The organism is Streptomyces sp. NPDC001732, from assembly GCF_053596315.1.
Genome location: NZ_JBSFFY010000007.1, coordinates 1 through 114417, shown reverse-complemented (window position 1 = coordinate 114417; position 114417 = coordinate 1). Strand labels below are relative to the sequence as shown.

Genomic DNA, 114417 nt, shown 5'->3' with positions numbered 1-114417 from the left:
CCGGCCTCTCGCTCCCCTCCCGGTCATCACGCACCTCCGCGTTCCCGTCATCGCCGTGCCGATCACCGCGCCGCCTTTCACTCGCTCCCGTTCCCGTACATCGGTCACCGCTCCGTCCCCACCGTGTCCTCGGCCAGTGCCGCCGCCTCCGCGTGGAGCGTCAGGGCCAGCGGACCGGGGCCCGGCGCCGAGGCCGCGACCCGTACCCGCCACAGCTCTCCGGCCCGCTCCATCTCGACCTCGGCCCCTTCGGGGGCCGCCGACCGGGCAACGTCCAGTGCCTGTGCCTCCGGTTCGGAACGGGCCGCCGCCCTGGCCCCGGCTCGTGCCGCATCCACGCACCGGATCTGGGCGGAGGCGGCCATCAGCGCCCAGACCAGCGTCAGGGCGAACACCACCAGTACCGGAATCGCCATGGCCGCTTCGGCTGTCACCGCGCCCCGGTCCCGCCCCTCCCCGGCTCTTCCGGCCGCGCCTCGGGAACGGCACCCGGCAGGTCGTCCCCCACGGCCGCTCTCAGAACTTCGCATCGAGCGCTTCCTTCAGCAGCGACTGCAGTGCGGACATGACCGGCTGGCTGGTGACCACCTTGTAGAGCACCGCCGCGAACGCGCAGGCCGCGATCGTTCCCACCGCGTATTCGGATGTCGTCATGCCCTTGTCCGACCGGACCCGGCGTGCCACGCCACGTACCCAGCCCCTGATTCGCCGTGCCATTTCAACCCCCGCTGATTGCTTGTTCTCGTAGGAAAAATTCAGATACTCGATCTTTTGGGTCATCCGGTGTGAAGCAGTCCGGTCGCCAGGCCCATCACCACCGGGGCCACTCCCACCGCCAGGAAGGCGGGCAGGAAGCAGAAGCCCACCGGGCCGGTGATCAGCACTCCCGCGCGCTGGGCGCGCGCCACGGCGGCGCTCGCCCGCTCCGCCCGCATCGCCTCGGCCAGCCTCGCCACCGGTTCGGCCGCCGGAGCCCCGGTCGAGCCCGCCCGGTCCAGACAGCGGGCCAGCGCGCCCGCACCCGGTATCTCGCCGAACCTCCCCCAGGCCGCCGTGGGTTCGCCGCCGAGCCGGATCTCCGCAGCCGCCCGCGCCAGGCTCGTACCGACCGGTCCGCCGAGCGATTCCCCCACCGCTTCGGCCGCCTCTCTCGGGCCGGCCCCGGCAGAGATGCAGGCCGCCAGCAGATCGGCCGCCAGAGGGAGCTGGCGTGCGGCTCGCGCCTGCTCCTCCCGCTCTTCCTCCCGCTCACGTCCCTTACGGGCCCGCTGCAGGCGCCATGCGCCGTACCCTCCGGCCAGCCCTGCCGCACACCCCAGCGGGCCCCCGAGCAGGACCCAGCCCGTCGCCACGGCCGCCAACGGCGCGATCCACTCCTTCGCCCGTCCGCCGGACACCTTGTACCCGCGCCGGCACCTCTCCGGGGAAACCGCCAACAGCACCGCGCCCCGGCGGCGCCCCGCCCGCCTCCGCCGCAGTCCGGCCAGGGCCGACCAGAGGGCCGTGCCGAGAACCGCGCACACCGCCGCCGCCCCGGGCCCCGTCCCGACGGTGATCCCGCTCATGCCGCCTCCCCCGCCCGTACGATCCGGCCGGCCCACCAGAGCCCCGCCGCCTCCAGCAGGCCACCCGTCACCATGCAGGCCAGCCCGACCGGGGTGTGGAGCAGCACCCTCAGCGGGTCGGCCCCGAGTGCCGCTCCCAGGCCCAGCCCCAGCACCGGCAGCAGAGCCAGTACGGCAACCGTCGACCAGGCGCCCGCCAGCTGGGCCCGCAGCTCCTCCCGTCTGCGCCGCTCGGCCCGCAACGCGCCCTCCAGCCGGTCCAGGCCGGTCGCGAGCCCGGCCCCGCCGTCCACCGCCACCCGCCAGCAGGCCGCCACCCCGGCGAGCCCGTCCAGGCCGGGTTCCCGCGCCGCCTGCCCGAGTGCCGCCGGCACATCGCCACCGAACCGGGCCGCAGCCGACACACCGGCCTCCGACGCCCCCAGCGCCCCCGTGTCCCGGACAGCGGCAATCAGCGCCTGCCCCGGCTCGCGCCCGGCCCGTAACTCGCCCACGACCGCGCCGCACAGCGCCACCACCCCCGCCTCGCGGCGTTCCCGCTCCTGTCTCCGGGCCCGCCCGTGCAGCCACCGCCGCACCAGCGGTACCGCCGCCGCCCCGGCACACAGCGGCAGCACGGACTCCCCCAGCACGGCGACGACCAGCGCCGCCGGGAGACAGAGCCACTCCCTCCGCTCCCGCGCGTGCCCCAGCAACCGCGCTCCGGCCCGTTCCCACCACACGCGCAGCGGCGAGCGAACCGGTCCGTCGACGAACAGCACCCGTGCCCTTCGTCGCCCGTGGTCCTGCGCCGCCACCAGCCAGGCCGCCGCCCCGGCGCACAGGGCGGCCGTGCAGGCCACGCCCGTCGTCGACCCCATCGGCGCGCCACCGCTCACGGCGCACCTCCGATCAGCGAGCGCAGCCGTTCCCAGCCCCGTTCCCGCACGAAACCGTCGGCGCCCCAGCGCAGGGCGGGCACGGTCACCACCAGTCCCGCAGCGTCCCGCTCCAGGACATGCACCTCGGAGATCCGTCGCTGCCCGGCCCGGTCGCGCACGAGATGGACCACCACCGACAGGGCGGCCGCCAACTGGCTGTGAAGGGCCGTCCGCTCCAGCCCCGCCGCCGTCCCCAGCGCTTCGAGGCGGGCCGGTACGTGCTCGGCCGCATTGGCGTGGACCGTTCCACAGCCGCCCTCATGACCCGTGTTGAGAGCGGCCAGGAGTTCAGTGACCTCGGCGCCGCGGACCTCCCCGACCACCAAGCGGTCGGGCCGCATACGCAGCGCCTGCCGCACCAGGTCCCGGAGCGTCACCCGCCCCGCCCCTTCCTGGTTGGCGGGGCGCGACTCCAGACGCACCACATGCGGATGGTCCGGTCGCAGCTCCGCCGAGTCCTCGGCGAGCACGATGCGCTCGCGCTCCCCGACCGCGCCCAGCAGACTCGACAGAAGAGTCGTCTTCCCCGCCCCCGTGCCTCCACTGATCAGGTACGAGACCCGGGCCTCCACCAGGGCCCGCAGCACCCGGTCACCGCCCGGCGGCACGGTCCCCGCCGAGACCAGCTCCGCCAGCGAGAAGGCCCTGGGGCGCACCACCCGCAGTGACAGGCACGTCGAGCCGACCGACACCGGTGGCAGCACGGCATGCATACGGGTGCCGTCCGGCAGCCGTGCGTCCACCCAGGGGCGGGCGTCGTCCAGCCGCCGCCCCGCCACGGCGGCCAGCCGCTGCGCCAGCCTGCGCACCGCGGCGGCGTCCGTGAAGGTCACTGCGGTGAGTTCGAGCCCTCCGCCCCGGTCCACCCACACCCGGTCCGGTGCGGAGACCAGCACGTCCGTCACTATCGGGTCGGCGAGCAGCGACTCCAGCACCCCGGTCCCGACCAGCTCGCCGCGCAACTCCTCGGCCGCACCGAGCACTTCGGCATCTCCGAGCAGCCGCCCCTGGGCCCGTAACGCGGCCGCCACCCCGGCCGGGGTCGGTGCCGCACCGCTCTGCGCCAGCCGTTGCCGTACGGCGTCGAGCAGCGTCTCCGTCATGACGCGCCTCCGCCGGCTCGTCCCTCCGCGCTCTGCGCGGCGAGCGCCCGTTCCCAGAACGCCGCGCAGAACCTGGCCAGTGGTCCGCGAGCGCTTCCGCCCGGTGGGGAGCCGCTGTCCTGATCGGTCAGCAGACCGATGTCGAGCGGCAGTTCACCGACGAGCGGCAGCCCCAGCACCTGCGCCACCCACCGCTCGTCCAGGCCCGCCGCGTACGGGCCCCGGGCCACGACCCGCAGGTCGTCCAGGACCATCCCGGCCGTCGACGCCACCCGCTTCGCCGCCGCGACCGCACGAAGCTCCCCCGGGACCACCAGCAGCCCCAGGTCCAGCTGAGCAAGGGCCTCGGCCACCGACTCGTCGACCCGGCGGGGCAGATCGACGACGACCACCCCGCCGAGCCTGCGGGCGGCGGCCAGCACGGCCCGCATGGCCTGGGGCGGGATGACCACCCAGTCGTCACGGCCCCAGCTGAGCACCCGCAGCCCGTGCAGTGCGGGCAGCGACTCCTCCAGCGCGCCTCCGCCGACCCGCCCCTTGGAATGGACGAAATCCGGCCACCTCATCCCTTCGGCCCGTTCGCCGCCGAGCAGCACGTCGATGCCCCCACCGAGCGGGTCGCCGTCGATCAGCATCGTCCGCCGGCCCACCCTGGCCGCGGTCACCGCGAGAGCGCAGGCCAGTGTGGACGCACCGGAGCCGCCTCGCCCGCCGATCACCCCCACGGTGAGCGCCGACCGGCCCACGCCCTCCGCCGCATTGGCGATCTGGTCGACCAGCCACCCCTCCGAATCGGGCAGCCTCAGCACGTATTCGGCCCCGATCTCCACCGCACGGCGCCAGACGTCCGGGGCGTCCTGGTCCCGGCCGACGAGCAGCACACCCTGTCTGCGCGCCGCCCCACGGCACCGCTGGGCGGCGTCATCACCCACGAGAACCATCGGGGACTGTTCCCAACTGCCCCTGTTTTCGGGCAGCGAGTGATGAACTTCCGGTTCCGCCCCGGCTGCCGCGCACAGCCGCAGCAGATCATCGAGCAGTTCCACGTCCTCGGTCACGATCAACGGTCCGCCCCGCCGTGCTCCGGCGGCCGGCAGACGATCCCGAGCGATGGACCCGGCCAAGATCTCCACCCCCTTCTCACTGCACCCTCATCGCGGTTCGCAGTGATCTCGGATCGTTCCGAGACCGGCGATTCCACAATCCGCGGACTTCGCGGCAGGAATCACCGTGCAGGGCTTCGGAAAATAATGTGGATCTTGCTCGAAAGCTGTGGACAACTCAGCCGTTGTGAATAACTCCGTCGCTCATACCGGCGACTTTCGGAGCGCACCCCTTCCGCTACGCACCGTGATGGTTCAGGGTGGCGGAGGACGGCGCGAGAGATGCGCCGTCACGGCCGAAATGGAGGCGGAATGCTTGAATCCAAGCGGAAGAAACGCGCCCGGACATGCGACGACCCCCGCCGGGGGGGAGAGCGGGGGTCGTCCCCACGGCCGACTCGGGGGGGGAGGAGCCGGACCGGGTTAGCACGGTCGCGAACGATCCGTGACTTCCATGGTGTACCCGAGAGCCCTCTCAGGCAAACCCACGCGCCGGAGTTTACGCCGAATGGTTGGCCCCTATGCTCTGCCTTGTGGAAAACCGCTTCTTGCCGCGCACAGCAGCCTTCTTTGACCTGGACAAGACGGTCATTGCGAAGTCTTCGACACTGGCCTTCAGCAAGTCCTTCTACCAAGGCGGACTGATCAACCGCCGTGCCGTACTGCGCACTGCGTACGCACAGTTCGTGTTCCTTGCCGGGGGCGCAGATCACGACCAGATGGAGCGGATGCGGGAATATCTCTCCGCGCTCTGCAAGGGCTGGAACGTCCAGCAGGTGAAGGAAATCGTCGCCGAGACCCTGCACGATCTGATCGACCCCATCATCTACGACGAAGCAGCGACGCTCATCGAGGAACACCACACCGCCGGACGCGACGTGGTGATCGTCTCGACCTCGGGCGCCGAGGTCGTCGAACCCATCGGCGAGATGCTCGGTGCCGACCGGGTCGTCGCCACCCGAATGGTGGTCGGCGACGACGGCCGCTTCACCGGGGAGGTGGAGTACTACGCGTACGGCCCGACCAAGGCCGAGGCGATCAGGAGCCTCGCGGTGTCGGAGGGGTACGACCTCTCGCGCTGCTACGCCTACAGCGACTCCGCCACCGATGTACCGATGCTGGAGTCGGTCGGCCATCCGCATGCGGTCAATCCGGACCGTGCGTTGCGGCGCGAAGCGACCCTTCGCGAGTGGCCGATTCTCGTCTTCAACCGGCCGGTCCGGCTCAAGCAACGGCTGCCCGCCTTCTCGATGCCGCCGCGCCCGGCTCTGGTCGCGGCGGCAGTGGGCGCGGCCGCCGTCACAGCGGGACTGGTCTGGTACACCTCCCGCCGCCGGGGCGCCCCGGCCTCGGCCTGACGGCCCGGCACGACAGGTCCGGCACGCGCCGTCGCCCCCCCGCCGCCGAACCCGGCGGGCGAGTGCCCGGCGGGATCGATCGTGGGCGTCGGCACACCGGCCGCACGTGCCGGGTGATCCACTTTCCGGCCCACCCGGCACGAATTATCCGACTCGCCCGTAATTGAACCTAAAAGTAAAGAAGTGCGGCCAGCACTACCGTTCGCACCCCCTCTGGAGTACAAAGGACTCAACGGCCCGCGAGACCAAGGACATCCGAGAGGATTACCCGTAACGCAGAAAAGGCCCCACGGACCGAAGCATGAAAACCGAGCACCCACGCGACGTCGACCCGTCGAATACGGGCCAGCCGCACCAGGGAACGGGCAAAGAACCCGCCCTGATGGGCACATATCGAGGACGCATGGTAACTGGGTAGACATGCCAGCGGCGGTACCGAGGACGGTACCGCCGCAACCCTTTTCCGGGGCAGTGAAGTCGACGCGACGAAGTTACTCCCGTGAAGTCACTTCGGTGCTTTACCCCGGCGGAGTCACGGCCTCGGGCTTCACACAGCGGATTCACCACACCGGCCCCGCACTGTCGGGGTCACCCGCTCCGCGGCACTCCGCCCTCGAACTCCTCGCGAGCCCACAGGCCCGAGGCTCACGGAGCCATAGCCCCGGACTCGCGCATCACACCGGGGTGTCCCGCTACGCCGCGCCTCGCTGCAGCGCCTCGCACACCGCCGTCGACTCCCGGACACCCAGTTCCACGGAGCGCCCGCAGTGGGTGATCCAGGCCGCCATCCCCTCCGGGGTGCCCGACAGATAGCCCTCGAACGCCGCAACATACGCCGCCCGCCCCTGTTCGGCGTGGCCCACCTCGGCCGGACAGATCGACTTGGGGTCGAGTCCGCTCCCGATCAGCACGATCCGTTCAGCGGTCCGGGCGACGAGGCCGTTGCAGGAGCCGAAGGGGCGCAGGGCCAGCAGTTCACCGTGCACGACCGCCGCCGTCACCAACGCGGGCGCCGAAGTACCGGAAAGGATCAGGCCGGAGAGCCCCTCCAGCCTCCCGGCCACCTCGTCGGCGTCCGGCAGCGGCGCTTCGACCAACGGTTCGTCCACGGGCTCGCCCGCCAGCCTCGGCCGGCCGATGGAGTCCTCGGGCTCCGCCCCCCCGGCGGCGACCAGGTGCAGCCGGGCCAGCACCCGAAGCGGCGACTGCCGCCAGATGGAAAGGAGTTGGCCCGCTTCGGCGGTCAGCCTCAGGGCCGCGCCGATCACCTGGGCCTCCTCGTCGCCACTGAAGTCGGTGCGTCGGCGCACCTCTTCCAGGTTCCAGTCGGCACCCGAAAGCGCCGCCGAACCGCGAGCGCCGCGCAGGGCCGCTTCGGCGGTGACCTCGTTGCTGCGGCGCCGCATGATGCGGTGACCGTAGACCCGGTCGACGGCCTTGCGTACGGAGTCCACCGCGTCGGCGACCCCCGGCAGGGAGCCCAGGGCGGCGAGCGGATCAAAGGCAGTCGTACTCATAGGTAGCGAGGCTACGCGCCCCCTGCGCCGATACCGCCCGGGAGTGGCCTTCTTCACGAAGTGCGACAGCGGAACGCGATTGCCCCGCTACCCTAGGTGAACATGAAGATCGCTTTCGTAGGGAAGGGCGGCAGCGGCAAGACCACGCTGTCCTCGCTCTTCATCCGCCACCTCGCCGCCAATGAAGCCCACGTCGTCGCGGTGGACGCCGACATCAACCAGCATCTCGGGGCCGCGCTCGGCCTGGACGACCAGGAGGCCGCGGCGCTTCCCGCCATGGGCGCCCACCTGCCTCTGATCAAGGAATACCTGCGCGGCAGCAATCCCCGTATCGCCTCCGCCGAAACGATGATCAAGACGACTCCGCCCGGCGAGGGGTCGCGGCTGCTGCGGGTCCGCGAGGACAACCCGATCTACGAGGCGTGCGCCCGTACGGTGCGACTCGACGACGGGGAGATCCGGCTGATGGCCACCGGGCCGTTCACCGAGTCGGACCTGGGTGTGGCCTGCTACCACTCCAAGGTCGGCGCGGTCGAGCTCTGCCTCAACCATCTCGTCGACGGCCCCGAGGAGTACGTCGTGGTCGACATGACGGCGGGTTCGGACTCCTTCGCCTCGGGGATGTTCACCCGCTTCGACATGACGTTCCTGGTCGCCGAACCGACCCGCAAGGGTGTCTCCGTCTACCGCCAGTACAAGGAGTACGCACGGGACTTCGGGGTCACGCTGAGGGTGATCGGCAACAAGGTGCAGGGCGAGGACGACCTGGCCTTCCTGCGCGCCGAGGTGGGCGAGGACCTGCTGGTCACCGTCGGGCATTCCGACTGGGTACGGGCGATGGAGAAGGGACGCCCCTCTCGCTTCGAGCTGCTGGAGGCGGACAACCGGATGGCGCTGCAGGCCCTGCAGAACGCGGCGGAGGACTCGTACGGGCAGCGGGACTGGAAGCGTTACACGCGGCAGATGGTGCACTTCCACCTGAAGAACGCGGAGAGCTGGGGCAACGAGAAGACGGGAGCCGATCTGGCCGCCCAGGTCGACCCCGCCTTCGTCCTCGACGAGCGGTACGCGCAGGACAGCGCCGCCCAGCCCGCCTGAGCCGTTCGCTCCCGGGCCGAACCTCGACCGGCTCCGGGCCGAACCCGTCGGCTCCTCTGCCGAGGTCCCGTCACGAGCAGTGCCGCTCCGGGGCCACTCGGGCGCCGGCCGGGATCGGCGTTCCGCCCCGCCCGGCGCCCGATGCGCGGCTCCGTCACTCGGACGTGTCCGCTGCACGGGGCGCCGGGCACGGTCGAGGTCCGCGTGGTTCGGCCGCCCCGTCGGCCCGTTCGCTCAGTCCTTGTCCGGGCGGACTCCCGTACAAGCCTCAGTCCTTTTCCGGGCGGATCCTCGTACGGGCCGCCCCGGCCGCGCTGTCGGTCCTGGAGGCTGCCGTTCCGCCGAAGAAAGCGGTCCAGCCCCGCTCGGGCGCCTGGCCGACGTCGAGCGTGCCGAGCTTCCTCGGCGTCGCCGGGTCCTGTGCGTCCAGCCAGTCGGCCAGCTGCCGGAAGGGCACGCAGCGCACCTCTTTCTTGGTGCAGACGGTCGCGATGGTCTCCTCGACGGCGCGCATGTAGGTGCCGCCGTTCCACGACTCGAAGTGGTTGCCGACGATCAGCGGGGCGCGGTTGCCGTCGTAGGAGCGGTCGAAGGCCCGGAGCAGGCCGTCGCGCATCTGGTTGCCCCAGTACTCGTGCCGGGCCGGGTCGCCCAGCGTCGTACCGGACTGGTTGAACATGAAGTTGTAGTCCATCGAAAGGGTCTCGAACTCGCGGCCCGGCACGGGGACGAGCTGCATCGAGAGGTCCCAGACACCGTCCTTCTTCTTCGGCCAGACCTGGTTGTTGACTCCGCTGGAGTCGTAGCGGAAGCTCATCGTCCGCGCCGCGGCCATCATGTTCTTCCGCCCCTCCAGGCAGGGGTGCGGCCGCCGACGAGTTCCTTGTCGTAGTCGAAGGGGAGCGGCTTCTCCTTCTTCAGGCCGGGGGTGTTGGTCTTCCAGCCCTTCACGAAGGACTTGGCCTGGCCGATCTCGCTCCTCCACTGCTCGACGGACCAGGTGCCGACGCCCCCTTCCGGGCCGCAGAAGTGGCCGTTGAAGTGGGTGCCGATCTCGTCGCCGTCCTCCCAGGCGCCACGCACCCGAGTGAGGGTGTTCCGGATTCCCTCGACGTCGTTGAAGCCGATGTCGGAGCTGCCGGTGTTGCGCTTCGGCGGGTCGTAGAGCCCTCGCTTGTTCTCCGGCAGCAGGTACACGCCGCTGAGGAAGTACGTCATGTTCGCGTGGTACTTCTTGCCCACCTCACGGAAGTGCGAGAACAGCTTCTGACTGTCCTCGCCCGCACCGTCCCAGGAGAACACCACGAACTGCGGGGGCTTCTGACCGGGCGCCAGGCGCTCGGGCACGGGCTGCTTCGGCTGGCCGCCGGTGAAAGCGGTGGAGCCGTCGCCGATGAGCCGGAACACACTCTTGGGCGGAGCCTCGGGAGCCGCTTTCTTCGCCCCGGCGGCCTTCCCCTCCCCGAGGCATGCTTCGCGACATCCGGCCCGGAGGCTCCGGTGCCGGCCTCCGGGCCGGAGGAACAACCCGCCACTCCCGCGGTCAACGCAACAGCCGTGACCCCCAGGGCAACCCGCCGGACGGCGGTCCTCGCCGTGGTGGCCCTTCTCGTGACGACTCTCTTCGCGGCGACCTTCTTCGTGGCGGCCATCATCCGCCCACCCTCTTCCTTGCAGGTAATTTCCGCTGAAAGTGCCGACACGGTGCGGTCAAGGTCGCATGCAGCCCCACCAAAATCAGCACGCTAAGCCATATGAAAAGCTACTTATTCACTTGAATGGGTGATCAAATCGGCCATTTGATCCCAACCATGGACATGGATCTTTACTCTCCATTACGATCCGTTTACCGAGAGTTGAGAAATCCTGCCGCTGCACGCCGTAACCCATGGCCGCGTCCCACATTCCGCGACCGCGCTGCCCCGGAGGAGACGGGAACATGTCTGCTTGCGTCCCCACTCGCCACAACCGCACATCCCGCAGCTCGCGCCCCTCGCGCGCATCGGGAATCAAACGACCACACAGCCCGCCGCAACCGCCTCCCACAAGGCGTTTTCATATCGCGGGCGCCGATCTGTCCGCCTCGATCACTGTCTTCCTGCTAGCCGTCCCCATGTCGCTCGGCCTCGCCGTCGCCATGGACGCCCCGCTTCAGGCCGGGCTCATCTCCGCCGCCATCGGCGGCATCGTCGCCGGACTGCTCGGCGGCACCCCCCTCCAGGTCAGCGGCCCGTCCGCCGGACTGACCGTGGTGACAGCCGAGTTGATCCACCTCTACGGCTGGCGCACCACCTGCGCGATCACCATCGGCGCCGGACTGCTGCAGATCCTGCTGGGTTCGATCCGGGCAGCACGCAGCGCTCTCGCCGTCAGCCCCGCCATCGTGCACGGCACCCTCGCCGGAATCGGCGTGGCCATCGCACTCGCCCAATTGCACATCGTGCTCGGGGGCTCGCCACAGAGTTCGGCAGTGGCCAACGTGCTTTCCCTGCCGGACCAGTTGAGCCGCGTCGACCCCGCCGCTCCGTCGATCGGCGCGCTGACCATCGCCGTCCTGGTCCTGTGGCCGCGGCTTCCGGGACGGGGCGGCCGAGCGGTACGGAGAATCCCCGCCGCCCTTGCCGCAGTGGTGACCGCCACGACAGTGGCCGCAGTTGCCGCGCCCGGGATCGCCCGCGTCGACCTTCCCTCCTGGCAGTCGCACGCCTTTCCGGAGATGCCGCACGGCCCCGTACTGGCCCTGGCCACCGCGGTGTTCACGGTGATGCTGGTGGCCAGCCTGGAGTCGTTGCTCGCCGCGGTCGCCGTGGACAAGCTGTCGGCCGGCCGCGCCGTCGAGCAAGCGGCCGCCCGGCCCGGCACCGACTCACCGCCGGCACCCTCACCGCCGGCACCCGCATCGACGGAACCCACGGCTCCGGCATCGGACCGGGTCGCATCGCCCGCCTCGGCCGGTCTTCCCGCTCTGCCCCTCAAGCGCTCCGACCTCGACCGCGAACTACGCGCCCAGGGCATCGCCAATGCGCTGTCCGGGCTGGTGGGCGGACTGGCGGTGTCCGGCGGCGCGGTGCGCAGCTCGGCCAATGTGCGGGCCGGGGCCACGGGACGTGCCTCCACCGTGCTGCACGGCGTCTGGATGCTGCTCGCCACCGTGCTGCTCGTCACCGTGCTGGAGCGGATCCCGCTGGCCGCGCTCGCCGCGCTGGTGATGATGGTCGGCATCCAGATGGTGAGTTTCGCGCACATCCGCAATGTCCATAAACACCGCGAGTTCCTGGTGTACGGGGCGACGATCACCGGTGTCCTTCTCTTCGGAGTGCTCAAGGGGGTGGCGATCGGCATCGCCGTGGCCGTGGCCGTGGCGCTGCACCGGCTGGGCCGGACCCGGATCACGGTGACCGACCAGGGCAGGCGGCATCTGGTCGTCGTACAGGGGCAGTTGACGTTCCTCGCGGTGCCCCGGCTCAGCCGGGCGCTCGGCCAGCTGCCCCAGGGCGGTGACGCCGTCGTCGAGCTGGACGGCTTCTTCATGGACCATGCCGCGTACGAGACGATCCAGGACTGGAGCAATGCCCAGACCGCCCACGGCGGCAGGGTCGTGTTCACCGGAAGGTCCGGAGGCCGGATCGCCGAGCCCGCCTCGGCGGCGCATTCCTGTTGCCGCCCGTGGACACCGTGGCGCAACCATCACTGCCACGACGAGCCCGACCGGGTGCCCACGCTCCGCCATGACCCCGGCGCCCCCTTCGTCGAGGTCCCTTTCGCCAAGCCCCTCCCCGGCTCGGGCCCCGCCCCCGTCCCCGGCATCGGCACGAACCCCGCGCACGACGCCGGTACGGGCTGGAGCACCGCCCCCAGCACTGCGCTCGACAGCACCGCAAGCCCCTCAGGCCCATCAGACCTCACTGCCTCCGTGGGCCCCGGCGCAGTCGATGTCCCGGCCCGGACGGGACCCGACCCCAGCCCCGACGCCGCACCGCCCCCGGCGGACCCCGGCACCCGCAGCCGAGCGACCGGCTCACCCACCGGCTCGTCCGCCGCTCCGCCCGTCGCCCTGGTGACTGCCTCAAATGCCCCGACCGGCGACACCCCAGCCGGCGACGCCCCGCCCGGCGGAACCTCGCGCAGGACGGGTGGCGACCGGTTGGTGAGCGGTCTGAGTTCGTTCCAGCGCAACACCGCTCCGCTGGTACGCGACGAGCTGGCCCGCCTGGCGCTCGAGGGCCAGCGCCCGTCCCAGCTGTTCATCACCTGCGCCGATTCCCGGCTGGTCACCAGCATGATCACGGCGAGCGGGCCGGGGGATCTGTTCACCGTGCGGAACATCGGCAACCTGGTGCCCCTGCCGGACACCGAGTCGGGGGACGATTCGGTGGGCGCCGCGATCGAGTACGCGGTGGACGTGCTGAGGGTCGAGTCCATCACCGTCTGCGGGCACTCCGGCTGCGGCGCGATGCAGGCCCTGCTCGGCGGCGAACCGGACCCGGACGCTCCCCCCACAGCACTGTGGCGGTGGCTGAGACACGGGCTGCCGAGCCTCAGCAGGATGGCGTCCCGGAATCACGCCTGGGCCCGGATCTCCGGGCGTCTTCCGACCGATGCACTCGAACAGTTGTGCCTCACCAATGTGGTCCAGCAGCTGGACCATTTGCGGTCCCACGAAGCGGTGGCGCGGCGGCTCGCCGAGGGGACGCTCCAGTTGCACGGGATGTACTTCCACGTGGGCGAGGCACAGGCGTATCTGCTGGCCGAGGAGGCGAGCAGCGGACTGGCCCTGGACGAGGTCTTCAACCTTGTGGGCCCCGAGGCCGCCGACTCCCGCAGACCCGGGTGCTCCGCCGCACCCGCCGCCATCTCGTCGGTCGCCGCGTCGCCCGCCATTCCGGGCGGCCCTTCCGGCGCCGGTTCGGGCACACTGGAACATACCGGCGCCTGAACCGGATTCGTCCCCGGTCCGTGAGACCTTGTGGTCCCGCCTCCGCGCAGCTCCGCGTCGTTCTGCACCGCATGACAGCGCAATGCCCGACTCCGCTCCGCATTGCGCTGCCCTGCGCGGCACTGCTCGCACCGCACGCGGATGCGGGACGGTCTCCGCGCACGAGACACAGGTCTAAACCAATTCCCGGCAGACACTTGTCACCCGGCCCCCGGCCTGATGAGCTATGCCCGGGACACAACGGACACCCTGGGAATGGGAGATGTCGTGAGCAATGAAAGCCTGGCCAATCTGCTTCGTGAGGAGCGGCGGTTCGCACCGCCTGCCGATCTGGCCGCGAACGCCAACGTCAAGGCGGAGGCGTACGAGCAGGCCGAGGCGGACCGGCTAGGCTTCTGGGCCGAGCAGGCCCGGCGCCTGACCTGGGCCACGGAGCCGACCGAGACGCTCGACTGGAGCAACCCGCCCTTCGCCAAGTGGTTCGCGGACGGCAAGCTCAACGTCGCGTACAACTGCGTGGACCGCCACGTCGAGGCCGGCAACGGCGACCGGGTCGCCATCCACTTCGAGGGCGAACCCGGTGACGGCCGCACCATCACCTACGCCCAGCTCAAGGACGAGGTCTCCCGCGCCGCCAACGCGCTCGTCGAGCTCGGTGTCGGCAAGGGCGACCGGGTCGCGGTCTACCTGCCGATGATCCCCGAGGCCGCCATCGCGATGCTGGCCTGTGCCCGTATCGGTGCCGCCCACTCCGTGGTCTTCGGCGGCTTCTCGGCCGACGCCATCGCCGCCCGTATCCAGGACGCGGACGCCAAGGTCGTCATCACCGCCGACGGCGGCTACCGCCGCGGCAAGCCGTCCGCGCTCAAGCCCGCCGTGGACGACGCGGTCTCCCGTATCGACGGGGTCGAGCACGTCCTCGTGGTGCGGCGCACCGGCCAGGACACCGCGTGGACCGAGGGCCGCGACGTCTGGTGGCACGAGATCACCGGCCGGCAGTCCGCCGAGCACACCCCCGAGGCCTTCGAGGCGGAGCAGCCGCTCTTCATCCTCTACACCTCCGGCACCACGGGTAAGCCGAAGGGCATCCTGCACACCTCCGGCGGCTACCTCACGCAGGCCGCCTACACCCACAGCGCGGTCTTCGACCTCAAGCCGGAGACCGATGTCTTCTGGTGCACCGCCGACATCGGCTGGGTGACCGGCCACTCGTACATCGTCTACGGCCCGCTGGCCAACGGCGCGACCCAGGTCATGTACGAGGGCACGCCCGACACCCCGCACCAGGGGCGGTTCTGGGAGATCGTGCAGAAGTACGGCGTCACGATCCTCTACACCGCGCCGACCGCGATCCGTACGTTCATGAAGTGGGGTGACGACATCCCCGCCAAGTTCGACCTGAGCAGCCTCCGGGTCCTCGGTTCGGTCGGTGAGCCGATCAACCCCGAGGCGTGGATGTGGTACCGCAAGCACATCGGCGCCGACAGGTGCCCGATCGTGGACACCTGGTGGCAGACCGAGACCGGCGCCATGATGATCGCCCCGCTGCCGGGCGTGACGGCCACCAAGCCGGGCAGCGCTCAGCGCGCCCTGCCCGGGATCTCGGCCACCGTCGTCGACGACGAGGCCAACGAGGTTCCGAACGGCGGGGGCGGCTACCTCGTCCTCACCGAGCCGTGGCCGTCGATGCTCCGCACCATCTGGGGCGACGACCAGCGCTTCATCGACACCTACTGGTCGCGCTTCGAGGGCAAGTACTTCGCGGGCGACGGCGCCAAGAAGGACGAGGACGGCGACATCTGGCTGCTCGGCCGGGTCGACGACGTGATGCTCGTGTCCGGGCACAACATCTCGACCACCGAGGTCGAGTCGGCGCTCGTGTCGCACCCGTCGGTCGCCGAGGCCGCCGTGGTCGGTGCCGCCGACGAGACGACCGGCCAGGCCATCGTCGCCTTCGTGATATTGCGCGGTACGGCCGAGGCCTCCGACGAGCTCGTCGCCGAGCTGCGCAACCACGTCGGGGCGACGCTCGGTCCGATCGCCAAGCCGAAGCGGATCCTGCCCGTCGCCGAGCTGCCGAAGACCCGCTCCGGCAAGATCATGCGGCGTCTGCTGCGCGACGTCGCCGAGAACCGCGAGCTGGGTGACGTCACGACGCTCACCGACTCCTCGGTGATGGACCTCATCCAGAACCAGCTGCCGACCACCTCCTCCGAGGACTGACAGCGGGCTGGGCAAAAGCACCGAGCAGAGGATCGGCAGGGGCCTGCAGAGGACCGACAATGGCCCCGGCCGCGACACCGGTCGCGGCGGGCACCTGCCCTCACCTGCGGTTCTGTACGTCTCCGAGGGGCATTCGGCAACGTGCCGGATGCCCCTTCGGGCGTCCGGGGTGAAGATCGACTCATGGAGTCCCCCGCGCACCCCGGGTAAGGTGGTTGTTGCGTAAACAGAGCAGAACAAGCAGAACAAAGTGATAGAGAAGTCCCAGGGTGTGCCGGGAAGTCTGGTCGGCAAGTGCATCAGTCATGCCATCACTGCCGTACCCACCCGGAGGTCCTCGCTCGTGGCCGCGCCCGCCCCCGCACCCCCGTCGCCCCGCCGCACCCTGCTCGGCCGCCTGTCCCTGCCCGAGCGGAACTACCTCACGGACGCCCTGCGCACCGAGACCGTCGGCGGAATCATCTTGCTCCTCGCCGCGATAGCCGCCCTGCTGTGGGCAAACCTCTTCGGCTCCGGTTACGCGGCCGTCAGCGACTTCCACTTCGGGCCCGCGTCGCTGGGACTCAACCTCTCCGTGGAGCACTGGGCGGCGGACGGGCTGCTCGCGATCTTCTTCTTCGTCGCGGGTGTCGAGCTCAAGCGGGAACTGGTCGCGGGCGAGCTCCGCGACCCCAAGGCGGCCGCCCTCCCCGTCGTCGCCGCGCTGTGCGGAATGGCGGTTCCGGCCCTCGTCTACACGCTGGTGAACGTGATCGGCGGGGGTTCGACGGACGGCTGGGCCGTCCCCACCGCCACCGACATCGCCTTCGCGCTCGCCGTGCTCGCGGTCATCGGCACCTCGCTGCCGAACGCCCTGCGCGCCTTCCTGCTGACCCTCGCAGTCGTCGACGACCTCTTCGCGATCCTGATCATCGCGGTCTTCTTCACCGAGCAGATCAACTTCCTGGCTCTCGGCGGTGCCTTCGTCGGCCTCGTCGTCTTCTACCTGCTGCTGCGCTGGAACGTGCGCGGCTGGTACATCTACGTACCGCTCGCCCTGGTCGTCTGGGGCCTGATGTACAACAGCGGCATTCACGCCACGATCGCCGGTGTCGCCATGGGCCTGATGCTCCGCTGCAGCCGACGGGACGGCGAGAGCCGGTCCCCCGGCGAGCACATCGAGCACCTCGTCCGTCCGCTGTCGGCCGGTTTCGCCGTTCCGATGTTCGCGCTCTTCTCGGCCGGGGTCGCCCTCTCCGGCAGCGCGCTGGCGAACGTGTTCGGCCGGCCCGAGACGCTCGGCGTCGTCCTGGGGCTCGTCGTCGGCAAGACCCTGGGCATCTTCGGCGGTACGTGGCTGGCCGCCCGTTTCACCAAGGCGGAGCTGAACAAGGAACTGGCCTGGGCGGACGTCTTCGCGCTCGCCTCGCTCGCCGGAATCGGCTTCACCGTCTCGCTGCTCATCGACGAGCTGGCCTTCGCCGGCGACAAGGGCACGATCGACGAGGTCAAGGCCGCGGTGCTGATCGGTTCGCTGACGGCCGCGGTGTTCTCCGGCGTACTGCTCAAGCTCCGGGTCCGCAAGTACCAGGCGCTGCACGAGGCCGAGGAGCGCGACGAGGACGAGGACGGGGTCCCCGACATCTACGAACAGGGCGACCCCGAGTACCACTTGCGGATGGCCGCGATCCACGAGAAGAAGGCGGCCGAGCACCGCCGCCTTGCCCAACTGGCGGGGGCAGCGAGCAACGAGCCTGACAGTCCGGCATGATCTGACACCAGATGTGTTGAGCAGCAGGACTGGAGAGTGAGTCAGGGATGAGCGACCCCGGCAACAACGCGGGCGGTACCGACCGCAGTCTCGGACAACTGGTCGCCGCGGCGACGGCCGAGATGTCCGCACTGGTGCACGACGAGATCGCCCTGGCCAAGGCGGAGGTACGGCAGGACGTCAAGCGCGGCGTCACCGGCAGCATGGCGATCATCATCGCGGGCGTGCTGTTCCTGTTCGCGATCCCGGTGCTGAGTTTCGCGGCGGCGTACGGCATTCACAACCTGGGACTCGGGCTGGCCTGGTCGTTCCTGATTGTGGGGGCCGCCTTCATCCTCCTGGGCGGGCTGCTCGCGCTGTTCGCCGTCGCCAAGTTCAAGAAGGTGAAGCCGCCGCAGAAGTCCATCGCCTCGGCGAAGCAGACGGCGGCCGTGCTGCAGGGTGTCAAGCCGCATCCGCGTCCGGAGGCCACGGCGGGGACGGGCCGCCCGGCCGCCGTCGGCAGTACGCTGGCGAGCCGGGCCGTGGAGAAGGCACCGGTCCAGGACAAGACGTCCGCTGTGGCACGCTCGTCCACATGACGGTCTCCGATTCCAGCGCATTCGACCCACTGAGCCCCGTGGGTCCAGTAGGTCCGGAAGGTCCGGTCGACCCGGCGGCTCCGGCCGGCCGTCCCGGCCTGCACGGCTCTTCCGGTCCGGGCGGTTCCTCGGACCGGGACTCGGACGGTTCCCCGGACCCGGACGACGTCCCGGTCCCGGAGAGCACCTCGACCCCCACGGACAGTGGTTCGACCCTCGCAGGTGGTGGTTCAACCCTCGCGGGCAGTGGTTCGACTCTCGCGGGCGGACCGGGCTCGTCAGGATCGGGTCGGCCTCTCTTCCTCTCCTCGCCCGCCGCTCCCGGCCCGCTCGGTCCCGTCCGGCCCGGTGGCCCCGTGCGGATCGACGGGCCGTGGACCCACCGGGACGTGGCGGCCAACGGCGCCCGCTTCCACATCGCCGAGCTCGGCGAGGGACCGCTGGTGCTGCTGCTGCACGGCTTCCCACAGTTCTGGTGGACCTGGCGCCACCAGCTCACCGCCCTCGCCGACGCCGGTTTCCGGGCCGTCGCGATGGACCTGCGCGGGGTCGGCGGCAGCGACCGTACGCCGCGGGGTTACGACCCCGCCAACCTGGCACTCGACGTCACCGGCGTGATCCGCTCACTCGGCGAACCGGACGCGGCGCTGGTCGGCCACGACATGGGCGGCTATCTCGCCTGGACGGCCGCGGTGATGCGGCCGAAGCTGGTGCGCCGCCTCGTGGTCTCCTCGATGCCGCATCCACGCCGCTGGCGCTCCTCGATGCTCTCCGACTTCGCCCAGACCCGGGCGGGCTCGCACGTCTGGGGCTTCCAGCGCCCCTGGGTGCCGGAGCGTCAGCTCGTCGCGGACGACGCGGCGTTGGTCGGCCGGCTGATCCACGACTGGGCGGGCCCCCGCACGCCGGAGTTCCCCGACGACGCGACGGTGGACGTCTACCGGCACGCGATGTGCATCCCGTCGACGGCGCACTGCTCGATCGAGCCCTACCGCTGGATGGTGCGCTCCCTGGCCCGTCCGGACGGAATCCAGTTCAACCGCCGGATGAAACGGCCGGTGCGGGTGCCCACGCTGCACCTGCACGGTTCACTCGATCCGGCGATCCGGACGCGCAGTGCGGCGGGGTCCGGCGAGTACGTCGAAGCGCCGTACCGTTGGCGACTTTTCGACGGTCTGGGTCACTTCCCCCACGAGGAGGACCCGATCGGCTTCTCGGCCGAACTCATCAGCTGGCTCAAGGATTCCGAGCCCGATCGGTAACCTTGTGCGCACAGTTGTCCGACGAACAGCCAATTGCCTGGCGCATAGGCCAATTGGCTGACGGATGGGCGATTACCGACCATGAGGCACGGGCAGACGTCCGGGTATGGGCTGGACGCACGACTTCGGTGACGCAGCACGCAACCGCCGCTCGACCGCCACGGCGGGTCTGAGCACTCATGAGGGGGACGGCCCCCGGGGCCGGGTGCACGATATGCATGTTCTGCATGATCCCCGGCTCGGGATCCCGCGCATTCTGCGCCGCAGGGCCCGTTGGGTCTCGGCGCGATTGCGCCATCCACGCGGATGATCTTTGCCCCGTCCGGCCGGTGAGCATTCACCGGCCGGACGGGACTTCACCGCGAAACTTCGCCACTTCGCCGCTTTACCGCGACTCTTCCCCGAAGGGCCTCACCACGGCTCCTGGTCGCAGGACTCCGCCACGGCTCTCCGCCGCGGTTCGCCTACAGGGCGCATCCCTGGCTGTCAACCTGCTGGTTGGCGGAACGGCCGCGCTCGATGTCCTGACGGATCTCGTCGGCCGTCAGCGCGTAACCGGTGTCGGGGTCGTCGAGCGACTTCGCGAAGACGACTCCGTACACCTTGCCGTCGGGCGTCAGCAGCGGTCCGCCGGAGTTGCCCTGGCGGACGGTCGCGTAGAGCGAGTACACATCGCGGCGGACGGTGCCCCGGTGGTAGATGTCCGGTCCGTCGGCGTCGATGCGGCCCCGGACGCGCGCGGCCCGGACGTCGTACGAGCCGTTCTCCGGGAAGCCCGCGACGATGGCGCTGTTCCCCGTGCGGGCGTCACTGTCGGCGCCGGTGAACTTCAGCGGCTTCGCGTCGAGGTCCGGTACGTCGAGCACGGCGATGTCCCGCCGCCAGTCGTACAGGACGACCTTCGCGTCGTACAGCCGGCCCTGGCCGCCGATCTGGACGGTCGGCTCGTCGACCCCGCCGACGACATGGGCGTTGGTCATCACCCGGCGGTCGGAGAAGACGAAGCCGGTGCCTTCGAGGACCTTGCCGCAGCTCGGGGCCGTGCCGACGACCTTGACGATGGACTTCTTGGCGCGGGCCGCGACGGGGCTGCCCACCAGTGCCGGGTCCGGGGGCCGGACCTCGGTGATCGGCTCGTTGGCGAACGGGCTGAAGACCTGCGGGAAGCCGTTCTGCGCGAGGACGGAGGAGAAGTCCGTGAACCAGGTGGACGCCTGCGCGGGCATCACCCGGGAGACCCCGAGCAGGACCGAGGAGCTGCGGACCTCCTTGCCCAGCGTCGGCAGCGAGGTGCCGGCCAGCGCGGAGCCGATCAGCCAGGCGACCAGCAGCATCGCGACGACGTTGACCAGGGCGCCGCCGGTCGCGTCGAGGGCGCGCGCGGGCGACCATGTGATGTACCGGCGGAGCTTGTTGCCGAGGTGGGTGGTGAACGCCTGGCCCACCGAGGCACAGACGATCACGATGATCACGGCCACGACGGCCGCCGTGGACGAGACCTCGGAGCCGTCCGTCAGCCGGTCCCACAGGACCGGGAGCAGGTAGACGGCGACGAGACCGCCGCCCAGGAACCCGATCACCGACAGGATGCCGACGACGAACCCCTGTCTGTAGCCGATGACCGCGAACCACACGGCGGCGGCCAGCAGCAGGATGTCCAGCACGTTCACCGTCTATAGCCTCGCAGATTCGTCACCGGGCCCGTTCCTTCGGCTGGGTCCGGGCGGGGCCGGACGGGTCAGCACGGGAGCCAGCCTGTCATGCGCGCCAGTCGAGCGGCACCTGTCTGGCGGTGTCCCAGGGGCGCTCCCAGCCCGCGAAGTGCAGAATCCGGTCGATCACTCCGGCGGTGAAACCCCAGACCAAGGCGGATTCGACCAGAAATGCCGGGCCCTGGTGGCCGCTCGGATGGACCGCGGTGGCGCGATTGGCCGGATCCGTGAGATCCGCCACGGGAACGGTGAAGACGCGGGCCGTCTCACCCGGATCGACGACACCGACCGGGCTGGGCGAGTGCCACCAGCCGAGAACCGGCGTCACGACGAAGCCGCTCACCGGGATGTAGAGCCGGGGCAGCACGCCGAAGAGCTGGACACCGCGCGGGTCGAGGCCGGTCTCCTCCTGGGCCTCCCGCAGCGCGGCCCTGAGCGGCCCCGTCGTCGCCGGGTCGCCGTCCTCCGGGTCCAGGGAGCCGCCGGGGAAGGACGGCTGCCCGGGGTGGGAGCGCAGGCTTCCGGACCGCTCCATGAGGAGCAGCTCGGGGCCGTGCTCGCCCTCGCCGAAGAGTACGAGCACGGCGGACTGCCGGCCGGCCCCGCTCTCGGGCGGCAGGAAGCGGCTGAGCTGGTCGGGTTCGACGGTCCGCGCGGTGTCGGCCACGGGATCGAGCCAGGCGGGCAGGCCGTCGACCGTGACGGCGACCCCGGCGTCGTGACCGGAATCGGGACCGGCACCGGCACCTGACGTGGCGGCGGCGACCGCCGCCGGGCCGACTGCCGCGGAACCGTCAAGGGACCGGTTTCCCGCGGCGGGCACGGCGGGTTCGGCCGCCGCTTCCTTCGTCTCTTCCTTCGCCGCTTCCTTGCTCTGTTCGTGCGTCTTCATAGGCACCCCTCGTCTCACAACGCCTGTCGTCACGCGTTTCGTTCCGCAGCGGCGCCGTGACGGACGCCGCGCGTCAGTCGGCCCCCGGAGCCGGTGCGGGTCTGCCCGGGTAGTCCGCCGGTGGACTCAGCCGCTGGCCCGGCCGGCCGCCCATCTCGTACTTCAGCAGCTTTCGGGCCTTCTCCGGATCGGTCTCGCCCTCGCCGTACGCGGGGCAGAGCGGGGCGATCGGACAGGCGCCGCAGGCGGGCTTGCGGGCGTGGCAGATGCGGCGGCCGTGGAAGATGACGCGGTGCGAGAGCATCGTCCACTCGCTCTTGGGGAAGATCGCGCCGATCTCCGCCTCGACCTTCTCCGGGTCTTCCTGTTCCGTCCATTTCCAACGGCGTACGAGACGTCCGAAATGGGTGTCCACAGTGATTCCCGGAACACCGAAAGCATTACCCAGAACGACATTGGCGGTCTTGCGGCCGACGCCCGGAAGCGTGACGAGATCGGCGAGCCTGCCCGGCACCTCGCCGCCGAAATTGTCCCGGAGCGCCACGGAGAGACCTATCAGCGACTTGGCCTTCGCCCGGAAGAAACCGGTCGGCCGGATGATCTCCTCCAGCTCCTCCGGAACGGCCGCGGCCATGTCCTCGGGAGTGGGGTAGGCGGCGAAGAGCGCGGGAGTGGTCTGGTTGACCCTCAGATCGGTGGTCTGGGCGGACAGCACCGTGGCGACGAGGAGTTCGAAGGGGTTCTTGAAGTCCAGCTCGGGATGGGCGTACGGGTAGAGCTCGGCGAGCTCGCGGTTGATCCTGCGGGCGCGACGGACCATCGCCAGCCGCGATTCCGGCTTCCGGCCGGCACGCTTCGCGGCGGGCTTCGGCGCCGACTCCCCCGTGGGACTTTTTGTCGCTCTTACCGGGCGAATCGCACCCTGTTCCGGGCGATTCACACCCTGTTCGCCCACAGCGGAATCATGGCCTTCCGACACCCCATCAGCCCCCTTGGCCTGCGCTCTCACCGGCGATTTGGACACTCGACCAGCCTAGAGCCACGCACCGACATCCGCCCCGGTCACCGCGTATCCGCCCCCGATCGGCCCCCTGCCGCACGATTCGGCACGTCCGTGCGTCAAACTGGTTTGTGATTGATCGCACTGTTTTACCGTCCGGCATGATGGGGACCACGGTTCCCGGAACAGGCCGACAAGGAGAGAACTCGTGGACGACGTTCTGCGGCGCGCCCCGCTTTTCGCGGCGCTCGATGACGAGCAGGCCGCGGAGCTCCGCGCCTCGATGAGTGAGGTGACCCTCGCGCGCGGCGACGCGCTCTTCCACGAGGGCGACCCGGGCGACCGCCTCTACGTGGTCACCGAGGGCAAGGTGAAGCTCCACCGCACCTCCCCCGACGGGCGCGAGAACATGCTGGCGGTCCTCGGCCCCGGCGAGCTGATCGGTGAGCTGTCCCTCTTCGACCCGGGCCCCCGCACCGCCACCGCGACCGCGCTGACCGAGGTCAAGCTCCTCGGCCTCGGGCACGGCGACCTCCAGCCCTGGCTGAACGCCCGCCCCGAGGTGGCCGCGGCTCTGCTGCGCGCCATCGCCCGCCGCCTGCGCAAGACCAACGACCAGATGTCCGACCTGGTCTTCTCGGACGTTCCGGGCCGTGTCGCCCGCGCCCTCCTCGACCTGTCGCGCCGCTTCGGCGTCCAGTCGGAGGAAGGCATCCACGTCGTCCACGACCTGACCCAGGAAGAGCTGGCCCAGCTGGTCGGCGCTTCCCGCGAAACGGTCAACAAGGCCCTCGCCGACTTCGCCGGACGCGGCTGGCTGCGCCTGGAGGCGCGCGCCGTGATCCTGCTGGACGTGGAGCGGCTGGCGAAGCGGTCCCGCTGAGCGGTCACCGCCGGACATGAACCGGGCCGGACGGGCCGCGGGAGCGGCCCGAGCCGCCCCGCGCACACCGGTCGCGTCGGCTCCGTACGTGAGGCCCCGCCGCCCGGCGGGGCCTCACGCCGTCCCGCACCCCGCGCAGGCCCGGGGCCGGGGCAGTGGCGGAACCGGTCAGGCCGGGTCCCGCTCCCCGTCTATCAGGCCGTGCTCGCCCAGATACTCCAGCTGGGCCAGCACCGAGAGCTCCGCGGCGGGCCACAGCGACCGGTCCACGTCCGCGTACACATGCGCCACCACCTCCGACGAGGTACGGTGTCCGGCCTCGACCGCCGTCTCCACCTGGGCCAGCCGGTGCGCCCGGTGCGCGAGGTAGAACTCGACCGCGCCCTGCGCGTCGTCCAGCACCGGTCCGTGCCCCGGCAGCACCGTCTGCACGCCGTCGTCGACAGTCAGCGAGCGCAGCCGCCGCAGCGAGTCGAGGTAGTCGCCGAGCCGCCCGTCCGGGTGCGCGACGACCGTGGTGCCCCGGCCGAGGATCGTGTCGCCCGTCAGCACGGCCCGGTCGGCCGGCAGGTGGAAGGAGAGCGAGTCCGCGGTGTGCCCCGGGGTCGGCACGACCCGCAGCTCCAGCCCTCCGGTGGTGATCACGTCGCCCGCGGTCAGCCCCTCGTCGCCGAGCCGCAGCGCCGGGTCCAGGGCCCGCACCTTCGTCCGGGTCAGCTCGGCGAAGCGTGCCGCGCCCTCCGCGTGGTCGGGGTGCCCGTGGGTGAGGAGGGTGAGCGCGATCCGGCGGCCCGCCCGTTCGGCGGTCTCCATGACGGCCCGCAGGTGCGCGTCGTCCAGCGGGCCCGGATCGATGACGACCGCGAGACCGGAGTCGGGCTCGGCGACGATCCAGGTGTTGGTGCCGTCCAGCGTCATCGGCGAGGCGTTGGGGGCGAGGACGTTGACGGTACGGGTGGTGGCGGGGCCGGACAGGACCGTGCCGCGTGGCTGTCCGGGCAGCGCTGCCGCATCGCTCATATGGACTCACCGCCCGCACCGGCGTCGGTACCCGTACCCGAACCGGAACCGGCCCCCGTACCAACCTCTGTACCGGCCGCCGTACCTGTACCGGAATCCTTACCGGAACCGGAATCCGTACCGCCGTCGGCCGGCCTGTCCGGGATGTGCTTGGTGAACTCGTCGTGCCCCGGCCAGCTCAGCACCAACTCGTCACCCTCCAGTCTCGCCCGTGCCAGTACGGGGGTGAGGTCCTGGGAATCCGCCGCCTTCAGGACCTCCGCGACCGTCCCGTACGGCCTCAGCGCCCGCAGCGTCGACACGGTCGGCGGCATCATCAGCAGCTCGCCCCTGTCGTATCCGTCGGCCGCCTCGCCGGGAGCGATCCACACCGTGCGGTCGGCCTCCGTGGAGGCGTTGCGGGTGCGCTGGCCCTCGGGGAGCGCGGCGACGAAGAACCAGGTGTCGTAGCGGCGGGGCTCGAACTCGGGGGTGATCCAGCGCGCCCAGGCGCCCAGCAGGTCGGAGCGCAGCACCAGGCCGCGCCGGTCCAGGAACTCGGCGAAGGACAGCTCCCGGGCGACCAGCGCCTGCCGGTCGGCCTCCCAGTCCGCGCCGGTGATGTCGCCGACCACCGTACCGGCGCTCGGCCCCGCGAGCAGGACGCCCGCCTCCTCGTACGTCTCGCGCACCGCCGCGCAGACGACGGCCTGGGCCTCGGCCGGGGTACCGACGCCGAGCCGGTCGGCCCAGGTCTCCAGCGCGGGTCCGGCCCAGGCGACGAGCCGGTCGTCGTCGCGCGGGTCCACCCCGCCACCCGGATAGGCGTACGCCCCGCCGGCAAAAGCCATGGAGGCGCGACGGCGCAGCATGTGGACGGCGGGGCCGCCCTCGGTGTCAGCGGCGGGGTCCCGGAGCAGCATCACGGTGGCGGCCCGCTTCGGGGTCGCGGCGCTCAGCTCACCTGCGGCGAGTGCCCGGATCCGGTCGGGCCATTCCGGTGGGTACCACTGACCATTGGACATGGCCGGAGGCTATCCGGAACCGCGCCGATGTTCGAGAGGTGCACTGATCCACCCCCGGAAAGACGCCCTGGCCCACCCCCGGAGAGGTGCACTGATCCACCCCCGGAGAGGTGCCCCGAGTCACCCCCGGAGAGGCGCCCCGATCCGCTCCCGGCAGGCCGTCCCGGTCCGTCCGCCCCCGTACACGGCTGATCCCGCCCGGTCGTGACGACCGGACGGGATCAGCGGGTTCCGAGAGCGGGCGAGGCTCGGCGTACGGCTCAGGCCCCGACCAGCTCGACCTGGACCTCGACCTCCACCGGCGCGTCCAGCGGCAGCACCGCGACGCCCACCGCGCTGCGCGCGTGCACGCCCTTGTCGCCCAGCACCTCGCCCAGCAGCTCGCTGGCGCCGTTGATCACGGCGGGCTGGCCGGTGAAGTCGGGCGCCGAGGCCACGAAGCCCACGACCTTCACGACCCGGGCGATCCGGTCCAGGTCGCCCGCGACGGACTTCACCGCGGCCAGGGCGTTGAGGGCACAGGTCCGCGCCAGCTCCTTGGCCTCGTCGGGCGTGACCTCCGCCCCGACCTTGCCGGTGACCGGAAGCTTGCCGTCCACCATCGGCAGCTGGCCGGAGGTGTACACGTACACCCCCGACTGCACAGCCGGCTGGTACGAGGCCAGCGGCGGAACGACGGCCGGCAGCGTCAGCCCGAGCTCGGCGAGCTTCGCCTCGACTGCGCCCGCCATTACGCCTTCTCCCGCTTCAGGTAGGCCACGAGCTGCTCGGGGTTGTTCGGGCCGGGAACGACCTGGACCAGCTCCCAGCCGTCCTCGCCCCAGGTGTCCAGAATCTGCTTGGTCGCGTGCACGAGAAGGGGCACGGTCGCGTATTCCCACTTGGTCATGGCCCGACTGTAATGCCTGCGCAATCCCTGGCACGCGCAGCCTCGTGCGTAGCCCGCGGTGCGACTGGTTAGGCTCGAATACGTGAGCAGGTTCCAGGTCGTCAGCGGCAAGGGCGGTACCGGTAAGACCACGGTCGCCGCCGCCCTCGCGCTCGCCCTCGCGGCCGAGGGCAGGCGCACCCTCCTCGTGGAGGTCGAGGGCAGGCAGGGCATCGCCCAACTCTTCGAGACGGATTCCCTCCCGTACGAGGAGCGCAAGATCGCCGTCGCACCGGGCGGCGGCGAGGTGTACGCCCTCGCGATCGACGCCGAGCGCGCCCTTCTCGACTACCTCCAGATGTTCTACAAGCTCGGCAGCGCGGGCCGGGCGCTCAAGAAGCTCGGCGCCATCGACTTCGCCACCACGATCGCGCCCGGGGTGCGGGACGTGCTGCTGACCGGCAAGGCCTGCGAGGCCGTCCGCCGCAAGGACAAGCAGAACCGGTACGTCTACGACCACGTGGTCATGGACGCCCCGCCCACCGGACGCATCACCCGCTTCCTCAATGTGAACGACGAGGTGGCCGGGCTGGCCCGGATCGGCCCGATACACAATCAGGCCCAGGCCGTGATGCGGGTGCTGAAGTCGCCCGAGACAGCGGTCCATCTGGTGACGCTCCTGGAGGAGATGCCGGTCCAGGAGACCGCGGACGGCATCGCGGAGTTGCGGGCCGCCGGGCTCGGGACGGGCCGGGTCATCGTGAACATGGTGCGACCGCACCTGCTGGACGAGGACACCCTGCGCACCGCCTCGGGCGGCCGACGCAAGGAGATCGCCAAGGCGCTGACCCGGGCCGGGGTGACGGGCTCCGCGGGACTGGTGCGCCCCCTGGTCGAGCAGGCCGCCGAGCACGCCCAGCGGGTCGGGCTGGAGCGTGAGCAGCGGGCGGTGCTCGCGGGCCTGGGGCTGCCGGGGTACGAACTCCCGTTGATCGGCGAGGGCATCGACCCGGCCGGTCTCTACGACCTGGCGACCGAGCTCCGCAAGCAGGGCGTGGGCGAAGGGGCGGTACAAGGGGCGGAACAAGGGGCGGGTTCATGACACAGCGCACGGGATCGGACGCGGCCACGTCCGCGGTCCGGAAGTCGACCACGTCCACGGCCCGGAACGCCTCCGCCTCCACGACCGCCCGGAAACCGGCCACGGACCGCGGCTCCTCCACCCCGTCCCCGGACGCCTCCGCGGGCTCGTCCCCGGCCCCGCTGTCCGCGCCCGCGCTGGACGCCGACGCGCTGCTCGACGACCCGGCCATCCGGATCGTCGTGTGCTGCGGCTCGGGCGGCGTCGGCAAGACCACGACCGCCGCGGCACTGGGCGTACGGGCGGCCGAGCGCGGCCGCAAGGTCGTCGTCCTCACCATCGATCCGGCCCGCAGGCTCGCCCAGTCCATGGGCATCGACTCGTTGGACAACATCCCGCGCCGGGTCCCGGGCATCGAGAGCGGGAACGGCGGGGAACTGCACGCCATGATGCTCGACATGAAGCGGACCTTCGACGAGGTCGTCGAGGCGCACACGGACGCCGAGCGGGCCCGCGCGATCCTGGAGAACCCCTTCTACCAGTCCCTGTCGGCCGGTTTCGCGGGCACGCAGGAGTACATGGCGATGGAGAAGCTCGGGCAGTTGCGCGCACGCGACGAGTGGGACCTGATCATCGTCGACACTCCTCCGTCGCGCTCCGCGCTGGACTTCCTGGACGCGCCGAAGCGGCTCGGTTCCTTCCTGGACGGAAAGTTCATCAAGGTGCTGATGGCCCCGGCGAAGATGGGCGGTCGGGCCGGGATGAAGTTCCTGAACGTGGGCATGTCGATGATGACCGGCACCCTCGGCAAGCTGCTCGGCGGTCAACTCCTGCGCGACGTACAGACCTTCGTCGCAGCGATGGACACCATGTTCGGCGGCTTCCGCACCCGGGCCGACGCCACGTACACCCTGCTCCAGGCGCCCGGCACGGCGTTCCTCGTGGTCGCGACCCCCGAGCGGGACGCGTTGCGCGAGGCCGCCTACTTCGTGGAACGGCTCGCCGCGGAGAAGATGCCGCTGGCCGGCCTGGTGCTCAACCGCGTCCACGGCAGCGAAGCCGCCCGGCTCTCGGCCGAGCACGCCCTGGCCGCCGCAGAAAATCTTGACGGGGTCGGCATTGTGGATCAGACGACCGGGAAGGCTGGACTTCGTGACCCGGCCGACTGGTCGATCGCCCCGCCCGAAGGCGTCGTCACCCCCGACACCACTCCCGATCCTCCCGAACACGCAGACCACGAGAGCCACACGGGCCACGCGGACGCCGAAAACCCCGAATCGGCCCCAGGACCGAAGCCCGCGTCGGACCCCGTGTCAGGAACCGAAGCGATTCCCGCTCCCGCGTCGGTCGATCAGCTGACCGCAGGTCTGCTGCGCCTGCACGCCGAACGGATGCAGGTGGTCGCGCGCGAACAGCGCACACGCGACCGCTTCACCGCGCTGCACCCCGAGGTCGCCGTGACCGAAGTGGCCGCACTGCCCGGTGATGTACATGATCTCGAAGGCCTTCGGGCCATCGGGGACCGGCTCGCGACCGGTTCCACCCCAGCCTGAGCTGCGTAGCCCCGTTCTTGCTCATCCCACCGCGGCGTACCTCTCGTGCAGTTCGTCGTCGTCCAGTCCGATCGCCACGGGCAGGATGCCCGCGGACTGCTCGTACTCGCTGCGCGCGGTCTCCAGCAGCCGGCGCCAGGACGTGACGGTGGGCCGCCTGCGCAACAGCGCGCGACGCTCCCGCTCGGTCATTCCGCCCCACACGCCGAACTCGACGCGATTGTCCAGCGCATCGGCCAGGCACTCGGTCCGCACCGGACATCCGGTGCACACCGCCTTGGCTCTGTTCTGCGCTGCTCCTTGTACGAACAGTTCATCCGGATCGGTAGTGCGGCAGGCTGCCTGCGCACTCCAGTCGGTTACCCAGCCCATCACGGCGCCGTCCTCTCCCGAATCGAGGCTCCCCCACGGCGACAGCGGCATATTCACCGCTGCCAGTTGAGGACGTTACGGAAGGTGGCGACAGCACAACACCCCCTTCGGGCCCAATCTTGGATGGCCCGAACGGACTATGTGTATGCGGCAGATCACCCAGGGGAGTGAGGTGGGGACATGCGCGACTATCCAGGTGAAATAAGGACAGTTCACCTGGATCACAACGGACTTTCAATGACACACGAGGCGAATTCGGGTGCGCCTTGATTCGTGGCCGGGCCGTGCACGGGGGTTGATGCGAAACCGGACTGCTGTGACAGTTGGGAGCAGCTTAGGCCAAGGCATATACGTGTGTCCGGCGAATGAGAACGTAGGCTGCCCCCATGCCAAAGAAGCGCTCGGGCGGGGGTCTCTCGACGACCCAGCAGGCCGCCAAGTTCCTCGGTGTCGCCGCACTCTCCGGAGTCGTGCTCGCGGGCATCGCGCTGCCGGCCGCCGGAGCACTGGGGCTCGCCACCAAGGGGACGGTCGAGGGGTTCGACGAGATCCCGGCCAACCTCAAGACCCCGCCGCTGAGTCAGCGCACCACGATCCTGGACAGCAAGGGCGGCATGATCGCCTCGGTGTACTCGCGCGACCGCACGGTGGTGCCCCTGAAGGACATCTCGCCGTACATGCAGAAGGCGATCGTGGCCATCGAGGACGCCCGCTTCTACAAGCACGGGGCGATCGACCTCAAGGGCATCCTGCGCGCGCTGAACCGCAACGTGCAGGCGGGCGGGACCGCGCAGGGCGCCTCGACCCTCACCCAGCAGTACGTGAAGAACGTCTTCGTCGAGGAGGCGGGCGACGACCCGGACAAGGTCGCGCAGGCCACCCAGCAGACCATGGGCCGCAAGATCCAGGAGTTGAAGTACGCGATCCAGGTCGAGGAGGAACTCGGCAAGAAGAAGATCCTGGAGAACTACCTCAACATCACCTTCTTCGGCCAGCAGGCGTACGGCATCGAGGCCGCCTCCCGGCGCTACTTCTCCAAGTCGGCGAAGGACCTGACCCTGGAGGAGTCCGCGCTGCTGGCCGGCGTCGTGCAGTCGCCGAGCCGCTACGACCCGGTCAATGACGCGGCCGAGGCGACCAAGCGCCGCAACACCGTCCTCCAGCGCATGGCGGACGTCGGGGACATCTCGCAGGCCGAGGCCGACAAGGCGAAGGCGAACCCGATCAAGCTGAAGGTCAAGAAGCCGCAGAACGGCTGCATCACCGCCGTCAACGGCGCCGGCTTCTTCTGCGACTACGTGCGCCAGGTCTTCCTCAACGACCCGGTCTTCGGCAAGACCAAGGAGGACCGGGCCAAGATCTGGAACCAGGGCGGCCTGACGATCCGGACGACGCTCGACCCGCAGTCCCAGCAGTCGGTGCAGGACTCGATCAAGAACCACGTCTACAAGACGGACAAGGTCGCGACGGCCGTCACCCTGGTCCAGCCGGGCACCGGCCGGATCATGGGAATGGGCCAGTCCAAGCCGTACGGCTTCGGGCCCAACGAGACGCAGTACAACTACTCGGTCAACAAGAGCATGGGCGGCTCGAACTACGGCTTCCCGACCGGTTCGACGTTCAAGCCGTTCCTCGCCGCCGCCGCCATAGAGGGCGGCAAGCCGGCCACCCAGGTCTACTCGTCGCCGTACGACATGGACTACCCGGACACGGTGCAGTCCTGCGGGAAGCCGTGGGTCAACGACGGCGTGCCGAAGTATCACGTGGAGAACGAGAGCGAGTCCGAGAAGGGCCCGTACGCGCTGCGGGAAGCGATGGAGAAGTCGGTCAACACCTACTTCGTCCAGATGCTCCAGGACATCGGCATGTGCCCGGTCTCGAAGATGACCGACAAGCTGGGCGTGGTGCAGGGCGACGGCACCAAGCTGCCGCAGAACCCGTCCACGCTGACCCTCGGCTCCAACGGTCTGTCGCCGCTGACGATGGCGAGCGCGTACGCCGCCTTCGCCAACCGCGGCACGTACTGCACGCCGATCGCCGTCCTGTCGGTCAAGAAGGCGGACGGCAGCTCGCTCCCCGTCCCCCGGACCTCCTGCTCGCAGGCCATGGCCCAGACCACGGCCGACACGATCAACACCCTGCTGCGCGGAGTGGTCGACTCCGGTACCGGTCAGGAGGCGGGTCTCCAGAGCCGCGACAACGCGGGCAAGACCGGTACGACCGACGCCCGCAAGAACGCCTGGTTCGTCGGGTACACGCCGAACATGTCCGGCGCGGTCTGGGTCGGCAGCCCGTCCCAGAGCGTCGAGATGGAACGCATCACGATCGGTGGCGTGTACCAGGACAAGGTGTACGGCGGACAGGTCCCCGGTCCCATCTGGCGCGACGCGATGACGGGCGCCCTCGCCGGTGTGGCCGCTCCCCCCTTCACCACGGTGGACATCCCCGACCCGGCGAAGGACGAGGAAGGGGACGAGGACCGGGGTGACCGGGACCGGGGCGACGACCGGGGAAGGCCGGGTCCGGGTGGCAAGAAGCCCGGCGGCAAGACCCCGTTCCCCGGCATCACCATCTCGCCGGACCTGATCGGCGGCAACAACGGCGGCGGCCACCGCGGCCGGACCAACGGCGGCACGCAGGGTCCCTGAGCCGTACGGCCGTACGGCCGTACGGCCGTACGTACACGGCACGAACGAGGGTGGGCCCCGGACCGGCATCGGTCCGGGGCCCACCCTCGTATCGTCCGGCCGTGCGCGGGCCGGGGCGGGGTCAGCCCGCGAGGTTCTTCTTCACCGCGGCGGCCACCCGGCCGCCGTCCGCGCGCCCCGCGACCTTCGGGTTCACGATCTTCATGACGGCACCCATCGCGCGCGGCCCCTCGGCCCCGGCGGCCCTGGCCTCCTCGACGGCGGCGGCCACGATCGCGCCCAGCTCGTCGTCGCTCAGCTGCTTGGGCAGGTACGCGTCGAGAATCGCACCCTCCGCCTTCTCGCGCTCGGCCTGCTCGGCCCGGCCGCCCTGGGCGAAGGCTTCGGCCGCCTCGCGGCGCTTCTTCGCCTCCCTGGCGATCACCTTCTGCACCTCGTCGTCGGAGAGCTCACGCGCCGACTTGCCGCTGACCTCCTCCTTCGTGATGGCGGTGAGGGTCAGCCGGAGCGTGGACGAGGTCAGCTCGTCACGCGCCTTCATGGCGGAGGTGAGGTCTTCCTTGAGCCTGGACTTGAGCGTGGTCATGTGCTGATTGTGGCAGGTACGGGGCAGCCCGCGCCCGCCGGTTTTCTGCTCGCCGTGCGGTGTCTGCGACGATGGGCACATGCGCGCACGCTACGGAGTACCTCTGAAAGTCACGGCAGTCGGTGCGGCGATCGGCGCGGCCGGCCTCGCCTACGCGGCCGGGTTCGAGGCCCGCTCGTTCCGTCTGCGACGGATCGCCGTCCCCGTACTCCCGCACGGGGCACGGCCGTTGCGCGTGCTCCAGGTCTCCGACATCCACATGGTGAGCGGACAGCGCAAGAAGCGCGCCTGGCTGCAGTCGCTGGCCGGCCTGCGTCCGGACTTCGTCGTGAACACCGGCGACAACCTCTCCGACCCCGAGGCGGTGCCCGAGCTGCTCGACGCGCTCGGTCCGCTGATGGAGTTCCCGGGCGTGTACGTCTTCGGCTCCAACGACTACTACGGCCCCAAGCTCCGCAACCCCGCCCGCTACCTGGTGGAGAAGGCCCGGGGCAAGCACGGCCTCAACGGGAACGCGCCCGCGGTCGGTGTCGTCCACAACCCGTGGGAGCCGATGCGCGACGCCTTCGACGAGGCGGGCTGGCTGGGCCTGTCCAACGCCCGGGGCCACCTCAAGGTCGACGGCCTGGAGCTCGCCTTCACCGGCCTGGACGACCCGCACATCAAGCGCGACCGCTACGCGGAGGTGGCCGGCGGCCCCGAGACGGGCGCCGACCTCTCCATCGGCGTGGTCCACGCCCCCTACCTGCGCTCCCTGGACGCCTTCACCAGGGACGGCTACCCCCTGATCCTGGCCGGCCACACCCACGGCGGTCAGCTCTGCATCCCCTTCTACGGCGCCCTGGTCACCAACTGCGACCTGGACACGGACCGGGTCAAGGGCCTGTCCACCCACTCCGCCGGGGACAACCGCGCCTACCTCCACGTCTCCGCAGGCTGCGGCACCAACCGCTACACCCCGGTCCGCTTCGCCTGCCCGCCCGAGGCGACCCTGCTGACCCTGACGGCCCGGGACTGAGCGCCCCGGCCCCGTCCCCGGTCAGCGGTGCGAAAACCGGATTTCGTCTGTGGGCGCGGGTGGGCTAAAGTAATCGATGTCGCCGGGAAACCGGCGGCGATCGGGGTGTAGCGCAGCTTGGCAGCGCGCTTCGTTCGGGACGAAGAGGTCGTGGGTTCAAATCCCGCCACCCCGACAGCTGAAATACCAGGTCAGGGGCCTGATCCGCGAGAGCGGGTCGGGCCCTTGAGTGGTTTCCGGGGTCATTTCGGGAGCCGTCCGGGAAGATCTCGGCCGTGTTCCTCTTTTCGCGGGAGAAGCCGGGCGGCATACGGATCGGTTCCGGACCTGCATGCCGAGCGGGCGGCGCTTCCTTTCTATCCGGCCCGGTAGTACCCCAGGAACATGTCCACGCCCCGCTCGATCAGCTGCTCCGTCAGCGTCGGCGACAGGCGGTCGCCGTAGGTGCTGTGGACGACGTGGGGGTACAGCACGAGGGCGTAGAACTGGATGATCGCCACCTCCATGTCGGGGATCTCCAGCTCCGGGCAGGCGCGCAGGGCGGCGCCGAGCGGTTCCGCGAAGCGCTCCGGGCCCTGTTCCCGCCAGGCGCGGCCCAGCCGGGGGAAGCGGCGGGCCTCGGCGGCGATCAGGGCGCGCAGCGCCAGCACCTCCTCCTGGGCGACGCCCTGCACCCACCCGCGGGCGGTGGCGACCAGGACCTCCCGGATGCCCTCGTCCCCCTGGAGCCGGCGGCCCATCGCCTGGGCGGTCTCCCCCAGTGCCTGTTCCAGGGCGTCGCCGATCACCTCGGCGAACAGGCCCTCCTTGCTGCCGAAGTGGTTGTACACGGTCACCTTGGAGACGCCTGCCTCGGCGGCGATCCGAGGGACACTTTCTGCTCGGCTTCGAGGCGCAGAGCGTGCGCTACCCGGTGCTGGGTGCCCGCGCGTTCGGGCACAGCGGGGCGGTCGGCGCGCAGGCCTTCGCCGATCCCGACAGCAAGATCGCCTACAGCTGCACCCGTCGGCGGTTCTCGTTCGGCGGAGGCGGAGGCGCGCCCGAGAACCACCGGCTGATCACGGCGGTCGCGGCCTGCGCCCGGAACGTCGGCTGAGCAGGCGACGTGTGCCCGCCGGCGGGGCCGCCCGGGGGAACGGGCGGCCCCGGGCGCGTACGAGGAGGTCAGTCCTCGCCCTCCAGATTGCCCTCCGTCTCCAGGTACACCTCGCGCAGGGCGGCGAGGGTCTTCGGGTCGGGCTCGGCCCACATGCCCCGGGACTCCGCTTCCAGGAGGCGTTCCGCGATGCCGTGCAGGGCCCAGGGGTTGGCCTGCCGGAGGAACTCGCGGTTGGTCGGGTCCAGGACGTACGTCTCGGTGAGCTTGTCGTACATCCAGTCGGCGACCACGCCCGTCGTCGCGTCGTAGCCGAAGAGGTAGTCGACGGTGGCGGCGAGTTCGAAGGCGCCCTTGTAGCCGTGCCGCCGCATCGCCTCGATCCACTTGGGGTTCACCACCCGGGCGCGGAAGACCCGGGACGTCTCCTCGACCAGGGTGCGGGTGCGGACCGTCTCGGGGCGGGTGGAGTCGCCGATGTACGCCTCCGGGGCGGTGCCGCGCAGCGCACGGACGGTGGCGACCATGCCGCCGTGGTACTGGAAGTAGTCGTCCGAGTCGGCGATGTCGTGCTCGCGGGTGTCGGTGTTCTTGGCCGCGACCGCGATCCGCTTGTACGCCGTCTCCATCTCCTCGCGGGCCGGGCGGCCGTCCAGTTCGCGCCCGTAGGCGTAGCCGCCCCAGACCGTGTAGACCTCGGCGAGGTCCGCGTCGGTGCGCCAGTCCCGGGAGTCGATGAGCTGGAGCAGGCCGGCGCCGTACGTGCCGGGGCGGGAGCCGAAGATGCGGGTGGTGGCGCGACGTTCGTCGCCGTGGGCCGCCAGGTCGGCCCGGGTGTGGGCGCGTACGTGGTTCTGCTCGTCCGGCTCGTCCAGGGCGGCGACGAGGCGGACCGCGTCGTCGAGGAGGCCGATGGTGTGCGGGAAGGCGTCACGGAAGAAACCGCTGATGCGGAGGGTGACGTCGATGCGCGGACGGCCCAGTTCGGCCGGCGGGATCGCCTCCAGGCCGGTGACGCGTCGCGAGGCGTCGTCCCACACCGGACGGACGCCGAGGAGCGCGAGGGCCTCCGCTACGTCGTCGCCCGCGGTGCGCATCGCGCTGGTGCCCCACAGCGACAGCCCCACCGAGGTGGGCCAGTCGCCGTTGTCGGCGCGGTAGCGCTCCAGGAGCGAGTCCGCGAGGGCCTGGCCGGTCTCCCAGGCGAGCCGGGAGGGCACCGCCTTGGGGTCGACGGAGTAGAAGTTGCGCCCGGTCGGCAGCACATTGACCAGGCCGCGCAGCGGGGAGCCCGAGGGGCCGGCGGGGACGAATCCGCCGTCCAGCGCGTGGAGGGCGTGGTCGAGTTCGTCGGTCGTGGCGGCCAGTCTCGGTACGACCTCGCGGGCGGCGAAGGCGAGGATGTCGGCGACGGCCCGCGGGTGCCCGGCCGCCACCCCCTCGACGGCGTCCGGGGACCAGTCGGCGTCCTCCATCGCCTGGACCAGTGCGCGGGCCCGTTCCTCGGTCTCGTCGGCGGTGACGCGGGTCGCGGCGGACTCGTCGAGCCCGAGGGCCTCGCGCAGCCCCGGCAACGCGGCCGTACCGCCCCAGATCTGACGGGCCCGCAGGATCGCGAGCACCAGGTTGACCCGGTCGGCGCCGGCGGGGGCGCCGCCCAGGACGTGCAGGCCGTCGCGGATCTGGACGTCCTTGATCTCGCAGAGCCAGCCGTCGAGATGCATGATGAAGTCGTCGAAGCCCTCGTCCTCGGGACGGTCCTCGATGCCCAGGTCGTGGTCGAGCTTGGCGGCCTGGATCAGGGTCCAGATCTGGGCGCGGATCGCCGGGAGCTTCGCCGGGTCCATCGCGGCGATCTGGGCGTGTTCGTCCAGGAGTTGTTCGAGGCGGGCGATGTCCCCGTAGCTGTCGGCGCGTGCCATCGGCGGTACGAGGTGGTCCACGAGTGTGGCGTGCACGCGGCGCTTGGCCTGGGTCCCCTCGCCCGGGTCGTTGACCAGGAACGGGTAGATCAGCGGGAGGTCGCCGAGCGCGGCGTCGGGGCCGCAGGCGGCGGAGAGGCCGGCGTTCTTGCCGGGCAGCCATTCCAGGTTGCCGTGCTTGCCGAGGTGGATCATCGCGTCGGCGCCGAAGCCGTTGTCGTCGGCCGGGGCGGCGATCCAGCGGTAGGCGGCCAGGTAGTGGTGCGAGGGCGGCAGGTCCGGGTCGTGGTAGATCGCGATCGGGTTCTCGCCGAAGCCGCGCGGCGGCTGGATGAGGATCAGCAGATTGCCGCGGCGCAGGGCGGCGAGGACGATGTCGCCCTCCGGGTTGCGGGAGCGGTCGAGGAACATCTCGCCGGGGGCGGGCCCCCAGTGCCGTTCGACGGCCTCGCGGAGTTCGGCCGGCAGGGTCGCGTACCAGCGCCGGTAGTCGGCGGCCGGGATGCGGACCGGGTTGCGGGCCAACTGCTCCTCGGTGAGCCACTCCTGGTCGTGGCCGCCCGCCTCGATCAGCGCGCGGATCAGCTCGTCGCCGTCGCCCGAGGCGAGGCCGGGGACCTCCTCCGGACCGAAGTCGTACCCCTCCTCCCGGAGGCGGCGCAGCAGGGCGACGGCGCTGGCGGGGGTGTCGAGGCCGACGGCGTTGCCGATCCGGGAGTGCTTGGTCGGGTACGCGGACAGGACGAGCGCGATCCGCTTCTCGGCGGCCGGGATGTGGCGCAGCCGGGCGTGCCGCACGGCGATCCCGGCGACGCGGGCGGCGCGCTCGGGGTCGGCGACGTACACGGGCAGGCCGTCCGCGTCGATCTCCTTGAACGAGAACGGCACCGTGATCAGGCGGCCGTCGAACTCGGGGACGGCGATCTGGCTCGCGGCGTCCAGCGGGGAGACGCCCTCGTCGTTGTCCTCCCAGTCGGTGCGCGAGCCGGTGAGGCAGAGCGCCTGGAGGACGGGTACGTCGAGGCCGGTGAGGGCGCCCGCGTCCCAGGACTCGTCGTCGCCGCCCGCCGACGCCTCGGCGGGCCGGGTGCCGCCCGCGGCGAGAACGGTGGTCACGATCGCGTCGGCGTCGCGCAGCGCCTCGACGAGTTCGGGTTCGGGGGTGCGCAGCGAGGCGACGTACAGCGGCAGGGGCCGGCCGCCCGCGTCCTCGACGGCGCGGCACAGGGTGTCGACGAACGCGGTGTTGCCGCTCATGTGGTGGGCGCGGTAGTAGAGGACCGCGACCGTCGGGCCGTCCGTGCGCCGGGGCGTGCGCTCCAGCGGCCCCCAGGAGGGTGCCGGGGCGGGCGGCTCGAAGCCGTGGCCGGTGAGCAGGACGGTGTCGGAGAGGAAGCGGGCGAGCTGGTCCAGGTTGGCCGGGCCGCCGTGAGCCAGGTACGCGTGGGCCTCGGCGGCGATGCCGATGGGCACCGTCGAGGCGGCCATCAGCTGGGCGTCGGGGGCCTGTTCACCGGTGAGGACGACCACGGGGCGGCCGGTGGCGAGTACCTGGTCGAGACCGTCCTGCCAGGCGCGTACCCCGCCGAGAAGACGGACGACGACCAGTTCGGCGCCCTCCAGGAGTTCCGGCAGGTCCTGGAGCGGGAGCCGGGAGGGATTGGCGAAGCGGTAGGCGACCGGCCCGTCCGAGGCGCGGGCGCTGAGCAGGTCGGTGTCGGACGTCGACAGGAGCAGGATCATGCGGCGTCTGGCCTTCCTCGGGGTGTCCACGCCCCGGGCGGTGTCGGAATGGGTCTCCCCTGCGCTCGGCACGGGCCGAGCGCTCGGGGAAGGGAGTTCCTGACTCGCCCGGCCGGTGGGCCGGACTCACAGTGGCGGGACCGCGCCGGATTCTCACCGGGCTTCCTCCCCTGTCGACGTGCCGGATGGCCCGTCGGTGGGGGTGTTCGTGGTGCCCCGCCGCCGGGGCGGGGCACCACGAACACCCCCGGGGCATAGTACGGCCGACCGGTGACCGGGGGGTGGGGTCCGGGGCGGTGACCGGGGGCGGGGGGCCGGAGCGCTGGGCCGGGGCGGTCGGTCATCGGGGGACATGGGGACATACGGTTCCGATGGGGCGGTCGGTATGCTCGCCGCCATGTCTTCGCCGGTCGCTCCGTCCCCGCCCCCGGGAGACCCTTCTCCCCGGGGCCGCGACGACGCCTGCCCCGGCACTCTGCGGCTGCACGGCGCGGACGACGGCGCGCTGGCCCGGGTCCGCGTCCCCGGCGGTGTGCTGAGCGCGGCTCAGGCGGACGCGCTGGGAAGGGCGGCCGAGGAGCTTGGCGACGGTGAGTTGCATCTCACTTCGCGCGGCAACGTGCAGCTGCGCGGCCTGGGCCCGGACTGCGGGGCCGAGTTGGCCCGTCGGCTGGGCGGTGCGGGGCTGTTGCCCTCCGCCCGCCACGAGCGGATACGCAACGTGGTGGCCTCGCCGTTGTCGGGCCTCGACGACTCGGGGGCGGGGGACGTCCGTCCCTGGCTGTCCGGGCTGGACGCGCTGCTGTGCGCCGACGACGAAACGGCGGGCCTGTCCGGCCGGTTCCTCTTCGCCCTCGACGACGGCCGCGGCGACGTGGCGGCGCTCGGCGCCGATGTGACACTGATCGCACAGGGGGACGGGACCGCGCTGCTGCGGATCGGCACGGCACGGGCCACCATCCGGGTCCCCGGCGAACGGGCGCCGCAGGCCGCCCTCGTCGCCGCCGGGGCGTTCCTGGAACGGGCGCGCGCCCACGGCGCATGGCGGGTGGCGGAGCTGCCCGGCGGCGCCGATGACCTCCACGCCGAGATCGCCGAACGTCTGCGGCGGGCAGGGCTCGACGCCACCCGGGACACTCTCGGCTCCCGTGCCCCCAGCACCCCTCAAGTACCCACCGGCCGCACCGGCCCCGCGGTGGGCATCGTGAACTCCCCGTACGGCACGGCCGCGTTGTCCGTGGGCGCGCCCCTGGGGCGCATCACCGCCGAGCAGTGGCGGGCGCTGACGGACGCGGCCCACCGCAGCGGTGACGAACTGCGCCTGACCCCGTGGCGCGGGATCGTCGTCCCCGGGGCGGACCGGCGACGGGCCCCCCAACTGCTGGACGGACTGGCTGCCGTCGGCCTCGTCACCGGCCCCGACTCCCCCTGGACCGGGGTGGGCGCCTGCATCGGGCGGCCTGGCTGTGCGAAGTCGCTGGCCGACGTGCGGGCCGACGCGGCGGCCGTACTGGGGCCCGTGGGGGCTCTGCCCGTGTACTGGTCCGGCTGCGAGCGCCGGTGCGGGCACCCCCGGGGCGAGTGGGTCGACGTCGTCGCAGGCCCCGACGAATACCGGATCTCCCTCGTGCGGGACACCGCCCAAAACCTCGTGCGGGAGGTGGGGCGGCAGCAGGTCCCGTACGACGTTCCCAACAGCTCGGGCGACTCCGGCAGCTCAGGCGGCTCGGACGGCCTCAGCGGCTCGGGCGGGCTCGCCGCCGCGGTGGCGGCGGCCCGGGGCACGCGCGGTCTGCCCATCTGACCGACGACACCACCGCATCCGGACCCGACCGTTCCATGCCCCCATGACCCCGTGACCTCGATGACCGCGTGACCCATGTCCCCCTGAAGAGAGCGAAAAAGCCGTGCACGAGTACGAGAAGGACGGACCGGCGATCTACCGCCAGTCCTTCGCCACGATCCGCGCAGAGGCGGACCTGTCCGGTCTGCCCGCCGATGTGAGCCAGGTCGCGGTCCGCATGATCCACGCCTGCGGCATGGTCGACCTCGTACGCGATCTCGCTTTCAGCCCGGACGTGGTGTCCCGTGCCCGTGCGGCGCTGCGGGCCGGCGCGCCCATCCTGTGCGACGTGGCCATGGTCGCCAGCGGTGTCACCCGCAAGCGGCTGCCCGCGGCGAACGAAGTGGTGTGCACCCTGTCCGACCCGGCGGTGCCCGGTCTCGCGGCCGAGCTGGGCACCACCCGCAGCGCCGCCGCCCTGGAGCTGTGGCGCGACCGGCTGGAGGGTTCGGTCGTCGCCGTCGGGAACGCGCCGACCGCCCTGTTCCGGCTGCTCGAAATGATCGAGGAGGGCGCACCCCGCCCAGCGGCCGTCATCGGGGTGCCCGTCGGCTTCATCGGCGCGGCCGAGTCCAAGGACGCCCTGGCCGCGCACCCGTCCGCACTGGACCACCTGATCGTGCGCGGCCGACGCGGTGGCAGCGCCATGGCGGCGGCCGCCCTCAACGCCATCGCCAGCGAGGAAGAGTGACCGTGAGCGAGCAGAAGACGGGCCGGCTGTACGGGGTCGGGCTCGGCCCCGGCGACCCGGCCCTGATGACCGTGCGCGCGGTGGAGATCATCGCCGAGGCCGATGTCGTCGCGTACCACAGCGCCCGGCACGGGCGGTCCATCGCCCGGTCCATCGCGGCGAAGCACATCCGCGCCGACCACATCGAGGAACCGCTGGTCTACCCCGTCACGACGGAGACCACGGACCACCCGGGCGGCTACCGGGGCGCGATGGAGGAGTTCTACACGGAGGCGGCGGCGCGCCTGGCGGAGCACCTCGACGCCGGCCGCACGGTCGCGGTGCTTGCCGAGGGCGACCCGCTCTTCTACGGCTCGTACATGCACATGCACAAGCGGCTCGCCGACCGCTACCCGACCGAGGTGATCCCGGGGGTGACCTCGGTCAGCGCCGCCGCGGCCCGGCTCGGCACCCCGCTCGTCGAGGGCGAGGAGGTGCTGACGATCCTGCCCGGCACGCTGCCGGAGGAGGAGCTGACCGCCCGGCTCGCCGCCACCGACGCGGCCGTGGTCATGAAGCTGGGGCGCACCTTCCCCGCCGTGCGCCGGGCCTTCGAGGCGTCCGGGCGACTGCCCGAGGCACGCTACGTCGAGCGCGCCACGATGGCCGGGGAGCGCCGGGCCGAACTGGCCGGGGTCGACCCCGAGTCGGTGCCGTACTTCGCGGTCGCGGTCCTGCCCAGCCGCGTCGACGCGCCGCGGCCGGGGAACGCCTCGGACGGCGGCGAGGTGACCGTCGTCGGCACCGGGCCCGCCGGCCCGCTGTGGCTGACGCCCGAGACGCGCGGGGCGCTGGCCGCCGCCGACGACCTGGTCGGCTACACCACCTACCTGGACCGGGTGCCGGTCCGGCCGGGGCAGGTGCGCCACGGCTCGGACAACAAGGTCGAGTCGGAGCGGGCCGAGTTCGCCCTCGACCTGGCCCGGCGCGGACGGCGGGTGGCCGTGGTGTCCGGCGGCGACCCGGGGGTCTTCGCCATGGCGACGGCCGTCCTCGAAGTGGCGTCGCAGGACGAGTACGCCCAGGTGCCGGTGCGGGTGCTGCCGGGGGTGACGGCGGCCAACGCCGCCGCCGCGCGGGCGGGCGCGCCGCTGGGCCACGACTACGCGACGATATCGCTCTCCGACCGGCTCAAGCCGTGGGAGGTGATCGCGGAGCGGCTGCGCGCGGCGGCCTCGGCGGACCTGGTGCTCGCGCTGTACAACCCCGGCTCGCGCAGCCGGACCTGGCAGGTCGGCAAGGCCCGCGACCTGCTGCTGGAACACCGCTCGCCGGACACCCCCGTGGTCCTGGGCCGGGACGTGGGCGGGCCGGCCGAGAGCGTACGGACGGTGCGCCTGGCCGACCTCGACCCCGCCGAGGTGGACATGCGGACGATCCTGCTCGTCGGTTCCTCGCAGACCCGGTGGGTACGGCGTGGCGACGGGGACGGCGACCAGATCGTCTGGACGCCCCGCCGCTACCCGGAGGGCTGAGCGCCTGTCGGGCGGCCTCTGGGCGTGGACGGGTCCCGGCCCGCCCGCCGGGACCCGTTCGGCGGCCGGTCGGATCAGGTCTGGCCTGGTCCGGTCCAGCCTGATCCGATCCAGTCGGGTTTGGTCCGGTCCAGTCAGGTCTGACCGGTCAGGTCAGGTCCAGTGCGTCGTCGGCTGTTCGCGCAGCCAGGCGACGGCCGGTTCCGGCGCCCCGACGACGGGCACGCCCGGCGGCACGGGCGGCCTTCGCACCACCACCACGGGGATGCCCGCCTCGCGGGCCGCGGTGAGCTTGGGGGCCGTGGCGTCGCCCCCGCTGTCCTTGGTGACGAGGACGTCGATGCGGTGACGGTCGATCAGCCGGCGTTCCCCTTCGAGCGTGAACGGGCCCCGGTCGAGCAGGACCTCCATCCGCGCGGGATGCGGTACGCCGGGGTCGGGGGCGTCCACCGAGCGCATCAGGAACCACAGCGGTTCCAGTCCGGCGAAGGCGGCGATCCCCATCCGCCCGGTCGTGAGGAAGACCCGCCGCCCCAGCGCGGGCAGGGCCGCCGCGGCCCCGGCCAGGGAATCGACCGGATGCCAGTCGTCGCCGTCACCGGGCACCCAGCCGGGGCGGCGCAGCGCCAGCAGGGGAACATGGGTCGCGGCGGCGGCAGCGGCCGCGTTGAAACTGATCGTCCCGGCGAAAGGATGGGTGGCATCGATGAGCGCGTCCACCCGGTGCGTGCGCAGCCACGCGGCGAGCCCGTCGACGCCGCCGAAACCGCCGATGCGGACCTCGCCCGGCGGAAGCCTCGGCCCGGCCACGCGACCGGCGAGCGAACTGGTCACCCGGCCCCCGTCCGGGGCCACCTCCACCAGCAGTTCGGCGAGGCGGCGGGCCTCCGTGGTCCCGCCGAGAACGAGTACGTGCATCGGATCCATCCATGAGTGAGGCGAAGGGCGGGCGCAGCGCCCAACTGAAACACACCGGTCTGCGGCCCGGCTGGACCACCGGGGCCTGTGCGACCGCGGCGGCCACCGCCGCGTACACGGCCCTGCTGACCGGCGACTTCCCCGACCCGGTGACGATCACCCTGCCCAAGGGGCAGACGCCCGCCTTCGCGCTCGCCGTGGAGGAACTGGCGGCGGACCGGGCCACGGCCGGGGTGGTGAAGGACGCGGGCGACGATCCCGACGTGACGCACGGCGCCCTCGTACGGGTCACCGTGCGGCGGCTGGCGCCGGGCGCGGGCGTGGTGTTCCGGGCCGGGCCCGGCGTGGGCACCGTCACCCTGCCCGGCCTGCCGCTCGACGTCGGGGAGCCCGCGGTCAACCCCGTGCCGCGGCAGATGATCCGCGACCACATCGCCCGGGTCGCGGCGGAGCACCGGGGTTCGGGGGACGTCGAGGTCACCGTCTCCGTGGACGACGGCGAGGAGCTCGCCCGCTCCACCTGGAACCCGCGCCTCGGCATCCTGGGCGGCCTGTCGATCCTGGGCACGACGGGGGTGGTGGTGCCGTACTCCTGCTCGGCGTGGATCGACTCGATCCGGCGCGGCGTGGACGTGGCCCGTGCCGCCGGGCACACCCACGTGGCCGGGTGCACGGGCTCCACCTCGGAGCGGACCGTGGTGGACGAGTACGGCCTGCCGGAGATCGCGCTGCTCGACATGGGGGACTTCGCGGGCGCGGTGCTCAAGTACGTACGCCGTCATCCGGTGGACCGGCTCACCGTCTGCGGCGGGTTCGCCAAGCTGTCGAAGCTGGCCGCCGGGCACCTCGATCTGCACTCGGCCCGGTCCCAGGTCGACAAGCCGTTCCTGGCCGGGCTGGCCCGGCTCGGGGGCGCGGACGAGGAGCTGGCGGCCGAGGTGGCGACCGCGAACACGGGTCTGGCCGCGCTCCGTTCGTGCCAGGAGCGGGGCGTTCCGCTCGGGGACCTGGTGGCCGTGGCGGCCCGGGACCAGGCGCTGTCGGTGCTGCGGGGCGCCCCGGTGGCCGTCGATGTCATCTGCATCGACCGGGCGGGAACGGTCGTCGGACGCAGCGACGTGCGCTGACGGCTTCCGGGGCCGCCGGTCCGAAACGGGTCCGGCGACCCGAAGCGCGTACGGCCGTCCGGAGCGGGACCGCCCGTCCCGAGCTGGCCCGCAGGTCCGAAGCGGGCCCGCCCGTCCGAAGCAAGTCGGGCCGTCCAAAGCGGGGCCGGCCGAACTCCCGGGCTCTGCCCGGCCGGTGGCCTCTGTCCCTCCTGCTGTCTGCCGACGTACGTCAGCAGACGTGCCGTTCCCGTTCCGGCGAGTAGAGGTGGCTGTCGCGGAACTGCTCGGCACCGAGCGTGCGGCCGACCATGATGACGGCGGTACGGATCACTCCCGCCGCCTTCACCTGCTCCGCGATGTCGTCGAGGGTCCCGCGCAGGATCAGCTCGTCGGGGCGGGAGGCCAGCGCCACGACGGCGGCCGGGCAGTCGGCCCCGTAGTGCGGCAGCAGTTCCGCCACGACGCGGTCCACGTACCGGGCGGCGAGGTGCAGCACGATCAGGGCCCCGCTGCGGCCCAGCGTGGCCAGGTCCTCGCCCTCCGGCATGGCGGTGGCGCGGTGGGCGATCCGGGTGAGGATGACGGTCTGGCCGACGGTCGGCACGGTCAGTTCCCGCTTGAGCGCCGCGGCGGCGGCCGCGAACGCGGGGACTCCCGGCACCACCTCGTAGGGCACCCCGGCCTCGTCGAGCCGCCGCATCTGCTCGTTGACCGCGCTGAAAACCGACGGGTCGCCCGAGTGCAGCCGGGCCACGTCGTGGCCCGCCTCGTGCGCGGCCAGCAGTTCGGCGGTGATCTGGTCGATGTCGAGCTGCGCGGTGTCCACCAGGCGGGCGTCCGGCGGGCATTCGGCGAGCAGTTCGCGGGGCACCAGGCTGCCCGCGTACAGGCACACCCCGCAGGCGGCGAGCGTGCGGGCACCGCGCACGGTGATCAGGTCGGCCGCACCCGGGCCCGCGCCGATGAAGTACACGGTCATCTGTTGTCTCCTGGATCTTCCGCGGACACCCGTGCGGGGCGTTCCGCGACGGGACTGGTCGAGCTCTTGCGCACGGACCACTGGGTGACCGGCATGGCCTGCCGCCAGCCGGTGAAGCCGCCGACCGGCACGGCGTGCGCGACGGCGAGCCGGACCAGTTCGCCGCCGTACCGCCGGTGCGCCCCGGCGAGCAGGGCCTCGGACTCCAGCGTGACCGTGTTGGCGACCAGTCGGCCGCCGACGGACAGTGCCTCCCAGCAGGCGTCGAGGAGGCCGGGCGCGGTCAGTCCGCCGCCGATGAACACGGCGTCGGGCGCGGGCAGTGCGGCCAGGCCGTCCGGGGCCCGGCCGGTGACGACGCGCAGCGCGGGCACCCCGAGGCGGTCGGCGTTGCGCATGATGCGTTCCGCCCGTGCCGGGTCGCGTTCCACGGAGATCGCGCGGCAGGACGGGTGGGTCCGCATCCATTCGATCGCGATGGAGCCCGAGCCTCCGCCGATGTCCCACAGGAGTTCGCCGGGGGCGGGCGCGAGCACCCCGAGGGTGGCGGCCCGCACATGGCGCTTGGTGAGCTGCCCGTCGTGCTCGTACGCCTCGTCGGGCAGGCCGGGGACGGCGCCCAGGCGCAGGGCGTCGGGGGCGCGGCGGCATTCGACCGCGACGATGTTCAACGGGTCGCCCGGCGGGTGCGGCCAGTGGTCCGCGGTGCCCTCCGTGCAGGCCTCGTCCATGCCGCCGAGCTGTTCGAGCACGCGCAGCCGGCTCGGGCCGAAGCCCCGCTCGCGCAGCAGCCCGGCCACCTCGGCGGGGGTGGTGGCGTCGGCGCTGAGGACCAGCAGCCGTCGGCCGTCGTGGAGGGCGGCGGCCAGCCGGGCGGTGGGGCGGCCGACCAGGGTGACGACCTCGGTGTCCTCCAGCGGCCAGCCGACGCGGGCGCAGGCGTAGGAGACGGAGGAGGGGTGCGGCAGGACGCTCAGCGCGGTGGCGCCCAGTACTTCGGTCAGGGCCCGGCCGATGCCGTAGAACATGGGGTCGCCGCTGGCCAGGACGGCGATCCTGCTGCCCGCGTGTGCGGCGAGCAGGCCGGGGACGGCGGGCCGCAGCGGCGACGGCCACGGCACCCGGCGCCCCGCGCACGACGGCGGGAGCAGGTCGAGCTGCCGCCCGCCACCGATCAGCACCTGCGCGGCGGCGAGCGCCTCGCGGGCCGGCCCGGACAGTCCCGGCCAGCCGTCGGCGCCGATCCCTACGACGGTCACCGCAGGCGGGGCGGGCTGTTCGGGTGGGGCGAGGGTCACGGCCGGTACCTCGGTGCTCGGGGGCTGACGCAGCCGAACTCTACTGTCCGGCCCCGATCGCGCACCGGCCAGGTGACCTCCGCCGACGCCACCGGAACATGCCGCTCCGGGTGCCGGGGGCCGGGACCTGGGGCCGGGGTCCGGTGCCGGATGCCGGGGCCCGGTCCGGTACCGCGGGCCGGGCTCCGTACGGCAGCGGGAATCGCTCCTCGACGGTCCTCATGCCCCGTCCGGCGCGGCGGCCTCGGTGCCGGCCCACTCGACGAACTGGACGACGACCCCGTTGGGGTCCTTGACCTGGAACAGGCGCTCGCCCCAGGGCTCTTCGCGCAGCGGCATGGTGATCTCGACGCCCTCGGCACGCAGCCGCTTCTCCTCCGCCTCGATGCCGGCGAGGGTGAAGGCGAGGATCAGGCCCGAGGCGTGCCGGTCGCGCTGGTCGGCGGGCAGGACCTCGATGCCGCGCCGCAGCAGGACGATGTCGGCGGCGGCGTCCTGACGGGTGAGCGAGGCGAATCCGTCGGCGGCGGCCTGCACCTGGTAGGCGAGGTGCGTGGTGAAGAAGTCCTGGGACGCGGGGACGTCGTCGACGGTGAGCGAGACGGTGGTGGCGGTGATCTGCAAGGCGGTTCCCTGTCCGTGAGGAGATGAATTGCCCGTACGGGGTGAGCTCTGCCCGTACAGGGCGAACTGTCCGTACGAATGGACTGCCGGTACGTCCGGTGGTCGGTTTCGGCGACCGCCGAACGTCCTGTGGCCGACTCCGGTGCCGGCCGGGTGTGCCAGTGGGAGCGGCGTCCGTCAGCAGGAGCGGCGGCGCGGGATGTTGCGCATGGGGCGGGCATTGCCCGGGACGCGGCCGAAGGGAGGCGGAGCGGCGGACCGGGACCGCCGATTCCCCTTGCCGTCGGGGCGGTTGGCCTGTCCGGCCGTCCGGTTCGCGAGGAACGTGACGAGGTCGGCCTTTCGCACGGCCACTCCTTTCCATCGGGAGAAATTTGCGTCGGAGGTAAATTTAGAACGAGCCCCGTCGGGGTGTCAACATAAAAATGCCACGGGGGTAAGATTTCCTCATGGGTATCGACAAGGAACCGGGGGCACACGCCGCGGCACCCCCCAAAACGCCAAACACGCCGGCCGCACCGGGCACACCGGATTCACCGGCCGCACCGGGCCTGCGGGAGACCAAGAAGCGGGAGACCAGGCAGCTGATCTCCGACCATGCGACCAGGCTCTTCATCGAGCAGGGCTTCGAGCGGACGACCATCGCGGAGATCGCCGTCGCGGCACGCGTGGCCAAGAAGACGGTGACCAACTACTTCCCGCGCAAGGAGGACTTGGCCCTCGATCACCAGGAGGCGTTCATCGGCACGTCGGCCCGCGTCGTGGCCTCCCGGAAGGAAGGCGAGTCCGCCCTGTCCGCGCTGCGCCGGGACTTCGAGACCGCCGTGGCGGCGCAGGACCCGGTCCACGGCTTCGCGGGGCCGGAGTTCTCGCGCATGATCGCCGACAGCCCCACCCTCTCGGCCTGCCTGCGCGGCCTGCACGACCAGCGCGAGGAAGCACTGGCCGGCGCCCTCGCCGAGGCCACCGGCTCCACCCCCGACGACATCGCCGTGCGCACGGCGGCGGCCCTGCTCGGCGCGGTGCAGCGCACCCTGTTCCAGCGCATCCAGGAACTCACCCTCACCGGCCGCACCAACGAGGAGATCGCCGGAATCGTCGCGGCGGAGGGGACCCGAGCCTTCGACCTGCTCGAACCGGCGCTCGCGAACTACGCTGCGGCCGGCCCCACCTCTTGAACCGAAGACCCACCTCGTGAACCGCAGGCCCCACTTCGCGAGCCGAAGGGGCCGACTCGTGCACAGAAGGGACCACACGGCGCGGCATCCACAGGGCCGGAGGTAGCCGCACTTGGCGACCGCGGCACGAAATGCACCTTTTCCACCTGCGTGCGAGTCTGGTCATGGCCCATCGTCCGAGATCCGCAACAGGAGGCACGATCGTGGGCAAGAAACAGAGTCGGCAGAACCGCGGCGCCCGCACCGGCGGCCACGAACGCAGCACCGCTCCGGAGCCGAAGGAGCAGACGCAGCCGACCACCACCCCGGACCCGGTGCGCTCGATCTCAGAACAGGTCTCCCACCGGAAGCAGCGGAGGTTCGGTCACAACTGACCCTCCCGGCAGCACGACAACCGCCCTCTGCGGTGGCACTCCCAAGGGGAACGCCACCGCAGAGGGCGTTTTCCGTTGAGGGGGCCCCGCGCCCCGCCCCCGCCCCCGCGCCTGCCCCTGCCCCTGCCCCTGCCCCTGCCGCACATCACCACGCGTAACCGCCCGCGCTTCCCCGCTCTGCCCTCCGCACCGCCTCGTACCGTTTCTCACCATTCCGGTGCGACGCCCGCCGCGCCCCCCGCGGCCTCTCCGGCTCCTCGACGAGCCCTTCGCGAACGCCCCGCAAACTGCCTCCGCCCGACGGTGCGCACCTCCGTCGCACCGTCCGCGCATCGCTCGCGAGCCTCCCGCGCACCGCTCCCGCGCGGCTCCAACGCATGGCCGAATAACGTCCATTCAGGCCGCCCTCAGAGGTTTATCTACGCGCGGAGCTCAGCCACCGAACGGCCATTCGGGCATATCAGACCAGTTTTTCCGCAGCTATTACCGGCTGGTACCGACAGCTGCTAGAAACATGGCGCTCAACCCAACCCCCCATCCACCCCCCACACTTCGGAGGGCTGACAGCCATGTCGGTACGGAGATTCTGGGCGTCTGCAACCACCCTGGCGCTCGCCGCCGTGGCCGCTCTGGGCGTTGCCCAGCCGGCCTTTGCGAACTCAACGGCCGCGGGCGGGTACGTCGCTCTCGGTGACTCGTACTCGTCCGGTGTCGGGGCGGGGAGCTACCTGTCCGACAGCGGCGACTGCCGTCGCAGCACCAAGTCCTACCCCTACCTCTGGGCGGCTGCGAACTCGCCTTCCTCCTTTGCCTTCGTGGCCTGTTCGGGCGCCACCACCAGTTCGGTGGCCAGCACCCAGCTGGGGGCGCTGAACTCCTCCACCGGTCTGGTCAGCGTCACCGCGGGCGGCAACGACGTCGGCTTCGCCAACGTCATGCAGGACTGCGTGCTCTCCGGCGAGGCCGCCTGCCTCAGCAGCGTCAACTCGGCCGTGTCGCAGGTGCAGAACGTGCTTCCCGGCAAGCTGAGTTCGCTCTACACCTCCATCCGGTCGCGGGCACCCCAGGCCCGTGTCGTGGTGTTGGGCTACCCGCGCTTCTACCAGCTGAGCGGCAGCTGCATAGCCGGTCTCTCCGAGAAGGAGCGCTCGGCGATAAACAACGCGTCCGACGTGCTGAACGGTGTCATCGCCAAGCAGGCGGCCAACGCCGGGTTCACGTTCTCCAGCGTGGTGGACGAGTTCAGCGGGCACGAGCTGTGCTCCGGTGACGCGTGGCTCCACAGCGTGACCCTCCCGGTCTACAACTCGTACCACCCCAAGGCCGCCGGACAGTCCGGCGGTTACCTGCCGGCCTTCCGATCGGCCGCGTAGGACGCGGACGACGAGGGTGCAGGGCGCGGCGGGCCGGCGGATCACTTCCGAAGGCCCGCCGCACTCATGCGCGTTCCGGCCGACCAACCGACCGGCCGCACCACACCGCGGCTCCCCCGGCCGAACCCGACCGCCCCCCGACCGCCCCCGGACGCGTCGGTGCCGGAGCCGGTACCGCTCCGCCCCCGGACTCAGTACCGCTCCACCAGATGCTCCCGGCCCGACGGAGGCTCGTACGCCTCGGGCCAGAAGTCCGTTATCCCGTTGATCCGCCCCGCCCCGTCGAACGTGAAGAAGTGGATCGCGTGCGACTCCTCGGCGCCGGTCGTCACGAGCGTCCGGGCGGCGGCCTGGTGCCCCTCGTGGTCGGCCACGATCCGCTCGACACTGACCCGCCAGTCCCCCGGGTACTCGCGGTTGAACCGCAGGTACCGCTCCTTGCCGCGAATCCGTTCCCGGGTCTGCGGCAGGTCGTACAGCACGTCGTCGGCCAGCGTGGCGGCGAAGGCGTCCCAGTCCCGGGAGTCGGCCGCACTCCAGTACGTCTCCACGGCGACACGCAGCTCGGCAGTCGTAGTCATGGTTCGAGTCTGCACCCCACCACTGACAATCGCCCCGACCTGGCGTTTCCTCAGGAACCGGCCGGCTTCGACGCCTTGAGCGAGTACATCAGCGGGATGCGCGGCCGTCCGGCGGGGAACCGGTAGTAGCCGTCGTCCTGCCGCTCCAGCGCCTCGAAGCGGGAGACGAGCGAGACGTCGTGCTCGTTCAGGAAGTCGATCCGCAGTCCGTTGGCGGCCAGTGCCGACACCACCTCGCCGATCGGGTGCTGCCACTCGACGGTGCGGTTGTGGACGGTGGGCGCGCCCAGGTCCGCGTACGTGCCCGGCGTGTCGTCCACCCACGCGTCGCGGGTGAAGTAGTCGTACTCGACCTTCGCGCCCGTGGCGTCGTCGAGGCAGTCCGCCAGCGGGTGGAACTCCACGAGGTAGAGGAAGCCCCCGGGCGCCACGAGCGACGCGGCGACCTCGGCCCAACGCCGGATGTCGGGCAGCCAGTTCAGCGCGCCGATCCCGGTGTAGACGATGTCGTACGAGGTGTCGGGCACGGCCGCGGCGGCGTCGTGGACGTCCGCGGCGACGAACGCCGCCCGGTCCTGGTCGAACCCGAGCTCGCGGGCCAGGACGCGCGCCGCTTCGACAGCCGGTTCGGAGAGGTCCAGGCCGACGACGGGCCCGGCACCGTGCCGCGCCCAGGAGAGGGTGTCGACCCCGATGTGGCACTGGAGGTGCAGCAGCGACTTCCCCGCGACGTCCCCGACCTCGACGGGTTCGAAGTCGCGCAGGCCGTCCTTCCCGGCGCGGAAGGCCGCGAGGTCGTAGTAATCGCTGCCGACGTGGATCGGCACCCGCTCGTCCCAGAACGCGCGGTTCGCCTCGTGCCAGTCGTCAGGGGTCGGTGCATGCATGCCGGGGAGGTTATCCACAGGCTGAGGACGAAGCGAACGAATTATCGGCGTCCGACGCAGAATGGGGGGCATGACTGAGATCACTGGTTCGACGACGGCCTCTTCCGCCCCGGATGCCGCCCCCGCGACAGCGACCGCCTCCGCACCGGGGATCGCCGCCGCCCCGGAGAGCGTCTCCGTGCCGGAGTGGGAGCAGCGTTTCCGGGCGTCGCGGGTGTCGCTGCCCGACTGGGCGGAGGACGCGCCGGACCGCGCGCTGTTCGTCTCCAACGCCACGGGCACGTACGAGCTGTACGCGTGGGACCGCACCACCGGCGAGCAGCGCCGGGTGACGGACCGGCCGAACGGCACGACGGACGGGGTGCTGCCCCCTGACGGGGAGTCGATCTGGTGGTTCGACGACACCGACGGGGACGAGTTCGGGGTGTGGATGCGCCGGCCGTTCCACGGCGGGGAGGCCGGGTCGGGCGACGAACCGGCAGTGCCCGGCCTCGCCCCCTCCTACCCGGCGGGGCTCGCGATCGGCCGGGACGGCACGGCGGTGGTCGGCCGCTCGACGGACGAGGAGGGGACGACGGTCCACGTCGTGCGCCCCGGGGCCGCTCCCGTGGAGATCTACCGCCACCGCGAGTCGGCGGGCGTCGGCGACCTCAGCCACGACGGGACGCTGATCGCCCTGGAGCACACCGAGCACGGCGACGCGATGCACTCCGCGCTGCGCGTGGTGCGGCCGGACGGCACGACGGTCGCCGAGCTGGACGACACCGAGGGCGGCACCAAGGAGCTGGGCCTGTCCGTGCTGGGCTTCGCCCCCGTGGCCGGGGACACCAGACTGCTGGTCGGGCATCAGCGGCGGGGCCGCTGGGAGCCGATGGTCTGGGACCCGACGACGGGCGAGGAGACGGACCTCGCGCTCGATCTGCCCGGCGATGTGAGCGCCGAGTGGTATCCGGACGCCTCCGCGCTGCTGATCGCGCACAGCTTCGAGGCCCGCAGCGACCTGTGGCGGTACGAGCCGGGCGCGGGCGCCCCCGTCCGGGTGGAGACCCCGGCGGGTTCGGTGTCGGGGGCCACGGCCCGGCCCGACGGCACGGTGGAGTACCTCTGGTCCTCGGCCGCGCAGCCGCCCGTCATCAGGTCCACCTCGGGCGCCGTGGTGCTCGATCCGCCCGGCCCGAAGGCTCCGGCGTCGGTGCCGGTGGAGGACGTGTGGGTGGACGGGCCCGGTGGCCGCGTCCACGCGCTCGTCCAGCGGCCCGCCGCCCCGGCCGAGGGCCCGTTCCCGACCGTCTTCGAGATCCACGGCGGCCCGACCTGGCACGACAGCGACGCCTTCGCCTCCGGCCCCGCCGCCTGGGTGGACCACGGCTACGCGGTCGTCCGGGTCAACTACCGCGGCTCCACCGGATACGGCCGCGCCTGGACGGACGCCCTCAAGCACCGGGTGGGCCTGATCGAGCTGGAGGACATCGCTGCGGTCCGGGAGTGGGCGGTGAAGTCCGGCCTCGCCGACCCGGAGAAGCTGGTCCTGGCCGGTGGCTCCTGGGGCGGCTACCTGACCCTGCTCGGCCTCGGTACGCAGCCGGACGACTGGGCGCTGGGCCTGGCCGCGGTCCCGGTCGCCGACTACGTCACGGCGTACCACGACGAGATGGAGGACCTGAAGGCGATGGACCGGACGCTGCTGGGCGGCACGCCGGAGGAGGTGCCCGAGCGCTTCGCGGCCTCGTCCCCGCTGACATACGTCGACGACGTCCGGGCCCCCGTCTACATCTCGGCGGGCGTCAACGACCCGCGCTGCCCGATCCGCCAGATCGAGAACTACGTGGACCGGCTGAAGGACCGGAACGCGGTGCACGAGGTGTACCGGTACGACGCGGGGCACGGTTCGCTCGTCGTGGAGGAGCGCATCAAGCAGGTCCGACTGGAGCTGGACTTCGCCCGCCGCCACCTGAACCCGGAACCGGCCCCGTCCGGCGAGTAGGGGGACCCGTGCGGCGCGGGCGGCCCGCCGGGCGGCCCCCGCGCCGGGTGATCCGGAACGGGGACCGTACCGTGGAGGGGTGTACCGGTTCCTGCTGACCCCGCGATGGTGGGGGATCAACCTCTTCGTCGTGCTGGCCATCCCGTTCTGCGTGTTCATGGGCACCTGGCAGCTCGGCCGCTTCGAGGACCGCGTGCAGACGCACGACGCCGCCACGAAGCAGCCCGCCCCCGGCACGAGGGCCGCCGAGCCGCTCGACGACCTCCTGCCCGTCGACAAGGTGACCTCCGGCCGCCCCGCCACCGCCACCGGCCGGTACGCCGACCAGTTCCTGGTCCCCGGACGGGAGCTGGACGACAAGAGCGGCTTCTACGTCCTGAACATGCTCCGTACGGACACCGGCAAGGCCCTGCCGGTGGTACGGGGGTGGCTGCCCGGCAGGCCCGGGACCACCCCCGTCCCCGCCGCGCCGACCGGCAGGGTCACTGTGACCGGCGACCTCCAGGCGTCCGAGAACGCCGGCACGGCGGGGGCCGACGCGCGGGGCGGGCTCCCCGACGGACAGCTGGGCATCATCAGCGCCGCGTCGCTGGTCAACCTCGTCCCGTACGACGTCTACGACGCCTGGGTGACGCTCCAGGACACGGGCGCCGGGGCGGGCCACGGGACGACGGGCGCGCTGCGCCCCGTACCGGCCGCCGCCGCGCAGGGCACCGGGCTCGACCTGAAGGCGTTCCAGAACCTCGGCTACACCGGTGAGTGGTTCGTCTTCGCCGGCTTCGTGCTCTTCATGTGGTTCCGCCTGGTCCGCCGCGAGGCCGAAGCGGCACGCGACCTGCGCCTGGGCCTCGTCACGGAGACGGAGGCCCAGGAGGCACGGGAAGCGCAGGCGCCGCCGACAGAGACAAAGACGGCCGACGCCGGCGCCGACTCGGGCAGGGGTGCCGGTTCCGCCGTGGGCACCGGAGCCGTCTGAGACACGAAGGCTCCGGGACACGGACGCTCCGGGCGACATGCACGCGCATGGGGTGAGGGCCCGCCGAATCGATTTGGCGGGCCCTCACCCCATGCAGGCGTCACGTGTCACGTCGCGGCGGCCAGCACCCCGGTCCGGTAGATCGTGCCCGAGCAGGCGTTGGGGATCGTCGCCGTCGCGACCGGTGCCCCCGCCTCCGGCGTGTGCATCACGGAGACGCTGCCGTCCTGGATGCCGCCGTCCTCACCGAGGAACTGCGTGCCCGTGTCCGTCGTCCCGTCGCCACTGCCGGTACCGGCCACCGCGGCACCGCCCGCACCGCCCTCGCCGTCCGTCGGTGTCGGGGTCGGTGAGCCCCCGGCGGTCGGGCAGGTGTCCTTCGGCACCCAGGCGAACTTCACCTCGTACGCCATGGACGGCTTCAGCAGCACCGTCTGCTGCTCCTGCGAGGGGTCGGGCAGGCCGGGGGCCCCGTCGCCCGCGGTGTGGCGGACGACCATGATCCTGGTCTCGTCGGCCGCGCCCATCGTCTGGAAGCCCACGCTGCCGCCGCTGTTCACCGCGCACTCCGCGCCGGAGACGTTGGCGATGCGGAAGGTGCCGTAGACCGTGCCGTCGGCACCGGGCGCGCCGGTCTCGGCCGAGGCGACCCCGAGCTGGCCCGGTCCGCAGGCCACCATGGCGGTCACCTCGGTACGGGCCGGGTCGGCGGCCCCGCCCGCCAGGTTGCCGTCGTTGCCCTGGCCTCGGCTGCCGGAGGGACTGACGGTGCTCTCGGGGTGGTTCGGATCGCCGTCGGTCCGCCCGTCGGTGTGACCGCCGCTGTCCTTCCCGTCGCGCTCCGAACCGGCCTCGGTGCCGTTGCCGCCCTGCGCCTGCTCGCCGTGCCCGGCTATCGCGGGGTCGGCCGTGCTCGAACCGTCGGAGTTCGCGACGTGGACGAAGGCGGGCACCGCGGTGCCGATGAGCAGCGCCGCCGCGGCCAGCCCGACGACGGCCTGCCGCCGCTTGGCGCGCCGGACGGGCACCGCGCGCTGCAACCGGTCGAGCGTGCCGTCGCGGGGCTCGATGTTCTGGACGGCGCCGTGCAGCATGCGGCGCAGCGCGACCTCGTCGAGCTCCGCGTCACCACCGCTCAGCCCGACGCCGCTCAGCCCGTCGCCGTTCAGCTTGTTGTCCGGGCGCGCGCCGTCCCGCGAGCCCGGACCCGGGCCGAAGTCCGAGCCGAAGAGGTTGCTCAGACTGCCGAAGCCGACCGTCTCGGTGGCGTCGGCGGCATCGGCCGTACCGGACACACCGGCCGTATCGGCAGCCTCCGCCGGCTCGGCCGACCCGGCCGAGCCGGTCGGGTCCGCGTCCCGGTTCTCAGGCAGGGCGTTCTCCGCCCCGTCGTGGTTCACAATCCCTTTTCCAGTCCGGTCAATCCGATGCTCACGTCCGGCGCCGTCGCGCGGCTCACGCTCCGGGCCGTTCTCGTAGGTGCGGTCGCGCCGGCTCATCCCTGCGCCTCCATCACGACGCGCAGCGCCGCGATCCCCCGGGAGCCGTAGGCCTTGACCGAGCCCAGGGATATCCCCAGCGTCTCGGCCACCTGTACCTCCGTCATGTCCGCGAAGTAACGCAGCACCAGCACTTCCCGCTGCCGCCGCTGGAGCCCCCGCATCGCCTTGATCAGCGCGTCCCGCTCCAGCTGGTCGTACGCGCCCTCCTCCGCGCTCGCCATGTCCGGCATCGGCTTGGAGAGCAGCTTCAGCCCGAGGATGCGGCGGCGCAGCGCGGAACGCGAGAGGTTGACCACCGTCTGACGCAGGTAGGCGAGCGTCTTCTCGGGGTCCCGCACCCGATTGCGCGCCGAGTGGACCCGGATGAACGCCTCCTGCACCACGTCCTCGCACGAGGCCGTGTCGTCCAGGAGCAACGCCGCGAGCCCGAGCAGCGATCGGTAGTGGGCGCGATAGGTCTCGGTGAGGTGGTCGACCGTGGTTCCGGCAGCCACGCTCTCCTCAGCGCCCTCGCGCTGCGACGGCAGCCGTGCGGGGCGTGCGGCGGGCATGGGCGCGATCACCGGCATGCCGCCGGGCGCGCGGGGCCGCCGGAGCGGGCGCACCGAAGCGCCTCGCAAGGGACCCACCACTGTGATATCGAGAACCTCTGCCACGCCAGTTGGACACGTTTCCCCCCGTCAGGGTTGTACGCGCGCGGCACCTCGTTCGGCGCTGTGCGACATGCCCTCATACGTACCTGCTCTTCCCCAAGTGCCCCGAATACGCGCCCCGCCGCGTCAAAGGTGACCGCATAGACGCATACTCCCCGGCCTGCGGTTGCAGCGGGCCGGACCGTCATCGTCGGACACCCCGGCACCCCACCTCAAGATGTTCAGGACTTCAACTTACTCACAGGGCATCCACAGAACGTGCGAATCGGGTTCGATTCAGACATGGGGGAACTCGGCGGCCACCGACTCGGCGATCTGCGCCACGTTCAGCGCGGCTCCCTTGCGGAGGTTGTCGCCGCAGACGAACAGCTCCAGGCAGCGGGGATCGTCCATCGACCTGCGCACCCGCCCGACCCAGGTCGGATCGGTGCCGACGACGTCGGACGGCGTCGGGAAGTCCCCCGCCGCCGGGCTGTCGTACAGCACCACGCCGGGCGCCGTCGCCAGGATCTCGTGCGCCCGGTCGACCTCGACCTCGTTCTCGAACCTCGCGTGGACGGACATCGAGTGCGTCGCGACGACGGGTACGTACACGCAGGTGGCGGCCACCCGGAGGGTCGGCAGGTCCAGGATCTTTCGGCACTCCTCGCGGATCGCCAGCTCCTCCGACGACCAGCCGTCCCCGGCCTCGGTGCCCGCCCAGGGCACCACGTTGAGGGCCACCGGGGCGGCGAAGGGGCCGCTTCCCGCGTCGCCCAGGGCCCGGCGCACGTCCCCGGGCCGCGTGCCCAGTTCCGTACCGGCGACCATCGCCAGCTGTTCGCGCAACGCCGCGACGCCGTCGCGCCCCGCCGCGCTCACCGCCTGGTACGAGGAGACGATCAGTTCCCGCACCCCGTATTCGGCGTGCAGCGCGCCGACCGCGACGATCAGCGAGAGCGTGGTGCAGTTCGGGCTCGCGACGATGCCGCGCGGTCTGATCCGTGCGGAGTGCGGGTTGATCTCCGGCACGACCAGCGGGACGTCGGAGGCCAGCCGGAAGGCGGCGGAGTCGTCGACGACGACCGCGCCCTTGGCGGCGGCGACCGGCGCCCACTGCGCGGCGATGTCCTCCGGCACCAGGAACAGCGCCACGTCCACGCCGTTGAAGACGTCCTCGGAGAGCGCGAGGACCTCGCTCTCCTCGCCGCGCACGACCAGCTTGCGGCCGGCCGAGCGCGGCGAGGCGATCAGCTTCACGTCGCCCCAGACGTCCGCGTGCTGCGAAATGATCTGGAGCATGACGCCGCCGAGCGCCCCGGTCGCCCCGACGACCGCGAGCGAAGGGCGGCGCGCGGTCATCGGCCGGTGCCCCCGTAGACGACGGCCTCGTCGGAGTCGCTGTCCAGGCCGAAGGCTGTGTGCACGGCGCGCACGGCCTCGGTGACGTCGTCGGCACGGGTGACCACCGAGATGCGGATCTCGGACGTCGAGATCAGCTCGATGTTCACGCCGGCGTCCGACAGCGCCTCGAAGAAGCCCGCCGTGACCCCGGGGTTGGTCTTCATACCGGCGCCGACCAGGGAGATCTTCGCGATCTGGTCGTCGTAGCGCAGCGACTCGAAGCCGATGCCGCCGCGGTTGCGCTCCAGGGCGTCGATGGCCTTGCGGCCCTCGGCCTTGGGCAGCGTGAACGAGATGTCGGTCAGGCCGGTCGCCGCGGCGGAGACGTTCTGCACCACCATGTCGATGTTGATCTCCGCGTTCGCGATCGTGCGGAAGATCGCGGCGGCCTCGCCCGGCTTGTCGGGCACGCCGACGACGGTGATCTTGGCCTCGGAGACGTCATGGGCGACTCCGGAGATGATCGCGTGCTCCACCTTCTGGTCCCCTTGCGGCTCGTTGCTGACCCAGGTTCCGCGCAGTCCGGAGAAGGAGGAGCGGACGTGGATCGGGATGTTGTAGCGGCGTGCGTACTCCACGCACCGGTGCAGCAGCACCTTGGAGCCGGACGCGGCCAGCTCCAGCATGTCCTCGAAGGAGATCCAGTCGATCTTCCGTGCCTTCTTCACGACCCGCGGGTCGGCGGTGAAGACCCCGTCCACATCGGTGTAGATCTCGCAGACCTCGGCGTCCAGCGCGGCGGCGAGCGCGACCGCGGTGGTGTCGGATCCGCCCCGGCCGAGGGTGGTGATGTCCTTCTTGTCCTGGGACACGCCCTGGAACCCCGCGACGATCGCGATGTTCCCCTCGTCCAGCGCCGTACGGATACGGCCCGGCGTCACATCGATGATGCGCGCCTTGTTGTGGACCGAGTCGGTGATGACGCCCGCCTGGCTGCCGGTGAACGACTGGGCCTCGTGGCCCAGGTTCTTGATCGCCATCGCCAGCAGGGCCATGGAGATCCGCTCTCCGGCGGTCAGCAGCATGTCGAACTCACGCCCCGCCGGTATCGGCGATACCTGCTCGGCGAGATCGATCAACTCGTCCGTCGTGTCGCCCATCGCGGACACCACGACAACCACCTGGTTGCCGCTCTTCTTGGCATCGACGATTCGCTTGGCGACGCGCTTGATGCCCTCGGCATCGGCTACGGAGGAGCCTCCGTACTTCTGCACGACAAGGCCCACGTGCGCTCCTCGCTCAGTCCATTACTGCGGTCGGCTCAGTTTAACGAGCAGCCCGAAAACGCCCTGCCCATACCACATGGTGAGATGTCCCGCTCAGCACGTGATCTTCGGCATGTCGTTCCGAGCTGCTCGCACAGGGTCTGCTGCCCGCCGATCGGACCCGCACTCCCGTATGTGGTCCAGCCCACACGCCCGGCGGGCCCGGGGCGCGTTTCGAAAGTCCCGCCCGGCCGGGAACGCCCAGGTCCCGAGCCGGCGGTGCTTCACCTCCAGCGTGGACCGGAATCCCGTGATCCGCCCCTCGGAAGCCCCCACCATGCGCAATCCGCTCCGCGCGCTCCCCGTGTTCCCGGCCCGGGACATGCCGGAGGGGGCCGTTCCGGAAGCCGGATCCAGCCGGCTTCCCCGGCCCCCTCGGGCCCCGTTCGTCGTCTACTGCACCGGGCGCAGCCCCAGCGGGCCCGCGATCTCCTCGGCCATCACGCGGCCCGCCTCCTCGGCGAGGTCGTCGTCGATGGTCTCCGAGTCCGTGTCCAGGCCGTCCAGCTCCTGGAGGGGCTGGTTGAGGCGGATGTGGGCGATCAGGGACTGGAGGGCGCGCAGGGCGGCGGAGGCGGTGGAGCCCCAGTTGGAGAAGTAGGAGAACTGCCACCACCACAGGGCCTCGGTCGCGCGGTCCTCCTCGTAGTGGGCCAGCCCGTGGCGCAGGTCGGTGACCAGGTCGGCCAGGTCGTCGGAGATCCGGGCCGGTACGGGCGCCTTGCGGGGCTCGTACGGGTCGAAGACCTCGGAGTAGACGTCGATGGGTTCCAGCAGGGCGGCGAACCGCTCGCGCAGCCCGTCCGCGTCCGGCTCCGCACCGAGGTCCGGTTCGTAGCGCTCGTCGGGGACGATGTCCTCGTACGCGCCCAGCCGGCCGCCCGCCAGCAGGAGCTGGGAGATCTGGAGCAGCAGGACGGGGACGGCCTCCTCGGGCTCCTCGACCTTGGACACCTCGGTGACCGCGACGATGAACGTCTTGATCTGGTCGGCGATCTGGACGGCGAAGTCGTCCGGGTCCTGCGTGACGGAGTTCAGCGTGGCGTCAGACATCGAGGGGACCTCCCGTGGGCACGGTCGCGAACGGTGAGTAGAACATAGCCTCGCTGAACGTAAGGCCGTCGTGAGTCGCGGGAACGGTCATCAACCGAACACCTGACGACATAAAGGCGTCACACATCAGGCGCACCTCACACATCGAGCAGCCGCCTCCCCTCGAAGGCGCGGCCCAGGGTCACCTCGTCCGCGTACTCCAGGTCGCCGCCCACCGGCAGGCCGCTGGCCAGCCTGGTGACGCGGAGGCCCATCGGCTTGACCATCCGCGCCAGGTACGTCGCGGTGGCCTCGCCCTCCAGATTGGGGTCGGTCGCCAGGATCAGCTCCGTGATCGAACCGTCGGCGAGACGGGCGAGCAGTTCACGGATGCGCAGATCGTCCGGGCCGACGCCCTCGATCGGGCTGATCGCGCCGCCGAGCACGTGGTACCGGCCGCGGAACTCACGGGTCCGCTCGATCGCGACGACGTCCTTCGGCTCCTCGACCACACAGATCACCGCCGGGTCCCGGCGGGCGTCGCGGCAGATGTTGCACTGCTCCTGCTGGGCGACGTTGCCGCAGACCGTGCAGAACCGCACCTTGTCCTTGACCTCCAGGAGGGCATGGGCGAGGCGGCGCACATCGGTCGGTTCGGCCTGCAGGACGTGGAAGGCGATCCGCTGGGCGCTCTTGGGACCGACGCCGGGCAGCCTGCCCAACTCGTCGATGAGGTCCTGAACCACGCCTTCGTACAACGGGAACGCCTTCCTTTCCTGTTCTGTCCTGTACCGGACCGCCGCCCGGACGGGTCGTCCGGTGAGCCGGGTCCGGCCGTCTCGTGCTCGACGGGTGCGGGAGGCCGGGCCTCAGAAGGGGAGGCCGGGCATGCCGCCCAGGCCCTGGGCGAGCGGGCCCAGCTTCTGCTGCTGGAGCTGCTGCGCGTTCTCGTTCGCCGCCTGGACCGCGGCGACGACGAGGTCCGCGAGCGTCTCGGTGTCCTCCGGATCGACGGCCTTCGGGTCGATCACCAGGTTGCGGAGCTCGCCGGAACCGGTCACGGTCGCCTTCACGAGACCACCGCCCGCCTGGCCCTCGACCTCGGTCCTGGCCAGTTCCTCCTGGGCCGCGGCGAGGTCCTGCTGCATCTTCTGGGCCTGCTGCAGCAGCTGCTGCATGTTGGGCTGACCACCACCGGGAATCACGGTTGCTCCTGGCAATTCGACGACAAAATGTTTCGGTACGCCGAGCCTACGTGGTCCCCGGGCAGTGCGCCCTACCCACTGGCGGGCAACTCTTTCGAGTGAGTTTCAGGCAACGCCAGGAAGCCTCCTATACCTGATCACAGGCCCCGCGCACCCGGGAATACCGCGATTTCTACCCCATGGCCCACCATTCGGCGGTAGGAAGGGCATGCGCATCGGTATGCACGAGTACACAGGCCGTCACGCAAGGTTACCTACTCGGGGCGTTCGACCACGCCGCAGAGCGGTGAGTGTGCCGCACGGCAGCCCCCGCACCACCCGCAGCACCCACGAGCCCCACCGCACGAGCCCCACCGTCGGAACGCGCCGCCGTCGGAACGACCACCGCCGGCACGCACGCCGTACATCAGGCACCGCCACGCAGAACACAGAGGAGTACCCGGTGAGCCAGCCGGAGATGCAGCCCGAGGGGTCGCCCCGCAACGAGCCCGGTCCGGCCGGCTCGGGCTCCGGCGGGCACGGCCGGGACGCCCGGGTCCGGGATCTGACCGGTACGCCGTTTCCGCTCGGCGACTGGGGCGAACCCGCCGACCGGCTCGACGAGCTGTACCGCTGGGTCGAGACCGACGCGCTGCGCACCGCCGACTGGTACCTGAACGACCGGGTGTGGAAGCGGCGCGGGGCCAGGGCGCTGCGGGTCGGCACCGCGCTCGGGGCGGTCGCGGGCGCCGCGCTGCCGCTGCTCGACCTGACCGGGGCGCTGCAGGGGGCGGCGGGCTGGGGCTATCTGTCGCTGCTGCTGGGCGCGGCGTGCATGGCGTGCGACCGGTACTTCGGCCTGACCTCGGGCTGGATAAGGAACCTCGCCACCGCCCAGGCCGTGCAACGGCGCCTCCAGGTGCTGCAGTTCGACTGGGCGTCGGAGTGCGTGCGGGAGATGCTCGGCCCGACCGAGGGGACGGCCAGCGAGGCGGCCGAACGGTGCCTCGGGGTGCTGCGGCGGTTCTCGGAGGACATCACGGAGCTGGTGCGCACCGAGACCGCGGACTGGATGGTGGAGTTCCGCGCCGGGCCCGCCCCGATGGGGATGCAGACACTCACCTCGGCCGGCGGGAACGGCGGGCGCACGGATCAGGGCGCGCTGCCGGGGCGGTTCCCGTTGCAGACGATGACCCGGCCGAACATGCCGCGCCAGCGGCCCCCGGAGTCCCCCCGCTGACCCGGCCGGGTCGACGTGCGGGCCTCCCCGCGAGAGGGGTGGCCCCGGAGGCGTTGCGGCCGCCCCCGGGCCACCGGCTCGTTCCCGGGCCGGTGACCCGCGCAGCACACTTCCGGCGCCGGGCCGGGCCTGTCCTGGGGCGTGTTTCGAAAGTCCCGCCCGGCCGGGAACGCCCTCCGGGCGGACGACGCCGCTTACGAAACATGCCCTAGCTGAAGATGATCATTGAGCCCTGGGCGAGACTGCGGGTGGCCGCCGCGTGCAGTCCCAGCCAGACGTGCCGCTCGCGGGCGAACGGGCTGGGGTCGTACGGGGCCGGGTCCGCCCGTTCCTCCAGGGCGGTCGGGGCGACGGGCGCCAACGGGGCGGCCGGCGGGTTCGCCGGGTCGATGCCGATGGACGGGGCCATGTACTGCAGCTCCCGCAGCAGTCCGTGCGAGGAGCCGAGCGGGCCGCCGCCCTGCAGCAGGTCGTCGTTGGAGAGCGGAACGGCGAAGTCGAGCGGGACGTACGCCCCGGCGTGGTCGTAGTGCCAGACCAGGTGGGACTGTTGGGCCGTCGGCTCGAACATCTCCAGCAACTGCTCGTAGTCCCCGCCCAGTTCGTCGACCGGCGTGACCTCGAGACCGCTGAGCTGGAGCAGGTAGGCGCGGCGCAGGAAGTGCAGGGCCTCGTAGTCGAATCCCGCGACCGGGGCCACGTCACCCGTCAGCCCCGGCATGTAGGCGTAGACGGGGACGGGCGGCAGGCCCGCCTCGCCCAACGCCTTGTCGTAGACGGCTATCTCTTCGGCGAACGGGTTGTCGGGGCTGTGGCACAGCACGTCGACGAGGGGGACCAGCCACAGGTCACAAGCCACGAAGTCTCGCTCTCCCACGGGTGCGCATCGGAATGTTCGGAATGGTCGGAACAGCGTAATGCGACGGGCGCGTTGCGCACAGTGGCCCGTCGTCCAGGGGGGTGCGACCGGCCCCTCGTCGGGGGCCCGACCGGCGTGACAGGGGCGCGCGACCGGGCACGGCGGCGGGGTCGCGGTGCCCCGGGGTCGCGGCGCCGTGACGCCCCGTCGGCCGGGTCACGGGGCCGCCGGGCCACCGCCCGGGTCCCGTACGGCCGGGCGCGCGGCGTGGTCGGGGTGTTCGAGCTCACCGGCCGCGAGCCGGTCCGCCCAGGTCAGCGCGTGCGTGTTGTAGTCGTCCAGCACCGCGCGCACCCCGTCGCGGTCGCCGGCGGTGATCGCCGCGACCAGGTCCGGGTGCCGGTTCCAGAGCCAGGCCCTGGCCCGTGCGTCGTGGCGCAGGTACGGCACCGCGAACACCCAGGACTGGACGCGCAGTCGGTGCAGGAAGTCGTTGATGTACGGGTTGCCCGCGAGCGCGCCCAGTTCGCGCCAGAACCGCAGGTCGTAGCCGATGAGGATGTCGAGGTCGCCGCCCAGCGCCGCCCGCGCCGCCTCCTGGGCCCTGCGGCGCAGGGAGACGATGCAGTCCCGGTACGCCGCCACCTGCGCCATCGAGGGCCTGGGGGTGAAGAAGATGTCGCGGATGACGCCGTTGATGACCAGGGTGCGGGCCTCGACCATCGACCGGTAGTCGGCGATGCCGAACTCGCGCACCCGGAAGCCCCGGTGCTGGTCCGACTCCAGCAGCCCCTGCGCGGAGAGGTCGAAGAGCGCCTCTCGCACCGGGGTCGCCGAGACGCCGTACTGCTCGGCGATCTGCTTGACGGTGAATTCCCGTCCCTGTCGCAGACGCCCGGCGAGCACCTCGTCACTCAGCGCGTCCGCGATCTGTTGCCGCAGCGTACTGCGGGTCACAGCTCCGCTCGCGCCCATGGCGCCCCTCCCCGTTCCTCGGCTCCGGTCACCTTAAGCCAGGCTCGTCGTGCCCGGATCCGGGCAGGGGAGGGGCGCCGCGCTACTGGACCGCGCGCACCCCGGTCACACCGTGTGTTCGTCGGCCACCGACAGCGCCGCGTCGAGGGCCGCGAGCCCTTCCCTGGCCTCGGCCTCGGTGATGTTGCAGGCCGGAACCGCGTGCGTGCGGTTCATGTTGACGAACGGCCACAGGCCGTTCTTCTTCGCCGCCGCCCCGAAGGCCGCCATCGGGGTGTTGGCCTCGCCCGAGGCGTTGTACGGAACGAGCGGTTCGCGGGTCTCCTTGTTGCGCACCAGGTCCAGCGCCCAGAACGCGCCGAGGCCGCGCACCTCGCCGACCGACGGGTGATTCTCGGCCAGTTCGCGCAGGCCGGGGCCGAGGACCGTCTCGCCGATGCGGGCGGCGTTCTCGATGACCTTCTCGTCCTCCATCACGTGGATGGTGGCGACGGCCGCCGCACAGGCCAGCGGGTGGCCGGAGTAGGTCAGTCCGCCCGGGTAGGGGCGGGTGTCGAACGTCGCGGCGATCTCGGCCGAGATGGCGACGCCGCCGAGCGGCACGTAACCGGAGTTGACGCCCTTGGCGAAGGTCATCAGGTCCGGCACCACGTCGAAGTGGTCGGCGGCGAACCACTTGCCGGTACGGCCGAATCCGGCCATCACCTCGTCGAGGACGAAGACGATGCCGTACCGGTCGCAGATCTCGCGCACACCCGCGAGGTAACCGGGCGGCGGCGTCATGATGCCCGCCGTGCCGGGGATCGTCTCCAGGATGATCGCGGCGACGTTGGCGACGCCCTCGAAGGCGAGGGTGTCCTCCAGGTGCTGGAGCGCGCGGGCGCACTCCTCGGCCTCGGTCTCGGCGTGGAACGGCGAGCGGTAGAGGAACGGCGCCCAGAAGCGGACGACGCCCGCCGAGCCGTTGTCGGACGGCCAGCGGCGCGGGTCGCCGGTCAGGTTGATCGCGGTGGAGGTGGCGCCGTGGTACGAGCGGTAGGCGGAGAGCACCTTCGTACGGCCGGTGTGCAGCCGGGCCATGCGGACGGCGTTCTCGACGGCCTCGGCACCGCCGTTGGTGAAGAAGATCTTGTCCAGGTCACCGGGGGTGCGCTCGGCGATGAGGCGTGCGGCCTCGGAACGCGCCTCGATCGCGAACGCGGGGGCGAAGGTGGCGAGCCTGCCCGCCTGCTCCTGGATCGCGGCGACGACGGTGGGGTGCTGGTAGCCGATGTTGGTGTAGACGAGGCCGCTGGTGAAGTCCAGGTAGCGGTTGCCGTCGTAGTCCCAGAAGTACGCCCCCTCGGCGCCGGCGACGGCGAGCGGGTCGATCAGGCCCTGGGCGGACCAGGAATGGAACACGTGCGCACGGTCGGCGGCCTTCACGGCCGCACCGGCGGCGGGGTCGACATGAGGGGTCATGCGGTGAGCGTAGGTCGTGCCGGGAGCGGCCGGACATGGCCACCTTGTATGGCGTGGGGCCCTTCCGGGTCGGCAGGGTGTCGGGGGTCCCGGGCGGTGAGCCGACCGGTTCACCGCCCGATGCACCTCCCGGCACGCCGGCGCGTCGCCCCCGGCCACCCCGCCCCGCCGCGCCCCGGGAACTACCGGGAGACCCGCATCCCGAACACGAAGCGCTTGCCCACGGCCTCGGTGAGGCCCCACACCCGTCCGGTGTTCCGGGTGATCCCCTGGTAGCTCAGGTCCTCGGGTCCCGTCGGCAGCTCCCACAGTTTCCGGGCCGTGCCGACCCCGCGGGAATCGAGCCGCACACCGCTGTAGTACCCGTTTCCGCCGCCCCTGCTGACCGACAGGTAGAGCCTGCCCCTGATGCTCACCGCGCCCTGCATGCCGCGCCCCCGCGGCAGCCCCGACCCGCGCTCGACGCGGTACACGGCCGACGAGACCGCGCTCGCCGCCCCCGGCAGCATGCGCGGGTACGGGCTGTTGTGGCCGATGTCCCAGCGGGCCACGATCGCGTGGTCCTTGCCGGGCTCCCACTCGTTCACGACGAGCGACCGGTACGGGCGGGCCGGGTCCCGGTCGACCGACACCTGGGAGAACTTGAGCCGCTCCTGTCCCTGCGCCTCCACCCGGTAGACGCGGCTGAGCGGCAACGCGTACGGCTCCCCGAACGCGTGGAAGACCCCGCGGGAGTCCTTGCCGCAGCGGTCCAGCCTGCCCCCGACCGGGAACATGTCGTCGATGTCGAACACGAAGAGCGCGCCCGTGCGGCTCTCGGTGACGTACAGCTTGTTCCCGTACCAGGCCAGTCCCCCGGCGTGCAGGCCGTACAGCGGCTCGAAGCCGTAGCCGCCCGAACTGCGGGTCGGCAGCACCAGCAGGGCGTACCAGTACTTCGGCGTGCGGCCGGTCAGGTCGATGATCGCGATGCGGCCGCCCCGGTTCTCCGCATGCTCCTCCGTCCTGTCGTACCAGGAGACCAGCAGGATGTCCCTGCCCCGCCGGCCGGTGGCGTCGTAGACGGTGGAGATGCCCTGGGGCCACCAGGTGTCCTGCAGGGCGTGGCTGTCCTTCTCGCTCCACCAGAACGCCCGGTCGGGCCGCCGCGTCGAGCCCGGCCACCAGTTCCCGGGAGGCGTGGCCCGCTTCTTCGGAGGGCTGTTCCGCCCCTCGTACTGCGCCTTCCCCCTCAGCACGCCGGCCACGTCGATCCGGCCCAGCCCCTCCTTGCTGCGGAGCCCCCTGATCGACTCCTCCAGCAGCGCGGAGTGCGCCGCGTCGTACGTGAGGCCCATGGGCCGCTCGGCGGGGGTCGCCGCCACCGCGTCCGACGCCGCCGCGGCCTCCCCCGGCACCAGCAGCCCGCTCGTCGCCGCGACGACCGGAGCCGCCGCCATCCCTCGCAGAATCGTTCTCCGTGTGGTGTCCATGTCGACGGACCATAGGGCGGAACAACTCGGCCCAGAACAGCAGAAGTTGTCCCGGACCTGTCCGGGACAGGTCCGGAGACGTGCCGGACAGGTGCCGGAGACGTTCCCGACAGGTTCGGGAGAGGCCCCGGGCAAAGTCACGCCCTGCCCGGGACGGGCCTTGTCCGCGTTCCCGGCCGAAGCGGCGGCCTTCGCGTTCCCGGCCGAAGCGGCGGCCGAAGCCGCAACCGTCCTGCCCGCGTCGTGCGTGGATCCCTATGATCGAGCGCACCGCTTCAGCTCAACCCCGGGGGAAGGACGTCCAGCGCCATGCAGAGCCTGACGCCACAGGATCCGCGCGCCATCGGCGCGTACCGGTTGCTCGCCCGGCTCGGCGAAGGCGGCATGGGCCAGGTGTTCCTCGCCAGGTCGGCGAACGGCCGCACGGTCGCGGTGAAACTCGTCCGCCCCGAGCTGGCCGCCCAGCAGGAGTTCCGCGACCGGTTCCGCCACGAGGTGCGGGCCGCCCGCCAGGTCGGCTCCGCCTGGACCGCCCCCGTGCTGGACGCGGACACGGAGGCGGACGTGCCCTGGGTCGCGACCGGCTACGTCGCCGGGCCCTCCCTCCACGCCACCGTAACCGGCCGGTCCCGCCCCGCGCCGGGCACCCCGTCCGGCGCGTACGGCCCCCTGCCCGGACGCTCGGTCCACATCCTGGGCGCGGGCCTCGCGCACGCCCTCCAGGACATCCACGCCGCCGGGCTCATCCACCGGGACCTCAAGCCCTCCAACGTCCTGCTGACGATCGACGGGCCGCGCGTCATCGACTTCGGCATAGCCAGGGCCCTGCACACCGTCACCGACGGCGGCGCCACCCGCACCGGGGCCCTGATCGGCTCGCCCGGCTTCATGGCGCCCGAGCAGGTGCGGGGCGAGCGGGTCACCCCGGCGTGCGACGTCTTCTGCCTCGGCTCGGTGCTGGCGTACGCCTCGACCGGCCGACTCCCCTTCGGCACCTCCGACAGCGGTGTGCACGCCCAGCTGTTCCGGATCGCGCAGGAGGACCCGGACCTGACCGGCGTTCCCGTGGACCTCGTCGAACTGATCGGGGACTGCCTGCGAAAGGACCCGGGCGCCCGCCCCACGACGGACGCGATCCTGGAGCGCCTGGCCGACGGCGACACCGCCGAGCCCTGGCTCCCCGGCGCACTCATCGCCCAACTCGGCCGTCATGCCGTGGAGTTGCTGGACTCCGAGGACCCGCAGGACCCCGAGGCTCCCGACGGCCCCGAGGATCTCAAGGGCCTCAAGGACCTCAAGGACACGGCCGGGCCCGAGCCCGTACCGGACCGGGAACCCCCGGCTGCCGCTGCCGCAGCGGCGGCAGCCGCGTCCCCGACGCCTCCGGCCACCCCCGTGCCTCCTGCGGACCGCCCCGTCCACACGCTTCCCACGGTGATCGGGGCCTCGGCCCCGCCTCCCGGGCCCGCACCGACCCACTCCCCCGCGTACGGCTACCCGCAGCAGCCCGCCCAGCCGCACCCCGGCCAGGACTTCGCCCCCCGGCAGGGCAGCCCCGGGTACGGCCACCCGCAGCCGCAGCCGCAACCGCAGCCCCCGTCGCCGCAGCAGCAGTACGGTTTCGGCGCCGTGCCCCCGAACGGGACGCCCCCGTACGGTCCGCAGTACCCCACCGCCCCGCAGCCCGTCCCCGAGCCGGAGCGTCGCGGCCGGGGCTCGACCGTGGCGCTCGTTCTCGTGGCCGTGCTCGTCGCCATGGGCGCGGGTGGTTCCGTCTACGCCCTCATGAACGAGAAGGGGAAGAAGAACACGGTGTCCCCCACCGAGTCCCCGTCCCCCACCGACACCTCGTCAGGCTCTCCCGGCTCCAACGGCCCGTCCACCGCGGTCCCCACCCCCACCGACGGCGGGAAGAACGGCGCCGGTCCCGTTCCGTCCGGTTACCTCGGTTCCTGGTCGGGCTCCATCGACAACGCCGCGGGGCACTCCACCCGCAAGCTCGTCATCCAGCAGGGCGCGGTCGGCGACACCGTCCTCAGCCTCACCGCGGACGGCCCGCTCGACACCGGCGGCTCCTACCACTGCGTCTTCCAGGCCGAGTTGGTCTCCGAACCGGCTCCGGGCGGCCCCGTCGAGGTCGGCCCCTCCACGGTCACGGTGGGCGAACCCATGACGTCCTGCACCGCGGGAAAGGCCACCACGCTGACCCTGCTTCCGGACGGCACCCTGCGCCGCGAGAACCCCGACAGCGGCGAGCGGCTCACGTACACGAAGGACGACTGACACAGCCGTTCCGACGGCTGCCGCCGCTCGACTCGGCGGCAGCCGTGTCAGACCAGCGGTCTGGCCGACATCAGCAGATGGCGGTGGGACGGGCGCGACACCTCTCCCCCGGCATCCCCCGCCCGCTCCCTCGCCGCTTCCTCCGCGGAGGCCCAGCCGGTGACCATCGCGCGCTGGCCGGGGCCCATCAGCTCGAACCGGATCACGGGATCGTCGAACGAGGCCAGGGCGTCCATCAGGTACGCGGGGTTGAAGGCGACCGTCAGCTCGTCGGTGCCGTCGAGGACGGCGGGCAGCCGCTGGAAGGCCACGTCGTCCTCGTAACCCGCCTGGAGCAGCACCGACCCCTCGGAGAAGGACAGTTGGAGCGGACTGCCGCCCTCCGCGACCACGGCGACGCGTTTGACGGCGTCGACCAGGGGCGCGCGGTCCGTCACCGCCGTGACCGCGTCGGTCATCGTGAACAGCTTGTCGTGCCGCGGGAGTCGGCCGTCGAACAGCCGCACCGTGGTCCGCATCCCGGCCAGTTCGAAACCGGCCGAACCACCGTCCAGCGCCAGCCGGACCATGCCGCCCCCGCCGAACGAACGGGCGATCTCGGTCAGTCGACGGGCCGAGACCACCACGTCGGCCCCACCGTCGGCCCCGGCCCCGTCCGGCTTCCACGACAGGGTGCGCACCGCGAACCGGTAGCGGTCCGTCGCGGCGAGCGTCATCGTGTCGCCGTCCAGCGCCAGCCGGACACCGGTGAGGGTCGGCAGCGTGTCGTCCCGGCCCGCCGCCACCGTCACGTGGGAGACGGCCGCGGCGAACTCCTCCGCGTCCACGGAACCCAGCACTTCCGGCAGCGTCGGCAGTGCTGGGTAGTCGTCGAACGGCAGCACCGAGAGGCCGAACCGGGCCCCTCCGCCCGTCAGCGAGAACCGCGAACCCTCGACCGCGCACTCCACGGCCCCCTCGGGCAGCACCCGGCACACATCGAGCAGCCGACGGCCCATGACCAGCACTTTCCCGGCCCGTACCGTCTCCGCCCCGACCTCGATGCACGCGGACGCCTCGTAGTCGAGACCCGAGATGCGCAGTCTGCCGTCGGCCGTCTCCAGCAACAGGCCGCCCAGCACGGGAACGGGCGAACGCGTGGGCAGCACCCGGGCCGCCCACGCCACTGCGTCGGTCAGCACACTGCGCTCGATGCGGAAGTCCATGTGGCGGCCTCTTCCCCCAGTCGGTTCCGATCGTGGTCGCGATCGGAACCGACCCTAGAGGCCGCCACTGACAACGAGGGGTGGTGACCACGGTCGCCGCCGACGGCAGCAGCCACCCCCGTGAACTGCTGCCGTCGCCCCCCTGCCCCCGTAACTTCCTCCCCCAGGGGCTTCCCGCAACCGTGTTCGAAACTCTAGGCGCTGGCCCAGAACCCCAAAAGCTTCAGTTCGCACTGCGTAAGCCGTCTTGGGTAACAACCCGCACAGTCAAACCGGTACTCTGCACTCCGGTTCTTCGGTGGAAGCGGAGGATGCGTGGGCACGCGGGAACGGGCCGACGACGTACTGCGGATGTACCGGCTGGCCCGGTCGGGCGGGTGCCGGGAGCTCCTGCGCTGGGTGTCCGGCCGGGCCGCGGGCTGGGCCGGGCTGCTCGACGACGACGGCGCCGTCCTGCACGGCGCGGCCCGGAGTACGGACGGCACGGGCGCCGAGGCCGCCGTGCTGGCGGGCGAGTGCGTGCGGGAGGTGGCGGGGCTCGACGCGCACTCCTTCTCGTTCGACCGGGGGGAGCACACCGCGCTGCTGTTCCCGCTCGAAGCACCACCGGACTCCACCGCTCCGACCCTGGTCGTGGTCGCGCCGCGCCCACTGCCCGAAGGGCTCCCCACACTGCTCTCCGACGTGGCGATGCCGCTGACCATGTCCTGGGCGGCGGAGTCGGTGGAACGCAAACGGCGGCGCATCGACCTCGCGGAGTCCCGGGGCCGGGAGGCGGTACTGCACCTGCTGATGACCGGTCAGCTGTCCATCGCGCGCCAGGTGGCCGGGGCACTGAAGCCCACGCTGCCCGACCCCGTCCGGGTGTACGTCGTGGAGTGCCGGGTCGGCGACCGGGACGAGGTGACACGGATCTGCACGAAGCTGTCCGGCGGCCGGTCCTGGATCGTGCGGTGCCCGGTGTACTCGCGCCACGTGATCCTCGTCGTACCGGCGGACGCGGACACGGGCGGTGGCACGGGCACGGACGGTGGCACGGGCGGGAAGGGGGCCGGGGCCGAACAGTGGCTGGGCACCCGGATCGCCGACGCGGTGGCCGAGTGCGTGGTCGGGGCCAGCGAGGACGTACCGCTGTCCGACACCGCGACCGGGTACCGGCAGGCGTTCCACGCACTGGCCGTGGCCCGCGGGCTGCCCGCCCGGCACGCCCGCTTCGGCTCGGCGCAGGAGCCCGCCCTGGTCGTCGGAGAGGCCGGGGCCCGTTGGGCGAAGGCCCTGCTGAACCCGTTGCTCACCCACGTACCGCGGCGCAGCCACGACCCAGGCAGCCAGGAACTCGCGGCGACCCTCGCCTCCTGGCTCGCGTTCTCCTCGCACGCGACCCAGCACCTGAAGATCCACCGCAACACCCTGGCCGCCCGGCTCCGGCTGATCGGCGAACTGCTCGGCCTCGATCTGAACCGGGTCGGCGACCAGGCCGCCCTCGACCTGGCCCTGCGCGTCCACGCCACTCCCACCGCTCCCCCGGCGGCCTCCGCCGACGGGCCGGAACCCCCGGCGCCCCATCGCCTGGACGACATCCTGCGCACCACGGCCATGCGGGAATGGGCGGACCGGCAGCTGCGTCCGCTGACCGGTCCCGACGGTTCCAAGGGCACCGCCGATCCGCGCGAGACGCTCCGCACCTGGCTGGAGTGCGAGGCCCGGACGCCCGCGACCGCAGACGCGCTGGGCATCTCCGTACCGGGGGTCCGCAAGCGGCTCACCCGGCTCGAATCGGCGCTCGGGCGCTCCCTGCTCCAGGCGCCGAGCGCCCGCTACGACCTGTGGCTGGCCTTCCGCGCCCTGGACCTGGCGGAGGAGGCCGGAACGGACGGGTGAACGGCCCGGCAAACCGCACCGGCCGCCCCGACGACGTGCGTCGGGACGGCCGGTGCGGGTCAGCCGGGTCAGCGGCTCGGGCGGGATCGGCGGGATCGGCCGAGTCCGGCAGGGGTCGGTCAGCAGCTCAGGTTGGAGCCGGGGGTGGTGCCGAGGATGGCGGTGAACGCCTTGTAGCGGTCGATGCGGCTCTGGACCTGGGCGGGGTTGCCGCCGTTGCACTCCAGGGTGCCGTTGATCGAGCGGATGGTCTCGCCGAAGCCGGCGCCGTTCACCATGGCCTGGTGGGCCGTCATGGTGCCGGGGCCGTTCTGCGTGTTCCAGTACCAGAGGCCGGTCTGCCAGGCGATCGAGGCGTTCTGCTCGACCAGGTACGGGTTGCCCAGCAGGTCGATGCCGAGCGCGTCACCGGCGGCCTTGTAGTTGAAGTTCCAGCTGAGCTGGATCGGACCGCGCCCGTAGTACGCGGCCTGACCGGCCGGGCAGCCGTACGGCTGGCTGCTGTCGCAGTAGTGCGGGTAGTTGGACGTGTTCTGCTCGACCACGTACACCAGGCCGCCCGTCTCGTGGCTGACGTTGGCGAGGAACGCCGCCGCCTCCTGGCGCTTGACGGTGTCGCTGCCGGTGTTCGCGAAGCCCGGGTAGGCGCTCAGGGCATCGGTCAGGCCCTGGTACGTGTAGAAGGAATTCCGGTTCGGGAACATCTGGTTGAACTGGGCCTCGCTGACGACGAAGCCGGACGGGTTCGGCTCGCCCGGGTCCGTACCGCCGCCACCGCAACTGCCCTGGTCCGCCCAGACGTCGGAGCTGCCGGGGGTCTCGTTCTGGGTCCACCACTTGGCGGTCCAGTTGTGGCCGTTGTGGGAGGCCGACTTGCCGCCCGTGTAGACGGACGAGGAGTTCCAGGGGGCCGCGCACTCCGCCGCGGCGGCGGTGGAGGCGGGAAGGACGACGAGCATCGCGACGAGCGCACCGAGCGCGGCCAGCAGACCCATGACACGCCTGACCATGTGATCACTCCTTCGGTGCGGCGCACCGGGCTGGGCGGTGCGCCGCCATGGGGGGGTGGTTGACCGTCACTCAAGCGTCGATGGTCTGGACCTGTCAAGGTCTAGACCAGCCCCGAATATTCTTCCGAAACCGCCGCACGCCGCGCCCCGGGCGACGGAACGGGTTCGCGAACTCCCCTTCCAACACCGCCCGCTGAGGAGGAGTCAGCAGGTCAGCAGCCCAGCCGGGAACCCGGCGCCACACCGAGGACGCCGGTGATCCGCTCGTACTTGGCGACCCGGGCCGCGACCGATTCGGGATTGCCGCCGTCGCACTCCAGGGCGCCGTTGAGCGAACGGATCGTCTCGCCGAAGCCCGCACCGCCGACCATCGCCTCGTGCGAGGTCATCGTGCCGGGGCCGTTCTGGGTGTTCCAGTACCAGAGCGCCGTCCGCCAGGCGACGGACGGATCCTGCTCGACCAGCCAGGGGTTGTGGAGGAGGTCGAGGCCGAGGGCGTCACCGGCGGTCTTGTAGTTGAAGTTCCAGCTGAACATGATCGGGCCGCGCCCGTAGTACGCGGTCCGCCCGGCCGGGCAGCCGTACGGCCGGCCGTAGTCGCACTTGCGCCAGTAGTTGGCCTCGTTGATCTCCTTCACGTACCGCAGCCCGACCGACTCGAAGTCGGCGTGGGTCAGGAAGGCCGCCGCCTCCCGGGCCCGCGTGGCCGGCGTTCCGGTGTTCGCGAAGCCCGGGTAGGCGTTCAGGGCGTCGATCAGGCCCTGGTACGTGTAGAAGGGGTCGCGGTCCGGGAAGATTTCGTCGAACTGCGCCTCGCCGACGACGAAGTCGGAGACCCCGCCCGCGCAGGCGCCCCGGTCGTCCCAGGCGCCCGTGGCGCCCGGATTCTCGTTCAGGGTCCACCACCTGGCCGTCCAGTTGCGGCCGTGGTGCGAGACGGTGCCGCCCGCCGAGTATGCCGTGGAGGGGTTCCAGAGGGGTGCGCACCGGACGGTCCCGGAGGCGGCCGGGGCCGCGGCGGACGCGGCGGGGGCGGGGAGGAACACGGCCGTCGCGAGGACGGCACCCAGCACGGACAGAAGGCCCTTGATGCGTTTCAGCGCTGCTCACTCCTTCGGAAGGGCACGCCGAACACCTCAGCGGGCCGTCGGAACGTCCCGCCACTCAAGCCGTATTGGTCTGGACCTGTCAAGACACGGGTCGGCCGCCGGACCGTTCAGGCGAGGTCTCCCATCCACACCCGACGGCCCAGTTCGTCCAACTCGGTCTTCAGCCGACGGCACTCCGGCAGCGCCCTGCCCAGAAGGCGCCAGTACTCGGGGCCGTGCCCGGCCACCCGGACGTGGGCCAGTTCGTGTGCCACCACGTAATCCACGAGATGTATCGGCAACTGGAAGACCGCCCAGTGCAGGGAGATCACACCGTTGTCGTCCACGCCGGCCCGGTAACTCCCCCACCTGTGGCCCAGGTCCCGTACGCGTACCCTCGGCTCGGGAACGTCCATCCGAGCGGCCCAGGGTTGCAGACGGCCTCGCACCCAACGCTGCCCCGCCCGGCTGTACCAGTCCGCGATCGCTTTGCGTGCGAGAACCGGATCGGCGGCGACCGCGCTGTCCAGCCGCAGCCTTCCGGCGACAAGACGAACGGCGGGGACCGGGGCTCCGTCCTGCATCGTGTCGACGACGAGAAGCCGGTGGTCCCGCCCCAGGTACCGGTGGATCTCACCATCGCTTAGGGAGCGCGTGGGATGGAGCTGGCGCCGCTCCTCACTGAGCCGCGCCTTGGCCTCGATCCAGCCGACGCTGGCGCGTACGAAGTCTTCGACCCGCCGGACCCCGCACCCCTTGGGCACATGCAGGGTGAGCGACCTGTCCCGCTCCACCGTCAGGCCCAGACGCCGACGACGGGCGCTGATCCGTACCCTCAGCTCCCGCCCGTCGACGACCAGCGTTCCGTCCTCGGTGAGCACGGGCTCGCCGAGAGGGGACGCCGGACCGGAAAGCTGGGACATATGGCTATTCTCTCCGCACCTCGGAGCGGAACGCTTCCAGGTGCTGCGTGGCATACCCCGCGAGCGTCGAGGCGAGCCGCTTCACCTCCTCGCGCCCCTCGCCTTTGTAGCGATATCCGATCTCACGCAGCCGCGTGTACAGGCAGGCCTCCAGCCACGCCACGTGGGCCGCTTCACCGCCGAAGGAGGCCAGGCTCACCCGGTCGGTGATCTCCCCGTAGACCTCGGCCACGACCTTGCGCAGTTCCTGCGGTTCCGGATCGTCGAGCAGCTCGCTCTCCGCCAGCTTCTCCCCGAGCAGTACATGGAGCCGCTGCTCCATGGGTGTGAGGCCGGCGACGGCCGGGTCGGTCTCCTCCGCCTTCCGGGCCCGCTCGACCAGCGGGCCCAGCTCACGGACGATGTCGTCCCAGCGTCCGGCGAACTCCTCCAGCACCCGCTCCAGCTCCGCCGACAGCTGCCGGTACACCGCCCGGTCCTCCACTGCCTGCCGTTCCTCCAGGTGGTAGCGCAGGCCCTGGATCTGTTCGGCCGCCGCCTCACGCACCGGAAGCCTGCCCACGACCTCGTCGAAGTCCGGAGCGAGGATCGACACGGGCGGAACGGCCTGGTTCACCTCCTGCGCCTCCAGGTGGTCGGCGATCAGTGCGCGTACCTTGCGTCCGTATCCGCGCATCACGAAGCCGCCGCCGGTGTCGTCGCGGTAGCGGCGGCGCACACGCATCTGGAGCACACTCCATTCCCGTGCCTCGGGAAGGAAGCCGAGAGCGTCCTCATGCGGCAGGGTCCGGTCCACCGCGCCCAGGAACTCTCCGAGCCTCTGGTCGAATTCCGCCCGCCGTACGGAGTCCCCGAGCTCGAACACCGCCTGCGCCAGTCCCGCTCTGGTCCTGAGGCCGTCCGCGTCGATGCCCACCGCCGCCAGGAACGCGCGGAATTCCGCGGCTGTCCTCCCGAGCTCGGGCAGTTCGTCGGACATGTCGCGCAACGAGTCGAGAGCGCGCGGGTTGCCCTGGTAGGCGGCCAGGGTCACGGCGAGATCGTTCAGTACGCCGTAGTAGTCGACGACCAGGCCCTCCGTCTTACGACGGGCGGGCCGGTTGACGCGGGCGATGGCCTGGAGCAGCTCCGCGTCGCGAATCGGCCGGTCCAGGTAGAGCGCCTGCTCGATGGGGGCGTCGAACCCGGTGAGCAGCATGGATTTCACGATGAGGACGGCGATGGGCGGCGGATCGGCCGCCTCGTCGCCCCAGACCAGGTCGCTCCAGGGGTTCATGCCACCGACGGAACCGGCGGGAACCGGGTCCGGTTCGGCGGGCGGAGTGAACGCCCAGGGGTTGTCCGGGGGCAGTTGCGGAAACGGCTGGAGGAATCGGGCGATGTGCTCGCGCCGCTTCTTCTCGTCGGTCCATTCACTCCACCTCCCGGACTTCTGTTCCGAGCCTGCCGAGATCACGGGCACGAAGTCGATGCGCCGCAGCAGTTCCTGGAACTGCCAGGCACGCAGGAGAAGCGATTCCTCTCGGGTGTAGGTCTCCGGATCCCTTCCCCTGAGCGACTCCCGCCGCCCGCTCCGGTCGAACTCCGCGACGCGCAACAGCAGGGCGGTGCGCGCCTCCCGGAAGGCGTTGCGGTAAACGACGGCGGCCTTCCTGCTGACCACGGCCACCTGCGCCTTGAACCCACCGGTCAGCGGGCCGGTGACGTAGTGCTCCAGCATGTCGGCGGCCTTGCGCCGGATCAGCGGCGGCGACTCGGCCACGGCCCGCTTGGACGGGGTGCTGTACTTCGCGCGCACGCGCGCCCTCTCGGCCTCCTCCAAGGGTTCGATCAGGTCCTCGAAGCACTCGTCCAGCCGCTCCTTGTCCCGCACCTCGGCGGTGGTCGCCCGACCCGTGTACCGCACGGGCACGACGACCTTGTCGCGTTCCGCCTCGGTCATGCGGTACGTGTCGAGGAACTCCGGTTCCCCACCCGGTGTGCTGCTCGGCTCCAGGCCGAAGATGCGCCCGGTGTCGGTGATCCTGCCCTCCATGAGCGGGGTGCCGGTGAACCCGACCCTCGCCGCGTTGGGGAGGGCCTTGCGCAGGCAGGCGTGGAGAACGGAGGTGTGGGAACGGTGGGCCTCGTCGACCAGGACGAGGACCCGGTCCGAGTCGCTGCACTCGGGGAAGATCCGCGCGGCCTTCCGCAGGGTCTCCTCGTCCGGTACGGGATCGGCGACCTCCTGTGCGCTCACACCCGCCGCGGCCTTCGCCCGGCCGGCTTCGAACTCCCCGTCGAGGGAACGCTCCTCGCCCCCCGCCGTGTCACTCGTCCCGTCGTCGACGCGGACCAGATCGCCGAGGAACTTCTGGATGGTCGCGAAGATCACCGCGCGCCCGCCGGGGCGTCCGGCCCGGCCCAACAGGCTCTCCAGATCCGTCCGGGACTTCGCCTCGCGCACCTCGGAATCGCTCAGCGCGACGGCCTTGCGCAGCTGGAGCTGAAGGTCGATGCGGTCCGTGACCGCGACGATCGTGATGCCGTTCAGCGCGGGGTCCGGGCTCGCGTGCAGCCGCCGGGCGAGGAACTGCATGGTGAAGCTCTTGCCCGCCCCCTGGGTGTGCCAGACGACACCGCCGCGCATATCGAGGTCCCCGCCGGTGAAGGCGCGGCTGCGGCGCGTACGCAGCCGCTGGACGATCTTCTCCGTCGCGCGGTACTGCTGGTGCCGGCAGACCACCTTCGCCGTTCGGGGCTCCACCGTCCGGCCCCGCCGCTTCGTCCCGGTGCCGCTGTCGTCGCCGAGCGGCTTCTCGAAGACGTAGTGCCGGACGATGTTGAGCAGATTGCCCGGCTTGAGGACGATCGCGGTCAGCTGCTGCTGGAGGGTTGGGCGGGCCGTGGCGTCGAGGAGCCCCCAGCCACGCAGTTCCTGCCGGAGATGCTCCGGTTTCTCGTAGTCCGAACTGATGCTGCGCCACAGGGCGTAGTGCTCTTCGGAGGAGGAGTACGTGCCGAGAGCGGCTTCCGTTCCGTCGGCGGCGACCAGCAACTGGACCGGTGCGAACAAGTGCGGCACACCCCGTGGCGCGCCCGTTCCGCTGCGGGTGTCGTCGTCCACCGGGCGCCCGGTGTAGGCGCGCAGGTCACGGATGGCCTTGCCCAATGGGTCACGTACGTCCGGGGACTTGCACTCGATGACGACGAGGGGAATGCCGTTCACGAAGAGCACGAGGTCCAGCACGGCCGCCTTGCCGTCCGCGTCACAGACCCTCAACTGATCGACGACGAGATAGTCGTTGCGGGCCAGAACCTCCTCCCGGGTGCCCTCCAGCGCCTCGTACGACCAGTCGACGAACCGTGTCTTCACGTCCCGCTCGTCCGGGCCTGAGTGCAGGACGCCGTCCAGGAGAAGCTGGGTCGCGTCACGGTTGGCCTGTGGCAGCGACTGCGCGGACACGTGCCGTGCGGCGGCGCGCAGCGCGAGGAAGGCCGGATCGGTCTGCTTGTCGCCCGTCATCCACGGGGAGTTCCGGCGCACGGCGGCCCGCAGTCGCCGCTCCAGCAGGATGTCCCGGAAGTCGTCGCGCTCGCCCGCGGCCTTCAGCCGGGCGCCCTCGATGTGCTGCCATCCCATCGCCTTGAGATGCGCCAGCAGCGGCCACTCCGCCTCGACCTGCTCGGTCGTCCCCTCGACCACTTCGGCAGCCATGCCTTGTGCCCCTCCCCACGTACCGGCGAACCCGTGCGAAGGGTCCATTGTGCGCCAGGAGGGGCGGGCATGCGGCCAGGCCCCGCAACCCGTTGCGGGGCCTGGCAGGTGATGGCGAGCCGCTCAGGTCTGACAGCGCGTGGTGAGGATGCCCTTGCGGCAGTCCGGCCTGGCCGAAACGGGGTTGATGAGGGCGGCCGTCTCGTCGTCCAGCGCGTAACAGAGCTGAGCGTGCAGAACCTCGGCCTCGGCGGGGGTGAGACGGAGTGCGGCGTCGGCCTCGAAGGCCCCGTCACGGCGCAGCCAGAGGTCGATGGCGAGCGCCCCGTCCGCCTCCCGCCGCACGGGCTTGCTGGGCACTCGGCTCACGTGTACCTGCTCCACACCCATCAGGCCACCCCCCTCGCCGTCGTGAGCACCAGGCCGCCGACGCTGTGCGCCTGGCCCACCCCTGCCACGACCACCAGCCCGTCGAGGGCGAGCCGCATGGCGGTGCGTCGGGCGCGGCGTTCGTGGTCGATGGTGCGGGGCGCGAGGCCCAACGGGCCGCACTCGTCAGGACGTTGGGGAGGGGTGGCGAGACCGACGCGGGGCATGAAGGCCGGTGCCGGTACGGGCATCACGGAAACGGGGGCGCGCCGGACGCGCACCAAGACGGGCAGAGCCACCTGCACGAGTGTTCGTGGCAGGCGGGTGCGGATACGGTGGAACATGCTGACGCTCCTCTGAGGCGTTGGCCATGCCCCGGGGTGGTCGCACACCGCCGGGGCACTTTGCGTCAACCAACCGGCAATCATCACACCGTGTCAGCGACGCGACACCCACAGTACGCCCCACATGCAGCGCGAGACAACATGTTGTGCGTACGGGATCGGGGTGGCATATGCCAAGTCGGCGGCCGTATCACCTACGCAAAGTCGTCGAACTCTCCCGCCTTGGCTCCCGCCAGAAACGCCCGCAGCTTGGCCCGAGTTGTCCGGACGATCACCTCGGGATCATCGCTTTCGCGCAAGAGGATGTCTCCGTCCTGCTCAGCCAGCTCGACGCAGCTTCCCGTGTCTGCCGAGAAGGACGCCTTACGCCAGTGAAGTTCCACCGCTTCCAATCTTCAGATCCCTTTCACCACCTGCCGGATGAATCCGACGGAAGCCTCCGGCTCGACAGCACGTTCTTGCATGCGGTCAAGAACCGCCCGGTAGTTCACGAGGTAGGTCTCCGCATGCAGGAAGGTCACGCCAGTGGGGACATCGATCTGAACCGTGTCCAGCGCGGGCACTGGACCACACGCGTACAGCGTCGAACTCCCCGCGTTCGCGAACCCTCCCGCATCGAACGGTACGACGCGGATGGTGATGTTGGGCCGGTCGGACTGCTCCAGCAAGTACTCAAGCTGCCTGCGCAGTACGTTGCGGTCACCGAACCGCATCCTCAACGCGGACTCGTGAATGAGGAACTCACACGACGGAGGATCAGCGCGGTCGAGGAGCGCGGAGCGCCGCACTCGAAACTCAACGTGGCGCTCCAGATCCGCGGGGGTCATGACGGGCAGTGCTTCCGCAAAGATTCCACGCATGTAGTCGGGCAGCTGAAGCATGCCCGGAATGTGCATGATCTGGGCCGACCGAAGCATCGTCGCGTGATGCTCCATCTCGGCAATGTCCAGGAGACTTGCGGGCAGCGAACCTCGGTACTCATCCCACCAGTTGGACCCGCGTTCCCGAGCCATCGCCTCAAGCGCGTCGACGTATCGGGCGTCCGGGCAACGGTAGTTGTTCGCCCACACCCGCACACGGTCGCTGCTGACACCAGAACGCGCGGACTCGGTGTTGCTGACCGTGGTGCGATCGGTGCGATGCAGGGCGGCGGCCTCATTGATCGTCATCCCGATGTGCTCACGCATCCTGCGGAGCTCAGCACCAAGACGCCGCTGACGTTCGGTGGATGGCTTCCTGACGGACACTCCCTCATGCCTCCTTCCCGTGACAGGCCAGGTGCCTCAACTGGTCGCCTTACTTACGCCGCCCAGCAGGGCACCGATCAATCCCGCTCGAAGGCTACGGATCCCCTCAAGTGCAGAAACTTCAACACGGATTCGGTCTTCAATGGCATCCACCTGAGCAACAAGCTCGCCCTGCGCAACAAGCGGAACCCAAGGAAGGAGGATTCTTTCGATTGCACCCTGGGTGATGTTCTGCATACCTTGACTAATCCCGGATGACAACCCTTCAATCTGCCGGCGCACCTGAGACAACCCAAAACAGATGTCAACATATCGACGATTGGCAAGATTTCGATTCTCGACAATTCGGAGCGTCTTATCACTGAGCAGCAACCTGAACGGAGAATCCGTCACTACACACGTCCGACCAACCAAATCAGCCGTGCTCGCGCGAGCAATAATCAAATCCCCCGCAAAAACTTCACATCTTTCATCAATCAAGGCTGAATCAATAATTCGCTTATTCTCCGAAGCACGAAACCCCATTTGATTAATCGCACTCACCTTCAGAACCCCCCACTCCCCGGGAGAAGCCGGAGTGCCAGGAAGGTTAGGACTATGCCCCGCATCGATCCTGTCCAGTCGGTCACCTAGTGGAGCCCAGCAACCAATCGCCGCGACGCTCTCTTCCACGAAAGAAGATTTGAGCGTACGAAGCTTGGAAATGCCCGCTTCAGTAACCCGCTCAGACTCACGCACCGCATTCATAATTTCAACGATACGACGCTGATCCTCCATCGGAGGCAACGGAAACAACAGGTTCGCAAACCTGTCCCCACCAAGATGTGCGATACTTGTAGTCTTTTTCGCGATCGACGCAAAAGTCCCGTCACTCAACCAGGCCCTGAAGACCTCAATCGCATATTCCGGAATCACGCTCGACCCTGAGCGAAATCGGATCAGCGTGTTCTGAAAGCAATATCTACCCGGACGCCCCTCGTAAATTGCGCTACGGCCAACCAGCTCCAGACTCTGCCCTTCATTAAGCAAAATATCGCCAGGCTCCAGTCCATATTTCTGCCACTCCAAAGGGTTGAAGCTCATCGTCTTCACATCGGAGTAGTCGATCCAACCGTCAAGCACGTTGGCAACACGAAGGTACGGAGCATGCATGCCGTCCGCCTGGCTGCTGGCCGGCGAAAGCTGCTTCCCCATCCGCACCTCACCAACCTCCCCCACGGGAACCCAGCGGATCTCGTCCGGTTCAGTCGACATAGCCCAGCTCCTTCAGAAACCCTTCCAGCCGCTTCGACGCAGCCTCACGCCGCGCCTCGATGTCCCGCAGCGACACCAGGTACTTCCGCTCCCACCCCGCGTACGCGTCGATCAACTCCCGCCGACGCCGCACCACATGGCCCTCCAGTTTCGCCGCCAGGTCCTCCCGGAGGATGCCGAGCACGATCTCGCGCGCGCCCGCCTCGTCCAGCGCGTCCCGCACCTCGTGCAGACGGGGCGTGGGCCGCTCCTCTTCCGCACCGGAATCCGCACCGGCGTCCACCTCGGCGTCGGCAACAGCCGCCGTCACCGTCACGTCCAGCGCCGTCTGCCCGGCCGCAGCGACAGCCGCAGGCTGCGCCGCCTTCCCCGTGCCCTTCTTCTTCGCGGCAGCGGCACGTGCACCGGCCTTCGCGGCGCCCCCCATCCCGTCCAGCGGGTAGAACGCCTCCTCCAGCGCCTTCACCGCCTTGCCGGCCGCAGTCCGTTCCTTCTTCAGCTTCTTCAGATCCGCTTCGCTGAGCAGCGCCTCCGCCACCGCCGGATCAAGGGCCCCGGGCTCTGTGTCCCCGGACGCCTCGCCGTCGTTCTCCGCCACGCCCGCCGCGGCGGCGGCTCGCGCGGCCTCCGCTTCCTCGGCCGCCTTGACCTTCGCGTCCAGTCCGGCCTTGAGCGCGTCCGCCTCGGCCAGTTCACGCAGGAAGTCCGGGGCGATCCGGGCCACGACCTTGTGGCCGTACGCCTGGCGCCGCTCCGCGCCCGAGCGCTTGCGCGCGCCGCCGGTCCAGGGGTTCGGCTCCGGTTCCAGCATCGCCTCGACCGTGTCGACCCAGCCCTCGACGACGCCCTTGAAGCCGTTGCCGGCCAGGGCCTTCAGCTCGTTCCTGGCGTCCTGCCACCATCCGGCGACCGCTCCCGCGAGCGCGTACCGGTCCAGCAGATCCACGTTGAGCAGCAGCTTGCGGAACGAGTCGATCAGGTCGGCGCGCAGCCGGGCGAGCTGGGACCGCTTCTCGAACTCCGTACGGTCGTCGTCCTCGTAGGGCGCCAGGGACGCGATCTGCTCCGTCTCCACGGCCCACCACTTGTCGAACGCGTCCCACAGCTCCCGCTCCCGGCCCTCGGCCAGGGCGGTCAGCCGCTCGGCGTCCGGTCGCCGGTCCTCGGGCAGGAAGTCGACGTACGCGGAATCGGGACCCCGATCGGCGAACAGATCGGTGACCCGGACCTGGTACGCCGCCAGCAGCTTCGCCTTCTCCTCCGCCGCGATCTCCGACTTCGGCACCCCGCCCGACAGGTGCGCGCGGACGTCCTGCGGCTCGGGCGGCGGAGTGTTGTCGACGTAACGACGGATGTTGAGGTTGTACGCGTTCTTCTTCAGCTCGGCCCGCTCCACCCAGCGGGCGAACCGCGGTACGCCCGAACCGTCGCCCACCTCGTCGTGGAACGTGGAGACGATCTTCTCCACGTGCTCCGGCAGCAGCACGTTCTGCGCCCGCTCGGAGTGGAACTCACGGTCGGCGTTGATGAACAGGACCTTGCCCTGCCGGTCCGGGTGCTTCTTCCCTCTCGCCCGCAGCACCAACACGCAGGCGGGGATGCCGGTGCCGTAGAAGATGTTGGACGGCAGGCCGATCACGGCCTCCAGCAGGTCGTCCTCGATGAGCCGGGTCCGGATGTCGCCCTCCGCACCACTGCGGAACAGCACGCCGTGCGGCATCACGGTGAAGACGGAGCCGCCCCGCCCCTCCACCATGTACAGCATGTGCTGGAGGAACATCAGGTCCGCCTTGCCCTTCTCCGACGTGTAGCCGTACTTCATACGGCCGTCGAGGTCGGGCAGATCCTCCGCCTTGTAGTCCATGGAGAACGGCGGGTTGCTGAGCACCACGTCGTAGGACTTGTCGATGTGCAACGGGTTGGTGAGCGTGTCCCCGGTCCTCAGGTCGAAGTCGCTGGCGCCGTGGAACAGCATGTTCATCGTGGCCATCACCCACGAACCGTTGTTGGCGTCCTGCCCGGCCAGAGCCAGGTCCTCGGTGTCGCCGCCGTGCTCCTCGATGTACTCCTTGGTGTGGATGAGCATTCCGCCGGAGCCGACGCACGGGTCGTAGACATGCTGGTTGGCCTGCGGCCGGGCCAGTTCGACCATCATCCGCACGACCGCACGCGGGGTGTAGAACTCGCCGCCCTTGGCGCCCGCCGAGTCCGCGAAGTCCTTCAGCAGGTATTCGTACGCGGCGCCGATGACGTCCGGGAACTCGAAGTCCTCGCCCCGCAGCCGCAGGCTCCCGAAGTGGCCGATGAGTGCGGCGAGCCGCTTGTCCGCGAGCTTGGCCGCCGATGTTCCGGTACCGCCGCCCCCGCCGATCCGGTTGAAGTTGACATGGCCGAACAAGCCGCGGAGCCGCTCGTTGCCCTGATGGCCCTCCAGGGCGTCGAGCGCGGGCTGGAGATAGCTCGTGGCCACGTCGTCCACCGCGCCGGCCAGCCGGGACCAGCGGGCCTGCTCCGGGACATAGATGATCCGGTCGCGCGTGTAGTGGGAGGGCTCGTCCGCCTCCTCCTCGGCCTCTTCCCTGGACGCGCCCTGCGCCATCTCCTGGGCGATGATCCGGTCGCGGGCGGCGTCGAACTCGTCGTTCGCCCGCTTCAGGAACAGCAGCACCAGCAGGAAGTCTCGGTACTCGGCGGCGTCCATGGTGCCGCGCAGGATGTCCGCCGCGGCGAAGAGGTGGCGCTCCAGTTGATCGAGCGTGAGCTTGGCCACGGACGGACTCCCTGGTGGTGTGGTGCTGGTGATGACGGAATGACGGCGACGGGTGGCAGGTGGCGGACCCGGCCGATCGCGGACGTACGCCGACGCAGCCTAGTAGCCGCTGAGGAGAAGTCCCTCCTCGACGAAGTTCCAGACGTCGGTGTACGGATCCCACTTCTCCGGGTTGGTCGCTTCGACGCGATTGTTGATCGCCTTTGCGTACTTCTTGGCGTCGGCGTATCGCTGCCCGTCCTTGCTGAGCACCTGTTCCTCACGCATGTGCTTCGACTGCTGCTCGGAGACGGTGCGGACCTGACGTCCGTACGTCGCCGCGAAGCCGGGGCGGGAACGCAGCCGACTGTTGGCATCGCCGCAGACACCACCGAAGCTGCTCGTGTAGTTCGTGTAGTGCAGAAGCCGCCAGAGTTCGAAGCAGGGATGCGAATAGGCGACCTTGACGCCTTCCTTGTCCGCGAGCTGCCTGGCCTCGCGGATGTTCAGGTGATCGTCGCGGTCGAAGAGCACCCACACCTGAGGATAGTTCCAGTCTCCGGTCTTCAGCCCGGCGTCCCTGGCCTCCCGCTCGACCTTGCGCAACGTGCGGACGGCGTCCTTGACCATCGCGTACGGCTTACGGTGCTTGCCTACGGCGTTCTCGTTCTCGAAGTGGTGATCGACGCTGCGGCCCGGCGTGGCCGGGGTGCCCTTTTTCACAATGATGTCGATGTACTCGGGCTCGGTCACCTCGCCCTCGGTGAAGATGTACACCTGGCGTGCGCGGTTCGTGCGGCCCTTGGCGCCACCCTTCTTGCGGGAAACGCTGTCCCCTCCCCTTGGCCTCGCCATCAGACCTCTTCCGCCTCCATCCGCGCCAAGTCGTCCGTCCGCACCAGCCGTCGCCCGATCTGTCCCTCGGAGACCTTGGGCACCGCGCCGAAGGACCCCGCGAGGTACGAGGCCATCAGGTCTTCCTCATCCGTGGGATCCCAGTCCGCGACCGACGACAGCTCCGTCGCACCGCGCTCGTCCTTCTCGGTGAGCCACAGCTGCCCCGGTTCCAGGAGCCGGCCGCCTCCCGGTGTCCGCAGCAGGGAGGGATCGTGACCGGTGAAGACCAGCTGGGCCCCCTTGGGATTCACCCACGGAGCCTGGAAGAGGCGTACGACCTCTGCTGCGAAGCGCGAGTGCAGGCTGGCGTCCAGTTCGTCGATGAGGAGGACCGCACCCGTGTCCAGGGCGAGCAGGAGCGGACCGATCAACGCGAACCAGGAGCGGGTGCCCCAGGACTCGGAAGACCAGTCCATCGCCGTCCGCTCGCCACCGCCCGCATGGATCAGCTGTACCAGAGGGCGCCCGGATGACGACTGCTCGACCTCCACCCCCACGATGCCGAGGTCGGCGACCCGCAGCAGTTCCTCGGCCCGCCGTCGGAAGTCCTCGCTCCGCAGGAGCTTCATGGCCGTGTAGTCCTCGCGCTGGGTGCGCTCGGTCTCGGGAGTGACGTCCCAGAGGTTGTTCTTGAACCAGTCGAAGACCGGGGTGAGCTGCTCATGACCGTCATTCGCGGCACGCGTCAGGAGAAGGGCGTCCTGCCTGGTGGTACGGGCCAGTCGTGTGCGGTCATGGAGCCGGTCCCCGGGGAAGTCGAAGACCTTGTCACGTCCGGCGTCCCGGTCGAACCACACCTGCCGACGGCCCTTGGGATAGGCATAGAGCCATTCCGCCTCGACCCGCCGTGCACCCAGTTCGAACCCGTACGTCCAGCGGACACCGTCAGCGAGGACGAAGTCCGCCTCGTACAGGGACGTCTCCGACGCGGCCTTGGGATCCAGGGCGAACTCGTCACGGGGAATCCCGTCGTAGGACGTCCAGTCGGCGTAGGACCTCAGGACCGCATGGCGCATGTTCTTGAGCGCGGCAATCACATTGGACTTGCCAGAGGCGTTGGCTCCGAAGACAGCGACGACGGTGTGGACAGGAAGCCGACTGCCGTCCGAAAGGGCCAGTTCACGCGCCGCGGCCCGCTCTCTCTCGCTGTCCTCGGGTGCTACGAATGACAGCTCCTGCTCGTCGCGCAGGGACCGAACGTTCGCCACCCGGAATCTCAGCAGCATCCTGGCTCCTTCATGGCGGACAGACTAGTCACACCATCCGGCCCGCGTATGCGGGTGCGCGGCGGCGGTCGACACGTGGCGTCCGGTCGGCCACCGCCGCGCAGCTCCCGGCGGGAGTCCCTAGAGGAAGGAGTTGATCTCGATGGTCTCGGTGCGGCCGGGGCCGACGCCGATCGCCGAGATCGGGGCGCCGGACATGTCCTCCAGCGCCTTCACGTACGCCTGCGCGTTCTTCGGCAGGTCACCGAAGGTCTTGGCCTTCGTGATGTCCTCGGACCAGCCCGGCAGCATCTCGTAGACCGGCTTCGCGTGGTGGAAGTCGGTCTGGCTGTACGGGAGTTCCTCGACGCGCTTGCCGTCGATCTCGTACGCGACGCACACCGGGATCTGCTCCCAGCCGGTCAGCACGTCCAGCTTGGTGAGGAAGAAGTCGGTGAGACCGTTGACCCGGGTCGCGTACCGCGCGATCACCGCGTCGAACCAGCCGCAGCGGCGGTCGCGGCCGGTGGTGACACCGCGCTCGCCGCCGATCCGGCGCAGCGCCTCGCCGTCCTCGTCGAACAGCTCCGTCGGGAACGGACCGGCGCCGACGCGGGTGGTGTACGCCTTGAGGATGCCGATGACCCGGGTGATCTTCGTCGGACCCACACCGGCACCGGTGCAGGCACCGCCCGCGGTCGGGTTCGAGGAGGTGACGAAGGGGTACGTGCCGTGGTCCACGTCGAGCAGCGTGCCCTGTCCGCCCTCGAAGAGGACGACCTTGCCCTCATCGATGGCGTTGTTCAGGACGAGCGTCGTGTCGGCGACGTACGGCTTGATCTGCTCCGCGTACTGGAGCATCTCCTCGACGATCTTGCCGGGCTCGATCGCCCGCCGGTTGAAGGCCTTGGCCAGGAGCTGGTTCTTCTGCTCCAGGGCCGCCTCGACCTTCTGCGCCAGGATCGACTCGTCGTAGAGGTCCTGGACGCGGATGCCCACGCGGTTGATCTTGTCGGCGTACGTCGGACCGATGCCACGACCGGTCGTACCGATCTTGCGCTTCCCGAGGAACCGTTCCGTCACCTTGTCGACGGTGACGTTGTACGGGGTGATCAAATGGGCGTTACCGCTGATCAGCAGCTTGGACGTGTCCACGCCGCGCTCGTTCAGCCCACTCAGCTCGGAGAGCAGGACGGCCGGGTCGACGACGACACCGTTTCCGATGACCGGGGTACATCCCGGCGAAAGGATTCCGGAGGGGAGGAGATGCAGTGCGTACTTCTGGTCGCCGACGACCACCGTGTGGCCGGCGTTGTTGCCGCCCTGGTAACGCACCACATAGTCCACGGATCCACCGAGGAGGTCGGTGGCCTTTCCCTTGCCCTCGTCACCCCACTGAGCACCGAGCAGCACAAGTGCGGGCACAGGCGTACACCCCTTCCGGGCGGGGCATGTCCAAGGTCAGGGGGCGTACGTAAACGCCGTACATGCCGTACGACGATGTACGACAAGGCCTGAACCGTCGAACCGGGTGCCCCGGAATAGACGAAGCCCCTGGCGCAATAGCGCAAGGGGCTCTTGCACCAAGATGCTACCCGAGGAAGGACCGAGGTGTCGGCTGCCCAGCCCCCCGGCGACGGTGCGCACCAGCTGCTGGTGGTCATCGACCCGGTCGCCCGCCGGACCGACGGCGAGTCCGTCCGTATCGCGAAGGACGTGCTGAGCGCCGGTTCGCACGCCAAGATCTGCCTGCCGGACGGGCCCGAGGAATTCGCGCGGGCCCTGTCCCGCCGGGGCAGTCGGCGGCCGGTGGTGGTCGGCGACGACCGGGCGCTGCGGCGGGCGGTGGCCCTGCTGCACCGGGAGCGGGAACCGGCCGGGAACGCCCTCTCGCTGATCCCGGTCGGCGCCGCGACCGCGCTGGAACTCGCCCATTCGCTCGGCGTGCCCCGGGGCGCGGTGGCGGCGGCGCGCACCGCGCTGGACGGTGCCGTGCGCAGGCTCGACCTGCTGGTCGACGACAGCGACGGCGTGGTCCTGGGCGCACTGCACATCCCGGCCCTGGGCGCGTTGCCCGGCGCGGTGGTGGCCCGTACGGGAGCCACGGCGGTCTGGGACACCTGCCGTTCCCTGGTCCGCACCCTGGTGCGCCCCGCCCCACCGGCACCCGCCGGGCCGCCACCGCCCACGCACCGGCTGCGGATCGAGGCCGACGGCGTCCTGCTGAACGATCTGGACCGTCCGGTGGAATCGGTGACCGTGACCTCGCGGGGCTGTGCGGGCGGCCTCGCCGAGGTGGTGATCCGCCCTCCGGCCGCCGCCCCGGTGACGACGGAGGCGAAGGCGGTCACGGTCTCGGGCGTGGACTTCCGCTACCGGGCGGACACACAGATCGGCGGCCCGGTCCGGACGAGGACCTGGACGGTACGGCCGGGGGCCTGGGGCCTGATGCTGCCGGCCACGGCCGAGGGATAGCCTCCGGGCACGGGACGGGACCGAAGGGCGGGGCCGGGGATGCCGGACGATTCGAGCGACACGGGGAGACCCGGGGCGGGCACTGGCGCGGGACCGGGTCCGGGTCCGGATTCGGCCGTTGGGGCAGGTTCCGACGAGAGGACCGACCCGGGTTCGGCCGTTGGGGCGGGATCGGACGAGGGGACTGGTCCGGATTCGCCTGTTGGGGCGGGATCGGACGAGAGGCCCGGCCCGGATTCTGCTGTTGGAGCGGATTCGGCTGCGGAGGTCGTCCCGGACTCGGGCGCGGTATCCGGCTCGGGCGGGGCGGTATCCGGGCCGGGCGGGGCGGTATCCGGGCCGGGGACGGTTCGGGCGGCGCCGGTCGCGCCGGAGTTGCCGGGGACGGGGCCGGCGGCGCCGACAGCACTGGATCTGCCGGGGACGGCGCACGCGCTGGAGCGGTACCGGAAATCGGCCCGGCGCTGGGCGGTGGCCGGGGCGGCGGGGCTGTTGCTGTGGCCGCTCCTCGCCGGGTTCGCCGGCGGGTTCTTCCTGTCCTCGCTTCCGACGATCGGCCCACTCGGTGCGGTTTCGCTGCTGGCCGGGGGCGTGGTGCGGCTCCGGGCCCGACGGATGCGCCGTCTGCTGGGCACGCGGCCGTGGACGGCCCGCGCCTCGGTCGTCCTGCCGCGCGGGACGACCGGTGCCGTCGTGGTGCTGGGCGGCCCCGCACCGGGTGAACTGCTGCCGCTGACGCCGTTCACCACACCATCACGGTTCGCCCTGCTCAACGACCCCGCCGGGGTGCTGTGGTGGTGCGGCGACGCGCGCACCGGAGGAGTGCTGGCCCCACCGGGCGGCACGGAACTGGTCTGGGCGGGTCCGGTACGCGGCCCTCGGGCCCGTTCCGTGGTGACCCGTCCGCAGGTCGACGCCCTCCGCACCCGCCCGGCCCCGCATCCGCCGCAGTCCCCGAGGGGCGGCGCCGTCACGGGGGAACCGGCGGCGTGGACACGGGGCGCCGCTCCCGGTGGCGCGGGCCCTTCCGCCGGCCACCGGTCGCCCCGGGCCGCCTCCTGACGGCGCTCGCCGCCCGCGCGGTCAGGCGTGGGCGTGTCCGTCGCGGGCCGGGAGGCGGAGCGTCTTGCGGTGCTCGTGCCAGCGGCCCATCATCTCGCTCAGCTCCGCCTGTATGAACTCGAAGAACGCCACCGTCTCGGCGAGGCGGGCACCGGCCGGGGTGTCCTCGCCCAGGATGCGGACGCCTTCCTTGAGGGTGCTCTCCCAGCGGGTCAGCACCCGGTCGCGGTGAGCGAAGGTGGTGTACCAGACCTCGTCGTGCAGGCGGTAACGGTCGCGGCGCGAGCCCGGCTCGCGCTCGCGGCCGACCATGCTGACCTGCGTGAGGTAGTTGATCGCGCCGGACACGGCCGCCGGGCTGATCTGCAGCGCCACGGCGAGCTCGGCGGAGGTCATGGAACCGTCGTCGTCCGCGAGGAGGGCGGCGAACACCCGGGACGCCATCCGCTGCATCCCGGCCTCGGTCATCTCGGACGCGAACCGCTCCACGAACCGCGACACGGCCTCCGCGTCACGCCCGGAGCGCACGTCCTGCTCGGTTTCGCTGGTCATGGTCCGATCGTCTCCCCTGGTTTCCCGGCCTCCCCCGTGTCTCCAACTTTATACGCTTCCTTAACTTCACAAATTTGTGAAAGTAGCGTACGTTCAAAACATGACGAAGGCAATCACGGTGGCCGGGCTGCACAAGTCGTTCGGTCGGACACACGCGCTGGACGGCCTCGACCTCACGGTCGGGACCGGCGAGGTCCACGGCTTCCTCGGACCCAACGGATCGGGGAAGTCCACCACCATCCGGGTGCTGCTGGGCCTGCTGCGGGCCGACTCCGGCAGCGCCCGGCTCCTCGGCCGCGACCCGTGGGCCGACGCGGTCGAGCTGCACCGGAGAGTGGCGTACGTCCCGGGTGACGTCACGCTGTGGCGCAACCTCTCCGGCGGCGAGGTCATCGATCTGTACGGGCGGCTGCGCGGCGGCCTCGACCGGGCCCGGCGCGCCGACCTCGTCGACCGGTTCGAGCTGGACCCGACCAAGAAGGGGCGGACGTACTCCAAGGGAAACCGGCAGAAGGTCGCCCTCGTCGCCGCGTTCGCCTCCGACGTGGACCTGCTGATCCTGGACGAGCCGACCAGCGGCCTCGATCCCCTGATGGAAGAGGTCTTCCAGGACTGCGTCGCCGAGGAGCGGGCGCGCGGGCGGACGATCCTGTTGTCCAGTCACATCCTCAGCGAGGTCGAGTCGCTCTGCGACCGGGTGAGCATCATCCGGCAGGGGCGGACGGTGGAGTCGGGTTCGCTGGCGGACATGCGCCACCTGACGCGTACGAACATCAGCGCCGAGCTGGCCGGTGCGCCGGACGGGCTCGCGCAGCTGCCCGGTGTCCACGACCTCGAAGTCCAGGGCCTGCGGGTCACGCTCCAGGTCGACACGGACAAGCTGGACGCCGTCCTCAGATCGCTCTCCGCCTCGGGGGTGCGGACGCTGACCAGCACCCCGCCCACCCTGGAGGAGCTTTTCCTCCGCCACTACGCGACGGACCCGGCCCGCAGCGACGAAGGTGCGGGGGTGGGGGCGCGATGACTGCCGTGACGACAACCGCCCCGGCCGGCACCCGGCGCCGGTCCCGGGCCGGGACCGGGCAGCTCGCCGGCACGGGGGCGCTGCTGCGGCTCGCCCTGCGCCGCGACCGGATCATCATGCCGATCTGGGTGCTCGTGCTCGGCGGTTCCTTCTCGTCCGTCGGGAAGTCCCTCGCCTCGCTGTACGACACCGCCGACCGACGCGCCGAGCTCGCCGCGTCGATGAACGGCAACAGCTCGCTGCGGGCGATGTACGGGCCGGTCTTCGACGACTCCGTGGGCGGGCTCGTCAGCTGGCGAATGGTCGCCTTCGGTGCCGCGTTGGCGGCCGTGATGAGCCTGATCGTCGTCGTCCGGCACACCCGGGAGGAAGAGGAGACCGGCCGCCAGGAGATGCTCTCCTCCGCGATGGTGGGGCGCCGCGCCCCGCTGACCGCCGCGCTCCTCGCCGCGGTGATCGCCAACACGGCGCTAGCCCTGGTGATCGTGGCGGGCATGGCCGGGTCCGGTGCGGGCGGCGCGGGGGCGGTGGCGCTGGCCCTGGCGGTCGCCGGGGTGGGGGTGCTGTTCGCCTGCACCGCCGCGATCGCCGCGCAGTTCACCGAGAGCGCGCGGCTCGCCAAGGGACTCACGGCGGCGGTGATCGGTGCCGCGTTCGTACTGAAGGCGGCGGGCGACTCGGCGACGGACGACGGCTCGTCCGTGCTGACCTGGCTCTCCCCCATCGGCTGGGCGGAGAACGTGCGCGCCTACGCGGACGAGCGCTGGTGGGTGCTGCTCGTCGTCGCGGCGGCGGTCGCGGTCCAGGCCGCCGCCGCGTACGCCCTGGCCGGGCGGCGCGATGTCGGCATGAGCTTCCTGGCGACCCGGCCGGGCCCCGCGCAGGGGCGGATCTCCACGGCGTTCGGTCTCGCGCTGCGGCTCCAGCGCGGTGCGCTGATCGGGTGGACGCTGTCCTTCGCCGCGGTCGGGGTCGTCTTCGGCGGGCTGACCGGCGGGGCGGCCGATCTCGTCGGGGACAACGAGAAGACGAGAGAGATCTTCGAGCGGATGGGCGGGCAGGCCGGTCTGACCGACGCGTTCCTCGCCGCGATGGTCTCGGTGCTGGGGGTGGTCGCGGCGCTGTACATCGTCGCGTCGGCGCTGAGAGCGCACGGCGAGGAGACCGCGGGCCGCGCCGAACCGGTGCTGGCGGCCGGGGTGAGCCGGATCCGGTGGGCGGCCGGGCATCTGGTCATCGCGTTCGGCGGCGCGACCCTGCTCATGGCGGCCGGTGGCCTCGGCCTGGCCGCCGGTTACGGACACGAGCTGCCGGCCGTGCTGGGTGCGGCGCTGGTCCAGCTCCCGGCGATCTGGTTGCTGGGCGGGGTGACGGTCCTGCTGTACGGGGCGTTCCCGAAGGCCGCGACGGCGGCCTGGGGCGTGGCCGGGATCTGCCTGGCGCTGGGATGGCTCGGCCCCGCCATCGATGTTCCGCAGGCGGTGATGAACGTATCGCCGTTCACGCACCTGCCGAAGCTGCCGGGGGGCACGGGAATGGAGTGGGGCCCGGTGCTCGCGCTCACGGCCGTCGCGGTGGTGCTGGCCGGGGCCGGTCTGGGGGCACTGCGCCGACGCGATGTGCTGAGCTGAGGCCCGAGGGGGAGCGGGGTCCGGAGGGGCCGGAGGGGCCCGGGGGAAGGCGGGTCCCTCACGGCTTCACGGCGTTCGCCCCTCCCCCGTCACAGCTCCACGCGGAGTTCCTTCAGGCCCCTGATCACGTAGCCCGGGTTCCACTCCGGTTCGGCCACCAGCCGCATGTTCGGGGCGCGGCGCAGCAGCTCTCCGAAGGAGGCGGCGAGTTCGACGCGGGCCAGCGGGGCTCCCAGACAGAAGTGGATGCCCGCGCCGAAGGTGATGTGCGGGTTCTCCCCCCGGGCCAGGTCCAGGGTGTCCGGGTCGGTGAAGCGGGCCGGGTCGCGGTTCGCGGAACCGAAGAGCAGGGCGACCTCCGAGCCGCGCGGAATGACCGTGCCGTCGATCTCGATGTCGTCGAGGACCCAGCGTTCGAACATCTGCAGAGGGGTGTCGTACCGCATCAGCTCCTCGATCGCCGTCGGCAGCAGCCCGTGGTCGGCGCGCAGGGCGGCCAGCTGCTCGGGGTGGCGCAGCAGCGTCCACCAGCCGTTCACCGTGGTGTTGACGGTCGCCTCGTGGCCGGCGTTCAGCAGGAGCACGCAGGTGGAGATCATCTCCTGCTCGCTCAGCCGCTCCCCCTCGTCGTGGGCGGCGATGAGTGCGGAGATCAGGTCCGTACCGGGGTTCTTGCGCCGTTCCTCGATCAGTTCGCGCAGATACGCGGAGAAGTCGAGCGAGGCGCGGACGGCGGCCCGTGCGGTCTCCTCGGAGGGGTTCAGTTCGAACATGCCGCAGATCGCCGCGGACCAGGGCCGCAGCGGGGCCCGGTCGGACTCCGGGATGCCGAGCATCTCGGCGATGACGGCCACGGGCAGCGGTTCGGCGACGGCCGCGAGCAGGTCGCCCCCGCCCGCCTCGACGAAGGAGTCGACCAGTTCGGCGGCCAGTCGCCGCACGGTCGGGACGAGCTGCTCGACCGTGCGCGGGGTGAACGCCTTGGAGACCAGGCGCCGGATACGGGTGTGGTCGGGGGCCTCCAGGTCGAGGATCCCCTGCCCGTTGAGGGTGTGGAACGGCTCGTGCTCGGCGGGCGGCGGGGTGCGGCCGAACTCCTCGTGGGTGAAGCGGTGCAGATACGTGCGGCCCAGCCGACGATCGCGCAGCAGCGCGGACACATCGGCGTAGTGCGGTACGAGCCACTGGTCGGTCGGCTCGAAATAGTGCACCCGGCCGGCGGCCCGCAGCGCGGCGTAGGCGGGGTACGGGTCGGCCACGAAGGCCGGGGACCAGGGGTCGAAGCGGGCATCGGCCGCAGAAGGGAAAGACGGGTGCATGGTCGGACGCTAACCGGCCCCGGCGCCTGCCGACCACCCACCCGTACCGGTTGAAACCAGGATGAACGCCCTGTTCCGGTTTCAGGAGGGTGTGACCAGGCGGGCCTCGTACGCGAAGACGGCCGCCTGGGTGCGGTCACGCAGGCCCAGTTTCACCAGGATGCGGCTGACGTGCGTCTTGATGGTGGACTCGGCGACCACCAGGTGCGAGGCGATCTCGGCGTTGGACCGGCCCTGCGCGATGAGCACCAGTACTTCCGTCTCGCGCTCGGTGAGGTCGCCGATCCGGGCGAGGGCAGGCGGGCGCGGGCTCTCCGCGATCTTCGAGAACTCGTTGATCAGCCGCTTGGTGACGGTCGGGGCGAGCAGCGCCTCGCCCGCGGCCACCACCCGTACCCCGTCGGCGAGCTGGCGGGCGGAGGCGTCCTTGAGGAGGAAGCCGGACGCCCCGGCGCGCAGTGCCTGGTACACGTACTCGTCGAGGTCGAAGGTGGTCAGCACCAGCACCTTGGCGTCCGCGTCGGCGGCCACGATCTCGCGGGTGGCCTCGATGCCGTTGAGTTCCGGCATGCGGATGTCCATCAGGACCACGTCGGGGCGCAGGGCCGCGACCTGCGCGATGGCCTGCCGGCCGTCGACGGCCTCGCCGACGACCTCGATCCCCGGCATGGCGTTGAGCAGCACCGAGAAGCCCTCGCGGACCATCATCTGGTCGTCGACGATCAGCACCCGGATGGGCGGGGCGGCGGCGGAGGCACTGGTGGCGGAGGTGATGGCAGTGCTCATGCTCGTTCCGCCCGGTCCGCAGTTCCCGCCTGACCCGCCGTTTCTGGGTGTCCGGCCTGCCCCTCCGGTCCGGTCTGCCCCTCCGGTCCCGCCTGTTCCGGTCGTTCCACCCGGTCCGCTGGTCCCGCCTGTTCCGGTCGTTCCACCCGGTCCGCTGGTCCCGCCTGTTCCATGGGTTCCGTCTTCCCGGGCTTCCCGAAATCGACCCCGCGCGTCCCGTCCTGCTCCCGCTCCCCGGGGTCGGCGGCCTGCACGGGGATGAACGCGGTGATCTCGTAACCGCCCTCCGCCGTGGCCTCGGCCGTCATGGCACCGTCCAGCATCGCGACTCGCTCCCGCATCCCCGTGATGCCGTGACCGGCGCCCGGCGAGGGCTTCACCGGACCGGTCGGCGGCCCGTTGACGACCCGCAGGCCGAGTCCGCCCAGCACGTAGCTGATCTCCACCCCGGCGGTGGCGCCCGGTGCGTGCCGCAGCGTGTTGCTGAGGGCTTCCTGAATGATCCGGTACGCCGACAGCTCGACGCCCTGCGGCAGTTCCCGTACCGCACCGGTCACCGTCTTCTCCGTCTCCAGGCCCGCCTCGCGCACATTGGCGAGGAGTCCGTCGAGCTGGGCGAGGGTGGGCTGCGGGGCCTCCGGGGCCTGCTGGTCCTCGGCCCGTACGACGCCGAGGACCCGACGCAGCTCGGTGAGGGCGGCGACGGCGTTCTCCCGGATCGTGACGAACGCCTGCTCCAGCTCGGGCGGCGGGTTCTCCACCCGGTAGGGGGCGGCCTCGGCCTGGATCGCGACGACCGACATGTGGTGCGCGACCACGTCGTGCAGCTCGCGGGCGATGGTGGTGCGCTCCTCCAGCAGCGTGCGCCGGTCGCGTTCGACGGCGGTCACGGTGCGCTGCACGGTCACCTCGTGTTCGGCGTCGCGGCGGATCTGCACCATGGCGACCACGAGCAGGGCGAGCGCGGAGACCACGGCCATGCCCACGGTGCTCGTCGCGGCATGCCAGGAGAGGTTCTCCATGAACATGCCGAGGAGCACGGTGAGGACCCACATCCAAGCGGCGGTGCGGGGCCGGGTCCTGGCCGCGACGACGACCAGCACGACCAGGTGCGCGAAGAACGTGCTCGCCCCCCACGGCCACCCGTGATCGCCGAGCACCGCGGTCACCAGGGTGGTCGCGAGCGACAACCAGAACGCGCCGACCGGCCTGACCAGCGTCATCGCGACGCAGATGGCCGGGACCACCGCGATCACCTCGGCGAGGGGGTAGCTCGACTCGACGACCCCCAGCAGGAAGGTGAGGACCGCGGCCAGCAGCACCACCGCGTGCAGCGTCCATATGGCACGCGGCCGTATCCGCTCCGGAAGCAGGCGGACCATCGGCCCGTCGATCCGCAGCGGCGGCAGCGGGCGGTAGGCGAACGCATCGTGGAAAAGGGCCTGCCGGAGGCCGTTCATCGCCCCCGCGGCCATCCGGAACTCCGGGCTTCTGCTCTTGGTCTCGGTCACGCTTCCACGGTAGGGGGCGGGCCCGGAGCCGGTCGTCAGCAGTGATACGGATCCTGAGCCGTCCGTCGCAAGTACTACGGCCCCCCTCCGCACCACCGTCTCCCACCGCCCAGGCCCTCACCGACGCCCACCCGCACGGCCCGGCCCAGCGGTGGGCATGCCCCGGTCTTCTGCCCCGGTCTTCTCACCAGGCCAGTTGTGCGAGCTCCTCCGCCACGACCGCGCACGCGTCCGCCGCCGGGTCGATGAGGGGGAAGTGGCCGATGTCGGAGAGCAGGGTCAGTCCCACCGTCTCGCCCGCCTTCGCCGCCGCGTCGACGAACGCCTCCGCGACCGCCTGCGGCACCTCCAGGTCGGTGGTGCCCTGCACCACGGTGGTCGCGATGCCGGTGGGCAGCAGCACGGCCGGGTCGGCGAGCGGCGCCCGCTCCCCGTGGTCCTCCTCGCGGCCCAGCAGCTGGCCGACCGCCCCGGAGCACACGTTCAGCTCCACGGCGGTGGCGAAGTCGGCGATCGGCGCGAGGGCCACGACGCCCCGCAGCGGCGGCGGCTCGGGCAGCCGCCACGGCGAACCCTCGGGCAGTACGTGGCGGGCGGCGGCCCACAGGGCCAGTTGCCCGCCGGCGGAGTGCCCGGTGAGGACGATCCGCCTGCTGTCGGCCTCCGGGAGTTCCCGGGGCAGCAGTTCGGGCAGCGCGTCCAGCGCGGCGGCGACGTCGTCGAAGGTCTCCGGCCAGCGGCCCGCGACCGGGCCGCCGTCCTCCCGCTGCCGCGGGGGTTCGCCGCCGCGCCGGTACTCGACACTGGCCACGGCGAACCCGCGCCGGGCCAGGAAGTCCGCGAACGGCGACACGTGCTGCCGGTCGTACGGCGCCCGCCACGCCCCGCCGTGCAGGACGACCACGACCGGCGCCCCGGCCCGGCCGTCGCGCGGGGCGTAGAAGTCGATCAGCTGGTCGGGGTGGTCCCCGTAGGCGGCGGAGGAGTCGGGGGCGACGGGTGGATGCGAGAAGGCCGACTCGATCTCGGCTGCGTCCCGATCACGCGCGGCAGAATCCGACATGCTGCTTCAACCGTCCGTCCTGTACTTGAGCCCGAACTTGAGCTCGACTGGCCTGATCTGCGGGGACGGTACCAGCACGGCCGAGGCCCGTCCCGGCCGAGGAGTCACGGCGAAAACAGCGCCGTAAGCCGGGTCGGTTCCGGCTCGGGGGCGGAGTGAGGTCGAGGCCGGGCCGGGGCCCGGGAGCACGGCACTCCCGAGCGGACCCCGGGGCCCGAACGCCCCGGTCCCGGTCCCGGCCCCGACCCCCTGGCCTCAGCCCCGTTCCGCCAGTACCTCGCCCAGTACTCGCGCCGCCTTCTCCGCGTCCGCGAACCCGACGTACAGCGGTGTGAACCCGAAGCGCAGTACGTCCGGACGCCGCAGGTCACCCACGACGCCGCGCGCGATGAGCTCGCTCATCACCGGCTCCGCGTCCGCGCACCGCAGCGCGACCTGGCTGCCGCGCTCGGCGTGCGCGGCCGGGGTGACCGAGGTGACCCGGTCCTCCCCGGGCACGTACGCGGCGACGCACTCCAGGAAGAAGTCCGTCAGCGCCAGGGACTTGGCCCGCACCTCGTCGATCGCCACCCCGTCCCACACGTCCAGCGCCGCTTCGAGCGCCAGCATGGACAGGATGTCGGGGGTGCCGACCCGGCCCCGTACGGCGCCGTCGGCGGGGGTGTAGCCGGGGGTCATGCCGAACGGGTCGGCGTGCGACGTCCAGCCGGGCAGCGGCGAGTCGAAGGCCCGCTGGTGGCGTTCGGCGACGTACAGGTAGGCGGGCGCCCCCGGGCCGCCGTTCAGGTACTTGTACGTGCAGCCGACCGCCAGGTCCACGCCGTGCTCGTCGAGGCCGACCGGCAGCGCGCCCGCGCTGTGGCACAGGTCCCAGACGGCGACGGCGCCCGCCGCGTGCACGGCGGCGGTGAGTCCGGGCAGGTCGTGGAGCCTGCCGGTGCGGTAGTCGACGTGGTTGAGCAGGACGGCCGCGGTACGGGGGCCCAGCGCACCGGGCACCTCGGCGGGGACGACCGGGACGAGCCGGTGGCCGGTCATCCGGGCCGCGGACGCGGCGATGTACCCGTCCGTCGGGAACGTCGTCGCGTCGACGAGGATCTCGTCGCGCCCCTCCGGCGCCAGCCGGGTCGCGGCGACGACGGCCTTGAAGACGTTCACGCTGGTGGAGTCGCCGACGACGACCTGTCCGGCGGCGGCCCCGACCAGCGGGGCGATCCGGTCGCCGATCCGTTCCGGCGCGGTCCACCAGCCGCTCTCGTCCCAGGACCGGATGCGCAGCTCGCCCCACTCGCGGGCGAGGACCTCCTGCATCCGGGCGGGCACGTGCGCGGGCAGCGCACCGAGCGAGTTGCCGTCGAGGTAGACGGTGTCGTCGAGGGCGAACAGTTTCCGCAGACCGGCGAGCGGGTCGGCGGCGTCGAGTGCCGCGGCGCGCGCGGCAAGGGTCCCGGACATGACGGTGAAGGTCTCAGACATGGCTGCGCGCCGTCCACAGCTCGGGGAAGACGCTCTTCGTGGCCCGCTTCTCCAGCCAGGCGACCCCGGCGGAACCACCGGTGCCGGTCTTCGAGCCCATCGCGCGCCGGGTGGCGACGAGGTGGTCGTTGCGCCAGCGCCAGACCAGCTCGCCGACGTCGGTGAGCGCCTCGCCGAGGCGGACCAGGTCCTCGTGCCGGTCGGGGTCGGCGTATATCTCCGCCCAGACGGCCTCGACCTCGGGGGACGGCTCGTACTTCTGCGTCAGGTCCCGGCCGAGCACGGACTGCGGCACGGCGTAGCCGCGCCGGGCGAGCAGGGCGAGCGTCTCGTCGTACAGCCCCGGCTCGGCGAGCGCCTTCTCCAGCTCGGCGTGGACGCGGGGCGCGCCCCGGTGCGGCACGAGCATGGACGCGGACTTGTCGCCGAGCAGGAACTCCATCCGCCGGTACATCGCCGACTGGAAGCCGGAACCCTCGCCGAGGGCGGACCGGTAGGAGTTGAACTGGGCGGGGGTGAGCTGGGCGAGCGGGATCCAGGAGGCGTTGAGCGCCTCCAGTTCGCGCACCGAGCGCTTGAGCGCGTCGCGTGCGACGGTCAGCCGGTCCTCACGCAGGGCGTGTGCGGCGGTCTCCCACTCGTGGACGATGACGGTGAACCACAGCTCCATGACCTGGGTGGTGACCAGGAAGACCATCTCGCCCGGATCGTCGGAGCGAGGGTGCTGGAGGTGGGTCAGGACGTCCGCCTGGACGTAGTCCTCGTACGGGGTCGTTCCCGCGAAGTCGAGGTGCGGGGTCTGCGCACCGGTGGCTTCGGGGTCGGGGTGAATCGTCGACATTTCTGTCTCCTCGACACAAGCTTCCGGGTAGCGGTCCGCCCCTTCCGTGAGGTGGTGGAGCTCCGGTCCCCTGCCCGCATACTAAACGGCCCCCGAAGAACGCGCGGACCCCGCGGACGCGCCGCCTCCGGGAGGCACGTCGCGGGGTCCGGACCGTCCGCATACGCACTGGTACGTCCTGCGGATACGTCGGGCCTACGAGCACGCCGGGACCACGAGCACTCCGTCCGCGGAGAAGACCCGTGGAGGAGGGCCGTACGGTCCCGGCCGGGCGGGCTCGGCTAGCCGAGGGTCTCGGCGGCGGTCGGCGAGGAGTCGCGCAGGAACGTCGAGCAGCGCTCGTACTCGTCCTGCTCGCCGATCTCCCGGGCGGCCCGCGCCAGGGCGTGCAGGGCGCGCAGGAAGCCGCGGTTCGGCTCGTGCTCGAACGGCACGGGGCCGTGGCCCTTCCAGCCGGCCCTGCGCAGCGCGTCGAGGCCGCGGTGGTAGCCGGTGCGGGCGTAGGCGTACGACTCGATGACGCGCCCGCCTTCGAACGCCTCGTCGGCGAGCTGTGCCCAGGCCAGGGAGGAGGTCGGGTACTTCGCGGCGACGTCGGCGGGGGCCGTGCCGTTCGCGAGCAGCTCGCGCGGCTCCGGGTCGTCGGGCAGGTGGGTCGGGGGCGGGCCCCCGAGCAGGTTCTCGTGGATCGACATGGGTTCAAGTGTGCCTGGCACAGGTGCACCGGGGGTAGCCGGGCGGCGTGCCCGAGCGCCCCCGCGCCGGGGCGGAAACGGTACACAGGCCGCGGCTCGGACGCACCGGCCGGTTCACCCCCCGTCCCGCCCCTTGCGCTCCTCGTGCCCCTCGCGCTCCCCGTGCCCCTCCTGCTCGGGTTCCAGCGGCGGGGCGGTGACGCCGCAGTGCACCGCGCACTCGGGCCGGGCGTGCTCCTCCTCGTCGGCCGGGGCCGGCGCCCCGCGCACCGTCGTCCAGGCGATCACCGCGCCCAGCACGAGCAGTCCGGCGCACATCGGCATGGCCCGGCGGAAGGTCGCGGCGAACTCGTCGGCGTCCCGGTACGCCTCCGGGCCCATGCCGGTGAGCAGCGGCAACGCGGCCACCGCGAGCAGTCCGGCGGCGCGGGCCGCCGCGTTGTTGATCCCGCTGGCGAGACCGGCCCGTGCGGTGTCCACGGAGGCCAGGACCGTCGCGGTGAGCGGCGCGACCAGGGTGACGAGTCCGACGCCGAGCAGGGTGACCGCGGGGAGCACGTCGGTGAGGTAGCCGAACACGGAGGCCGACCCCGGCCCGACCCGGGTCATCAGCAGCATTCCGGCGGCGGCGACCAGCGGGCCGACGGTGAGCGGGAGCCGGGGCCCGATGCGCCGGCCCAGCTCTCCCGAGGCGGCCGAGAAGAGCAACATCAGCACGGTCGTCGGCAGCAGCGCCGTGCCCGCGCCGAGGGCCGAGTACCCGGCGGCCACCTGGAGCTGGATCGCGGAGAGGAAGAAGAACCCGCCCAGTGCCGCGTACACACAGAGGGTGATGACGTTGACGGTGGTGAACTGCCGGGACGCGAACACCGAGAACGGCAGCATCGGCGCCTCCCGCCCGCGTTCCACCCGCACGAACACCACCCCGAGCAGGACCCCGCCGACGGCCGCCCCGACCACCGCGCCGGACGCCCCCTGCCCCGGCGCCTCGATCAGCGCGTACGTCACCAGGGCGAGGGCGAGCGCACCGAGCACCGCCCCGAGCACGTCGAAGCGCCCGTGGGCGTGCGGGTCCCGTGATTCCGGTACGTGGCGCAGCGCCACCGGCACGCAGACCACGGCGAGCGGCACGTTGAGCAGGAACACCCAGCGCCAGCCGGGTCCGTCGACGAGCCAGCCGCCGACGAACGGTCCGACGGCCGCCCCGACCCCGCCGAACCCCGACCACAGGCCGACCGCGCGGGCCCGGTCGTCGGGGTGGAAAGTCGCCTGGATCAGGGCCAGCGAACCGGGAGTGAGCAGGGCTCCGCCGATGCCCTGGAGGGCGCGGGACGCGATCAGGACTGCGGCGTTCGGCGCGATCCCGCAGAGCACGGACGCGGTGGCGAACCAGACGACCCCGACGACGAACACCCGCCGCCTTCCGTACCGGTCGCCGAGGGCGCCGCCGAGGAGGATCAGCCCGGCGAGGGTCAGCATGTAGGCGTTGACGGTCCACTGGAGGGCTGCCAGGCCGGTGCCGAGGTCCTCGCCGATGCGGGGCAGGGCGACGTTGATGACGGTGGAGTCCAGCATGGCCATGCTGGACCCGAGAACGGTGGTGAGGACGACCCGGCGTCCGGTGGCGGAGGCGACCCGGACGGCTCCTGTCCCTGCTGCGTCGGGCATACGAGCAGCATCGCCGCTCCACGCCGGGAGAGCCATCGGGAGACCGGCATCCGCGGGGCGCTCGGGGCACGGACGCCCCAGGCACCCGAGAGACAGCCACCCAACGGGCCCCGGGATCGGGCCGCCCCGCTCCCGGGGCCGCCCCTGCCGTCACCCCGCCCCGGGCGCGCTCTCCCGTACCTGTCGGATGCCGCGGATCAGCGCGTCCACCCCGGCCTCCGCCTTGGACCGCGGGCAGCCCACGTTCAGCCGCACGAAGCCCTCCGCCCCGTACACCCCGCCCGGCATCACCGCGACCTTCTCCCGCTCGATCAGCACCCGCTGCAACGCCTCGTCCCCGTCGATGCCCGCGGGTCGCAGATCGATCCACGCCAGGTAACCGGCCTGCGGCGGCTCCCAGCCCAGCTCCGGGAACGCCTCGTTCAGCCGCCGCGCGATCATCGCCAGGTTCCCGGCGGTGTAGGCGCGGGCCGCGTCCAGCCACGCCCCGCCCTCCCGGTACGCGGCGATGTGCGCGGTCAGCGACAGCACCGCCGGGGAGGCGAGCCCCTCGGCCGTCTCCATCCGGCGCAGGTACTCCGCCCGGTCGGCGGCATCGCCGATCAGCCCGTACGAACCGGTCAGCGCCGGGAAGTTGAACGCCTTCGACGCGGAGGTGACCAGCGCCCAGCGGCCCTCGCCCGCGACCCTCGTCCACGGCACGTGCACATGCCCCTCGTGCACGAAGTCCGCGTGGATCTCGTCGCTGATCACCGCGACCCCGTACCGCGCGGCGAGCGACGCCGTCTCGCCCAGCTCGGCCTCGGTCCACACCCGGCCCGTCGGGTTGTGCGGCGAGCACAGGACCAGGACCTTGCTGTCGGGGCGGGCCAGTTCGCGTTCCAGCGCGGCCCGGTCCCCCACCGGCACGCCCCGCAGCTCCCGCCCGAGCCCGGTGACCGCCTTGCGGAAACCGTCGTACGTGGGGGTGTGGACGACCACGCCGTCCCCCTCGGCCGTCCACATCTGGAGCAGCTGCGAAAGCTGACTGAGCACGGAGGGCCCGTACACCAGCAGCCCGGTGTCCACCTCCGTCCCGTGGCGCGTCGCGTACCAGTGGGCTATCGCCGAGCGGAAGTCGCCCAGCCGCCAGTCCGTGTAGCCGAACACCCCGTGGTCGAGGCGAGCCCGCAGCGCGTCCAGCACCTCCGGGGCGGTCTCGAAGTCCATGTCGGAGATGGTGAAGGGCAGCAGCCCGTCCACCCCGAAACGGTCCGCGACCCCGTCCCACTGGACGCACCAGGTGCCCCTGCGGTCGACGACGGCGTCGAAGTCATGGTCATGGCGCGCACCGGAACTCACAGCACTCCCTCACACACTCTCTCGGAAACACGGCCCCGGGATCGCCGGAGCCCCGGACCCACCTTCTCGGAAACACACCGCGGGCCCGGTACCCCGAGGGGATACCGGGCCCGCGGCCACGCTCGGTACCAGTCGTACCGGCCGTGCCTACTTCAGCCGGGTGCCGGTGGAACGCAGGTTGGCGCAGGCCTCCGTGACGCGCTTGGCCATGCCCGCCTCGGCGGACTTGCCCCAGCTGCGCGGGTCGTAGACCTTCTTGTTGCCGACCTCGCCGTCGACCTTCAGCACGCCGTCGTAGTTGCGGAACACGTGGTCCACGATCGGGCGGGTGAAGGCGTACTGGGTGTCGGTGTCGAGGTTCATCTTCACGACGCCGTTCTCCAGCGCGGTGGCGATCTCCTGCTCGGTGGAGCCGGAACCGCCGTGGAAGACGAAGTCGAAGGGGGACGCCTTGCCGTACTCGGCGGCGACGCCCTCCTGGAGGTCCTTCAGCAGCTCGGGGCGGAGCACGACGTTGCCCGGCTTGTAGACGCCGTGGACGTTGCCGAAGGAGGCGGCCAGCAGGTAGCGGCCCTTCTCGCCCAGGCCGAGCGCCTCGGCGGTGCGCAGCGCGTCGTCGACGGTGGTGTACAGCTCGTCGTTGATCTCGTGCGAGACGCCGTCCTCCTCGCCGCCGGTCGGGGTGATCTCGACCTCAAGGATGATCTTGGCGGCGGCGGCCTTGGCCAGCAGCTCCTGGCCGATGGCCAGGTTGTCGGTGAGGGTCTCGGCCGAGCCGTCCCACATGTGGGACTGGAACAGCGGGTTCTCGCCCCGGGCGACGCGCTCGGCGGAGATGTCGAGCAGCGGACGCACGTAGCCGTCCAGCTTGTCCTTCGGGCAGTGGTCGGTGTGCAGCGCGACCGAGATGCCGTACTTGGCGGCGACGATGTGCGCGAACTCGGCCAGGGCGACGGCGCCCGTGACCATGTCCTTGTTGTACTGGCCGCCCAGGAATTCCGCACCGCCGGTGGAGATCTGGACGATGCCGTCGCTCTCCGCCTCCGCGAAGCCGCGCAGTGCGGCGTGCAGGGTCTGGGTCGACGTCACGTTGATGGCCGGGTAGGCGAACTTCCCTGCCTTCGCCCGGTCGAGCATCTCGGCGTAGACCTCGGGGGTTGCGATGGGCATGTGTCCGCTCCTTGGGATATGCGGGTGTGCGTGCTGGTTCCCTGACCTGGGGGCGACATCATCGTCGCCCCCATCTTCCCAGACTCTCGCCGCGGCTCCACCCGACCCGTCGCCCGACTGCCCCCCGGCAAGCGGGCGACGGGCGCCCGGCGGGCATGCGAAAGAGGTGGGCAGTTTCACGTGAAACCGCCCACCCCCGAAAAAGCCGCAGGTCAGACCATACGTCAGGCGAGATCGAGGTCGGCCACCGAGTAGACGTGGACATACGGAAGACCCGCCTCGGCGATGGCCGGGGCCGCGCCCCGCTCCACGATCACGGCAACGGCGACGACCTCACCGCCGGCCTCGCGCACCGCCTCGACGGCGGTCAGCGGCGAACCGCCGGTGGTCGAGGTGTCCTCGACCACCAGACAGCGGCGGCCCTTCACGTCCGTGCCCTCGATGCGGCGCTGCATCCCGTGCGCCTTCTGGGCCTTGCGGACGACGAACGCGTCCAGCTCCTGCCCGCGCGCGGCGGAGGCGTGCAGCATCGACGTGGCGACCGGGTCGGCCCCCAGCGTCAGCCCGCCCACGCAGTCGTAGTCCAGCTCGGCGGTGGCGTCGAGCATGACCTGACCGACCATCGGAGCGGCCTTGCCGTCCAGCGTGATGCGGCGCAGGTCGATGTACCAGTCGGCCTCAAGACCCGAGGAGAGGGTCACCTTGCCGTGTACCACGGCCTTGTCCTTGATCTGCTGGAGCAGCTCAGCACGTACGTCAGTCATGGCTACGAGCTTAAGCCGCCCGTATCGCCCCCCACGCCCACCGCTGCGCCGGCCCGAGGGGCGCCGTGCCGGGTCCGCAGCCGTTGCGCCGGGCCGACGGGTGCCGTGCCGGGTCAGAGTTTGCGCCAGCTCCAGGTCGTCGCGATCTCCAGCGGGTCGATCGGGTTGACGTAGCGGGGCGCGGTGTTCAGCCCGTTCGGCGGCCCGGACTGCGGTTCCACGCAGACCGCCTCGTCCTGCTCGTCGTAGATCACGACCCACTCGGACCGGCTCTTCACGGTCAGTTCCAGTTGCTCCGGCCAGGTGAGCGTCACCTCGACACCGTCCGGCATCCCGAAGCAGTCGTCCCACGGGCCGGGCAGGGGCGGGATGCGGCGGCCGGTCGGCAGGTGGTCGTCGCCCCGCTCCTCCTGCCACTCCGCGTCGAAGCTCAGCCGCACGTCCTCGCCCCCGTCGCCGAGGTTGCGCAGGAACCAGGGGTGCCAGCCGGCCTGTGCCGGGAACGAGTCCCCGTACGTCTCGATGCCGAAGGCGAGCGTCAGGGAGTCCTCGGCCAGCTCGAAGGTCTGGGTCACCCGGCCCGGGTACGGCCAGGGGTCGACGAGGTCGTAGTAGAACGAGGCGTCCCGCTCGCCGACCCGGGCGGTGCGCCAGGCGGTGTCCCGGCCGGTGCCGTGGATGGCGTGCGGCGGGGAGTTCAGCGGCAGCCGGTGCGGGACGTCGCCGTTGCGGAACAGTCCGTACCCCGTGCGTCCGCACCACGGCACCATCGGGAAGCAGCCGTACCGCTCCCCCTGCCGCAGCAGCTCGGTGCCGCCGATGCGCAGGCTGTCGATACGACAGCCGTTGGCGGGATTCACGGTCAACTCTGCGTCGCCGACGGACAGCCGGACGTCCTTCTCGCTGCTACTCACCCGCCCGACATTACTGGCGCGGCGGCTACCTCCGCCGCCTCAGCGCACGGCCGACCACCACGGCGGACGCCAGCGCGAGCGCGGCGGCCGGGGCGAGCCAGCGGAGCGTGGCGCCCGTGGTGGTCGAATCGGGTGAGGGCACGGGGGCGTACCGGCCGCGCGGCGGCGCGTGGTCGACCTCCTCGGCGCTGCGGCCGATCATGGTGCGCCTGGCGTGCGCGGCCTCCGCCGGGAGGTCCTCGGGTTCGGCGAACTCCTCCTCCGCGTCGGGATCGAGCGAGGGCGGGGGAACGGGCGCGTCGAAGACGGAACCGGTGCCCGGGGGATTGCCCACGTCACCGGCGTCCCCGGCACTTCCGTCGCTGTCAGGACTTCCGGCACTCCCGGGACTCCCGGGGCCCCCGGCCGAGGTGGCTTCGTCCGAGGTGGCGTCGTACGGGGGCGGGACGTCGTCGTCGGCCTCGGGGGCGATGTCCCGGGCGAGACCCGCACCGGTCGTGTCGGCCTCCTCGGCCCCCTCCTCGATGGCCTGCTCCACGGCCTCGCCGACGGCCCGCTCGGCCTCCCCGAGCGCCTCGTGCCGCGTATCGCCGGGCGTCCCGGCCTCGGGCGTCCCGGCCTCGGGCGCCTCTGCGCCGTCCGTCCCCGACTCCGGCTCCGACTCCCCGAGGCCGGACCCGGATGCCAGCGTTTCCGTCACGAGCTGCTGGGCGAAGCGGTCCAGCAGCCGGCGGCCCGCCGCGAGCGCCGCCGCCGCGTCCAGGTCCAGGAGCCTGCCGTCACCGCTCACCGTTCCCGTGAAGCCGATCGCCGTGCCGCCGTCCCGCTCGGTCAAGCCGATCGTCAGGGTCAGCTTCGCCGAGCCGCTGCCCCTGGCCTCGGCGCCCTCACCCGTCACCAGGACCGCGGCCCCGCGCGAACCCTCCGGGCCGCCGTGCTGCGGTGCGTCGGCGAATCTCAGGGTGCCGCGGTACGTGATCGTGTGGCCGTCGACCCGGACCTTGAGCCGGCCGGACAACGGGCCCACGGACGCCTCGGCGTCCTGCTGCAGCCCCGGCACGCAACGTGCGACGCGGGCGGGGTCGCCCAGCGTCCGCCGGAGGGACGGGACCGGAACCGGAACGAACACCTCATGCTCCATGGAAACCGAGCCTACTCAGCCCCGGCCGTCGCGTCAGCGGTTCCGCCCCCGCGGAACCCCCGCCGCCCCGCCCCTCGCGCCCGCCCTCATCGGTCCTCCCAGTACCTCGGGTGCACCAGCGTCGACGGCGGCAGGCCCGAAAGCCGTGAACCCTCCACCTCCCGCCCCGCGCTCGTCAGCGCCCACGCCGTCAACGAGCGCAGCTCCGGCGCCGCCGGGGCGAGGCCCAGCCCGGGTGTGCGCCCCGGCCCGGCGAGGACGAAGCCCCAGTCGCACGCGGCCCGGTCCCGACGGGTGGCCCGGTCGGGACCGGACGCGAAATCGGAGAGCCGGCCCCTGATCCGGTACGGGCGGGTGTGCAGACCCGCCTCCCGCATCGACGCCTCCACCGTCCAGTACGTACGCGGCCGGGACCCCGCCGGGCCGCCGTGCACCACCACCCGGCCACCGGGCGCGAGGACCTCCTCGACCAGGCCGTAGAACTCCGCCGAGTACAGCTTCGTGCTGGCGGAGATCACCGGATCGGGCAGATCGGAGATCACCACGTCGTAGCTGTCGCGCACCGCCCGCAGCCAGGTGAAGGCGTCGGCGGTGACGACGGTGAGCCGCGGATCGCGGTACGCGTGGTCGTTCAGCTCCGAGAGCGCCCGGTCGGTCCTGGCCAAGCGGGTGACGCCGGAGTCGAGCTCGACCAGGGTGACGCCGCGCACGTCCGGGTAGCGCAGCACCTCCCGGGCGGCGAGGCCGTCGCCCCCGCCCAGGATCAGGACCCGGGCGCGCGGCCCGTTCATCGCCGGGTGGACCAGCGCCTCGTGGTAGCGGTGCTCGTCGCGCGCGCTGACCCGCAACCGCCCGTCCAGGTACAGATGCAGGGAGTCGCGGCCCGACCCCGTCAGCACGACCTCCTGCACCTCGGTCTGCATCGCGACCCGCACCCCGTCCCCGTACACCGCGCGCCGCGCCGCCCGTTCGAAGTCGTCGACCAGCACGGTGGCGACGGCCAGGACGGCGATCACCGCCACGTCGACCGCGACCAGCAGCAGCCGGGAGCGCGGGGTGAGGTCCCGCCGGAACACCCACAGCACCAGCGCCCCGCCCGCCGCCGCGTTGATCGCGCCGGTGAGCAGCGCCCCGGTCAGCTGCCCCAGCACCGGCAGCAGCAGAAAGGGGAAGGCGAGCCCGCCGACCAGCGCGCCCACGTAGTCGGCGGCGAACAGGTCCGCCACGGCGCCGCCCACGTCCTGCCGGTCGACGCGCTGGATCAGGGTCATCAGCAGCGGGATCTCCGCGCCGATCAGGACGCCGATCGTGAACGAGAAACCGACCAGGGCCGGCCGCGACTCCCCGAACCAGGCGAACGAGGCGTACAGCACGAGCGCCGAGGAACCGCCGATGAGCGCGAGAGCCGTCTCGATCAGCCCGAACCCCACCGCGGCATGACTGCGCAAACGTTTCGCGAGAAGCGAGCCGACCCCCATCGCGAACACCATCACGGAAAGCACGATGGACGCCTGGGTGACGGAATCACCGATCAGATAGGAGGCGAGCGCCACCAGTTCGAGCTCGTACACCAGACCGCAGGCGGCGCAGATGAAGACGGCGGACAGCACGAGATACCGACCGGTCCTCGGTCGCACGGGAAGACGCGCCGCGCCCCCTCGCAGCGAAACCTGCTGGTCGATCATGATGCGAACGCTACGTCACGAAAGCGTGGCAGCCTGTCACCCACAAGGGTGCAAGTGGCGTACTCCCAAGGAGTTGGGACGTTTCAGAGCGCCGCGGCGGGCTTCCGCGCGCCCATCCTGGTGCGTGTCACCACCAGCTGCCCCTCCTGGGGGTACGCGTGCCAGGTGCGCCACCGCACCTGGCCCTCCGTCCGCTGGGCGAGCATGGCGGTGAAGGCGTGCGGGCTGCCGGGGAACGTACCGGCGAGACCGTGGGGATGGTCGGCCACCAGCGCGAGGAGTTCCTGCGCGCGCCCCGCGAACGAGCCCTCCGAGAGCGTCTCGACGCGCGCCGCGAATTCGTACTCCCAATCGCCGAGCCGTTTGGACACACCGAGCGGCAGCGGCGTTCTGCTGCCGGGGAGGCACGCCACGGTTTCGGAACAGGTGCCGCTGTCCTCTTCCAGAAGTACCTGGTGGGAGGCGCCGAGCAGGCGCATCTGCAGCCTGGCGCCCGCGAGTTCGAGGTCGAGCACCGCCAGGGCCGGGAGCGGTTCACGCCCCAGCGCCCATGCCAGGTCGGCAGCACGGGTGTCGGAGTAGGCCGTCTGGAGGGTCGTGAGCATGGGTCGGCTCCGCAAGCAAGCAAGGACGCATGGACAGGGGGCGCCCCGGCGCGATGAACGCGGGAGGTTATAGCGCCCCATCAGGTCCAACTGGGGTCCGAGGGCTGGATGTTCTCTCAAACGAGGGAATCACGGATAAGCCGCATCCACAGCATTTTTACCCAACTTGCCGTGATTTCCCTCCCCCCGGGGTTCCTTCGGATACGTGTTCACCTGCGATTCGCGAGGCCCCCAACAAAAAGGTGCCCGGCGGGAGTTCACCCGCCGGACACCTGCCGCACACCGGACGTCGGCGCGCACCGGCCGCGCGGAGCCGGACCGTCCGGCTCCGTCGCCCGGCCCTGACGTCGACCTGCTGGCGTCAACCTTCCGGCGTCAACTACCTGAATGCCTTGGGCTTCTGGGGTTGACGCCACCTCCGTACCAGCCGCACCGGAGGCCACACCGGACACACCGACCGCGCGGGCCACACCGACTGCCGTACCGAACGCCGTACCGACCGCCTCCGCGGAAGGGACCGGTCAGCTGCCTCCGCCACAGCCGCCGCCACCGCCACAGGACGAGCCGCCGCCGCACGAGGAGTGGCCCCCGCCGCACGAGTGCCCGCCGGAGTGCCCGCTGCTTCCGCAGGACGAGCCGCCCCCGCTGTCACCCCCGGCCCACCAGCTGTTCCCGCTCGACCCCCGCCGCTTGTTGCGTCCCCGGGTCCCCGTGCTCCGCCCCCGCGGCCCCGGCAGGCTCACCGCCTTCGGCTTCTTCCTCCCCTTCACCAGGATCACGACGATCGTCGCGACCACGGCGCCCCCCACGACCCATCCGACCGGACCTCCGAAGTCCTGCACCGACCTCACGTCCTTCCTTCCCCCGAAGCGAGGTCCCCCCGCTTCCGCGCGCTCGCGCGCCTTCTTCGTTTCCTGCGTGACCGGGGAATTCCCCCGCCCCCGAACGGCCAAAGCAGACTTGAGCAACTCCAGAGCTTGCCCGCAGGATGGCCGCCATGACACAGGGACGACCGCTGCTCAACCGCCGCCTCGCGGAGTTCGGTACGACAATCTTCGCGGAGATGTCGGCGCTCGCCGTACGGACCGGTTCCATCAACCTCGGCCAGGGCTTCCCCGACACCGACGGCCCGGAGGAGGTCCGGGAGGCCGCGGTCCGGGCCCTGCGCGACGGGCGGGGCAACCAGTACCCGCCGGGCCCCGGCGTTCCCGAGCTGCGCACCGCGATCGCCGACCACCAGCAGCGGCGCTACGGCCTGGCCCACGACCCCGACACCGAGGTCCTGGTCACCGCCGGGGCCACCGAGGCCATCGCCGCCTCCCTGCTGGCCCTGCTGGAACCCGGCGACGAGGTCATCGCCCTGGAGCCGTACTACGACTCGTACGCCGCCTGCATCGCCATGGCGGGCGGCCAGCGCGTTCCCGTAACCCTCCGCCCCGACGCGGCCACCGGCACCTACCGGCTCGACCTCGACGAACTGCGCGCCGCCGTCACCTCCCGCACCCGGCTGATCCTGCTCAACACCCCGCACAACCCCACCGGCACCGTCCTCACCCGCGAGGAACTCGGCGCGATCGCCGCACTCGCCTGCGAGCGCGACCTCCTCGTCGTCACCGACGAGGTCTACGAGCACCTCGTCTTCGAGGGCGAGCACCTCCCGCTCGCCGGCTTCCCCGGCATGCGCGGGCGGACCGTCACCATCGGCTCGGCCGGCAAGACGTACTCGTTCACCGGCTGGAAGGTCGGCTGGATCACCGCGAGCCCCGAGCTGGTGAGCGCGGTCCGCTCGGCGAAGCAGTTCCTGACGTACGTGTCGGCCGGCCCGTTCCAGTACGCGGTGGCCGAGGCCCTGCGCCTGCCCGACAGCTACTACGACACGCTGCGCGCCGGTCTGCGCGCCGGGCGGGACCTGCTGAGCAACGGGCTCGCCGAGGCGGGTTTCGAGGTGTACCGCCCGGCCGGGACGTACTTCGTCACCACCGACATCCGCCCGCTCGGCGAGAGCGACGGCTTCGCCTTCTGCCGGGCGCTGCCCGAGCGGTGCGGGGTCGTCGCCATCCCGAACGCGGTCTTCTACGACCACCGGGAGCAGGGGGCGCCGTTCGTACGGTTCGCCTTCTGCAAGCGCACGGACGTGCTGACCGAGGCGGTCGCCCGGCTGAAGCGGCTGTAGCGGACCGGCGGCGGGACGGCCGGTGCGCCGACCGCCCGAAGCGCCCCCGGACCGGCGCCCGCGGGACGACCGCCGTTCCGGGAACGGAAGAGCCCGGCCCGGGGCGCGGGTGCGGGGCGGGTGTGTCACGGTCGCGCGGCCCCGGGCCGGCCGGGGGGGGCGGGGGGGGCGGCGGGGGCGGGGGGGGCCGGGTCCGGAAC

97 protein-coding genes, 1 tRNA gene, 2 pseudogenes and 1 riboswitch (1 of these 101 only partly in view) are annotated in these 114417 nt (G+C 71.4%); of the genes and pseudogenes, 32 read left to right on the top strand and 68 right to left on the bottom strand.

Going from position 1 to position 114417, the window contains the following annotated elements:
• The 7 genes and pseudogenes from ACWCXX_RS10505 to ssd form a co-directional block, all read right to left on the bottom strand.
• Nucleotides 1–27 (bottom strand): annotated as a pseudogene (locus ACWCXX_RS10505) (Rv3654c family TadE-like protein); its annotated part reaches 402 nt to the left of the window's first position; the annotation flags it as partial.
• A 77-nt stretch (nt 28–104) separates the two neighbouring features.
• The gene (locus ACWCXX_RS10500; RefSeq protein WP_451125937.1) at nt 105–530 is read right to left on the bottom strand and encodes a TadE family type IV pilus minor pilin; all 426 of its coding nucleotides are present in this window, start codon (nt 528–530) and stop codon (nt 105–107) included.
• The gene (locus ACWCXX_RS10495) at nt 517–717 is read right to left on the bottom strand and encodes a DUF4244 domain-containing protein (RefSeq protein ID WP_451126033.1); all 201 of its coding nucleotides are present in this window, start codon (nt 715–717) and stop codon (nt 517–519) included. Before ACWCXX_RS10495 ends, ACWCXX_RS10500 begins: the two co-directional genes overlap by 14 nt.
• A gap of 59 nt (nt 718–776) precedes the next feature.
• Nucleotides 777–1565: a type II secretion system F family protein gene (locus tag ACWCXX_RS10490; RefSeq protein ID WP_451125936.1), complete on the bottom strand. Its 789-nt coding sequence runs from the start codon at nt 1563–1565 to the stop codon at nt 777–779.
• Nucleotides 1562–2425 carry a type II secretion system F family protein gene (locus ACWCXX_RS10485; RefSeq protein ID WP_451126032.1) on the bottom strand — a complete coding sequence of 288 codons (864 nt, stop codon included), beginning with the start codon at nt 2423–2425 and terminating at the stop codon, nt 1562–1564. The genes ACWCXX_RS10490 and ACWCXX_RS10485 overlap by 4 nt, the downstream gene beginning before the upstream one ends.
• Nucleotides 2426–2439: 14 nt before the next feature.
• Nucleotides 2440–3588, bottom strand: a complete 1149-nt coding sequence (locus ACWCXX_RS10480; RefSeq protein WP_451125935.1) for a TadA family conjugal transfer-associated ATPase — start codon at nt 3586–3588, stop codon at nt 2440–2442.
• The gene (ssd, locus tag ACWCXX_RS10475) at nt 3585–4712 is read right to left on the bottom strand and encodes a septum site-determining protein Ssd (RefSeq protein ID WP_451126031.1); all 1128 of its coding nucleotides are present in this window, start codon (nt 4710–4712) and stop codon (nt 3585–3587) included. Before ssd ends, ACWCXX_RS10480 begins: the two co-directional genes overlap by 4 nt.
• A 500-nt stretch (nt 4713–5212) precedes the next feature.
• Here ssd and ACWCXX_RS10470 point away from each other — a divergent pair, with 500 nt between their 5' ends.
• Nucleotides 5213–6049 (top strand): HAD family hydrolase, encoded by an 837-nt coding sequence (locus ACWCXX_RS10470; protein WP_451125934.1) that lies wholly within the window; start codon nt 5213–5215, stop codon nt 6047–6049.
• 692 nt (nt 6050–6741) lie between these two features.
• Here ACWCXX_RS10470 and ACWCXX_RS10465 read toward each other — a convergent pair.
• Nucleotides 6742–7566, bottom strand: a complete 825-nt coding sequence (locus tag ACWCXX_RS10465) for an oxidoreductase (RefSeq protein ID WP_451125933.1) — start codon at nt 7564–7566, stop codon at nt 6742–6744.
• Nucleotides 7567–7668: 102 nt separating this feature from the next.
• Here ACWCXX_RS10465 and ACWCXX_RS10460 point away from each other — a divergent pair, with 102 nt between their 5' ends.
• Nucleotides 7669–8664 carry an ATP-binding protein gene (locus tag ACWCXX_RS10460; RefSeq protein WP_451125932.1) on the top strand — a complete coding sequence of 332 codons (996 nt, stop codon included), beginning with the start codon at nt 7669–7671 and terminating at the stop codon, nt 8662–8664.
• A gap of 268 nt (nt 8665–8932) precedes the next feature.
• Here ACWCXX_RS10460 and ACWCXX_RS10455 read toward each other — a convergent pair.
• Nucleotides 8933–10319, bottom strand: a pseudogene (locus ACWCXX_RS10455) (hypothetical protein).
• Nucleotides 10320–10603: 284 nt separating this feature from the next.
• On the opposite strand from ACWCXX_RS10455, the gene ACWCXX_RS10450 reads away from it, so the two are divergent.
• The 6 genes from ACWCXX_RS10450 (at nt 10604) to ACWCXX_RS10425 (ending at nt 19726) form a co-directional block, all read left to right on the top strand.
• On the top strand, nt 10604–13600 hold the full coding sequence (locus tag ACWCXX_RS10450; protein WP_451125931.1) for a SulP family inorganic anion transporter: 2997 nt from the start codon (nt 10604–10606) through the stop codon (nt 13598–13600).
• A 255-nt stretch (nt 13601–13855) separates the two neighbouring features.
• Entirely contained in the window at nt 13856–15823 is a 1968-nt protein-coding gene (gene acs / locus ACWCXX_RS10445) for an acetate--CoA ligase (protein ID WP_451125930.1), read from the top strand.
• Between the two features lie 343 nt (nt 15824–16166).
• Nucleotides 16167–17573: a Na+/H+ antiporter NhaA gene (nhaA, locus tag ACWCXX_RS10440; RefSeq protein WP_451126030.1), complete on the top strand. Its 1407-nt coding sequence runs from the start codon at nt 16167–16169 to the stop codon at nt 17571–17573.
• A gap of 47 nt (nt 17574–17620) precedes the next feature.
• On the top strand, nt 17621–18154 hold the full coding sequence (locus tag ACWCXX_RS10435) for a phage holin family protein (protein WP_451125929.1): 534 nt from the start codon (nt 17621–17623) through the stop codon (nt 18152–18154).
• A gap of 356 nt (nt 18155–18510) precedes the next feature.
• Nucleotides 18511–19416 (top strand): alpha/beta fold hydrolase, encoded by a 906-nt coding sequence (locus tag ACWCXX_RS10430; RefSeq protein WP_451125928.1) that lies wholly within the window; start codon nt 18511–18513, stop codon nt 19414–19416.
• A 106-nt stretch (nt 19417–19522) separates the two neighbouring features.
• Entirely contained in the window at nt 19523–19726 is a 204-nt protein-coding gene (locus ACWCXX_RS10425) for a hypothetical protein (RefSeq protein WP_451125927.1), read from the top strand.
• Between the two features lie 154 nt (nt 19727–19880).
• On the opposite strand, the gene ACWCXX_RS10420 is transcribed toward ACWCXX_RS10425, so the two are convergent.
• The 3 genes from ACWCXX_RS10420 to nth form a co-directional block, all read right to left on the bottom strand.
• Nucleotides 19881–21086, bottom strand: a complete 1206-nt coding sequence (locus ACWCXX_RS10420) for a MarP family serine protease (RefSeq protein ID WP_451125926.1) — start codon at nt 21084–21086, stop codon at nt 19881–19883.
• Between the two features lie 88 nt (nt 21087–21174).
• Nucleotides 21175–22020 (bottom strand): NUDIX hydrolase, encoded by an 846-nt coding sequence (locus tag ACWCXX_RS10415; protein ID WP_451125925.1) that lies wholly within the window; start codon nt 22018–22020, stop codon nt 21175–21177.
• A 73-nt stretch (nt 22021–22093) separates the two neighbouring features.
• The gene (gene nth, locus ACWCXX_RS10410; RefSeq protein WP_451126029.1) at nt 22094–22936 is read right to left on the bottom strand and encodes an endonuclease III; all 843 of its coding nucleotides are present in this window, start codon (nt 22934–22936) and stop codon (nt 22094–22096) included.
• Nucleotides 22937–23228: 292 nt separating this feature from the next.
• Here nth and ACWCXX_RS10405 point away from each other — a divergent pair, with 292 nt between their 5' ends.
• Entirely contained in the window at nt 23229–23903 is a 675-nt protein-coding gene (locus ACWCXX_RS10405; RefSeq protein WP_148840632.1) for a Crp/Fnr family transcriptional regulator, read from the top strand.
• Between the two features lie 168 nt (nt 23904–24071).
• Here ACWCXX_RS10405 and ACWCXX_RS10400 read toward each other — a convergent pair whose 3' ends face one another.
• The 4 genes from ACWCXX_RS10400 to ACWCXX_RS10385 all read right to left on the bottom strand — a co-directional run bounded on the left by ACWCXX_RS10400 (nt 24072) and on the right by ACWCXX_RS10385 (nt 26816).
• Nucleotides 24072–24923, bottom strand: a complete 852-nt coding sequence (locus tag ACWCXX_RS10400; RefSeq protein ID WP_451125924.1) for an MBL fold metallo-hydrolase — start codon at nt 24921–24923, stop codon at nt 24072–24074.
• Nucleotides 24920–25927: an NUDIX hydrolase gene (locus tag ACWCXX_RS10395; protein WP_451125923.1), complete on the bottom strand. Its 1008-nt coding sequence runs from the start codon at nt 25925–25927 to the stop codon at nt 24920–24922. The genes ACWCXX_RS10400 and ACWCXX_RS10395 overlap by 4 nt, the downstream gene beginning before the upstream one ends.
• A gap of 260 nt (nt 25928–26187) precedes the next feature.
• On the bottom strand, nt 26188–26658 hold the full coding sequence (locus ACWCXX_RS10390; RefSeq protein ID WP_451125922.1) for a RidA family protein: 471 nt from the start codon (nt 26656–26658) through the stop codon (nt 26188–26190).
• Nucleotides 26658–26816, bottom strand: coding sequence for a DUF4177 domain-containing protein (locus ACWCXX_RS10385; RefSeq protein ID WP_003967454.1), 159 nt, complete (start codon nt 26814–26816; stop codon nt 26658–26660). Before ACWCXX_RS10385 ends, ACWCXX_RS10390 begins: the two co-directional genes overlap by 1 nt.
• Before the next feature lie 82 nt (nt 26817–26898).
• Here ACWCXX_RS10385 and ACWCXX_RS10380 point away from each other — a divergent pair, with 82 nt between their 5' ends.
• A complete protein-coding gene (locus ACWCXX_RS10380; RefSeq protein WP_451125921.1) occupies nt 26899–27897 on the top strand; it encodes an ArsA family ATPase in 999 nt (332 codons plus the stop codon).
• Nucleotides 27894–29429, top strand: a complete 1536-nt coding sequence (locus ACWCXX_RS10375) for an ArsA-related P-loop ATPase (protein WP_451125920.1) — start codon at nt 27894–27896, stop codon at nt 29427–29429. The genes ACWCXX_RS10380 and ACWCXX_RS10375 overlap by 4 nt, the downstream gene beginning before the upstream one ends.
• A 21-nt stretch (nt 29430–29450) precedes the next feature.
• Here the strand turns inward: ACWCXX_RS10375 and ACWCXX_RS10370 are convergent, their stop codons facing one another.
• Nucleotides 29451–29801, bottom strand: a complete 351-nt coding sequence (locus ACWCXX_RS10370) for a WhiB family transcriptional regulator (protein WP_187438703.1) — start codon at nt 29799–29801, stop codon at nt 29451–29453.
• A gap of 386 nt (nt 29802–30187) precedes the next feature.
• On the opposite strand from ACWCXX_RS10370, the gene ACWCXX_RS10365 reads away from it, so the two are divergent.
• Nucleotides 30188–32449, top strand: a complete 2262-nt coding sequence (locus ACWCXX_RS10365) for a transglycosylase domain-containing protein (RefSeq protein WP_451125919.1) — start codon at nt 30188–30190, stop codon at nt 32447–32449.
• 121 nt (nt 32450–32570) lie between these two features.
• Here ACWCXX_RS10365 and ACWCXX_RS10360 read toward each other — a convergent pair whose 3' ends face one another.
• Nucleotides 32571–33035: a GatB/YqeY domain-containing protein gene (locus ACWCXX_RS10360; RefSeq protein WP_451125918.1), complete on the bottom strand. Its 465-nt coding sequence runs from the start codon at nt 33033–33035 to the stop codon at nt 32571–32573.
• A gap of 79 nt (nt 33036–33114) precedes the next feature.
• Here ACWCXX_RS10360 and ACWCXX_RS10355 point away from each other — a divergent pair, with 79 nt between their 5' ends.
• Both ACWCXX_RS10355 and ACWCXX_RS10350 read left to right on the top strand, forming a co-directional pair.
• Nucleotides 33115–34053, top strand: a complete 939-nt coding sequence (locus ACWCXX_RS10355) for a metallophosphoesterase (protein ID WP_451125917.1) — start codon at nt 33115–33117, stop codon at nt 34051–34053.
• A gap of 101 nt (nt 34054–34154) precedes the next feature.
• Nucleotides 34155–34228 (top strand) — tRNA-Pro (locus ACWCXX_RS10350).
• Nucleotides 34229–34409: 181 nt separating this feature from the next.
• Here ACWCXX_RS10350 and ACWCXX_RS10345 read toward each other — a convergent pair.
• Complete coding sequence (locus ACWCXX_RS10345; RefSeq protein ID WP_451125916.1) at nt 34410–34889, bottom strand: TetR/AcrR family transcriptional regulator C-terminal domain-containing protein; 480 nt, start codon at nt 34887–34889, stop codon at nt 34410–34412.
• A 65-nt stretch (nt 34890–34954) separates the two neighbouring features.
• Between ACWCXX_RS10345 and ACWCXX_RS10340 the strand changes: the two genes are divergently transcribed.
• The gene (locus ACWCXX_RS10340) at nt 34955–35149 is read left to right on the top strand and encodes a hypothetical protein (protein WP_451125915.1); all 195 of its coding nucleotides are present in this window, start codon (nt 34955–34957) and stop codon (nt 35147–35149) included.
• A gap of 68 nt (nt 35150–35217) precedes the next feature.
• Here the strand turns inward: ACWCXX_RS10340 and cobN are convergent, their stop codons facing one another.
• Entirely contained in the window at nt 35218–38814 is a 3597-nt protein-coding gene (gene cobN / locus ACWCXX_RS10335; protein ID WP_451125914.1) for a cobaltochelatase subunit CobN, read from the bottom strand.
• Nucleotides 38815–38907: 93 nt separating this feature from the next.
• A riboswitch (cobalamin riboswitch) is annotated at nt 38908–38982 on the bottom strand.
• 217 nt (nt 38983–39199) lie between these two features.
• On the opposite strand from cobN, the gene ACWCXX_RS10330 reads away from it, so the two are divergent.
• The 3 genes from ACWCXX_RS10330 (at nt 39200) to ACWCXX_RS10320 (ending at nt 42862) form a co-directional block, all read left to right on the top strand.
• The gene (locus tag ACWCXX_RS10330) at nt 39200–40618 is read left to right on the top strand and encodes a precorrin-3B synthase (protein WP_451125913.1); all 1419 of its coding nucleotides are present in this window, start codon (nt 39200–39202) and stop codon (nt 40616–40618) included.
• Between the two features lie 103 nt (nt 40619–40721).
• Nucleotides 40722–41348, top strand: coding sequence for a precorrin-8X methylmutase (locus ACWCXX_RS10325; protein ID WP_451125912.1), 627 nt, complete (start codon nt 40722–40724; stop codon nt 41346–41348).
• Nucleotides 41345–42862, top strand: a complete 1518-nt coding sequence (locus ACWCXX_RS10320; RefSeq protein WP_451125911.1) for a precorrin-2 C(20)-methyltransferase — start codon at nt 41345–41347, stop codon at nt 42860–42862. The genes ACWCXX_RS10325 and ACWCXX_RS10320 overlap by 4 nt, the downstream gene beginning before the upstream one ends.
• A gap of 153 nt (nt 42863–43015) precedes the next feature.
• Here the strand turns inward: ACWCXX_RS10320 and ACWCXX_RS10315 are convergent, their stop codons facing one another.
• Nucleotides 43016–43780: a cobalt-precorrin-6A reductase gene (locus ACWCXX_RS10315; RefSeq protein WP_451125910.1), complete on the bottom strand. Its 765-nt coding sequence runs from the start codon at nt 43778–43780 to the stop codon at nt 43016–43018.
• A gap of 11 nt (nt 43781–43791) precedes the next feature.
• On the opposite strand from ACWCXX_RS10315, the gene ACWCXX_RS10310 reads away from it, so the two are divergent.
• Nucleotides 43792–44907 carry a cobalt-precorrin-5B (C(1))-methyltransferase gene (locus tag ACWCXX_RS10310; RefSeq protein WP_451125909.1) on the top strand — a complete coding sequence of 372 codons (1116 nt, stop codon included), beginning with the start codon at nt 43792–43794 and terminating at the stop codon, nt 44905–44907.
• Nucleotides 44908–45118: 211 nt separating this feature from the next.
• Here the strand turns inward: ACWCXX_RS10310 and cobM are convergent, their stop codons facing one another.
• From cobM to ACWCXX_RS10290, 4 genes are all read right to left on the bottom strand, one after another.
• Entirely contained in the window at nt 45119–45868 is a 750-nt protein-coding gene (gene cobM, locus ACWCXX_RS10305) for a precorrin-4 C(11)-methyltransferase (RefSeq protein ID WP_451125908.1), read from the bottom strand.
• A complete protein-coding gene (gene cbiE / locus ACWCXX_RS10300) occupies nt 45865–47166 on the bottom strand; it encodes a precorrin-6y C5,15-methyltransferase (decarboxylating) subunit CbiE (RefSeq protein ID WP_451125907.1) in 1302 nt (433 codons plus the stop codon). Before cbiE ends, cobM begins: the two co-directional genes overlap by 4 nt.
• Before the next feature lie 219 nt (nt 47167–47385).
• On the bottom strand, nt 47386–47790 hold the full coding sequence (locus tag ACWCXX_RS10295) for a VOC family protein (protein ID WP_451125906.1): 405 nt from the start codon (nt 47788–47790) through the stop codon (nt 47386–47388).
• A 177-nt stretch (nt 47791–47967) separates the two neighbouring features.
• Nucleotides 47968–48138 (bottom strand): hypothetical protein, encoded by a 171-nt coding sequence (locus ACWCXX_RS10290; RefSeq protein WP_451125905.1) that lies wholly within the window; start codon nt 48136–48138, stop codon nt 47968–47970.
• Between the two features lie 101 nt (nt 48139–48239).
• Between ACWCXX_RS10290 and ACWCXX_RS10285 the strand changes: the two genes are divergently transcribed.
• The 3 genes from ACWCXX_RS10285 to ACWCXX_RS10275 all read left to right on the top strand — a co-directional run bounded on the left by ACWCXX_RS10285 (nt 48240) and on the right by ACWCXX_RS10275 (nt 50715).
• Entirely contained in the window at nt 48240–48968 is a 729-nt protein-coding gene (locus ACWCXX_RS10285; protein WP_451125904.1) for a TetR/AcrR family transcriptional regulator, read from the top strand.
• Nucleotides 48969–49171: 203 nt separating this feature from the next.
• Nucleotides 49172–49342, top strand: coding sequence for a hypothetical protein (locus tag ACWCXX_RS10280; protein WP_451125903.1), 171 nt, complete (start codon nt 49172–49174; stop codon nt 49340–49342).
• Nucleotides 49343–49911: 569 nt separating this feature from the next.
• The gene (locus tag ACWCXX_RS10275) at nt 49912–50715 is read left to right on the top strand and encodes an SGNH/GDSL hydrolase family protein (protein WP_451125902.1); all 804 of its coding nucleotides are present in this window, start codon (nt 49912–49914) and stop codon (nt 50713–50715) included.
• A 191-nt stretch (nt 50716–50906) separates the two neighbouring features.
• Here ACWCXX_RS10275 and ACWCXX_RS10270 read toward each other — a convergent pair whose 3' ends face one another.
• Both ACWCXX_RS10270 and ACWCXX_RS10265 read right to left on the bottom strand, forming a co-directional pair.
• Complete coding sequence (locus tag ACWCXX_RS10270) at nt 50907–51296, bottom strand: nuclear transport factor 2 family protein (RefSeq protein WP_451125901.1); 390 nt, start codon at nt 51294–51296, stop codon at nt 50907–50909.
• A 50-nt stretch (nt 51297–51346) separates the two neighbouring features.
• Entirely contained in the window at nt 51347–52183 is an 837-nt protein-coding gene (locus tag ACWCXX_RS10265) for a class I SAM-dependent methyltransferase (protein ID WP_451125900.1), read from the bottom strand.
• A 70-nt stretch (nt 52184–52253) separates the two neighbouring features.
• Here ACWCXX_RS10265 and ACWCXX_RS10260 point away from each other — a divergent pair, with 70 nt between their 5' ends.
• Nucleotides 52254–54167 (top strand): prolyl oligopeptidase family serine peptidase, encoded by a 1914-nt coding sequence (locus ACWCXX_RS10260; RefSeq protein ID WP_451125899.1) that lies wholly within the window; start codon nt 52254–52256, stop codon nt 54165–54167.
• Nucleotides 54168–54246: 79 nt separating this feature from the next.
• On the top strand, nt 54247–55143 hold the full coding sequence (locus ACWCXX_RS10255; RefSeq protein WP_451125898.1) for an SURF1 family protein: 897 nt from the start codon (nt 54247–54249) through the stop codon (nt 55141–55143).
• A gap of 107 nt (nt 55144–55250) precedes the next feature.
• Here ACWCXX_RS10255 and ACWCXX_RS10250 read toward each other — a convergent pair whose 3' ends face one another.
• The 7 genes from ACWCXX_RS10250 to ACWCXX_RS10220 all read right to left on the bottom strand — a co-directional run bounded on the left by ACWCXX_RS10250 (nt 55251) and on the right by ACWCXX_RS10220 (nt 62183).
• On the bottom strand, nt 55251–56642 hold the full coding sequence (locus ACWCXX_RS10250; RefSeq protein ID WP_451125897.1) for a hypothetical protein: 1392 nt from the start codon (nt 56640–56642) through the stop codon (nt 55251–55253).
• Nucleotides 56639–57214: a SigE family RNA polymerase sigma factor gene (locus ACWCXX_RS10245; RefSeq protein WP_148840622.1), complete on the bottom strand. Its 576-nt coding sequence runs from the start codon at nt 57212–57214 to the stop codon at nt 56639–56641. The genes ACWCXX_RS10250 and ACWCXX_RS10245 overlap by 4 nt, the downstream gene beginning before the upstream one ends.
• Before the next feature lie 360 nt (nt 57215–57574).
• On the bottom strand, nt 57575–58639 hold the full coding sequence (locus ACWCXX_RS10240) for an aspartate-semialdehyde dehydrogenase (protein WP_451125896.1): 1065 nt from the start codon (nt 58637–58639) through the stop codon (nt 57575–57577).
• The gene (locus tag ACWCXX_RS10235; protein ID WP_451125895.1) at nt 58636–59907 is read right to left on the bottom strand and encodes an aspartate kinase; all 1272 of its coding nucleotides are present in this window, start codon (nt 59905–59907) and stop codon (nt 58636–58638) included. Before ACWCXX_RS10235 ends, ACWCXX_RS10240 begins: the two co-directional genes overlap by 4 nt.
• Before the next feature lie 432 nt (nt 59908–60339).
• Nucleotides 60340–60999: a DUF5063 domain-containing protein gene (locus tag ACWCXX_RS10230; RefSeq protein ID WP_451125894.1), complete on the bottom strand. Its 660-nt coding sequence runs from the start codon at nt 60997–60999 to the stop codon at nt 60340–60342.
• Nucleotides 61000–61136: 137 nt separating this feature from the next.
• The gene (recR, locus tag ACWCXX_RS10225) at nt 61137–61736 is read right to left on the bottom strand and encodes a recombination mediator RecR (RefSeq protein ID WP_451125893.1); all 600 of its coding nucleotides are present in this window, start codon (nt 61734–61736) and stop codon (nt 61137–61139) included.
• A gap of 111 nt (nt 61737–61847) precedes the next feature.
• Nucleotides 61848–62183 carry a YbaB/EbfC family nucleoid-associated protein gene (locus tag ACWCXX_RS10220; protein ID WP_072487886.1) on the bottom strand — a complete coding sequence of 112 codons (336 nt, stop codon included), beginning with the start codon at nt 62181–62183 and terminating at the stop codon, nt 61848–61850.
• A 442-nt stretch (nt 62184–62625) separates the two neighbouring features.
• Here ACWCXX_RS10220 and ACWCXX_RS10215 point away from each other — a divergent pair, with 442 nt between their 5' ends.
• Complete coding sequence (locus ACWCXX_RS10215) at nt 62626–63402, top strand: SLATT domain-containing protein (RefSeq protein WP_451125892.1); 777 nt, start codon at nt 62626–62628, stop codon at nt 63400–63402.
• 208 nt (nt 63403–63610) lie between these two features.
• Here ACWCXX_RS10215 and ACWCXX_RS10210 read toward each other — a convergent pair whose 3' ends face one another.
• The 4 genes from ACWCXX_RS10210 to ACWCXX_RS10195 all read right to left on the bottom strand — a co-directional run bounded on the left by ACWCXX_RS10210 (nt 63611) and on the right by ACWCXX_RS10195 (nt 68169).
• The gene (locus ACWCXX_RS10210) at nt 63611–64261 is read right to left on the bottom strand and encodes a hypothetical protein (protein WP_451126028.1); all 651 of its coding nucleotides are present in this window, start codon (nt 64259–64261) and stop codon (nt 63611–63613) included.
• A 216-nt stretch (nt 64262–64477) separates the two neighbouring features.
• Nucleotides 64478–65236 carry a GntR family transcriptional regulator gene (locus ACWCXX_RS10205; protein WP_451125891.1) on the bottom strand — a complete coding sequence of 253 codons (759 nt, stop codon included), beginning with the start codon at nt 65234–65236 and terminating at the stop codon, nt 64478–64480.
• Between the two features lie 105 nt (nt 65237–65341).
• Entirely contained in the window at nt 65342–66697 is a 1356-nt protein-coding gene (locus ACWCXX_RS10200; protein WP_451125890.1) for an aminotransferase class III-fold pyridoxal phosphate-dependent enzyme, read from the bottom strand.
• A 182-nt stretch (nt 66698–66879) separates the two neighbouring features.
• On the bottom strand, nt 66880–68169 hold the full coding sequence (locus tag ACWCXX_RS10195; RefSeq protein ID WP_451125889.1) for a hypothetical protein: 1290 nt from the start codon (nt 68167–68169) through the stop codon (nt 66880–66882).
• Between the two features lie 309 nt (nt 68170–68478).
• Here ACWCXX_RS10195 and ACWCXX_RS10190 point away from each other — a divergent pair, with 309 nt between their 5' ends.
• Nucleotides 68479–70452, top strand: a complete 1974-nt coding sequence (locus ACWCXX_RS10190; RefSeq protein ID WP_451125888.1) for a serine/threonine-protein kinase — start codon at nt 68479–68481, stop codon at nt 70450–70452.
• A gap of 47 nt (nt 70453–70499) precedes the next feature.
• Here the strand turns inward: ACWCXX_RS10190 and dnaN are convergent, their stop codons facing one another.
• On the bottom strand, nt 70500–71657 hold the full coding sequence (gene dnaN / locus ACWCXX_RS10185; protein ID WP_451125887.1) for a DNA polymerase III subunit beta: 1158 nt from the start codon (nt 71655–71657) through the stop codon (nt 70500–70502).
• A gap of 351 nt (nt 71658–72008) precedes the next feature.
• Between dnaN and ACWCXX_RS10180 the strand changes: the two genes are divergently transcribed.
• Entirely contained in the window at nt 72009–73538 is a 1530-nt protein-coding gene (locus tag ACWCXX_RS10180) for a helix-turn-helix domain-containing protein (RefSeq protein WP_451126027.1), read from the top strand.
• Between the two features lie 119 nt (nt 73539–73657).
• Here ACWCXX_RS10180 and ACWCXX_RS10175 read toward each other — a convergent pair whose 3' ends face one another.
• The 13 genes from ACWCXX_RS10175 to ACWCXX_RS10115 all read right to left on the bottom strand — a co-directional run bounded on the left by ACWCXX_RS10175 (nt 73658) and on the right by ACWCXX_RS10115 (nt 89746).
• Entirely contained in the window at nt 73658–74548 is an 891-nt protein-coding gene (locus ACWCXX_RS10175; protein WP_356931658.1) for a glycoside hydrolase family 19 protein, read from the bottom strand.
• 212 nt (nt 74549–74760) lie between these two features.
• Nucleotides 74761–75618, bottom strand: a complete 858-nt coding sequence (locus ACWCXX_RS10170) for a glycoside hydrolase family 19 protein (RefSeq protein ID WP_451126026.1) — start codon at nt 75616–75618, stop codon at nt 74761–74763.
• Between the two features lie 146 nt (nt 75619–75764).
• The gene (locus tag ACWCXX_RS10165) at nt 75765–76559 is read right to left on the bottom strand and encodes a YgjP family zinc-dependent metalloprotease (RefSeq protein WP_451125886.1); all 795 of its coding nucleotides are present in this window, start codon (nt 76557–76559) and stop codon (nt 75765–75767) included.
• A 4-nt stretch (nt 76560–76563) separates the two neighbouring features.
• Entirely contained in the window at nt 76564–80256 is a 3693-nt protein-coding gene (locus tag ACWCXX_RS10160) for a type I restriction endonuclease subunit R (protein WP_451125885.1), read from the bottom strand.
• Nucleotides 80257–80379: 123 nt separating this feature from the next.
• A complete protein-coding gene (locus ACWCXX_RS10155) occupies nt 80380–80625 on the bottom strand; it encodes a hypothetical protein (RefSeq protein WP_451125884.1) in 246 nt (81 codons plus the stop codon).
• A 20-nt stretch (nt 80626–80645) separates the two neighbouring features.
• Entirely contained in the window at nt 80646–80969 is a 324-nt protein-coding gene (locus ACWCXX_RS10150) for a hypothetical protein (RefSeq protein WP_451125883.1), read from the bottom strand.
• 194 nt (nt 80970–81163) lie between these two features.
• The gene (locus tag ACWCXX_RS10145; RefSeq protein ID WP_073788226.1) at nt 81164–81352 is read right to left on the bottom strand and encodes a DUF397 domain-containing protein; all 189 of its coding nucleotides are present in this window, start codon (nt 81350–81352) and stop codon (nt 81164–81166) included.
• A gap of 12 nt (nt 81353–81364) precedes the next feature.
• Nucleotides 81365–82216: a Scr1 family TA system antitoxin-like transcriptional regulator gene (locus tag ACWCXX_RS10140; protein WP_451125882.1), complete on the bottom strand. Its 852-nt coding sequence runs from the start codon at nt 82214–82216 to the stop codon at nt 81365–81367.
• A gap of 36 nt (nt 82217–82252) precedes the next feature.
• A complete protein-coding gene (locus ACWCXX_RS10135) occupies nt 82253–83470 on the bottom strand; it encodes a restriction endonuclease subunit S (protein ID WP_451125881.1) in 1218 nt (405 codons plus the stop codon).
• The gene (locus ACWCXX_RS10130; protein ID WP_451125880.1) at nt 83460–86240 is read right to left on the bottom strand and encodes an N-6 DNA methylase; all 2781 of its coding nucleotides are present in this window, start codon (nt 86238–86240) and stop codon (nt 83460–83462) included. Before ACWCXX_RS10130 ends, ACWCXX_RS10135 begins: the two co-directional genes overlap by 11 nt.
• A 99-nt stretch (nt 86241–86339) precedes the next feature.
• A complete protein-coding gene (locus ACWCXX_RS10125) occupies nt 86340–87074 on the bottom strand; it encodes an RloB family protein (RefSeq protein WP_451125879.1) in 735 nt (244 codons plus the stop codon).
• Nucleotides 87074–88342: an AAA family ATPase gene (locus tag ACWCXX_RS10120; protein ID WP_451125878.1), complete on the bottom strand. Its 1269-nt coding sequence runs from the start codon at nt 88340–88342 to the stop codon at nt 87074–87076. Before ACWCXX_RS10120 ends, ACWCXX_RS10125 begins: the two co-directional genes overlap by 1 nt.
• Before the next feature lie 120 nt (nt 88343–88462).
• Nucleotides 88463–89746 carry an adenylosuccinate synthase gene (locus tag ACWCXX_RS10115; protein ID WP_451125877.1) on the bottom strand — a complete coding sequence of 428 codons (1284 nt, stop codon included), beginning with the start codon at nt 89744–89746 and terminating at the stop codon, nt 88463–88465.
• A gap of 186 nt (nt 89747–89932) precedes the next feature.
• Between ACWCXX_RS10115 and ACWCXX_RS10110 the strand changes: the two genes are divergently transcribed.
• Nucleotides 89933–90796, top strand: coding sequence for a diacylglycerol kinase (locus ACWCXX_RS10110; protein WP_451125876.1), 864 nt, complete (start codon nt 89933–89935; stop codon nt 90794–90796).
• 375 nt (nt 90797–91171) lie between these two features.
• Nucleotides 91172–91858, top strand: a complete 687-nt coding sequence (locus tag ACWCXX_RS10105) for a hypothetical protein (protein ID WP_451125875.1) — start codon at nt 91172–91174, stop codon at nt 91856–91858.
• A 21-nt stretch (nt 91859–91879) separates the two neighbouring features.
• Here the strand turns inward: ACWCXX_RS10105 and ACWCXX_RS10100 are convergent, their stop codons facing one another.
• The gene (locus ACWCXX_RS10100) at nt 91880–92410 is read right to left on the bottom strand and encodes a GbsR/MarR family transcriptional regulator (protein ID WP_451125874.1); all 531 of its coding nucleotides are present in this window, start codon (nt 92408–92410) and stop codon (nt 91880–91882) included.
• 100 nt (nt 92411–92510) lie between these two features.
• Between ACWCXX_RS10100 and ACWCXX_RS10095 the strand changes: the two genes are divergently transcribed.
• Entirely contained in the window at nt 92511–93434 is a 924-nt protein-coding gene (locus ACWCXX_RS10095) for an ABC transporter ATP-binding protein (protein ID WP_451125873.1), read from the top strand.
• On the top strand, nt 93431–95065 hold the full coding sequence (locus tag ACWCXX_RS10090) for an ABC transporter permease (RefSeq protein WP_451125872.1): 1635 nt from the start codon (nt 93431–93433) through the stop codon (nt 95063–95065). The genes ACWCXX_RS10095 and ACWCXX_RS10090 overlap by 4 nt, the downstream gene beginning before the upstream one ends.
• A gap of 89 nt (nt 95066–95154) precedes the next feature.
• Here the strand turns inward: ACWCXX_RS10090 and ACWCXX_RS10085 are convergent, their stop codons facing one another.
• The 15 genes from ACWCXX_RS10085 to ACWCXX_RS10015 all read right to left on the bottom strand — a co-directional run bounded on the left by ACWCXX_RS10085 (nt 95155) and on the right by ACWCXX_RS10015 (nt 112044).
• A complete protein-coding gene (locus ACWCXX_RS10085; protein ID WP_451125871.1) occupies nt 95155–96384 on the bottom strand; it encodes a cytochrome P450 in 1230 nt (409 codons plus the stop codon).
• 81 nt (nt 96385–96465) lie between these two features.
• The gene (locus tag ACWCXX_RS10080; RefSeq protein WP_451125870.1) at nt 96466–97170 is read right to left on the bottom strand and encodes a response regulator; all 705 of its coding nucleotides are present in this window, start codon (nt 97168–97170) and stop codon (nt 96466–96468) included.
• Nucleotides 97167–98630 (bottom strand): histidine kinase, encoded by a 1464-nt coding sequence (locus ACWCXX_RS10075; RefSeq protein ID WP_451126025.1) that lies wholly within the window; start codon nt 98628–98630, stop codon nt 97167–97169. Before ACWCXX_RS10075 ends, ACWCXX_RS10080 begins: the two co-directional genes overlap by 4 nt.
• A 235-nt stretch (nt 98631–98865) precedes the next feature.
• Nucleotides 98866–99744, bottom strand: a complete 879-nt coding sequence (locus ACWCXX_RS10070; RefSeq protein ID WP_451125869.1) for an alpha/beta hydrolase — start codon at nt 99742–99744, stop codon at nt 98866–98868.
• Nucleotides 99745–99999: 255 nt separating this feature from the next.
• Nucleotides 100000–101220, bottom strand: coding sequence for a kynureninase (gene kynU / locus ACWCXX_RS10065; protein WP_451125868.1), 1221 nt, complete (start codon nt 101218–101220; stop codon nt 100000–100002).
• Nucleotides 101213–102061 (bottom strand): tryptophan 2,3-dioxygenase family protein, encoded by an 849-nt coding sequence (locus ACWCXX_RS10060; protein ID WP_451125867.1) that lies wholly within the window; start codon nt 102059–102061, stop codon nt 101213–101215. The genes kynU and ACWCXX_RS10060 overlap by 8 nt, the downstream gene beginning before the upstream one ends.
• Before the next feature lie 281 nt (nt 102062–102342).
• Complete coding sequence (locus ACWCXX_RS10055) at nt 102343–102756, bottom strand: DUF3151 domain-containing protein (protein WP_451125866.1); 414 nt, start codon at nt 102754–102756, stop codon at nt 102343–102345.
• A gap of 114 nt (nt 102757–102870) precedes the next feature.
• Nucleotides 102871–104424 carry an MFS transporter gene (locus ACWCXX_RS10050; RefSeq protein WP_451125865.1) on the bottom strand — a complete coding sequence of 518 codons (1554 nt, stop codon included), beginning with the start codon at nt 104422–104424 and terminating at the stop codon, nt 102871–102873.
• Nucleotides 104425–104574: 150 nt separating this feature from the next.
• A complete protein-coding gene (locus ACWCXX_RS10045; RefSeq protein WP_451125864.1) occupies nt 104575–105765 on the bottom strand; it encodes a MalY/PatB family protein in 1191 nt (396 codons plus the stop codon).
• A gap of 147 nt (nt 105766–105912) precedes the next feature.
• A complete protein-coding gene (fbaA, locus tag ACWCXX_RS10040; RefSeq protein WP_451125863.1) occupies nt 105913–106935 on the bottom strand; it encodes a class II fructose-bisphosphate aldolase in 1023 nt (340 codons plus the stop codon).
• A 224-nt stretch (nt 106936–107159) separates the two neighbouring features.
• On the bottom strand, nt 107160–107699 hold the full coding sequence (gene pyrE / locus ACWCXX_RS10035; RefSeq protein ID WP_136326594.1) for an orotate phosphoribosyltransferase: 540 nt from the start codon (nt 107697–107699) through the stop codon (nt 107160–107162).
• Between the two features lie 113 nt (nt 107700–107812).
• Nucleotides 107813–108613 (bottom strand): aldose epimerase family protein, encoded by an 801-nt coding sequence (locus ACWCXX_RS10030; RefSeq protein ID WP_451125862.1) that lies wholly within the window; start codon nt 108611–108613, stop codon nt 107813–107815.
• Nucleotides 108614–108638: 25 nt separating this feature from the next.
• Nucleotides 108639–109754, bottom strand: a complete 1116-nt coding sequence (locus ACWCXX_RS10025) for an SRPBCC domain-containing protein (protein ID WP_451125861.1) — start codon at nt 109752–109754, stop codon at nt 108639–108641.
• Nucleotides 109755–109840: 86 nt separating this feature from the next.
• Nucleotides 109841–111439, bottom strand: coding sequence for a polyamine aminopropyltransferase (locus tag ACWCXX_RS10020; RefSeq protein WP_451125860.1), 1599 nt, complete (start codon nt 111437–111439; stop codon nt 109841–109843).
• 83 nt (nt 111440–111522) lie between these two features.
• Complete coding sequence (locus ACWCXX_RS10015; RefSeq protein WP_451125859.1) at nt 111523–112044, bottom strand: DUF2617 family protein; 522 nt, start codon at nt 112042–112044, stop codon at nt 111523–111525.
• A gap of 997 nt (nt 112045–113041) precedes the next feature.
• Between ACWCXX_RS10015 and ACWCXX_RS10010 the strand changes: the two genes are divergently transcribed.
• Complete coding sequence (locus ACWCXX_RS10010) at nt 113042–114217, top strand: pyridoxal phosphate-dependent aminotransferase (protein ID WP_451125858.1); 1176 nt, start codon at nt 113042–113044, stop codon at nt 114215–114217.
• Nucleotides 114218–114417: the final 200 nt, after the last annotated feature.

What these genes read in the sequence shown, in the direction of transcription:
- ACWCXX_RS10500 (WP_451125937.1), bottom strand. Translation starts at nt 530, where the DNA reads ATGCGAAGTTCTGAGAGCGGCCGTGGGGGACGACCTGCCGGGTGCCGT.
- ACWCXX_RS10495 (WP_451126033.1), bottom strand. Translation starts at nt 717, where the DNA reads ATGGCACGGCGAATCAGGGGCTGGGTACGTGGCGTGGCACGCCGGGTC.
- ACWCXX_RS10490 (WP_451125936.1), bottom strand. Translation starts at nt 1,565, where the DNA reads ATGAGCGGGATCACCGTCGGGACGGGGCCCGGGGCGGCGGCGGTGTGC.
- ACWCXX_RS10485 (WP_451126032.1), bottom strand. Translation starts at nt 2,425, where the DNA reads ATGGGGTCGACGACGGGCGTGGCCTGCACGGCCGCCCTGTGCGCCGGG.
- ACWCXX_RS10480 (WP_451125935.1), bottom strand. Translation starts at nt 3,588, where the DNA reads ATGACGGAGACGCTGCTCGACGCCGTACGGCAACGGCTGGCGCAGAGC.
- ACWCXX_RS10470 (WP_451125934.1), top strand. Translation starts at nt 5,213, where the DNA reads ATGCTCTGCCTTGTGGAAAACCGCTTCTTGCCGCGCACAGCAGCCTTC.
- ACWCXX_RS10465 (WP_451125933.1), bottom strand. Translation starts at nt 7,566, where the DNA reads ATGAGTACGACTGCCTTTGATCCGCTCGCCGCCCTGGGCTCCCTGCCG.
- ACWCXX_RS10460 (WP_451125932.1), top strand. Translation starts at nt 7,669, where the DNA reads ATGAAGATCGCTTTCGTAGGGAAGGGCGGCAGCGGCAAGACCACGCTG.
- ACWCXX_RS10450 (WP_451125931.1), top strand. Translation starts at nt 10,604, where the DNA reads ATGTCTGCTTGCGTCCCCACTCGCCACAACCGCACATCCCGCAGCTCG.
- acs (WP_451125930.1), top strand. Translation starts at nt 13,856, where the DNA reads ATGGGAGATGTCGTGAGCAATGAAAGCCTGGCCAATCTGCTTCGTGAG.
- ACWCXX_RS10435 (WP_451125929.1), top strand. Translation starts at nt 17,621, where the DNA reads ATGAGCGACCCCGGCAACAACGCGGGCGGTACCGACCGCAGTCTCGGA.
- ACWCXX_RS10425 (WP_451125927.1), top strand. Translation starts at nt 19,523, where the DNA reads ATGGGCTGGACGCACGACTTCGGTGACGCAGCACGCAACCGCCGCTCG.
- ACWCXX_RS10415 (WP_451125925.1), bottom strand. Translation starts at nt 22,020, where the DNA reads ATGAAGACGCACGAACAGAGCAAGGAAGCGGCGAAGGAAGAGACGAAG.
- ACWCXX_RS10400 (WP_451125924.1), bottom strand. Translation starts at nt 24,923, where the DNA reads ATGAGCGATGCGGCAGCGCTGCCCGGACAGCCACGCGGCACGGTCCTG.
- ACWCXX_RS10395 (WP_451125923.1), bottom strand. Translation starts at nt 25,927, where the DNA reads ATGTCCAATGGTCAGTGGTACCCACCGGAATGGCCCGACCGGATCCGG.
- ACWCXX_RS10390 (WP_451125922.1), bottom strand. Translation starts at nt 26,658, where the DNA reads ATGGCGGGCGCAGTCGAGGCGAAGCTCGCCGAGCTCGGGCTGACGCTG.
- ACWCXX_RS10385 (WP_003967454.1), bottom strand. Translation starts at nt 26,816, where the DNA reads ATGACCAAGTGGGAATACGCGACCGTGCCCCTTCTCGTGCACGCGACC.
- ACWCXX_RS10375 (WP_451125920.1), top strand. Translation starts at nt 27,894, where the DNA reads ATGACACAGCGCACGGGATCGGACGCGGCCACGTCCGCGGTCCGGAAG.
- ACWCXX_RS10370 (WP_187438703.1), bottom strand. Translation starts at nt 29,801, where the DNA reads ATGGGCTGGGTAACCGACTGGAGTGCGCAGGCAGCCTGCCGCACTACC.
- ACWCXX_RS10365 (WP_451125919.1), top strand. Translation starts at nt 30,188, where the DNA reads ATGCCAAAGAAGCGCTCGGGCGGGGGTCTCTCGACGACCCAGCAGGCC.
- ACWCXX_RS10360 (WP_451125918.1), bottom strand. Translation starts at nt 33,035, where the DNA reads ATGACCACGCTCAAGTCCAGGCTCAAGGAAGACCTCACCTCCGCCATG.
- ACWCXX_RS10355 (WP_451125917.1), top strand. Translation starts at nt 33,115, where the DNA reads ATGCGCGCACGCTACGGAGTACCTCTGAAAGTCACGGCAGTCGGTGCG.
- cobN (WP_451125914.1), bottom strand. Translation starts at nt 38,814, where the DNA reads ATGATCCTGCTCCTGTCGACGTCCGACACCGACCTGCTCAGCGCCCGC.
- ACWCXX_RS10330 (WP_451125913.1), top strand. Translation starts at nt 39,200, where the DNA reads ATGCTCGCCGCCATGTCTTCGCCGGTCGCTCCGTCCCCGCCCCCGGGA.
- ACWCXX_RS10315 (WP_451125910.1), bottom strand. Translation starts at nt 43,780, where the DNA reads ATGCACGTACTCGTTCTCGGCGGGACCACGGAGGCCCGCCGCCTCGCC.
- ACWCXX_RS10310 (WP_451125909.1), top strand. Translation starts at nt 43,792, where the DNA reads ATGAGTGAGGCGAAGGGCGGGCGCAGCGCCCAACTGAAACACACCGGT.
- cobM (WP_451125908.1), bottom strand. Translation starts at nt 45,868, where the DNA reads ATGACCGTGTACTTCATCGGCGCGGGCCCGGGTGCGGCCGACCTGATC.
- ACWCXX_RS10285 (WP_451125904.1), top strand. Translation starts at nt 48,240, where the DNA reads ATGGGTATCGACAAGGAACCGGGGGCACACGCCGCGGCACCCCCCAAA.
- ACWCXX_RS10275 (WP_451125902.1), top strand. Translation starts at nt 49,912, where the DNA reads ATGTCGGTACGGAGATTCTGGGCGTCTGCAACCACCCTGGCGCTCGCC.
- ACWCXX_RS10270 (WP_451125901.1), bottom strand. Translation starts at nt 51,296, where the DNA reads ATGACTACGACTGCCGAGCTGCGTGTCGCCGTGGAGACGTACTGGAGT.
- ACWCXX_RS10265 (WP_451125900.1), bottom strand. Translation starts at nt 52,183, where the DNA reads ATGCATGCACCGACCCCTGACGACTGGCACGAGGCGAACCGCGCGTTC.
- ACWCXX_RS10260 (WP_451125899.1), top strand. Translation starts at nt 52,254, where the DNA reads ATGACTGAGATCACTGGTTCGACGACGGCCTCTTCCGCCCCGGATGCC.
- ACWCXX_RS10250 (WP_451125897.1), bottom strand. Translation starts at nt 56,642, where the DNA reads ATGAGCCGGCGCGACCGCACCTACGAGAACGGCCCGGAGCGTGAGCCG.
- ACWCXX_RS10245 (WP_148840622.1), bottom strand. Translation starts at nt 57,214, where the DNA reads ATGCCGGTGATCGCGCCCATGCCCGCCGCACGCCCCGCACGGCTGCCG.
- ACWCXX_RS10240 (WP_451125896.1), bottom strand. Translation starts at nt 58,639, where the DNA reads ATGACCGCGCGCCGCCCTTCGCTCGCGGTCGTCGGGGCGACCGGGGCG.
- ACWCXX_RS10230 (WP_451125894.1), bottom strand. Translation starts at nt 60,999, where the DNA reads ATGTCTGACGCCACGCTGAACTCCGTCACGCAGGACCCGGACGACTTC.
- ACWCXX_RS10205 (WP_451125891.1), bottom strand. Translation starts at nt 65,236, where the DNA reads ATGGGCGCGAGCGGAGCTGTGACCCGCAGTACGCTGCGGCAACAGATC.
- ACWCXX_RS10200 (WP_451125890.1), bottom strand. Translation starts at nt 66,697, where the DNA reads ATGACCCCTCATGTCGACCCCGCCGCCGGTGCGGCCGTGAAGGCCGCC.
- ACWCXX_RS10195 (WP_451125889.1), bottom strand. Translation starts at nt 68,169, where the DNA reads ATGGACACCACACGGAGAACGATTCTGCGAGGGATGGCGGCGGCTCCG.
- ACWCXX_RS10190 (WP_451125888.1), top strand. Translation starts at nt 68,479, where the DNA reads ATGCAGAGCCTGACGCCACAGGATCCGCGCGCCATCGGCGCGTACCGG.
- dnaN (WP_451125887.1), bottom strand. Translation starts at nt 71,657, where the DNA reads ATGGACTTCCGCATCGAGCGCAGTGTGCTGACCGACGCAGTGGCGTGG.
- ACWCXX_RS10180 (WP_451126027.1), top strand. Translation starts at nt 72,009, where the DNA reads ATGTACCGGCTGGCCCGGTCGGGCGGGTGCCGGGAGCTCCTGCGCTGG.
- ACWCXX_RS10175 (WP_356931658.1), bottom strand. Translation starts at nt 74,548, where the DNA reads ATGGTCAGGCGTGTCATGGGTCTGCTGGCCGCGCTCGGTGCGCTCGTC.
- ACWCXX_RS10165 (WP_451125886.1), bottom strand. Translation starts at nt 76,559, where the DNA reads ATGTCCCAGCTTTCCGGTCCGGCGTCCCCTCTCGGCGAGCCCGTGCTC.
- ACWCXX_RS10160 (WP_451125885.1), bottom strand. Translation starts at nt 80,256, where the DNA reads ATGGCTGCCGAAGTGGTCGAGGGGACGACCGAGCAGGTCGAGGCGGAG.
- ACWCXX_RS10150 (WP_451125883.1), bottom strand. Translation starts at nt 80,969, where the DNA reads ATGTTCCACCGTATCCGCACCCGCCTGCCACGAACACTCGTGCAGGTG.
- ACWCXX_RS10135 (WP_451125881.1), bottom strand. Translation starts at nt 83,470, where the DNA reads ATGTCGACTGAACCGGACGAGATCCGCTGGGTTCCCGTGGGGGAGGTT.
- ACWCXX_RS10125 (WP_451125879.1), bottom strand. Translation starts at nt 87,074, where the DNA reads ATGGCGAGGCCAAGGGGAGGGGACAGCGTTTCCCGCAAGAAGGGTGGC.
- ACWCXX_RS10120 (WP_451125878.1), bottom strand. Translation starts at nt 88,342, where the DNA reads ATGCTGCTGAGATTCCGGGTGGCGAACGTTCGGTCCCTGCGCGACGAG.
- ACWCXX_RS10100 (WP_451125874.1), bottom strand. Translation starts at nt 92,410, where the DNA reads ATGACCAGCGAAACCGAGCAGGACGTGCGCTCCGGGCGTGACGCGGAG.
- ACWCXX_RS10095 (WP_451125873.1), top strand. Translation starts at nt 92,511, where the DNA reads ATGACGAAGGCAATCACGGTGGCCGGGCTGCACAAGTCGTTCGGTCGG.
- ACWCXX_RS10090 (WP_451125872.1), top strand. Translation starts at nt 93,431, where the DNA reads ATGACTGCCGTGACGACAACCGCCCCGGCCGGCACCCGGCGCCGGTCC.
- ACWCXX_RS10085 (WP_451125871.1), bottom strand. Translation starts at nt 96,384, where the DNA reads ATGCACCCGTCTTTCCCTTCTGCGGCCGATGCCCGCTTCGACCCCTGG.
- ACWCXX_RS10080 (WP_451125870.1), bottom strand. Translation starts at nt 97,170, where the DNA reads ATGAGCACTGCCATCACCTCCGCCACCAGTGCCTCCGCCGCCGCCCCG.
- ACWCXX_RS10075 (WP_451126025.1), bottom strand. Translation starts at nt 98,630, where the DNA reads ATGAACGGCCTCCGGCAGGCCCTTTTCCACGATGCGTTCGCCTACCGC.
- ACWCXX_RS10070 (WP_451125869.1), bottom strand. Translation starts at nt 99,744, where the DNA reads ATGTCGGATTCTGCCGCGCGTGATCGGGACGCAGCCGAGATCGAGTCG.
- kynU (WP_451125868.1), bottom strand. Translation starts at nt 101,220, where the DNA reads ATGTCTGAGACCTTCACCGTCATGTCCGGGACCCTTGCCGCGCGCGCC.
- ACWCXX_RS10060 (WP_451125867.1), bottom strand. Translation starts at nt 102,061, where the DNA reads ATGTCGACGATTCACCCCGACCCCGAAGCCACCGGTGCGCAGACCCCG.
- ACWCXX_RS10055 (WP_451125866.1), bottom strand. Translation starts at nt 102,756, where the DNA reads ATGTCGATCCACGAGAACCTGCTCGGGGGCCCGCCCCCGACCCACCTG.
- ACWCXX_RS10050 (WP_451125865.1), bottom strand. Translation starts at nt 104,424, where the DNA reads ATGCCCGACGCAGCAGGGACAGGAGCCGTCCGGGTCGCCTCCGCCACC.
- fbaA (WP_451125863.1), bottom strand. Translation starts at nt 106,935, where the DNA reads ATGCCCATCGCAACCCCCGAGGTCTACGCCGAGATGCTCGACCGGGCG.
- pyrE (WP_136326594.1), bottom strand. Translation starts at nt 107,699, where the DNA reads ATGACTGACGTACGTGCTGAGCTGCTCCAGCAGATCAAGGACAAGGCC.
- ACWCXX_RS10025 (WP_451125861.1), bottom strand. Translation starts at nt 109,754, where the DNA reads ATGGAGCATGAGGTGTTCGTTCCGGTTCCGGTCCCGTCCCTCCGGCGG.
- ACWCXX_RS10020 (WP_451125860.1), bottom strand. Translation starts at nt 111,439, where the DNA reads ATGATCGACCAGCAGGTTTCGCTGCGAGGGGGCGCGGCGCGTCTTCCC.
- ACWCXX_RS10015 (WP_451125859.1), bottom strand. Translation starts at nt 112,044, where the DNA reads ATGCTCACGACCCTCCAGACGGCCTACTCCGACACCCGTGCTGCCGAC.
- ACWCXX_RS10010 (WP_451125858.1), top strand. Translation starts at nt 113,042, where the DNA reads ATGACACAGGGACGACCGCTGCTCAACCGCCGCCTCGCGGAGTTCGGT.